At 41.1% G+C, this 82,494-nt stretch carries 66 protein-coding genes and 1 pseudogene; 2 read left to right on the forward strand and 65 right to left on the reverse strand.

Going from position 1 to position 82,494, the window contains the following annotated elements:
- Window positions 1-49: 49 nt before the first annotated feature.
- Complete coding sequence (locus tag BM097_RS08625) at window positions 50-1,030, reverse strand: IS3 family transposase (protein WP_143084959.1); 981 nt, start codon at window positions 1,028-1,030, stop codon at window positions 50-52.
- The gene (locus BM097_RS08630) at window positions 985-1,422 is read right to left on the reverse strand and encodes an HTH domain-containing protein (RefSeq protein ID WP_090546715.1); all 438 of its coding nucleotides are present in this window, start codon (window positions 1,420-1,422) and stop codon (window positions 985-987) included. Before BM097_RS08630 ends, BM097_RS08625 begins: the two co-directional genes overlap by 46 nt.
- Before the next feature lie 622 nt (window positions 1,423-2,044).
- Here BM097_RS08630 and BM097_RS08635 point away from each other — a divergent pair.
- Window positions 2,045-2,959 carry an Abi family protein gene (locus BM097_RS08635; protein ID WP_177197419.1) on the forward strand — a complete coding sequence of 305 codons (915 nt, stop codon included), beginning with the start codon at window positions 2,045-2,047 and terminating at the stop codon, window positions 2,957-2,959.
- A gap of 154 nt (window positions 2,960-3,113) precedes the next feature.
- Here BM097_RS08635 and BM097_RS16675 read toward each other — a convergent pair.
- A pseudogene (locus BM097_RS16675) lies at window positions 3,114-3,206 on the reverse strand (Maff2 family mobile element protein); the annotation flags it as partial.
- Window positions 3,207-3,293: 87 nt separating this feature from the next.
- The gene (locus BM097_RS08645; RefSeq protein WP_002596236.1) at window positions 3,294-4,910 is read right to left on the reverse strand and encodes a recombinase family protein; all 1,617 of its coding nucleotides are present in this window, start codon (window positions 4,908-4,910) and stop codon (window positions 3,294-3,296) included.
- 225 nt (window positions 4,911-5,135) lie between these two features.
- Here BM097_RS08645 and BM097_RS08650 point away from each other — a divergent pair, with 225 nt between their 5' ends.
- The gene (locus BM097_RS08650) at window positions 5,136-5,336 is read left to right on the forward strand and encodes a hypothetical protein (protein ID WP_002596235.1); all 201 of its coding nucleotides are present in this window, start codon (window positions 5,136-5,138) and stop codon (window positions 5,334-5,336) included.
- A gap of 64 nt (window positions 5,337-5,400) precedes the next feature.
- On the opposite strand, the gene BM097_RS08655 is transcribed toward BM097_RS08650, so the two are convergent.
- The 61 genes from BM097_RS08655 to BM097_RS08970 form a co-directional block, all read right to left on the reverse strand.
- The gene (locus BM097_RS08655; RefSeq protein WP_002596234.1) at window positions 5,401-5,595 is read right to left on the reverse strand and encodes a transposon-encoded TnpW family protein; all 195 of its coding nucleotides are present in this window, start codon (window positions 5,593-5,595) and stop codon (window positions 5,401-5,403) included.
- Window positions 5,596-5,609: 14 nt separating this feature from the next.
- Window positions 5,610-6,452, reverse strand: coding sequence for an ATP-binding protein (locus BM097_RS08660; protein WP_002596233.1), 843 nt, complete (start codon window positions 6,450-6,452; stop codon window positions 5,610-5,612).
- A complete protein-coding gene (locus BM097_RS08665; protein WP_087325174.1) occupies window positions 6,449-7,183 on the reverse strand; it encodes a replication initiator protein A in 735 nt (244 codons plus the stop codon). The genes BM097_RS08660 and BM097_RS08665 overlap by 4 nt, the downstream gene beginning before the upstream one ends.
- A gap of 132 nt (window positions 7,184-7,315) precedes the next feature.
- Window positions 7,316-7,702 carry a cysteine-rich VLP domain-containing protein gene (locus BM097_RS08670; RefSeq protein WP_002596231.1) on the reverse strand — a complete coding sequence of 129 codons (387 nt, stop codon included), beginning with the start codon at window positions 7,700-7,702 and terminating at the stop codon, window positions 7,316-7,318.
- Entirely contained in the window at window positions 7,692-9,317 is a 1,626-nt protein-coding gene (locus BM097_RS08675; protein WP_090548144.1) for a relaxase/mobilization nuclease domain-containing protein, read from the reverse strand. Before BM097_RS08675 ends, BM097_RS08670 begins: the two co-directional genes overlap by 11 nt.
- Entirely contained in the window at window positions 9,289-9,687 is a 399-nt protein-coding gene (locus BM097_RS08680; protein WP_002596229.1) for a plasmid mobilization protein, read from the reverse strand. The genes BM097_RS08675 and BM097_RS08680 overlap by 29 nt, the downstream gene beginning before the upstream one ends.
- A gap of 497 nt (window positions 9,688-10,184) precedes the next feature.
- The gene (locus tag BM097_RS08690) at window positions 10,185-10,397 is read right to left on the reverse strand and encodes a helix-turn-helix domain-containing protein (protein ID WP_002586615.1); all 213 of its coding nucleotides are present in this window, start codon (window positions 10,395-10,397) and stop codon (window positions 10,185-10,187) included.
- Window positions 10,390-10,812 (reverse strand): sigma-70 RNA polymerase sigma factor region 4 domain-containing protein, encoded by a 423-nt coding sequence (locus BM097_RS08695; protein ID WP_002586616.1) that lies wholly within the window; start codon window positions 10,810-10,812, stop codon window positions 10,390-10,392. Before BM097_RS08695 ends, BM097_RS08690 begins: the two co-directional genes overlap by 8 nt.
- Before the next feature lie 171 nt (window positions 10,813-10,983).
- A complete protein-coding gene (locus BM097_RS08705; protein ID WP_002586626.1) occupies window positions 10,984-11,751 on the reverse strand; it encodes a class I SAM-dependent methyltransferase in 768 nt (255 codons plus the stop codon).
- Window positions 11,752-11,801: 50 nt separating this feature from the next.
- Window positions 11,802-13,721 carry a tetracycline resistance ribosomal protection protein Tet(W) gene (tet(W), locus tag BM097_RS08710; protein ID WP_090548148.1) on the reverse strand — a complete coding sequence of 640 codons (1,920 nt, stop codon included), beginning with the start codon at window positions 13,719-13,721 and terminating at the stop codon, window positions 11,802-11,804.
- A gap of 645 nt (window positions 13,722-14,366) precedes the next feature.
- Entirely contained in the window at window positions 14,367-14,507 is a 141-nt protein-coding gene (locus BM097_RS08720; RefSeq protein WP_090529987.1) for a Maff2 family mobile element protein, read from the reverse strand.
- A 309-nt stretch (window positions 14,508-14,816) separates the two neighbouring features.
- Window positions 14,817-15,131, reverse strand: a complete 315-nt coding sequence (locus BM097_RS08725) for a TfoX/Sxy family protein (protein ID WP_090419341.1) — start codon at window positions 15,129-15,131, stop codon at window positions 14,817-14,819.
- A gap of 275 nt (window positions 15,132-15,406) precedes the next feature.
- A complete protein-coding gene (locus BM097_RS16365; RefSeq protein ID WP_176761895.1) occupies window positions 15,407-16,510 on the reverse strand; it encodes a flavodoxin family protein in 1,104 nt (367 codons plus the stop codon).
- Window positions 16,511-16,666: 156 nt separating this feature from the next.
- Window positions 16,667-18,412, reverse strand: coding sequence for a VirD4-like conjugal transfer protein, CD1115 family (locus tag BM097_RS08735; protein ID WP_090548150.1), 1,746 nt, complete (start codon window positions 18,410-18,412; stop codon window positions 16,667-16,669).
- Entirely contained in the window at window positions 18,409-18,888 is a 480-nt protein-coding gene (locus BM097_RS08740) for a PcfB family protein (RefSeq protein ID WP_090548153.1), read from the reverse strand. The genes BM097_RS08735 and BM097_RS08740 overlap by 4 nt, the downstream gene beginning before the upstream one ends.
- Window positions 18,889-18,899: 11 nt before the next feature.
- Window positions 18,900-19,835 carry a ParB/RepB/Spo0J family partition protein gene (locus tag BM097_RS08745; protein WP_090548155.1) on the reverse strand — a complete coding sequence of 312 codons (936 nt, stop codon included), beginning with the start codon at window positions 19,833-19,835 and terminating at the stop codon, window positions 18,900-18,902.
- Window positions 19,792-20,616 carry a ParA family protein gene (locus BM097_RS08750; RefSeq protein WP_090548157.1) on the reverse strand — a complete coding sequence of 275 codons (825 nt, stop codon included), beginning with the start codon at window positions 20,614-20,616 and terminating at the stop codon, window positions 19,792-19,794. Before BM097_RS08750 ends, BM097_RS08745 begins: the two co-directional genes overlap by 44 nt.
- 9 nt (window positions 20,617-20,625) lie before the next feature.
- Window positions 20,626-21,555 carry a DUF6017 domain-containing protein gene (locus BM097_RS08755; RefSeq protein WP_090548160.1) on the reverse strand — a complete coding sequence of 310 codons (930 nt, stop codon included), beginning with the start codon at window positions 21,553-21,555 and terminating at the stop codon, window positions 20,626-20,628.
- Window positions 21,556-21,682: 127 nt separating this feature from the next.
- The gene (locus tag BM097_RS08760; RefSeq protein WP_177197420.1) at window positions 21,683-22,726 is read right to left on the reverse strand and encodes a DUF5688 family protein; all 1,044 of its coding nucleotides are present in this window, start codon (window positions 22,724-22,726) and stop codon (window positions 21,683-21,685) included.
- A gap of 121 nt (window positions 22,727-22,847) precedes the next feature.
- Entirely contained in the window at window positions 22,848-23,534 is a 687-nt protein-coding gene (locus tag BM097_RS08765; RefSeq protein WP_090479715.1) for a hypothetical protein, read from the reverse strand.
- A gap of 108 nt (window positions 23,535-23,642) precedes the next feature.
- Window positions 23,643-23,978: a helix-turn-helix transcriptional regulator gene (locus BM097_RS08770; protein ID WP_090548162.1), complete on the reverse strand. Its 336-nt coding sequence runs from the start codon at window positions 23,976-23,978 to the stop codon at window positions 23,643-23,645.
- Between the two features lie 325 nt (window positions 23,979-24,303).
- Window positions 24,304-26,943, reverse strand: coding sequence for a pyruvate, phosphate dikinase (gene ppdK / locus BM097_RS08775; protein ID WP_090548165.1), 2,640 nt, complete (start codon window positions 26,941-26,943; stop codon window positions 24,304-24,306).
- 197 nt (window positions 26,944-27,140) lie between these two features.
- Window positions 27,141-28,496 (reverse strand): accessory Sec system glycosylation chaperone GtfB, encoded by a 1,356-nt coding sequence (gtfB, locus tag BM097_RS08780; protein WP_090548168.1) that lies wholly within the window; start codon window positions 28,494-28,496, stop codon window positions 27,141-27,143.
- Complete coding sequence (gene gtfA, locus BM097_RS08785; protein WP_090548171.1) at window positions 28,469-29,962, reverse strand: accessory Sec system glycosyltransferase GtfA; 1,494 nt, start codon at window positions 29,960-29,962, stop codon at window positions 28,469-28,471. The genes gtfB and gtfA overlap by 28 nt, the downstream gene beginning before the upstream one ends.
- Window positions 29,963-29,976: 14 nt before the next feature.
- On the reverse strand, window positions 29,977-32,325 hold the full coding sequence (secA2, locus tag BM097_RS08790) for an accessory Sec system translocase SecA2 (RefSeq protein WP_090548174.1): 2,349 nt from the start codon (window positions 32,323-32,325) through the stop codon (window positions 29,977-29,979).
- A gap of 1 nt (window position 32,326) precedes the next feature.
- The gene (gene asp3, locus BM097_RS08795) at window positions 32,327-32,761 is read right to left on the reverse strand and encodes an accessory Sec system protein Asp3 (RefSeq protein ID WP_090548176.1); all 435 of its coding nucleotides are present in this window, start codon (window positions 32,759-32,761) and stop codon (window positions 32,327-32,329) included.
- A gap of 11 nt (window positions 32,762-32,772) precedes the next feature.
- Window positions 32,773-34,383 (reverse strand): accessory Sec system protein Asp1, encoded by a 1,611-nt coding sequence (gene asp1 / locus BM097_RS08800; protein ID WP_090548178.1) that lies wholly within the window; start codon window positions 34,381-34,383, stop codon window positions 32,773-32,775.
- An 11-nt stretch (window positions 34,384-34,394) separates the two neighbouring features.
- Window positions 34,395-35,600, reverse strand: a complete 1,206-nt coding sequence (locus BM097_RS08805) for a hypothetical protein (RefSeq protein ID WP_090548180.1) — start codon at window positions 35,598-35,600, stop codon at window positions 34,395-34,397.
- Between the two features lie 3 nt (window positions 35,601-35,603).
- Entirely contained in the window at window positions 35,604-37,406 is a 1,803-nt protein-coding gene (locus tag BM097_RS08810; protein ID WP_090548183.1) for a hypothetical protein, read from the reverse strand.
- Window positions 37,407-37,500: 94 nt separating this feature from the next.
- Window positions 37,501-38,988 (reverse strand): accessory Sec system protein Asp2, encoded by a 1,488-nt coding sequence (gene asp2 / locus BM097_RS08815; protein WP_090548186.1) that lies wholly within the window; start codon window positions 38,986-38,988, stop codon window positions 37,501-37,503.
- Between the two features lie 64 nt (window positions 38,989-39,052).
- A complete protein-coding gene (locus tag BM097_RS08820; RefSeq protein WP_090548188.1) occupies window positions 39,053-40,081 on the reverse strand; it encodes a hypothetical protein in 1,029 nt (342 codons plus the stop codon).
- 74 nt (window positions 40,082-40,155) lie between these two features.
- Complete coding sequence (locus tag BM097_RS08825) at window positions 40,156-42,972, reverse strand: hypothetical protein (protein WP_090548190.1); 2,817 nt, start codon at window positions 42,970-42,972, stop codon at window positions 40,156-40,158.
- Between the two features lie 157 nt (window positions 42,973-43,129).
- Complete coding sequence (srtB, locus tag BM097_RS08830; RefSeq protein ID WP_090548193.1) at window positions 43,130-44,362, reverse strand: class B sortase; 1,233 nt, start codon at window positions 44,360-44,362, stop codon at window positions 43,130-43,132.
- Between the two features lie 5 nt (window positions 44,363-44,367).
- Window positions 44,368-46,233, reverse strand: a complete 1,866-nt coding sequence (locus BM097_RS08835; RefSeq protein WP_090548196.1) for a hypothetical protein — start codon at window positions 46,231-46,233, stop codon at window positions 44,368-44,370.
- 17 nt (window positions 46,234-46,250) lie between these two features.
- A complete protein-coding gene (locus BM097_RS08840; protein WP_090548200.1) occupies window positions 46,251-46,979 on the reverse strand; it encodes a hypothetical protein in 729 nt (242 codons plus the stop codon).
- Window positions 46,980-46,991: 12 nt separating this feature from the next.
- A complete protein-coding gene (locus BM097_RS08845) occupies window positions 46,992-47,489 on the reverse strand; it encodes a hypothetical protein (RefSeq protein WP_090548202.1) in 498 nt (165 codons plus the stop codon).
- A 4-nt stretch (window positions 47,490-47,493) separates the two neighbouring features.
- Entirely contained in the window at window positions 47,494-48,543 is a 1,050-nt protein-coding gene (locus BM097_RS08850) for a hypothetical protein (RefSeq protein WP_090548204.1), read from the reverse strand.
- A gap of 143 nt (window positions 48,544-48,686) precedes the next feature.
- Window positions 48,687-50,039, reverse strand: coding sequence for a SpaH/EbpB family LPXTG-anchored major pilin (locus BM097_RS08855; protein WP_090548206.1), 1,353 nt, complete (start codon window positions 50,037-50,039; stop codon window positions 48,687-48,689).
- 24 nt (window positions 50,040-50,063) lie between these two features.
- Window positions 50,064-53,882, reverse strand: a complete 3,819-nt coding sequence (locus BM097_RS08860; RefSeq protein WP_090548209.1) for a DUF7604 domain-containing protein — start codon at window positions 53,880-53,882, stop codon at window positions 50,064-50,066.
- A 250-nt stretch (window positions 53,883-54,132) separates the two neighbouring features.
- On the reverse strand, window positions 54,133-55,029 hold the full coding sequence (locus BM097_RS08865; protein WP_090548212.1) for a class C sortase: 897 nt from the start codon (window positions 55,027-55,029) through the stop codon (window positions 54,133-54,135).
- A 173-nt stretch (window positions 55,030-55,202) separates the two neighbouring features.
- Window positions 55,203-56,282 (reverse strand): hypothetical protein, encoded by a 1,080-nt coding sequence (locus tag BM097_RS08870; RefSeq protein WP_090548214.1) that lies wholly within the window; start codon window positions 56,280-56,282, stop codon window positions 55,203-55,205.
- Window position 56,283: 1 nt separating this feature from the next.
- Window positions 56,284-57,111, reverse strand: coding sequence for a hypothetical protein (locus BM097_RS08875; RefSeq protein WP_090548217.1), 828 nt, complete (start codon window positions 57,109-57,111; stop codon window positions 56,284-56,286).
- Window positions 57,112-57,122: 11 nt separating this feature from the next.
- Complete coding sequence (locus tag BM097_RS08880; RefSeq protein WP_090548219.1) at window positions 57,123-57,905, reverse strand: hypothetical protein; 783 nt, start codon at window positions 57,903-57,905, stop codon at window positions 57,123-57,125.
- Entirely contained in the window at window positions 57,905-58,441 is a 537-nt protein-coding gene (locus BM097_RS08885) for a hypothetical protein (protein WP_090548222.1), read from the reverse strand. The genes BM097_RS08880 and BM097_RS08885 overlap by 1 nt, the downstream gene beginning before the upstream one ends.
- Before the next feature lie 2 nt (window positions 58,442-58,443).
- On the reverse strand, window positions 58,444-59,496 hold the full coding sequence (locus BM097_RS08890) for a DUF5979 domain-containing protein (protein ID WP_090548225.1): 1,053 nt from the start codon (window positions 59,494-59,496) through the stop codon (window positions 58,444-58,446).
- A gap of 26 nt (window positions 59,497-59,522) precedes the next feature.
- The gene (locus BM097_RS08895) at window positions 59,523-60,383 is read right to left on the reverse strand and encodes a class C sortase (protein WP_330389608.1); all 861 of its coding nucleotides are present in this window, start codon (window positions 60,381-60,383) and stop codon (window positions 59,523-59,525) included.
- An 87-nt stretch (window positions 60,384-60,470) separates the two neighbouring features.
- The gene (locus tag BM097_RS08900; RefSeq protein ID WP_090548229.1) at window positions 60,471-61,874 is read right to left on the reverse strand and encodes an isopeptide-forming domain-containing fimbrial protein; all 1,404 of its coding nucleotides are present in this window, start codon (window positions 61,872-61,874) and stop codon (window positions 60,471-60,473) included.
- Window positions 61,875-61,898: 24 nt separating this feature from the next.
- On the reverse strand, window positions 61,899-65,930 hold the full coding sequence (locus BM097_RS08905) for a SpaA isopeptide-forming pilin-related protein (RefSeq protein WP_090548232.1): 4,032 nt from the start codon (window positions 65,928-65,930) through the stop codon (window positions 61,899-61,901).
- Window positions 65,931-66,301: 371 nt separating this feature from the next.
- The gene (locus tag BM097_RS08910; protein WP_090548234.1) at window positions 66,302-67,318 is read right to left on the reverse strand and encodes a glycosyltransferase family 2 protein; all 1,017 of its coding nucleotides are present in this window, start codon (window positions 67,316-67,318) and stop codon (window positions 66,302-66,304) included.
- A gap of 115 nt (window positions 67,319-67,433) precedes the next feature.
- Window positions 67,434-70,358, reverse strand: coding sequence for a glycoside hydrolase family 3 protein (locus BM097_RS08915; RefSeq protein WP_090548237.1), 2,925 nt, complete (start codon window positions 70,356-70,358; stop codon window positions 67,434-67,436).
- A gap of 41 nt (window positions 70,359-70,399) precedes the next feature.
- Complete coding sequence (locus BM097_RS08920; RefSeq protein ID WP_090548240.1) at window positions 70,400-70,957, reverse strand: GtrA family protein; 558 nt, start codon at window positions 70,955-70,957, stop codon at window positions 70,400-70,402.
- A 133-nt stretch (window positions 70,958-71,090) separates the two neighbouring features.
- The gene (locus BM097_RS08925) at window positions 71,091-73,451 is read right to left on the reverse strand and encodes a glycoside hydrolase family 3 C-terminal domain-containing protein (RefSeq protein WP_090548243.1); all 2,361 of its coding nucleotides are present in this window, start codon (window positions 73,449-73,451) and stop codon (window positions 71,091-71,093) included.
- A 312-nt stretch (window positions 73,452-73,763) separates the two neighbouring features.
- Window positions 73,764-75,122, reverse strand: a complete 1,359-nt coding sequence (locus tag BM097_RS08930; RefSeq protein WP_090548246.1) for an ATP-binding protein — start codon at window positions 75,120-75,122, stop codon at window positions 73,764-73,766.
- A gap of 14 nt (window positions 75,123-75,136) precedes the next feature.
- Entirely contained in the window at window positions 75,137-75,841 is a 705-nt protein-coding gene (locus BM097_RS08935; RefSeq protein ID WP_090548268.1) for a LytR/AlgR family response regulator transcription factor, read from the reverse strand.
- A gap of 98 nt (window positions 75,842-75,939) precedes the next feature.
- On the reverse strand, window positions 75,940-76,872 hold the full coding sequence (gene cysK / locus BM097_RS08940; RefSeq protein ID WP_090548249.1) for a cysteine synthase A: 933 nt from the start codon (window positions 76,870-76,872) through the stop codon (window positions 75,940-75,942).
- Between the two features lie 143 nt (window positions 76,873-77,015).
- On the reverse strand, window positions 77,016-78,350 hold the full coding sequence (locus BM097_RS08945; RefSeq protein WP_090548252.1) for an O-acetylhomoserine aminocarboxypropyltransferase/cysteine synthase family protein: 1,335 nt from the start codon (window positions 78,348-78,350) through the stop codon (window positions 77,016-77,018).
- 159 nt (window positions 78,351-78,509) lie between these two features.
- Window positions 78,510-79,250, reverse strand: coding sequence for an amino acid ABC transporter ATP-binding protein (locus BM097_RS08950; protein WP_090548254.1), 741 nt, complete (start codon window positions 79,248-79,250; stop codon window positions 78,510-78,512).
- On the reverse strand, window positions 79,250-79,924 hold the full coding sequence (locus tag BM097_RS08955; protein ID WP_090548257.1) for an amino acid ABC transporter permease: 675 nt from the start codon (window positions 79,922-79,924) through the stop codon (window positions 79,250-79,252). Before BM097_RS08955 ends, BM097_RS08950 begins: the two co-directional genes overlap by 1 nt.
- A complete protein-coding gene (locus BM097_RS08960) occupies window positions 79,905-80,564 on the reverse strand; it encodes an amino acid ABC transporter permease (protein ID WP_090548260.1) in 660 nt (219 codons plus the stop codon). Before BM097_RS08960 ends, BM097_RS08955 begins: the two co-directional genes overlap by 20 nt.
- A 55-nt stretch (window positions 80,565-80,619) precedes the next feature.
- Entirely contained in the window at window positions 80,620-81,510 is an 891-nt protein-coding gene (locus BM097_RS08965) for a transporter substrate-binding domain-containing protein (protein ID WP_090548262.1), read from the reverse strand.
- A 19-nt stretch (window positions 81,511-81,529) separates the two neighbouring features.
- Window positions 81,530-82,147 (reverse strand): GDSL-type esterase/lipase family protein, encoded by a 618-nt coding sequence (locus BM097_RS08970; RefSeq protein ID WP_090548265.1) that lies wholly within the window; start codon window positions 82,145-82,147, stop codon window positions 81,530-81,532.
- Window positions 82,148-82,494 lie beyond the last annotated feature (347 nt).

The raw sequence follows: 82,494 nt of genomic DNA on the forward strand, positions 1-82,494 counted from the left end.
TAAAGTGAACCCCTTGTCAAGGACACGGCCAATTCTTTTGGCCGTATTTTTATGTCAATGCTGATGGTAACTTATTTGTAACTATGTAATGATAGTACTCGTTAGGAGCCATTCCTTTTAATTGAGACTGATATCTGTCGTTATTATAGTAGTCCATCCAATCAGTTATTCGAAGATTCACATCATCGAACGTTTCCCAAAAAGGGATGTATGGAGCTAGTTCATCTTTCATGTGCCCAAAGAAACTTTCTTGGGGCGCGTTATCCCAGCAATTACCTCTCCTTGACATGGATTGTCTCAGATTCGAATCCTTTATTAGTTCTCTAAATTTCACACTTGTATAGTGACAACCCTGATCTGAATGAATTATCGTGGTAGCTTCTAGTGAATGCAGATGATTTTTGATTAGTATATTTACAGTTTCTAACACAAAATCTACTTCTAATGATTCACTAAGTACAAAGGATAGTACTTGCATGGTAAAAGCATCAATTATTACAGATAGATAGCAAAAGTTTTTTTGTAATCTTATGTAGGTTATATCGGTTAAAAGAACTTGGCGTGGTCCATGGCTCTTAAACTGTCTCTCAACGATGTTGGGAGCTACAACATTTGTTTTTATAGCCTTTGCCATTCGCCTGTAAGGATTAGCTTTTCTAATAGGGCACTTTAGCCCATATTTATTCATGAGCCTAAGTACTTTTTTATGGTTCATAGGAGTGCCCATCCTATTTAGTCGCATGCAAATGCTACGATATCCCTTTGCATAGCCTCTATAGTCATAGGCAATTTTTATAAGAGCAAAATCTTCCCTATCCTTTAGTTCCTTATTGTACCGTTTTTGTGCTCCATCCTCTGATATATATCGATAATAACCAGAACGAGATACTCCTGCTAGAGAGCATAGTTCTTTTACATCAAGATTGTTATATTCAGATTCGAGTTCTTTTTTTATGGCTTCGAACACTAAATATTTTTTATTTTTTAAACCTCCGGTGGATGCAAGGTATTTGAAATTTTTTTTAAAAATTCAACTTGCTGTTCTAGATGGACTACTCTGCTTTGGAGCTCTTTTAATGATGTTGAAGTCCTTTGACTATCCAAATCTTTTTCTGCAAAAGCTTTGATTCTTTCTGCTTGAGATAAGCCTTTAGGAGGTTGTAAACCTTCTGGTGATGCTGCCTCAACTAAAATCCTTTTTCGAAGATGATCTATAAATGGACGGGAAAACATTTTAGGATCATATCCAGCTGCCTTCAGTATCTTCGGACAAGTCATTCCTGGCTTATATACTTGAGACATAAAAAACTCTTTAAAAGCTAATGTGAAAGTTAGCCTATATGGGGTAACAGAGTGAGTGTATGGATTCTGTTCAAGTATGCTAATTTGTTCATCTGAGTAAACACGTTCTTTCTTCTTCATAAAAATTATCCTTCCATTGCTAATTATATCAGCAATTGACTGCCAAATCTGTGTCCACTATTGGTTTTCTAATCTTTATGAAGATAAAATCCATAGTAAAATGTGTCCACATTATGGATTCATTACAAAAAATACTTCCTAATTATTTATTAACGTGTCCACTCTATGGGGTCCATTTTAAAATATTTTTCATCCCAAATACCAAAATCTTACCTATGGGATGCATTACGCTGAAAATTATCTAAAACTCATGCATCCCTAAATCTCAAAAAGGACTATGGGATGCATTTTTCTATAATCTTCTCTAAAGCTATGCATCCCAAAAACAAAAAATCACATTTGGGATGCATAGTTCCAAAACAGACTCCATTATCATTCATCCCAAGTCTATAAGTTTCCTATCTGGGATGCATTTCTCTCTCTAGCACTATCCGTTTGTTTTTTTTACTGATGTTTAAATTGTTGGTAATCGTATTTTCATAAATTTAAAGCTCCTTTCATCATTTACTTTTAATTAAAATAATCAAATGGTATGATTATATGGAAATCATATTGGGAGGATATTACTACGAGTAATCTATTAAACAAGCCAAAGCTTACATCTCTTCAGCTCATAGAAAAAATGCGTGATGAAAAAGGTATCACCTTTAATATTATGTCTGAATCTGATGCCGAAAAATATCTACGCGAATCAAATAATTATCTTCGCACCGCAGCTTATAGAAAAAATTTTTCAAAACATTCTTCCGGTGAGCAGGAAGGTAAATACATAGATTTAGATTTTGCTTATCTTGCAGAACTTTCTTCTTTAGATATGCATCTGCGAGAAATTCTTTTCGATATGTGCGTAGATGTTGAGCATGCGCTCAAAGTATCATTAGTTACAGATATTGAGGATAATCCTCAAGAAAATGGTTATAATATCGTAACTAAGTTTTTAGCAGCATATCCTCACATTGAATCAGGTATTGCCTACAAATCAGGAAGTGCTTTTACTGGTGGACTTATTGATAAATACTTTTCTATAGATAAATCCAGCGGAAGTCCAAAAGTAACAAATATTGATTGTCCTGCTTGGGTTCTTACAGAACTTTTAAGTTTTGCAGATTTTGTATGTTTCTATAATTACTACTATTCAAGTTATGGGCTACAAAATCAGCTCAAGTACAACATAATTAATCCTGTAAGGAATTTAAGAAATGCATGTGGACATAATACTTGCTTACTTTTAGATTTACGTCCTCAGATTGGTACAACTAAACCCAATACAACTATTTCAAAATATCTATCTACTATTCCATCAATCGGAAAACGAGAACGTCAAAAAAAGCTCTCATGTAGACCAATATTTGAAATCTGTTGTTTGATTTATGCTCACAATATTTATGTCTCAAAAAGTGTAAGAACAAGGCAGTTTAATAGACTCAAAGATTTTATTCATGGTCGAATGGTTAAGAATTCTTCATACTTTAAAAACAATCTTTCCATTTCAACAACTATGGATTTTTTGACAAAACTCATTGACGCCACCATTTAAACTGTTTATACTATAGTTAACATCAAATAAACCTTTGGGTTTTTGTAAGGTCGTTGCTAATGGCAATGGCCTATTTTTTTTGAGGAAAAAGCTGGCTACATCTCTGCAACCAGCTTTCTATGTCCTCCATATTTAGTTTTTGGAACCGTTTAAATTAGAATAAGCCTGCAAGTAGTGGGATGAGCTGTGTGCCGATGAGGGCAACACCACCGCCAGCCATGGGCTGCTTCATTCCCTGCGACTTTGCTTATGTGTGATAAAGAAGCAATAGAAGTGCAAAAAATTTTGCCGTTCCTATCCGACACTTGGCCATTGTGTCGGATAGGTCGGGCGGTTATTCGGGCAAGTCAATCTTGCCGACAAAGCTGTAATAAATCTCAATGTCCTGCCTGCGGGTGCCGTTCTCATCATAGCTGCACTCATGCACCACAATTTTCTCGATCATTTCCCGCAAGAGAGTGGGGGTCAGTTCTTCAAAGGCAAGGTGCTTGCGGACAATGCCCATAAATTTCTCGGCGTTGACGGTAGCTGCCTGTGACTTGTCCAGTTCGGCTTGCAGGGCGGCGGCTCTCTTTTTCAGCTCCGCTTGCTCGGCTTCGTAGTCAGCCGACAGTTCCATGAAACGCTCATCGCTGATTTTGCCGTTTACATTGTCCTCATACAGCCGCTTGATAATGCGGCTGATTTCAGAAATGCGTTCCTGCGCCTGTTCAAGCTGCTTGATGGCTGCGGCGGTCTTTCGCTTGCCGCCGATCTCGTTCTGCTGGACAAGTAGTTTCACAAACCGGCTCTCATGCTTGGCTGCGTATTCGGTCACTTGCCGGAGATTTGCCAGGACACCAGCGGTCAACAGATCGGTGCGGATAAAGTGCGCCGTACAGTTGCGGGTGCGCTTCTTGTAGCTGCCGCAGATGTAGCAGTCCTGTTTGCGGTCTTTGTTCTGATACCGCTGCTGATACAGCACATGGCCGCAGTCGGCGCAGAACAAAATCCCGGAGAACAGCCCCACTTCATCGTAGCGGTTCGGGCGTTTGCGCTGTTTGCGTAACTCCTGCACCCGTTCCCATGTTTCCTTGTCGATGATCGGCTCATGGTGGTTCTCGAAAATGGCCTGCTTCTCGACGGGGTTCTCTATGCTGTGCTTGACCTTATAAGAAGGCTTTTCCGTTTTGAAGTTCACCAGACATCCGGTGTACTCTCGGTTTTCGAGGATATGAACGACGGTGTTGGTCGCCCATTTGCACTCATAGCCTGGGTGATAACGGCGGGTGCTGCCTGTCCGCTGATATTCCAGCGTCCCCGGCGTGGGGATTTGCTGCTCCGTCAGCATACGGGCAATCTTGGTCGGGCCGTTCCCGGCAAGGCAAAGCTGGTAAATCTGCTGCACCACCGGGGCGGCTTCCTCGTCTATAATAAAATTCTCGTCCTCGTCCATCACATAGCCGTAAACCGGCTTGCTGGTAACAGGCTTGCCGCTCATGCCTTTTGACTTTTTCACTGCCTTGATTTTCTTGCTCGTATCTCTCACCAGCCATTCATTGAACAGATTTCGCAGCGGGGTAAAATCGTTGTCCATGCCCTCGCTGGCACTGTCCACATTATCGTTGACAGCGATAAAACGCACACCCTTTTGAGGGAACAGCATTTCCGTGTAAAACCCTACCTGCAAGTAGTTTCGCCCTAACCGGCTCATGTCCTTGACGATGACCGTACCCACTTTCCCGGCTTCAATGTCCGCAAGCATGGCTTGAAATCCGGGCCGCTGGAAGTTCGCGCCGGAAAAACCGTCGTCGGTGTACCAGCGCAGATTGGTAAAGCCGTTCTGTTTTGCGTAGGTTTCGAGTATCCTTTTTTGGTTCGATATGGAATTACTCTCGCCTTGCAATTCATCCTCGTGGGACAATCTCGGATAAAGGGCGGTAATGAGGTTTTGGGTGGCTTGTCTTAACATAAAATCCTCCGTTTCCGACAGCCAGCCCCACTATTCCGTGGTTTCATTGTACCACGGAACGGCGGGGGCTGTACAGCGGCAAAAGCGTTAAATTTGCTTCTTTACAGCTTTTCAATTTTCCGATTTTTATGGTATGGGTTGTCGTCCCATATTTGCAGTAGAAAAGTTCATAACTCCGTGGTATACTCTGATTTAACAAAAAAATCAGAAGTTAAAGGAGAAAACATGAAGTATACAATAGATGAATTAACCGCGGCCAAAAGGCAAATTGATTCAACTCTGCACAAGCTAAGAGAAACAGTAAAAACATTTGAATCAAAGGATAATTCCGAGCGTTATAAATCACAAATCACATTGGCAAAGAGAAGAATAAAAGCCTTTGAAATTGCAAATTATTTTATAGAGAATGAGATTAAGAATTGCTAAAGCACTTCCGATTTTCGTTCCAGCGGTCATGCTCCCTGGCATGGCCGCTTTTCCATGCCCCGGTTCACGCCGGATAAGTCGGCTCCTGTGTAGCAGCGGCTTCCGCTTCCAGTACCCGCGCCATTTTGTCGGCGGCTGTGGTTGTGGTGTCTTTCTTGAAATAGCCGGACACGACAAGGACGGAATTGCCCATGCGGATTTCCGTCACACAGTCAGGGCGGCGGGTGGTGCGGGTGTCGTGCTGCTTGTTATCTGCCATAGGCAATACTCCTTTCAGTCGGTAATCAGTTTCTTCATGCTCTCCATTTTCCGCTTGGCGGTTTCCTGCCGGAAGTTGTCGCCGGTAAAGCGTACCGGGACGCACATGGAAAGCAGGCGGTCATAAATCCGGGAATGGGCGGTGTCCTCCGGGTTGTGCAGGTCGTCCAGCGTAAGGTTGGTCGTGACGATCAGCGGCTTGCCGCTGCGGTAACGGCTGTCAATCACATTGAACACCTGTTCCAGCCCGTATTCCGTCCCGCGTTCCATGCCGAAGTCGTCAAGGATCAGCAGCGGATAACGACAAAGGCGGGAAATGTACTCGTTGCGCCCCTCAAAGCTGGCGGCAAGGTCATTGAGGATAAGAGCAAAGTTCGTCATGCGGACGGGGATTTCTTTCTCCATGAGGGCGTTTGCGATACAGCCTGCAAGGTAGCTTTTGCCGGTGCCTACGCCGCCCCAGAACAGGCAGCCGATATTGTCTGTCCGCATATCTTCCCAATGCTCCACATACCGGCGGGCAAGCCCGGTCTGCGGGTTCCTGCCGTTGTCGTTCTCGAAAGTCCAGTCCCGCATGGTGGGGTCGGTAAAGCCCCGGCGTTTCAGTTCTTCCACGGTGTCAAGGTGTCTGCGCCGCTTTTCGGCGGCTTCCCGTTCCTCGCGGGCGGTTCTCTGGCAGTCGCACTCTGCCGGGTGGCGGTCGCGCCCGAAGATAGCGGCCTTATCCGGCGCAAAATAGGCTTCTTTCGGCTTGCGGCACTTGCCGCAGTACAGTAAACCGTCCTCGCCGGTGTAGTCCTCCGGCTCCGGGATGGTGGTCGTCATATTCTCCAAAACCGCGTTGATTTCATTCTTCATAAACTCTCGCCCTCCTTGCATGAGTAGTCTGGTATGCCCTTTTTAGGGGCTTCCTTTTTGTCGTTCCCCGCCCATATCCGCAGGGCGGCGGCATAGTTCTGGTAGCTTTTCCCGTTGGCGGCAAGGTAGCGGCTCATTTCCTCGATGAACCGTTCCAGCCTGTCAGGGTACTCTGCCTGCAACTCGTCGTATTCGGTCTGTGACAGAAAAATATTTCCATATCGGCCATAGGGCGCGGACGGCCCCCCACTCACTCCCTTTGTTTGGCTCTCTGTAAGGTTGTTTATAGTAGTTTGGTTAGGGGACGGTTTTCCGACCATCATAAGGTCGGTTTTCTGACCATCAGTAGGACGGTTTTCCGGCTCTATGAGGGGCGGACTTCCGGCCATCAGTTGGTCTGAAAACTGTACCTGTGGCACTGGCGGTACTTTGACATAAAGCCGGTTCGGTGCGGAGAAGCCGCCCCGTTCCCGTTCCAACAGCCCCGCCGTGTCCAGTTCATTAAGCGCCCCCTTGATGGTGGTGCTGCCTTTATCCAGTATTTCTGCTATCTCCGCGATGGGATAGATAATATAAATCCTGCCCTCGTCGTCCAGCCACTTGTTTTTCTGGGAGAGGGTGGAACGGTCTAACAGCAGCGAATACAGCAGCTTGGCGGTCTGTGAAATCTCCATTTTCAGCAGGAAACGGGGATACGGCAGATAGGCGGGCAGCCGCGTGTCTGCCCTGATATAATCAGCGATAGGATCACCTCCCTGTGTTCGGGTTGATTTTGGCGTATTGTCACGCATTAAAACGCCGTTTCCGGGGGAAAAGGATAAATGTATCGCGTACCCTTTGACACCCACGAAAAAAGCCTTGATTTATGCGGGTTTGAAAGGCTCTAAAGCGTGACATCTCTGCCTTTGTTTCCGCTTTCTCTCGGCGGCTTTGATTTTCTTCATGCGCCCGGCGCAGTCGGGGCAGTATTTTCCCCGGTTGGATTTGGGGACAAAGGCCGCCCCGCAGACGGCACACCGTTTCCGGCTTCCCCGGCACAAGAGGGCTGCGGCCAGCTCCCCGTCAAGGGGCAGGACAGCCACACGGAACCAGTGGCACATGAGGGAAAAGGAAATGCTCTGGACGCACACGCAAGGCTCCCCGTCGTCCAATAGCAGGCAGTTCCCCTCATCGTAGTTACAGCACTCATGTACCAGCCGCCGCGCCCGCCGGTGCTGGCGGTAGTCCATGTGGGGCAGGTTATCGCTCATGGCTCTGCTCCTTTCTGCGGTGCGGCTCGTCCCGGCGCAAAATCTGGTCGATGTTCCGCTTGACGGTCTGCAACTCCTTGAACCGCTGTTTCTGTTCGTGATAGGTGTTATACAGGCCGTCTTTCTCGGAGATAAGCTGCTCGATCTCGGCCTGCAACGCTTTCCGGGCGGGCAGCTTGGTAATGCCATGCGCCTTGAAATACCGGGCTGCTGCGTCGGCTATGATAAAATCGCTCTCATGGGCCTGCCGGTATGCGGCGCGGGCTTTCTCGGATTTCTGTGCCCGCAGCCCGTCGCGGGCGGCCTTGGTCTGGGCGTAGGCCAACACCTGCCGCTGCAACTTCTTTTTCCCTTGCAGCTTCGTTTCCAGTGCTTTCAGTTCGCCGCTGGTCTGGCGCATTTTCTGATAGGCGGTGTCAACGGCGGCTTCTAACTGCTCCGGGGAAGTAAAGCCGTATTGCTGGTAGACGGACAGCGTTTTGGCGGCCTGCTTCAGATTGTGTATCTTCGCCCAGCGTTCATAGCCCCGGCCTTTGCCCTCGGCCATTTTCTGCTCAATGTCCACAAGCCGCTGCACTCCGTCCTGTTTCGGGGCGGCTATCTCGGCTCTGGCAACCTGCAAGCGGTCTTTTATGGTGCGTGGGGGATCGGGGGATCTGGCTGGCGCTTCGGCTGCTCTGGCGGCGTTTTGCTCTAAAACGGCAAAGACAGCGGCGCGGTCAAAATCGTCGCCCAGCTTCCGGGCGGTAATTGGCTTTGTCCTGTCCGGCGTGAGGTAGGAAAGCCGCCCCCGGCTCTCCTTGACGGTCACACCCTCCTGCAGCAACAGAGAGGAAAACTCGTCAAAGCTGGCGGCGGTGGCAAGGGCTTTCCGTAGGGTCTGCCGCAGCTTCTCCTTGTTCGTTTCAAACTTGGTCTGCCGGGGCGTGATACTATCGGCAATCATGGGGGCGTTCTGCTTGTCCAGCGCGGCCTGTCCCTTTTTCTGCGCCCAATACTCCCGGTCGGTGACGCGGTTCTTGCTGCCGTTCAAGAGGTCGATTTGATAAAGCCCCTCCCGGTGGCACATCTCCATGACTTCGGATTTGAAGTAGCGCAGGGCAGCGTCGGTACATCGGTGCTTGCAGCCGACTTTCGTATCGGCCGGCCTGTCCATGTAGGGCAGGAACGGCACTTCCTCAATCCGCAGGCTGTTTATGACGATATGCACATGAATGTTGCCGCTGTGGTTATGCCCGTCCGGGTGGGTGCAGACAAGGGCCTGGTGGCCGGTAAAATGCTCTTTACAGAATTGTTCCCCCAACGCCTGCGCCCGGTCTACGGTCAGGCCGTTGTCCGGCCCGTCCCGCGGGTCAAAGCTGATGATGTAGTGGTGGCTTTTCACATCTTCCCGCCGCTGGTTTTTCTGATAGCGGAGATTGGCCCGCATACACGCAACGGCAAAATCCTCCCCGTCGCAGTTCAGCGTGGACAGCCGGTAGTCCTCGCGGGGGATAAGCCTGCCGGTTTCATCAAGGACGGGCTTCATGGTAAACTCGTCATGCTCAAAGAGAAGATATTGCTCGGCGGCTCCGTAGTCGGCGTTTTTAGAGTTGATATGCTTGAGTGTTGCCAACCGCGTCACCTACTTTCTTGAGGACTTCATACTTGAGGACGGCAAGGTCGGATATGGCGGCGCGTACCTCGCCGGAAAGGGTGTTGTAGGGTACGCCGTATTCGTTCAGATACCGGGCAATCTGATTGAGGTTGCCGCCGATCCTGCCGTACTCGGCTGTCAGCTTCCCGACAGCGGAAAGCAACTCGTCATTGACCGACGACACATGGACAACCGGGCGTATGGTCGCCCGCCGTATCGCCTGCCGGAGAAATTCGGACTGGCTGATACCATAGGGCGCAAGCCGCGCTGTGAAGTCGGCATACTCATCTTCGGACAGCCGGGTTTTCACAACGCGGCTGCGGTGGGGCGTGTTGTATTTCTTTCGCATGGTGTGACCTCCTTTCTCGCCCGTAAGGGCGCATGAGCAGGGTTTGGGGAAGGCACTCCCCAACAAGTTTCCCGCGAGGGGCAAAACTGCAGAATTGCGGATTTTGGCACCGTGGTAGAAACTTGCTCTCCGTGACTGCAAACTTTCTCTCACTTCCGTCCGCCACTTTTTTGGAAAACTGCAACCACAAAAGTTTGTTTCTCTTTTTCTGCTACTACTAATCCTGTAAAGGGCATTCCTGCCCGCTTTCGCTAAAATGACACCGGACGCAGTGGTTTCTACCCGGTGTTGGAGAAATCCTTTCTCTTTGCCCTCTACTACGGGTAAATGCTCCAAATGCCAAACACCAGGGCAGAAAAATTCCCTCCTCGCTTACTACTACAACCGGCAGGGGGCAAAATGGCCGGGAGCGGAGCCGGACAACAAAAAAAGCAGTAAATCTTTTTCAAGACTTACTGCTTTCGCTGGCCGCGTCGGTGGCGGCTGGTATTCAGTTTTTATGACTTGTCCGGTGGTTCGTCAAGCCGGAACTTGAATTGACAGTCAATTAACCGCTGCTTTACATAGTCCTCCACCTCGGCGTTGACCTGCCCGTTCACTTTTGAGAAATAGCGGATATATCCGGCGTAGTGGAGCAGGACAGCGTTCACGGCTTCTGGGTCGCCCTCACGGGCTTTGAGGATTGTTTCATAGGGGAGAAGTCTACTCATACCGGCTCACCCCCATTTCTTCGCGTAGCCGCTGCAAGGCAAGCTGGATATGCCGCCCCGCTGTGCTGCGTGACCGGCCAATACACGCGCCGATCACGCGCTGCGGCTGGCGCAGAAAGTAATAGCGCAGGATTTCTTCCCGCGTCTGCTCCGGCAAAACAGAGATCGCGTCGGCAAGGGCGGCGTTGCAGAGCAGGACGGTCTGACCGCAGACGGTAAATGGGTATTCCTCGTCCGGCTCCGACGCGGCAAACTGGACAAACTTCTCGTTCATCAGATAGTCAAGGGAAACTTGCCGTTCCCATTGCCGTTTAAGCTTCAAAATCTTGTCCAAGGCGGCACAGCGGATAACAGTCTTGCAAAAGGCGTTGTACCTGCGCTGGATATATTCTTGATAGGCTATCTGGTCGGTCATGGAAATTCCCCTTTCTGAATAATAGTGCGGGGCGGTGGCACTTCTTGCTGTCGCCCCTTGATTGCCTACCAGCAAAGGCGGGCGGGGCTGTCAACGGCTGCGCATATGCGCCGTTCATCTTGACCGTTGACTGGCTCGGCTGGGTTTGCTATTTACCCGACAAACTTGAATTTATTTTAAGCTATCACGTTTTACCTTCTTAAGCCTTACTATCATTACCATAGGAATTTCTTTGTTGGTTTTAAAACATTCTTCATAAAATCCATCAATGACAAATCCAGCTCTAAAACAAAGGTTAAAAATATCTTGTATGGAACGATGATAATAAATCTGCTCTTTCGGTTGCCCTTCAATCGCTATATCATAGTAACTGTGCGGTGTCATATATTTTTCAGTCAACGTGACAAAACAAGGGTGTTGCGTTGCAAAGACAAAAATTCCGCTTTCCTGCAACAGTTCATAAACAGCCATAAGAAGTGGTTCAATATCCGTAATATCCATAATTGCCATATTAGAAACTGCTTTCGTAAAGGCTCGATTTCTTTTTAATTCTAATATACTTTTTCTATCGGTCGCATCCGCCACACAAAATTCAATTTGTTTTGCATATTGTGATTGCCGTCTTTTAGCCAATTCTATCATTTTTTTGCTGTAATCAAAAGCGACAACCGAAGCGCCTCTTTGTGCAAGATACGAAGAATAATTTCCATTGCCACACGCAATATCCAAAATGTAATCCGCAGGATTAGGAGATAGAAGTTCCGTTACTTTGGGACGCACTACCTCTCTGTGAAATTCATTAGATTCGTCACCCATTGCATTATCCCAAAATTGTGCGTTCTCCTCCCAGATTTTTTTACTTTCCTCTGTTCCCATGTTCTCTCCCACTCCCCAAATTTGCTTTTTTGCTTCCATTAAATCTTCCTTACTATATTCCATTGTTACCCTCCATAACTTCTGATTGTTGCCGTCTTGACGATTATGTATCTTTACATTACCTTCTGAAACATATAGCGCACCTTGTCCAGGCGGCTGTTTGGACGGCGGGGCTGGATGACTGGCTTGCCGACAGCGGCCTGATACCCTTTCAGTTCTGTAAGGCATACGCTCTGCCCGTTGGTGTAAAAGGCCAGATCAGTACGGTATGCCTGTATACAGCGGGCGGGAATCTCGCCAGTAAAGACAACTTCATCCTTTTTTACCTGGACCGTTTCGATGGTGGCACAGTATTTCGGTGCATCATGATAAGCCCTGGAAAGATATTCCCGGGGCGCATAGAGGGTGAAGGAGAGATAAGGTTCCAGCAGTTGCGTCCCTGATTCCTTCAATGCCTGTTCCAATACAATCGGGGCCAATGAGCGGAAGTCCGCCGGCGTGCTGACCGGACTGTAATAAAGCCCGTATTCAAAGCAAATCTTACAGTCCGTTACGTTCCAGCCGAACAAGCCCTGCTCCAGCCCGTAACGGATACCATCCCTGACAGCGTTTTGAAAACTCTGGTTCAAGTATCCCAGCGAAACCCGGCTCTCGTATTGTACACCGGAGCCAAGCGGGAGTGGTGTAACAGACAGTCCGATGGATGCCCAAAACGGGTTGGGCGGCACCTCGATATGGATGGTGTGGCTGGCTGCTTTGAGCGGCCGCTCCATATAAATGACGGTGGGTTCCTTTACCACTGTTTCAAGCTTGTATTTTTCCGACAGCAAAGCGGAAACAACCTCCAACTGCACCCGGCCCAAAAAAGAAAGAATGATCTCATGGGTGATGGAATCCACCTCGCAGCGCAAAAGCGGGTCAGTATCCGCAAGTTGCGTAAGAGCGTCCAGCAGCCGTTCTCTTTGCGCTGCCGTTTTCGGCGCAATCGACGTCCGCAGCATGGGGAGGGGGTCCTCACGCCACCTTTTACGAGGGAGCCGGGTTGGGTCCCCTAATACATCGTTTAACCTCACGCTGTCGCTGGGAAGGATAACAATTTCACCCGGATAAGCGGTGTCTGTCCGAACAATTTCCCCTTTGGATGGAATACGCATCTCTGTGATTTTCAGCTTTTCTCTCCCGGCCAGGGCCACCGTATCCCGCAGGCGCAGCGTTCCGCTGTATAGCCGTAGATAGACACGCCGCTGGCCGCAATCTGTATACTCCACCTTGAAAACGCTGCCGCATAGGGCGGCGCTCCCCTGTTCCCCAATCGGTTGGAACAGCCCTGTCACCGCATCCATCAACGGTTGAATGCCAAGGCCCTTTTTGGCGCTGCCATAATAGACCGGGAACAGGGAGGCGTCTTGAACCCGCCGCTGTTCCTCCCGCACAAGTTTTTCCCGGCTGATTGGTTCTCCTGCGATATACTTTTCCAATAATTTATCGTTATTTTCGATGACCGCATCCCATGCTTCTATGTCGGTATTTTCCTCCAGGACTATTTCCGGGGACAGCGACACCGTCTGCTTGATGATAATATCGGCGGAGAGCTTATCCCGAACAGACTGAACCACGCTCTGCAAATCAACGCCAGCCTGGTCGATCTTGTTGATAAAGATAACGGTGGGAATGTTCATTTTCCGCAGGGCATGGAACAGAATACGGGTCTGGGCCTGCACGCCATCTTTAGCGGAGATCACCAAGATGGCCCCATCTAAAACAGCCAAAGAGCGGTACACCTCCGCCAAAAAATCCATGTGGCCGGGCGTATCCACAATGTTGACTTTACATCTGTGCCACTGGAAGGAAGTGACTGCCGCTTGAATGGTAATCCCACGCTGCCGCTCCAAAAACATGGTGTCCGTCCTCGTTGTCCCTTTTTCGACGCTCCCCGGTTCTGAAATGGCTCCGCTGGCATATAGCAGGCTCTCCGTCAAGGTCGTCTTTCCAGCGTCTACATGGGCAAGAATTCCAATATTGATTATTTTCATGTGATTGTCCTCCCTTTACTGCCCCGAAGGGCATAAAAATCCCCAGCAGTAAAATACTTTTACCACTGGGGATGATAATTTGCGGACATACACATATACAGCATACACCTGTTTGTGAGTGCTGTTTTTGGGGATATGTCAAAATTGATAAGGCAAAAGTATTCTTAAATTGGGTACAAAAAACTAAGCCCCTACAAAAGGGACTATCATAATCCTTTGTTCCCACTATTTGATTATAGTTTTATTTAAGAATACCTTGCCGCATATTTTTTACTCCTTTTCTGGAATTGAATTATTATATCACATCAGTTTTAGGAAAACAAGTATCTAAAAGAAATTTTTCTTCCCCTTATATGTAACAATCATACCGGCTTCCTAACGTTCAGAATGGTTTCTACTGTCTGCTGCGGTGTTTGGTTGGAATTGTCCAGCCAAAAGCCGATCCGTGGTGTTGTCTGCATTTTACTAAATACAAATTCAATGTATACAGAAAGAAATATATAAGGAGTGGGAGGGATTCCGCCGTAGTCGGCATTGTAGGAAAATCCAAAAGTTTAGATTTTCTCAAAATGCTTATCTTTTGGTCTTTGGTTCGGAATAGTGTAGTGCTGGCGGTCTATCTATTGTTTTCGGTTGCTTGCTTCTTTACCGTACATGAGCATTCGCACCAGGGTTATCGTTGCCGTAACCCTCAAGAAGGTTTACAACGCCCCATACTCCTAAGCCTGCTCCAAGAGCGATAACAAGTGTCTGTAATACTGTGATTGCTGAATTGAAAAATGCCATGTCTTTCTCTTCTGGTCCGGGTTTCGCTTTCTTCCTAAACGGCTTCATCATCCATCTCTTAATCTTCCTATACACCTTCTTACACCAGGATCTGATCGCCCTAAATACCTTCATCATCGTACCTTCATTCGGAAGTAGCTTCTCCCGAATTTTCCTTTCTTGAAAATGTGATTAATAGTTTCGGCTCATGTCCATTCCTTGCGCTAAAAATGGGCATAATAATAGACCAGTACGAATCATCTGGGCGTCCCCAGGTGTACTGGTCTATGTAAGGTTTTATTTAGTTTTGTCCGACAAACCTGAAGTTGTCTATTTCTTTTTCTTTGGTTCTGGAAGCTCATCATACATAGCATCCAAAAGTTCTTTTAAAAATTCTCTATTATCAACTTCATCCACCAAAAGCATTTCTTTTGCCCCTTCATAAGGGAGTTCCAACGAACCATCTGGCATCATTTCTTTTGCCGCTTTGGCATTCTTCACAAGGAAGCGATCATCATAAATGCCGCCAACAATCTTCCCCTTATAATAAATGATATACTCCCCCATCATTGCTTTATATGATATATCATCCAAATCTGAAAGTTGTTCTAAAATAAAATCTAAGTATTCTTTGCTTGATGCCATATCAATCCCCTCTGCAACCTTGAATTTGCGCGATTAACTTCCGATATTATGCACCAACTCCCTGGTAGATGGAGCGTTTTACTGTAATATATTTTCCCTATTATCTTTTATCGTACTCATGGCAGATGCCTCAATTTCCTCAGTATATTAATCTCCGCAGATGTTACAGGTATATGTACACTATCCAAGGACCAGCTCCGATAAATCTCCGGTTCCCACAACTAAGGCATCGTTCATGTTTGCAGCCGCAATCTGAATAATATGGTTTTCATGCTTCATTTAGTCTCCATTCCTCGCTTCATTCCGGAATTAGCTGCAAAGAAATACATGAAACGCGGAAATTTATATGCACTGGTGTAAATATCTGAAGAATTATCAGATTTGTTTATCCTTTCTCCGAGTGTTACAAGGCTGTCATATACATTCTTTCCCGGGCCATTGCTACCATACTTGATCACAGAACCCATCATTCCGCCACCACCAATGGCAACACCACCACAATATTCTATACCACATGCTTTGCACCAGTCCTTAACCATGCTCATAAGATTTGCAAGCTGCCTGCTTTCATAAAAGCCCATATTTGAAACAACATAGACTTTCTTGTCATAAACGCAATGCTTTTCAAAAAGCTCCATAAGTCTGACCACCTGAGATGGAAGACCGTCGACATATAAGGGCATTCCGAAAACAAGCTTCTCTCCTGTCATCAGAATATCAACAAGCTCGTCTAGCTTATTTTCGTACGAGGTCAAATTAATAATGGTCGCATCATCCACCAGTTGTCCCGCGATCACATCCAAGAACTTTTTAGAATTAGCATTCTCACCGCGAAGACTACAGTTTATGAGAATTGTCTTTCCCACAACCACTGACTCTTTTTCTTGCCCAACAACTTTCTCCGCCTGACATTCCTCGAAGCTGACATCTTCAGGCTTTGTATTAAGGTTTTTTGCTACGGCCTCCACGTACTTGCAGGCCTTCGCCTTATCTTCCACGGTAAGATCTGCCCCTCTGAACACAAATCGGATTTTCTTATGCTCTTTATATCTGGGTTTGTGATGCATTTCACCTTTATAAATGCGGAAAAAAGGTAGCAAATAGCCGATACTTCTATCCATAACATTCTTTATAAATCCGCTAAATCCACCATAGGTATATTTACTGATAATAAGAACTTCATCAGCCTCATGGATGAGTTTACCCATCTGGTCATAGCCATCCTTGATAACACACTGACCAGGAGTTTTGAGCCAGCATCCAAAACATCCAATGCAAGGCCTTATATTCCCATCATCTGAAATGATTTTCCATCCCTCATAATTAGTTGCTACTTTACTCCATTCTTCATTGTTATAATCATGAATTAAAAGTTTCATTATACTTCCCCATTTTTTTCTCCATAATAAGCTCTACATAGTGCATTTTACTGAAATATAATTTGCCTCTAAAAATTTCGATTTGTAAAAATAAGCACCTCTCCGTGCTCTAATAATCTTACCATATTACTCATTAGAAGAGGTGCCTAAATTCCATTAAATCCTAATCACATCAAACATCTCACCCTTTTTAAGCTTCAGATTCTGATGCACAAACTGTTGTATATCCAACTTATTCCTCTCATCATACTCTCCAGTCTCCCTATAAAGTGGATGCTGAGTGACATCGTATTTGTCCGACAAAAATGGACGTACACCTCGAAGCTGCAAGATGCACTTGTCGCCATCCATGACTGCGATTTCATCCACGGTCATGAGATCCTTACCACTCTTCTGAAAGTTCATAGAGTAGGATGGATTGTTGCCCCTGCTTTCACCGGTGTTATACATGTCGATGGTTTCCTTTCCAAGGAACTGGGATAAATCCTTCAGAGTGGTTGGCTCTGTACCACCAAGAAACAACTGGGAATCCATATTTCCAATGATGGTATCCGTATTGTCCTTATAGATGGCTTTCAGCTGTGACTTCGCCTGCAAGAACAGGCAAGCGCTAATCTCACGACTTCGGATAGTTGCTACCAGCTTCTCCAAGTTCGGAATTTGTCCGATATTTGCTGTCTCATCGATGAGGCATCTGACGTGGACCGGAAGTCTGCCGCCATACACATCATCGGCCTTCTCACAAAGCAGATTGAAAAGCTGACTGTAGACCATGGAAATCAAAAAATTAAAGGTAGCATCTGTATCACTCATAATGAGAAATAATGCTGTCTTTCTATCTCCTAAGGTGTCCAGTTCCAATTCATCGTAGCTTGTGATTTCTCGAAGCTCTGCAATATCAAATGGAGCAAGTCTGGCACCGCAGCTCACAAGAATAGATTTTGCTGTTTTTCCCGCTGCCAGCTTGTACTTCTTATATTGCCTTACTGCAAAGTGATTTGGACTCTTCTTTTCCAGATCATGAAACATCATATCTACTGGATTTTCATAATCCTCATCATCCTCGCGAACCTCTGAAGCATTCAGAAATTCTAGTAGCGTATTAAAGTTCTGCTCTTCCTCTGGCGCCTCATAATGGATATATCCAAATAGCGCACAATAAAGAAGAGTCTCGGCCTTCGTCCAAAATTCATCCCCGGCTTTGCCATCGCCCTTCGTATTTGCGATAAGAGTATTCACCAGTTTTAAGATGTCCTTCTCTGAGTGAATATAGGCAAATGGGTTGTAGTGCATGCTCTTTTTGAAGTTGATGGTATTAAAGATTTTCAACTTGTAGCCATGTTTCAAAAGAGTCTTACCTGCTTTGATCACCACGTCACCCTTCGGGTCTGTGACAACATAACTTGAATGCATCTGTAACAGATTCGGAAGCAGGAAAAACCTGGTCTTACCTGATCCAGAACCACCGGTTACAAGTACATTCTTATTTCTTGCATACTTTGGTTTTTTCGGGCGGCTGCTCATCATCAGTCGCTCTGTTTGGGTAAGGATGATATTATCCTTAAAGTTTGGAGCCATATATGGCTCAATGTCCTGCGCTGTACCCCATCGTGCTGTTCCATATTCTGCACCATGACGGTATTTCTTAGCATTTTTACCTCTTACATAAACAACAACCTTCATTCCAATACCAAAAGCAATACCGACCATCAAATCAAAAGGATGCAGGCTTGGAAGGAAATTCGCCATAGCTATTGGAAATGCCTGCGCTAGAGCTCCCACTTCATTTACCGCATCAATTGTCTGCGATATTCTCCAAGCCTCTCCTAGATTTGTTGCAAATAATCCCATAAGCACATACGGGATATTTAACAGGATTAGTCGTTTCTGCTTTTTGGTCATCGCGTCATCTCCTGTGTTCTGTTCTTTGCCTTGTTTGGTTGTTTCTTTGCAATCTCAATAAACTTATGAAGCTTCGCAAGCACACTTGGTCGCTCCTGCTTCTTTACCATCTTCTTGCTGTATTCGTTCACCACAGCTTCCATTGCATCGGTATCTCTGGCTTTGAAAAAAGCCGTAAACACCGGTGGCTTCTCAGAAGTATCCTTCATAACAGCGAAGTCTACACCGTACTTCTTTGCAATACGCTCAAAAGTACGAAGCCCTTCATCGCCGACTACCATGCTGGTTACTCCTTGATTCTGCTTAATCAGTTCATCGATGGATTGCTTGCCCTGGATATGCTCATCAATAGCTGCCAGCTGCTTTTTCTGCCGATGTCTCAAGTAAGCTTTCACTCCAGCAATGAATGATCTAACAGAAAGCTTTGTGGTAGTAATCGCAAGTCGGACAGTTTTCTCTTCAATCTCTTCCTGCATAGAATCACCTCCTAACGTTCCATATCCCTATTACGTTTCTTCTGCCACTGATCAAGTAGCTTGATAATGGTATCTTCCATCTGCTTGGGCGTATAAGACTTTGGGAAGTACTTCTTTAAAGTGTCATGCTTCAAAGTGACTCGATCCAAGTCCTGTTTCTTCTCCTCAGATAAGATGATGTTCATTCCCTCCTGAGTAATCTCACCATTCAAAGCTAGTTTCTTGATTCGCTGAGCCTGAGATAAAGAAGGAATCGCCTGGGCATAATCGATAGCTGAGAGAAGATCTTTCTGCTGTTCTGAATTCAAAAAAGAAAGCTCGTATGCTGGATTAAAGCCCATCATTTTATCATCTACTAATTGAAGAAGTTCTGGGTCGAGGTTGGTGAGGCGGATATAACGAGCTATCTGATTACGACTAACCCCTACTTCATCAGCCATAACCGCATCACTTCTTAACTTTGTCCCAATTTGGGACGAAGTTAAATCTCTTCGTTCGCCCTGATGTTTCATCGCATCCAACTTCATCTTAAAAGCCCATGCTCTCTCACTTGGCAGTATCTCTTCCCTTTGCAGATTCGAATCAACCATCAAAATCGTAGCTGCATCATCATCTAAATCTCTAACAATACAAGGAAGTGTCTGAAGACCTGCTATTTCACATGCATGATGTCTTCGATGTCCTGACAGGATTTCATAGCCTCCATCGCGGTCTGGTCGAACAATAGCTGGTTGCAATACACCAAACTCTTGAATGGACTCCACTGTTTTTTCCATATCAGCATCATCACGAACCTTAAAGGGATGGTTCCGAAAGGGATGCAATTCATCTAGTGGAATATCTACCACCGTATCACCATTCACTGCTTCCGCATTACCAGCCGATGCATCACCTCCAAAAATATCATCGTAACTGCTCAGCTGAATGTTTGAGCGCTCTTTCTTCATTCTTCAGCACCTCCTTTGTTAAACTCTTATAGGCTTCTGCCACCTTCCCTTTTGGATCATGAGCAAAGATACTTTTTCCTTCTGCACTGATTTCTGCAGCCCTGACGGAATGTGGAATCTCTGTCTTATAGACCTTCAGCTTGCTACCATAGGTATCGCGAATCAGGTTGCTGATATCCTTCGCATAATTTGTTCTGCCATCCACCATGGTTAACAAAATGCCATCAATCTTTAGCTTTGGATTTATCTGCCTCCTTACCTTGTTCACTGTCTGAAGCAACTGCTCCAAACCTTTGGCGGAAAGGTATTGAGCCTGCACCGGAATCACTAATTTATCCGCTGCAGCTAGCGCATTTACGGTAAGCATCCCAAGAGATGGCATGCAGTCAATCAGCACATAATCGTAATTGCCTTTTACGGAATCAATGTATTCCTTTAGCACTTGTTCTCGGCTCATGACATTTACCAGAGAGACTTCCATACCTGATAAAGAAATGTTAGCTGGCATCAAATCCACACCTTCTGGATGATGAAGAATCCCTTCTCCCGGAGCGATTGGTTCTTCCCGAAGAACCTTCGCCATAATGTCCGCCACGGTAACAGGAAGCTCATCTGCTTTGGGATGTCCAAGGCTGATGGTAAGTGAACCCTGCGGATCCATATCCACAAGCAAAACCTTCTTTCCTTCAGAGGCTAGCCCAACACCTAAGTTTTCTGTGCTTTGCGTCTTCCCGGTACCTCCCTTTTGATTAACAAGTGCAATCACCTGTGACTTACTCATTTTCTCCTCCTAAATCAATCCATTTGCTCTGTCATGGTTAAAAAGCGTATCATAATGGGCATCTATCGTCAGCGGCGCATTATAAAGCGTCGTAATCAGATACTGCCTGGTGTTACGAACGAGAGTCGTGTTCTTCTGAAGCCCTTCTAGCACGTACTCAATATGCATGGAATTAATCTTCATAAACTGTGCCTTCACAATCGGTGCAGGTTTGTCCTCTTTTCCAACACAGATGCGATCCTTGGTCGAACAAAGAACATCCACCATCAGCTCTGCTAATTGATCTAGCAGTTCTCGTTGATATGGATATCGTTCTTTTAAAATCTCAAGGCTGATGTTTTCAGCCACATAATCCTGATAATTTTTACGAATCTGTAATGCATCATTTCCATTCCCTTCCATTCCATTTTCCTGTGGTGACTCACGATAGAGCCGTATCCTGTCAGAATGGAATGGAATAGAATCAGTATCACTAAAATCAGTATTGTTATTATCAGTATTATTTGTTCGTCCTTTTGACACTTCTTGACCTGTCAATTCCACATTTCCTGAAGTGTCATTTTGACATTTCTGGAAATGTTCCTTTAACACTTCAGATGAAAAGTTCTTTACATAGATGAGATTTGGCTTGGTTAAGCCCTGACGTTTCTTTTCGATAAGCCCGATATCTTCAAGCTCTGCGAGGATATTTACAGCCTTCTTGTTGGCACATCCTAGGTCATCCTGCACCTCATCGATGGTGTAGATGATATAGACTCTGCCATCATCATCCTGCCAACCGTTTTTTGCGGATAAGCTCATACGGTCCAAGAGAAGACCATAGAGAATCTTGGAGTCCGACGACAGACGCTTTAGACGTTCTTCCTTGAACAGAAGCTTTGGAATTCGTACAAATGAAAAAAGGTCGCTTTCGCGACCATAGAAATAATCAAACGTCATTTTTTCTTCTCCTTTAACAATCTCATCTCTTCCAGGATTTTACGGGTGCACCAGCCGATGCATGGCTGATGCTTCCCGTAAGGACATCCTCTACAGGCAGAGGGCTTCTTGCCTGTCTTTTTATTCATTACAACGCCTCGCCACCACGGTCATGAGGACGAGTGACACTTTCATGAATTGGAGCTTCACGCTTCTTATCAGCAAGCTTATCAAGAGCTGATTCACGCTGCTTTGTGGCAGTACGCTCCTCGAACTTCTCAGCCAGTTCAAAGACCTTATCCTTGGAATCATAGTGATAAACACTATCTGTGAGGATATCTTCCGGCTGAACCTCGGTAGCATTTACTGTGCGAACCATGTCTTCTAAGTCTGCGCGGTTCATACTTCCATCATCTCTTACCAAGAGAATTTCATGGATTGATGAAGGTAACACATAGAAATCACCGCCAACTCTCTCAGCCGCCTGCTCCATGAAATCCTGGTAAACAAGTACGCTAGCGCCCTGCACCTTATCTGGAACTGTGGCTACAAAAAGTGGCTCATTCTCTGGTGGTGCTATCGGCATGCCCATCATCATAAAGGCCTCATCGCCCATCATTTCCTGCAATGTCTCAGACATAGTCTTAATCACTGCCGGACGAAGTTCCGGAGCGATTGTCATGGCATCTTCATGAAGCTGATCTGCTGTGATACCATAGGAATCAAGAAGCTGATTTGTCACTAGAATGCTGGCTCTTCCCTCATCTGAAGTATCCAAAACAAAGCGATATACCACCGCCATGTCTTCAATGTTCTTGTGAGGAACCTTCTCAAGCATGTCAGCATTTCTCTCTGCTGATACCACTTCCATGGAAAGCGTCTGCTTCATCTGGTCATAGTCATTGACCTTATCGATATCAAAGCTCTTTGACTCTGTGATTCCCTTCGCAGCCTGATCAGAAGCTCTCTCCACGATATCGATATAATCCCTTCCATCCTCATACGCTTCAAAAGCACTGCTGAGATTGATGTTTACACCAATCACACTTCCCGGTGCTTTCACTGTCAAAGCATCGTATCCATCGTTCAACTTATCAATGTGCCGAACATCGGTCTCCGCTTCGATTCCCCTGTTTGCAAGATTCTTTAGTACATCCTGCTCCATGTCCTGTTTGAATTTCTCGTAGTCCATTGTCTACCTCCTTTGAATAGTGAATAGTTACTGCTCAAAATGAGCACAAAAATAGCAGCTATCTCGATTGAAATAACTGCTATGTAACGTTCAATATTCAATTAGGGCGACAACTTTGAATTTATCTTTTTATCTTGCACTTGTCTCTATGAAACCTTCTAATTGCAACTATAGGTTCAATCATAAATACTATCAATAAAACAATAATTACAAGCCAAACAATAATAAGATTAAAAGCTAAACTGTATGCTCCAAATGTTTCTAAGTTAACAAATATCCTAAATCCAAAAACTCCAGCCATTGAAGCAATTCCTATAAGTGTCGTATTCACTATAGCATCCATATGATATCCATACGTGCCGTTTTTAATTTTTCTTTCAAGAGACCAAATTTTAATTCCTCTTAGAATAATGCATGTCACTAAAATAGTTACACAAACAGCAACACTATTAAGCACATAATATGCGCTTATAACCGTAGGAATGACAAAAGAAAATAACGTTTCTTCCTTAAAAACAAATAACATTTTAATGTGTCGATATTCAGCATCATTCTCTAGAGAAGCAATAAACATAAAAATCAGACTCATTATAGAAACTATTGCAAAAGCCCCTAACAAAAACTTCCAATAAATGGTGTTATTTTGATTACCCATAAGCATTGTTGGAACTAAACCACATACAAATACTACAGGTGAACAAAGTGCATATTTAATCTTTACTTCAGGCATTTTTCTGAGCACTTCAAAAATATCTGTAACTTTCTTCCCCTTATGTAGAATCCATTTATTTGACTTCTTATCTTTCATTAAAAACTTCAAACTCCGATTCTTAATTTAAATTACCTTATAAGCTTATCACATCTCATATTTTAAAAAAGAAAATATTTTAAAAAATTAAGGTTATAAGCTTATAGGTTATATTAATCCAGCAATTCTTTGCTTAATTACCCAGAAAACATCTTCTTTATCCTTAGTAGAAAGCTGGTCATATAACCTACATAAGGAAATGTATCGATTACAAAGAATCTGCTCTTCACTTTCCTCGGCGTAGGATTCTAATAATAATTCTCGAACATCAACCTTATAAAGTTTTGCAAACTCTATAATCTCATCTGCGGTAACCTGTCGCTCATTTGATTCAATTTTTCTTAGGGTTCTATCATTAATATGCATCATCTTCGCCACATCAGTTTGAGATAAACCCATCTTTTCTCTTGTTTCTCTAAGCTTATTCGCTGTAAAAATGCTCATTTTCAAACCCTCCTTGACCGGAACAATTCGGCCGGTTTTTAATTTTTCATAAAAAATGCGTCCTTGAAATTACCTTATAATAATTCCCAGAACGCATCAATTATATGCCATATAAAATTTTTTTGCCTATAAGCTTATACCCAAAACTTTTTTCATTTTTAGGTAAAAATATAGGGAGTCAAAATGACTCCCTATACTAGAAACAGCTTAAATTCAAGCTTTTCTGGGAACCGAAATCTGCGGTGCTCTCCATAGTAGAGCTTTGCAGCTTTCTGTATGTAAGATTTTGGAATCTCAAATGTTCCCAGAAATAGCGCATTTTCAATTAGTGTTTCTCGGCGATAGCTGCCTGTGCTGCTGCAAGTCTAGCAATTGGTACTCTGAATGGAGAGCATGATACATAGTCAAGACCAATCTTGTGGCAGAACTCTACTGAAGATGGATCTCCACCGTGCTCACCACAGATACCTACGTGAAGGTTTGGATTTACTGGCTTACCAAGCTTGATAGCTGTCTCCATAAGCTTACCAACACCTGTCTGGTCAAGCTTAGCAAATGGATCGTTCTCGAAGATCTTTGTGTCATAGTAAGCATTTAAGAACTTACCAGCATCATCACGAGAGAAACCAAATGTCATCTGTGTAAGGTCGTTTGTACCGAAGCAGAAGAAGTCAGCTTCCTTAGCGATTTCGTCAGCTGTAAGAGCTGCACGTGGGATTTCAATCATTGTACCAACTTCATATTCAAGCTTAGCACCTGCTGCTGCGATTTCAGCATCAGCTGTCTCTACAACAACGTCCTTAACATACTTAAGCTCCTTAACCTCACATACAAGTGGGATCATGATTTCAGGCTTAACATTCCAATCTGGATGAGCCTTCTGTACTTCAAGTGCTGCACGGATAACAGCCTTTGTCTGCATCTTAGCAATTGAAGGATATGTAACTGCAAGACGGCATCCTCTGTGACCCATCATTGGGTTGAACTCGTGGAGTGACTCGCAGATGTTTCTGATTTCCTCTACTGACTTATTCTTAGCCTTTGCAAGCTTCTCGATATCAGCATCCTCTGTAGGAACGAATTCGTGAAGAGGTGGATCAAGGAATCTGATTGTAACTGGGCAACCCTCAAGTGCTTCGTAAAGAGCCTTGAAGTCTCCCTGCTGATAAGGAAGAATCTTATCAAGAGCAACTTCTCTCTCTTCCTCTGTATCTGAGCAGATCATCTCGCGGAAAGCAGCGATTCTGTCAGCCTCGAAGAACATGTGCTCTGTACGGCAAAGACCGATACCTTCTGCACCAAGCTCTCTAGCCTTCTTAGCATCAGCTGGAGTATCTGCATTTGTACGAACCTTAAGTGTTCTGAACTCGTCAGCCCAAGCCATTACACGGCCGAACTCACCAGCGATTGTAGCATCAACTGTTGGGATGATACCAGCGTAGATGTTACCTGTTGTACCATCGATAGAGATTTCAGAACCCTCTGTAAATGTTGTGCCTGCAAGAGTGAACTTCTTGTTCTCCTCATCCATAGCGATGTCGCCGCAACCAGATACACAGCATGTACCCATACCACGAGCAACAACGGCAGCGTGTGATGTCATACCACCACGAACTGTAAGGATACCCTGAGCAGCCTTCATACCTGTGATATCTTCTGGAGATGTCTCAAGACGTACAAGAACTACCTTTTCTCCTCTAGCAGCCCAAGCCTCAGCATCGTCTGCTGTAAATACAACCTTACCACAAGCAGCACCTGGAGATGCGCCAAGACCCTTACCAAGTGGAGTTGCAGCCTTAAGAGCAGCAGCCTCGAACTGTGGATGAAGAAGTGTGTCAAGGTTACGTGGGTCGATCATTGCTACAGCTTCTTCTGGTGTCTTGTGTCCCTCATCAACAAGGTCGCAAGCAATCTTAAGAGCAGCTGGAGCTGTTCTCTTACCGTTACGGCACTGGAGCATGTAAAGCTTCTTGTTCTCTACTGTAAACTCCATATCCTGCATATCATGGTAGTGATTCTCAAGTGTCTCACATACCTTGATGAACTCTGCGTATGCTTCTGGGAACTCCTTCTCCATCTGAGCGATTGGCATTGGTGTACGAACACCAGCAACTACGTCCTCGCCCTGTGCGTTGATAAGGAACTCACCCATAAGCTTGTTCTCGCCTGTAGCTGGGTCACGAGTGAATGCAACACCAGTACCAGACTCGTTATTTAAGTTACCGAATACCATAGGCATTACGTTAACTGCTGTACCCCATGAATAAGGGATATCGTTATCTCTTCTGTAAACGTTTGCACGAGGGTTGTCCCATGAACGGAATACTGCCTCGATAGCGAGCTTTAACTGCTCTACTGGATCTGAAGGGAACTCAGAACCAAGCTGCTTCTTGTACTCTGCCTTGAACTGCTCTGCAAGCTCCTTAAGGTCAGCAGCTGTAAGATCTACGTCAAACTTAACACCCTTCTTTTCCTTCATCTCATCGATGAGCTGCTCGAAGTACTTCTTACCTACTTCCATAACTACATCTGAGAACATCTGGATAAATCTTCTATATGAATCATATACGAAACGCTCGAAAGCTGGATCTGGATTACCAGCGATCATTGCGTTAACAACTTCATCGTTAAGACCAAGGTTGAGGATTGTATCCATCATACCTGGCATAGATGCACGAGCACCTGAACGAACTGAAACTAAAAGTGGATTCTTAAGATCGCCGAACTTCTTGCCGTTGATCTCTTCCATCTTCTTAACACCTTCCATAGCCTGAGCCATGATTTCATCATTAATCTTGCGTCCATCCTCGTAGTACTGTGTACAAGCCTCTGTTGTAATTGTGAATCCCTGTGGTACAGGAAGTCCGATACTTGTCATCTCAGCAAGGTTTGCACCTTTACCACCGAGTAAATTTCGCATTGTCATGTCGCCTTCGCTAAACATGTAAACCCATTTGTTAGCCATTACAATATCCTCCTAAATTAAAAAAAAAACATTTTTTGGTCTCTCGGAATAAACGGGGTTTCGGAGAGTCCTTTTCTATTTAAACACACTTAACAGACCATATCAAACAAAAAATACTATACAAAGTATAAAAAAACAGTAGAGTTTTTTGTGCACTTTTTCACTAAAACCCTACTGTCAGACATTAGTTTCCATATTTAATTAAATTTGTAATCATCTGAATTAGCTGAAAGTGCGTATTTTTGTTGGCTTAACACTGATTTATAAAGGCTTTCTGGTGTTTTTGACAACTCATTCAGGCGTTCTATCAGTTTTTTGAAGTTTTTTACATAAAATCTGTTTTCTGTGGCAGTATAGCCTAATCCGTGAGCAGTTTCAATAAATGTCAGAATTAACTGATTATTTAAAAATGCTCTTCTTGTGGCCTCAACAATCTCCCCTTCGTGATTGATGTCCAAATAAAAATCGCATTCCAAAAATAAACTATCCAGCTGAGACATTCTCACATTGGGATACATCACCACATTGTCATATTTTTCATGTGCCAACAGCTTTGCCGACATTTCTGTTAAAGCCGCCACATGGAATTGCATTTCTGGCAGAGCCTCTAAAAGCTCCTTCAGCTTTTCCACATTCTCGGTGTTTGTACAGATTAAGGCTGTTGGGCGTCCTAGATTTTCTCGCTCAAATGGGTAAATAAATCCAAGCTCCGAAATCATATTTGAAGGAGCCTTCAGCTGCCTTAGCTTTTCATAGGAAGGACGATTCTGCACTATTACCCTGCCACACCTAGGGGCATTGCCATCAAAAATCATCTTCATATTGCCAGGTATTTCCTCACCTGTGTGCTCCTGCCAAAAAAGAATATCTTCCTTACCTCGGCTAGAAACAGGCAATGCGTTGGATACAAAAAATGGCACCGACAGTGAATTAAAGAAGATTCTCTTGTCAGTTAAGCCCTTCACTTCAAAATAATGCTTTACAAATTCCGTCCTATTTTTAAAGAATAAAGTCTTTCCACCATAATTTAAAATGATGTCCCCTGTCACAAAATTCTCCACTACAATCTCCTGCCCACTCTTGTTAAAGTAGGATTTGGTAACCTTCTGGGAGATTTTATTAAACAAGGTTCTGGCATACAGGTAGCCGTATTTATTGTAATGGTCGCTTGCTCTCACCTGCCCCTTATCATCCAGCCAGTCCACAACCCTTACCAGCCTTTTGTTTTTAGGCTGGGCATAAAAGATTCGACCGCGCTCTGTTGACATATCGTATATGCTTCCGCCATTTCCCGTTCCGCTGATTTTCCAGTACTCTGGAACCTTAATCTGATTAAAGTAAAGTGGCTTGCCTGGCCCCTCTCCTGGATTTTCAAAGCTTCCTAAGAAATACTCAAAAACATTTTCTACCGAATCCGGCAAAAATCCATCATCGTTAATGACTGCTGCATTTATCTCATAGCCTGCTGCCTGAAAGGATGCCAGCAAATCCTGGCTTTGCCTATTAAAATAATCAAATAATAAGACTATACTGTCTCTACTAGCTTCTTCCATTTTGCCTCCACCTCTTTAGAAAGGTACTCCTTGGCCATCTGGTAGGAATAATCCCGCATAGCCTCCAAGTCATCCTCTGTAAATAGCTTCACTATAGCATCCACAAATTCCTTCTGGCGCCTGCGCTTTTCCATCCCCGTATTGTATGGCAGCCTATATCCATTCTTACCTTCGTCGATAAAATTCTTATTTCCGTATTGCACATCGAAGCCTATAATAGGAAGACCTGCCCCAACAGCCTCCATAAGGGTCAGGCCAAAGCCCTCGCTTGTGGAGCCTGATATGTAGGCATCGTAAGTAGCGTACACATCCTCCAGGTCATGATGTCCCATCAATCGTATATACGAAGTGGCATTCTTACTTTCAATCTGTTGCTTCAAGGCCTCCTCCGCAGTACCTCTGCCGTAGATATCAAATGTGATATCAGGCACCCGCTCATGGGCCTCCACCACTGCATCCACCAGCCAGTCCACATGCTTTTCCGTGGCAAGCCTTGATGCTGTTATCAAGGAATGCTTTCTTCTTTCCGAAGCTTCCTTCAGCTCCTCCAATGCCCCCACCGGAATTGTCTCTATCCTAGGCTTCACTCCCATATATTTTTCAAACTGCGCTCCTAAAAGCTGATTTTGAGAATCTGTGGCAGTCACGTAAAAGCTGATGTATTTATTCATTGCAAAGGCATATTCATAGTAATTGTTCCACAGAATATAATCCTCATCGGTAGCCCCATCATTGTAGTGGTCTGCATGGATGATAACTCCCACCTTGGCATTTCCCACATTTTCAAGGATTCCCTGGCCCTGCCCAGTGGTTCTGTCAAGGATTACAATATCATCATCTGTAAGCCCCAAGCACTTTGTCATGTACCCTATCAACTCCTCCTTGCTATATATCAGCTTATCTGGGAATTTGTACATCACATTATCGGAATCATTTATTTCCTCGTATGCCACACTTCCGTCCCTATTAAAAAACCTGCGATGATACATGTGAGCCTGACCATCCAAAGGTGCATAGTATTCCGAAAAGACTCGGCCGCTCATGTAGTAATCTTTTCTCACAAGTCTTCCCCTGGAAACCATCTCCACACGATGGACATAATCACTATCCGCATTTACGAAATAGATTCTGAAATAATTATTTCCATCACCAAAGATGATTTTTCCAGTCTTGCCTGTTCTTTCATATTTTTCCACAGGTACCTGAAGCAGCCCCTTCAAATCCTCCAATGTAAAGGTGACAGGCTCTGGCTTGTAGTCTGTAAAAAAGGTATAAAGCCAAATTATCTCATCATCCTCGAAGCCGATGTTTCTGGTCATGTCGATTAGATTATCCCTTGGAAACATATCAGTGAAGATGAATTTCGCTGGCTTATTTATATTTCGAAGAACCTTGGCACGATAGCTTTGGGCATATTCCACACCCGAGGACGCCCAGCCAATGCCTAGATTAAAGTTGTAAATCATAGTTGCCCCTCTTTTTACGGAAGAATAATTTTTAGTTTATTCTTATTATCCATTCTTACTTCTGACAGCAAGATGTTGCGGATGATATTCCTTTTTATGGTTTTCTCCATTTTTCTGAAGGATTCAAGAGCCTCCGCCTGATACTCAAACATAAGATTTCTTTGGGCGCTGCTTCGTCCGGAAACTGCCGGCTGCAGCTGCTGCAAATAATCCACCTGCTCAATCCACGCCGAATCGATTGCTGATAAAGCCGAAACTCTGACAAAATCATTCATTGTGTTTTCAGAATTGACAGCTTGTCTCTTTTCTGCCAAGGACTGCTCCACCCTATTCATAATATAGTCCTTCACCTTGCCACGGCTGCGAAGGTCCAGATAGTGCACGTCCCTATCCAATTTGTAGGAAATATTATCCAGCAAAAATCGATTCAATTCCCACAGCTGTAGCTTCCTGTGCTCTGCCAGAAAGTTATCTACATTTTCCTCTGCTATCTTTAGGATTCTGCTTTTTTCAACAGTTCCTCCGTCTAAAAGCATATCCCTTGTATCGTACATAAGCTGGCGCTCCAGCTGAAGCACTATGTCGTAATCCTTGGCGGTCTTTCTGCTTAGGCTTCCCATTTCCTCATTTATCTTTTGGGCATTGTTTACGATGTGCTTCACTCGCCTATCGCTTATACGTTTTTCTCCATCGATGTACTTCTTTAGCTTTTCAGTGTCTGCTCCCTTCTCCACAATGTCATCCTCAAGAGAAACGATAAATCTGCTGTAGCCCGGATCTCCCTGTCTACCTGCACGGCCTCTGGCCTGACGCTCATCTCTTACATTCAGCATTCTGCCTACGCCAATTACTGCAAGCCCACCCAGTGCCTTCACTCCAGGGCCAAGCTTTATGTCTGTTCCACGTCCTGCCATAGAGGTTGCCACGGTCATGGCTCCCAACTGGCCTGCTTCCTTGATGATATTTGCCTCCCAGAAAGCATTGTTGGCATTTAAAACTGAATGAGGAATTCCCTCCTCCACCAGCATATGGGAGATGATTTCTGTGTCGGAAATCATGGTGGTAACAATCAGTACCGGCTGGCCACTGTCATGCTTTTTCACCGCCAGCTTTATAGCCGCCTCAAACTGCTTGCTGGAATCGCTGAAATACCAGTCCGGACAATCCACTCTCTTAATAGGATGATTGGTAGGAATCACCACCACCTCTTTACCGTAAACCTCGTACAATTCATCCTTGGCATCGTAGATGGTTCCGCTCATGCCCGACATCTTCGGAAACATGGAGAAGAAATTCTGATAGGTGATGGATGCCATGGAACGATTTTCCTGAGTTATCTTTAAATGCTCCTTGCATTCAATAGCCTGATGCTGACCGCCTCGAAGCTTTACTCCGTTTAATACTCGTCCTGAGCTGGCGTCGATAAGTGCTATCTCCCCAGACTCTGTAATCATATATTCAGTGCCCTTTTCAATGATTTTGTGGGCACGCAGTGCCAGAACCAAATGTCGATATATCTCAAAATTCTCTGTGCTGAAAATATTGTCTATTCCAAAATATTGCTCTGCATAGGCCAAGCCCTTTTCAGTGAACCATACGTTTTTCTCCTCCACCTCGTAATCCTCATTTTCACGTAAGGTTCTCACAAAGAAATCTGCCGACTCATACAGATTAGATTGAACCCTTGGTGCACCTGATATTACAAGAGGTGTGCTGGCGCTATCCAAAAGCACCGAATCCGCCTCGTCTATAATTATGTAATTAAAAGGCCTTAAAAATCTTTCCTGGGAGGATTTCACCAGATTGTTTATCAGATAATCAAAGCCCAATGCCGAGTGAGTGGTATATACGATATCCGCACTGTAGATTTCCTTCTTCTCGGAGTTTTCAAATCTTTCAGATTCATCCTGCTTTACGCCAGCCCTAACGGAAAGTCCCATAAATTCATAGGCTGGCCCCATCTCCTCCGCATCTCTTAAAGCCAGATACTCGTTGTTGGTAACAAGTATGGCCCCCTTTTTGGTAAGGCCATTTAGATACATAGGAAGTGTGGCAGTGAGAGTTTTCCCCTCCCCTGTGTTCATTTCCGCCAGATAGCCTCGGTGCAGAGCGATGCCTGCAAGGATTTGCACATCAAAGGGATACATGCCAAGAACTCTTTTATCCGCCTCGCACATAGCCGCAAAGGCTTCTGGGAGAATGCTGTCTAAGGACTCGCCCCCCTCGTATCTCTTACGAAAGCTTTCTGTAAGGTCCTTTAGCATTTCATCAGAAAGACCTTCCATTCCAGACTTGTAGGCCTTGACCTTGTTTAGCTCCTTTATTAACTTTTTTACCGTTCTTTTTGTTTTAACAATCTTCATATTAATCCAACTCTTCAATGGTAATGGAATGATAAACAAATTCCTTCATTCCAGCGTTAATAAGTTGCATTCTGTAGCTATAAGTCTTTAGTGGGCAGCTGAAATCTGCCTCCTTATTTCTGATAGTAAAATCTCCAGCTTCCCTTTCGTATCGGTCTAAAAACACCAAACGAATCAGATAGCCTGTGTCACCTGGGGTATCTATATCGATTATGATGTGGTATTTGCTTTCCCCATCGATGATAGGAAGCGCCGGCTCGATTCTCTGGTCCTGATAATTTGTCATTGAATACCACTCCTTAATAATGGTTCCCGGTGGCATTAATTCATTTTCAAAATGCACGTTATTCTTTCCTAAAAAATCAACCTTCGAACCGTACAAATATGTATCTGAGCTATATTCATTCCAGTAAATGGTCCAACTTGCTTTTTCCATATTAGCCTCTTTTACTCAATCTCCAATGTTTTTTGCACCTGTTCCCACTTCTTAAGAAGATTTCTAGTGGTGAACTTCTGACTGATTTCATAGGAATAAACCTTGGCCTGATTCCAGTTGGCAAGACTTCCTAAAAAATAATCAAGAGCTACAGGTATACGCTCAAAATCCGTTACCACAAAACCGTTGTAGCCATTTTGCATGTACTGGGTTTCGCGCCTTACAATCTGTGGAATAGCTGAACTGATGCAGTTTATCTGAAGATACAAATCCGGGTTGTGTCGCATATCTATCATAATGCGCTGCTCCCTGATGCACTTGCTTACAGATAATTCATCTACACACTGCTCCACTACAAATCTGCCCAAAACCTCGTTCTCGCTTTCATCTACCATTTTATTTTCAGCATCGTCTTCGTTTTCATCCTCGCCCAGTGCCATTTTAGGATCAAAGCCTGCCTCTTCAATAATGGTTGCGATTTTGTTTATCAATATTTCGGGCAAATCAAACTGGGCATTTCTTGTAAATATATGAACCATGGCCTTTTCGTTTTCACATAGATACTGGGCCAGGGCAATCATCAAGCTCCTGAATCTATCCTCCGGCAAATCATCCACTGGCACTAATATCTTTTGAACTGTGAGCTGCTCACTGATACCAAAATCCATGCGGGAATCGTAAGGGGAAATATCAATTACATTGTCAATTTCCTCCTCCATCTCTCGCTTCAGATATCTGGTTGTGGCCTCTGAATCTGTGATGATATAGCCTGCCTTCTTCACAAATACCTTTCCCTCAGGATGGTCCTTAATTCTGTATCTGTCTCCATAAAATGACAAAATACATCTCTTTTTATCCATAAGTGTTTTCAGTGGCATGATGTTTAATTCATGCATTGCCACACAGTAAACCCCGTCCTCCTCATCGGTAAGCACATGAGCTTCAAACACCTCCATTATCACCTCTGATAAGCTGTCGTATCGAAGCTTGCTAAAGGTTTTAGCTTCATCATTTTCATCATTTGTCACCAGATAGGTATTGCTCTTTGGATTGATATCCACAATTCCTGTATCCTGGTACACACGCATTTTCACAACACCCTTTTCCGTTAAGTAATCCGTATATGCGATAACTCCATCCTCATACAATTCCGTAGCTGATACGAAGCCTCTATCATCGTAAATATTTCGTCTAACCAGCACATCCTTTTTGTACATGCTTACTTCAATAGGATTGCCAGCTTCGCCAAAATTTATCTGGGCGTACTTCTCACCATTCAAAAAGGCAAGCACCACATAAGGTGTATAAACAAACTCAACATTCTTTGGCCAGTCCAGATTGTGGAAGGAAAAGACCTGAGCTTTCTTTCTTTTCACTTCCTGAATGGCATCAAAACAAGACCAGTAGCGGGCATGATAAACTCCCTGCCTATGCAAAAAGTGCCTGAAGTTTGGTGTGTGGCTCAAAAGCAGTATCTTAAACTCCCTCATACCACTGCGGTGAAACATCTGAACCTGCTTTACCGTGTCATCAAACTCCGTATGCATTCTACGGGTGTGCCAGTTCTGCTCAAGCTCTTTCCATGTATTCTGTTGATACCAGGCTGGAATAAAATAAAGCATAGATTCTCCTATTAAATAAATGGTATGTAAGCGTCGTAATCCTTTACGGCTCTAATCTCTCGATACAAATTACAGTTGATGCTGGCAAGGGCAATCATTATAGATGGCAAGCTCATTACTGACTGAGGAACATATCCTCTTATTGCCAGATACAACGGAACTGCAATAAAAAGACTGGTAAAGAAGGCTGAATAAAGGCCTATCAAAAATACCCTGATTGAAATATACCTCTTGGTCTTTTTACCTGTTCTAAGCCCTGTAATGCTATCTCCAGATTTTTGCATATTCTCCGCAAGATTTTTGGGGCTGATAAATACAAATGAAAAAACTATGGTAATTACGTATAAAACAGCTACGTAAACACAAACCCCCAGCACATGTGAGGTATCCATGTTTTCCTTAAGCCAGATAATGTTTTGATTTTTCGGAAATAGCTCGCTTAAAGCCATAACCACATAAACCGGCAGCATGAAAAAGGCTGCTGCAAACATTACAGGCATCATTCCTATAGGATTTAGCTTTATAGGGATATAGTTTTTATCAGAATAAATATTGTGAATTGATATTCTTTGCATAGGAATTCTGTATTCGCTGTTTTCGAAAATCACTGTAAAAATCAGCGCCGCAATAGATATGCTTCCTATGAGAATCAGATTTTTTAATTCCGTACCTCGTACCGTATTTACGATACCATCCAAAATATTTACATATATCAAAATGGTTTGCCCTCCGATGCCGTATTTACCATTTCTGGTTGCAAACCATAAAATAATAAAAGCGCCGGTAACTAATTCTATGCCCGCAATTATTTGGGCTATAATCAGCTCCAAGCCACCCTGATATACATATATAGTTGATTTTGCTGTGAAAAAGGCCTGAATGACGGCCCAAATGAACATAACAATAAGAGTCACGCGTGTCACTTTTTTAGGTGAAGTATGTGACTTTCCATCTGCATTTTTTGTAGCCACAATCATCTGTACAAGCAGCATAGAAAACATAAATGGAGATATACCAAGAGCCAGTACGGAGGTCTTGTATCTATCTCCACCTATTGTCTGCATGATTAAATCATCAGATGTGTTTCTAAATGCATCATATGCAGCTAAATCCACCCCATATAATGGCAGCTCACGCCCAATCAGGTAACCCACCATTATAATCAGGGTAAATAATAGCTTCTGAATTAGTGTTTTAGGAAAGAATTTTTTATTCATTCTTTAAATTTGTTCGTCCGTTTCCTTTTTAGTCTTATCGTAAGTACGTTTTCCAATGATGGCCGCCAAAAGAGCAAACAAAAATCCACCTTGTGAGGATGCCTTCAAATCTTTAGCACTCTTAGCTACATCCTCATCACCGATCTGAGAATTGTTAATAACTTCCTCAGGTATTGTTCTAATAGTATGTGGAGCCGCCTCCTCAAGCTCGTCCTCCACAACAGCAAGTGGAGTGACCTCGTCACCAACCACTCTGCCAGCTACTCCTGCATTGCCGTTTGCTGGAGTATTTGCTGTAGTATTAACCGAAGCATTCTGTACCACCTGAACCTCTGTGTCTGCTTCCGCTGCCACTGGTGCTGGTACTGATGATGTAACAGCTGCTGCCGCTGTAGATGATGCACTTGCTGAGGCTGCTGCACCCCTTGCTGCTCTTGCTGCTGCCGCAAGGCTTTCGCTGGTTGAAATGCTTTCGCTTACTGAAAGGCTTTCGCTTACTGAAATACTTTCGCTGGTTGAAAGACTCTCGCTTACTGAAAGGCTCTCACTTGTGGAAATACTTTCACTAGCTGAAAGGCTTTCACTCTTTTGAATTCTAGCTGATTCAGACTGTGCTCTCATCTGGCTGATTGAATTGTATCTTTCAACTGCTGCACTTTCTGAAGCAGAAATGCTTGCGCTTGTAGAATCCATAAGCTCTGAAACATAATTTGAAAGACTTGTAAGCTGTGATGAATAAGCTGCAATGTTATCCTTATAAGCCTGATGATTAGCAAGATCAGCTAAAAACTGGTCTCTTGTGTACCAATCCACACCCTTTGTAGAGCCGGCATCGTTTTTCTCGAAGCCAATTCTCTGCTTGTAGGTATACTTTTCTGCGTAATCTGTGCCCTTATATGCAATCTGCTGCTTGCTCTGGTTAGAATAAATAGGGCTCTTCTCTACTACATTGATACCACCAACATTTTTTGCAATATCCTCGGAATTATTATTATCATGGAATAGAGAATTTCCATCATGGTCACAGGTTACATAATCATAATATCTCTCCTGATAGGTAAGAGTTCCATCTATAAGCTTTGAGTACTTAATTACAAAATGATGATTCTCGTATCCGTCATTTGTATAGAAAGAATACTCAATATTATTTGCGTGAACTGCATCAACCTCCCCTGTAATAAGCAGCTTGTACTTAATCATTTCAAATGCAAGATTTCGAGCCACATCCTTGGTGTAGAAGTTGTTACCATCAAGTCTCTTGTTTTGTTCAGCAACCTTTTCAATTACGTCGTCAGAATTCTTAAGTGCTTCCTTCGCTTCTTTCTCAAGCTCATCCACACCATCCTTTGCATAAGGAGACTCTGCAAAAGCCTGTGATTCATTTTCATAATTTGTGGTAGTTTCTACTATCGCCTCAGAAAGGCTAGTGCTTGTGCTTTCTAAGGATTCAGATTGAAATTCTGAGGTAGACGCTAAAGCTATATCCTCCTCAGATAAAGACGCTTCTAAAGATTGGTATATTTCCTCATCTGTGAGACTTGCTGATGTAATTTCCTCACTGATTACTTCGCTTGTCTCCTCAGGTTCTGTAACCACTTCAGCTACTTCCACTGGAGATTCCTCATGTAATTCAGATTCAACAATTGTCTCTTGTGTTGTTTCCTCACTAACAGCTATGCTTAATGTTCCGTCATCGTTTTCTTCCATAGCATAAGCTAAATTTGCCCCGTCAGCTGAAATTCCCCCACCAACGGCAGCTCCTGTAATGGCCACACCTTTTAATAACTTACTAACTTTCTTTGCCATTTTGTCCCCTTTCGAAACACAATATTACTCTATAATTTAATATCGACAAAATACCGTTATTTCTAAATACCCTTTTTCAAAATTTTCTAAAAGTTTACCTACTAAAATTCTCCTTTACGATTCTTTCGTATTGTCCCTTAAACCATGCAACAATACCCTCGGTATTATCATTGTGCCTGCCATGAAGCCCCTTACCATAAATCTGAACTCCGTAGGAATTCATCTCTGAAATCAGCTTTTCATAGGCTGTTGCATCGTAATCATCCTCAAACATATAAGAAACTATAAACTTGGTATTTCCAAAGGATGCTGACTTAAGCTTGTCCCAAAATCTTTTGTTCATCTTTTCTACAGCCGTTTCATCCAAGCTTCCCGCAAAATGCTGCAGCAAATCAAGTGAGGTTGGAAATCCCTGTGGCCTTTTTAGTCTTTCATTAGCAGCCACATCTCCAAGGCTTGCTAAAGGCTTGCCTATAAGAAGTGCATAAGGTCTTAAATCACAACCGTAATACATGGCCCCAACTGCTCCAATGGAGATACCTGATAGAATAAGCTGATCCTGGAAAAATCCTAGTTTGTTCATATAGGTTTCGATTATTTTTACTATGGTTGCTTCAAATTCCTCACTTCCTAAATAACCTCCGCCACCTTCAAAACGCTGTTCCGAAATAAGAAGAAATGGGCATCCCAGCTTTCGCATCATTTTATAGCCTTCAAAGCCCTCTTTCTTTTTATAACCGCTAAAATACACCGCAAGTGGTGGCTTCATATCACCTGGATCAAAGTACGAAAAAATCTCCTCACGGTCTGAAGTGACATGTCTTTGTCCTCCCACCAGAAAGGTGCCCTTATCAATTCTGGATACTCGTGCATGAAGAGATATGATGTCAAGCCTTCCACTACCCATTGCATTGACAGAACAAAAGATAGGCCCCTTGCCTTTGTCCCCTAGTATCACAACAGGCTGCTTTAAATCCTCCTCAGAAAACTCCCAGGAATTAATCAAATCCGAAATGGTATCTGAAAGGAACTGCTTTACCGAAAAAGATATTTCTACCCCAGCATCCTTCTTATATTCCAGCCAAAACTCTATAGCCTGATTTTCCTCAAGAATAATATTGTTTCTCCAAAATGCAGCCTGATTAAACTGCGCTCCGAAATCTCCGTTTAAGCTTAAGCTGTAATTTCCCTGCCAATTGATCTTGCCCTTGAAGCCTCTTGAAATGGAGATTTCCTGATGATTGTATTTTTCACTATTGATATAGGTAAAATAATATTTTGCATCTTCATTTAGGAATTTTTCGATATCACTTGCCACTAACACCTGGCCCATGCGTCTGTCAAACAACTGTCTGGTATTTGAATCCATATCTACAGAATCAACTACAAACAGACAATATGAATATGACATTTCATAGATTTTATCAGCCTCTTCCCTTGTAAGATTTCGCTCTAAAATAACGATTTCGTAAATATCATTAGAAAGCACCACACTATCTGTGTGCACAATGGAAATCTCCTTGGGATAGGTATATGCACTAGTCCAATCTCTACTACCTATTTGTAATATCTGTATCTTCATATAGCAATCCTCACTATACAAAAAAGCCCAGCTAGTACTAATACCAGCCAGGCATGTTTTTTAATTAGTCATCTCCTTCGGCGACCTTCCAACCCAATGCTTTATCGCAAAGTGAGAATAAGCCTGCTAGTGGAACTATGTAAAGAGCCTTTGAAAGCTGTAACACTGAATCAACCTTCTCGCCCTGTATTGCAAAAATAAATATTGCAAAAACAACTACACCTAAGTAAATGCACAAATCATCAATTTTCTCGCCTCCGACAGCTTTAATAATGATGAGTACCACAAGCAGTGGAACAAAAGCTATCCATGGAGAACCACATATAATTTTAAGTCCTTCACCTACTGAACTAAAATCTATATTTGACATATTGTAAACAAATACCTTATCGAAAAATGCTGATGCATTTTTGAAATATACCAAATAAAGAATAACTGGTGCTAACACTGTAATTATGCCTTCAGGCATTGACATCCAAAATGAACGGTAATGCTTTCCATCTACCCCATCCACCTTAAACTTAACTGCAAACATAAGAATAAGTGCAACCCACAACCAAACATATCCAGGCTGAATGAAGCATACCAAGCCTAAATCTACTGCCAATAAATATGTATGATGTGATAAATATCCTGCCTTAAGCTGACGTGCCACATGATATACAGTAAGTGTTAATACGAAGAACATAAGCTCTTCTGCGCCTGCATGAGTAAGTGCACCCCACTCAAATATTGCAAGCAATGCTGTTGCAACAAGTGCAAACAAATCTGATGTATAAAGCTTTGCGGTCTTGAACATAAATAACACTGTTGCTAACAAAATTACAACTTCCATTATGAACTGAACCACATGTGTCTCTGTAATCAAATAACCTAAGCCGTAGAACTCATATACTACCGGACCATAATGTCCATCAAGCTCTACATAAGCTAAATATCCGTCTCTAACGGAATGAGCTATATCCAAAATCTGCTGTTGAACAGGAGTAAAATCACCCTTTCCAACTGGATTAAAAGGACTTGATAATGCAACGATTAAAGCGATTACAACAATAGCCACTAATTCCAAAAATTTCTTCAACTTTACATTCATAAATACTCCCCCTTTTGGTCCATCTTTTTCGATATTCTAATAATATCACAACGTAAAGTTAAATTGTACAACTATTATTTGTCAGAATTCTTAATTTTTTTATTTTTTACTTTTCTTCTATTTATAGTAACCATTCCAGCAATTGTTCCAGCAATTGTTCCCCCAATACCTAAACCACCGTACAACCATGGTTTTCCACTGTTTTCAGTCTTTCCAGCTGCCAAAGGAGCTTCCTCATCAGCGATAGTAATTGTTTCGTCGGATTTTACCTGCTCGCTATCCATACCAGCATAAGCAACTGTTGATTCTTCTACGAAATCAGCTTCCTCATCCAACTTAACAGCAAGTGGAACCTGCTCATCAAGTCCCATTGCTGGCACCTGTGCATCCACTACTGTATGAACCTCTGTCTCTAAATCACTTACCTGTGTAGCCACTAAAGCTGCACTAGAATAAGAAATATTCTCTATGTACGTATTGCTTGCTGCTCTTTCTTTTGCTAATCTTTCGCTTTCTAATGCAAGACTTTCACTCTCACTTGCGCTGATTGATTCACTAATACTTGCTGATTCACTTAAGCTCATTGATTCACTTAAGCTTACTGATTCACTTAAGCTTACTGATTCACTTAAGCTTACTGATTCACTCAGTCTTGTTGACTCACTTAAGCTCATTGATTCACTTAAGCTTGCTGCTGTACTTTCGCTTGCACTGATTGACTCACTCAATCTTGTTGATTCACTCATGCTTGCTGCTGTACTTTCACTTGCACTGATTGACTCGCTTAGTCTTGTTGACTCACTTAAGCTCATTGACTCGCTCAGGCTTGCTGCTGTACTTTCACTTGCGCTGATTGACTCGCTTAGTCTTGTTGACTCACTTAAGCTCATTGATTCACTTAAGCTTGCTGCTGTACTTTCACTTGCACTGATTGACTCGCTCAGGCTTGTTGATTCACTTAAGCTCATTGATTCACTTAAGCTTGCTGCTGTACTTTCACTTGCACTGATTGACTCACTTAGTCTTGTTGACTCACTTAAGCTTGTTGATAATGATGCACTTAATGACTCACTAATAGAAGTACTCATAGATGTAGAAGTAGAAGCAAGCTCACTGGCTCTCTCTGAAAGTGATGTTACTTCACTTCTCTGGGCATGATATTCATCTCTTCCCTTGTTGAAATCATCAAGAGTGAAATATTTATAGCCCTTAACTCCGAAGTTTCCATCCTTGCTCTGGTTCTTTGCATTGATGTAGCTATCTGTTCCATCGTTTGCCTTTGAAACAAATCTGTGGTCAAAGCTATTGCCATAAGTTGGTAAACTTTCTTCTGTATATAATGTAATTTTTATATCTCTATACCAGTTAAACAGATTGCTCCAGAATGAATCATATAATGCTGTAAGAGTATATGTACCATCACTATTGGCTGTGATTGAAGATTTACCGTAGTCGTATTCCACATCACCAATCTTTAATGCTACATATTTTCCAAAGAAACCGCTCTTTTTTTCAAGTCTTATAGCCTTACCATCTTCAGTCACTAAAGTAGAAATAGTAGTTGCGCCTGTCTCAGTATCTGTTTTTACAATACCAAGTGTATTATCGCCCTCCGCGCTACTTCTGCAAACTCCGCCAAATCTAGCATTAGTATCTCCGTATTTAGGAGCCCACTTGCTTAAATCATGATAAATAGTTTCACTGTTTACATCCTTATAGATTCCAGACTCATATCCTGGGCTCTGCTCTTCTACTGTAGCAACCTTTGCTTCCTGATCATATTTCCATGCTGTTGTAAAAGTGCCATCCTCATTGATAGTTACGTGAACATTATCTGCAACAGCTCTACCATTTACATAATACTGACAAACAGTAGTCTCTGTTCCATCTTCTGCAGTTACAGTTTTATAATCCCAAGTAAGAACTTCACCATTGCAATTAACGTATTCAGCAGTCTTTCTTACTACCATGATTCCGTCAACTACATAAGGGTTGTCATGCTGGCTGCCTCTTTCTGGACTATCATAGAAGCCAGATACTAAAGCATTTCCATCTGAATCAACTGTTACATAGTCAAAATAAGCGTACTTTGTTTCACCTGCTGCATCTATGTATGTAACCTTAACGCTGTTTGTATCATAATCGCTAGAGTTCCAAGTGCTCTCAAGGATTTCTCCAACAATACCTTCCTGGTAGAAGGAATACTGAATCAAAAGATTTGCAAGCTTATCACCATATCCATAATAGTTATTAGAGTTAGAATCATGGTTAAGCCACTGACCTGATCTAATAGCATTATTCTGGGCATTCTTAAGCTCTACCCTTGCCTGCTCTATCTGATGAATTAAATCCTCAAGATATTCATCTTCAAGTCCTGCCTCTTCAAATGATGTGGAAGCTGCTGCATATTCTGAATCTGCCTCTGACATTGCTGTAGAAAGGCTGTCTAATTCACTTGCGAGCTCACTAGAAAGCTGTGCTGATTCTGATTCACTGGCTTCTGATGTGCTGGCCTCTGATGTGCTGGCCTCCGATGTGCTGGCCTCTGATGTGCTGGCCTCTGATTCACTTGATTCCGAAGCACTTGTCTCTGATTCACTAGCCTCTGATGTAGTGCTTTCCATATCCTTATTTACAAGCTGCGAATCTTCAAGATTAAGCTGTGCTTCTGTTTCTTCCTTGGCAGCTTCCATAGTTGTCTCTACTACTTCCTTAGCCTGTTGTTCTGTTACTTCTATAGTGAGCACTCCCTGTGCATTAGCTGTAGCTTCTTCCTCTCCAAGCTCTGCAGCATAAGCAAGATTTGCATCACCTAAAACAGATGCTCCACCAACTGTTGCACCTGTAATTGCAACTCCTTTTAATAAACTCTCAACTTTCTTTCTTGACATAACGTACCTCTCAAACAAAAAAACTGTTATAAAAAAACTATTATTTTCTTTCGCTAAGTTATACTATCACATTATTTAAGAAAATAAACAGTTTTTAATAACAGTTCTTGCCAAATTTCGGACATTCTTGCCAAAATTAAAAATATTTAATTATTATTTACTCAGCTTCCAATTCACTGTCAAGCAATACACCATGAATTGTAAATCTTCTTCCTGATGATGAGCAGGTAGAAAGAGTCACAATTTTGTCAGAGGATTTAACCTCTAAATCCTCCACTCCCTTATAGGAATGTCTCTTAAGCTCATCAATATAATCCTGAAATTCTGGTGAATCAGAATATGGTACGGTATAAACCCATGAAGCAGCATCAGTATCAAAATAAGAGAAAATCTCAAATCTCATCTTCCTCTCAGGGGTGATGATCTGAAAATACTTGTGACTGTCATAGTAGCCCTCTTCGGATTTGTAATATTTCAGAGTTCCAAACATAGATAGATTTCTCATGTTGTGGCCATAGATAATGCTGTGGCTATCAGAAAAATCAGGAAGATTGTAGCCCTCTAAAAATATAGAGCCAGCCTTTGCGTATTCCTTATTTATATCTGTTCTTAAATAAGCATCGTCATCTCCAGAATACATAATAGGATAGCTGATGTCTGTGCCCTCCACATATATCCATCCCGCCACATCAGGATTTATCTGAGTCAGCCCTGCGAAATCCACATCAAGCATATCCTCCCAATCTGTAGTCTCTTCATACTGAAGCTGTTCATTTTTAAGCTCCGCATACAGCTGATTAGATTTCTCATATCCTAAGAATATATAAATAAAGCCTGCCAGTGAGGAGAATACTATCACAAGGCCTGTCACAAGAATCACCTTTGGATTTATCTTTACGGCTTTTTCATATGTGGCTTTATCCTTTTTATCTTCACTTAAATAAGAAAGAACTGCTCCTACCACCAGCACTACTGCTGCCACCAGCTTTCCCACTGTATCTGTAAGCCAGGTGGCAATATTTCCGTAGATTGGGAAATGAGCTACCATTTTGCCAATAACATTTACATAGGCAACTGGATTAAAATCCGCAGCATTATTTGCATCACCCTTTGTAGCAATAAGCCTGTCCTCTGGATTAAGACCTACTATTCTGTGGGTTACAACGCTTGCCCCCGATTCAAAGGCTATAACATCCCCTTCAGCCAGCTCCTCGAAATCAACATTTTTTACATAGACAATGGAGCCAACTGAGATAGTAGGCTCCATTGATCCTGATATTACATTAAACGCCTGCACCCCAAAGGCCTTTGGGATTGCTATAGGTGCAATTGTAATGATAACCAATATTATTAATATATTACCGATGACTTTAAGAATCTTTGCATTCATATAGATCAGTTCTTCTCTCTCTTTTCCTTCTCTGTTCGTACTGCTGCAATCACAAAGATAAGAATGAGTACTACTCCAAGAATAGCGATTAATAAACTATATCTACGCAAAAACTCATGCTCAGCATCATCATCCAATATGCCTTTTGCAGGGTCTTCATCTGGTATATCTACCACATCTTCTCTTGCAGCTGGTACATCCTCATCTTGTATCTCTTCTACATTTTCCGCTACTTCGTCGTTTTGGTCAACTGCATTTTGATTATTTGTAGTAGGTGTATTATCTCTATTATTTACTACTCCGCCTTCATCCGCTGGATTTGGATTTTCTGTAGGCTGATAGATAATGCTATCCTGCCCCTTTACTGTGCTGTACTCAGTTCTGCTATCGTTTACATAAGTGGTACTTCCGCTTGGTGTCTTTGCCTTGGTATAAGTAAATTCGATAATCTGATTTTCCTTTAAGGATTCGATATGATAATTATTTACCTTTGGTGTATAGCCATCAATATATTTATATGGAACGTAAACCTCCTCGCCTAAGCCTCCATAATAGGTTACAGCTTCTGCCAATGGGTTTCCACCTTCATCACTATACTTTACCTGGTAAGGAACCACTGTTCCTACTCCGTAGGCTATTACATAAGAATCATCCTTAGTTACTGTAAATGCAGATTGAGTGCTTGAAGTATTGTCACCACTTCTTCTACAACCCTTAACATAATACTTGGCAACCTCTGAATCAGCCTTTTCAATCTTTACTGCATCCTTTGGATTGAAAACTATCGCATCATTATAGTTTAGATTTTTAACTGTTACGCAATCACCAGACACTGATATCTCAGCCTCTGGATTGCTTACATTCAAATATGAACCATAATCTGATTTGAAGCTTGCCCCCTCATCACCTGAGCCACCTATAATGAAACTGATTTTATAAGTGTAGCCTGCCTCTGCCTTTGTGCTAATTGTCATTGTCATTAAAAGCATTAATAGAATCATCAGAAGAGAGCTTCCTATTTTTTTTATCTTATTCATATTAAGCTCCTCCTTTTTGTCTTTTTCCAATTTGAAATAGATAACAACCAGCATAATTCCAAGGAACATTGCTATAGTACAAAGAATTATTGGTAATAGAGAATCGCCTGTTACTGGATTTGGATTTCCTCCTGCCTGAGGAACCTTAGGCTCGTCTATGGCAACTACCTGAACACCTCCCGGAGTGGTATATACTACATGATTTACTGTTGTATTTGTAACCACATTGTTCTGTGGCTTAACCACCTTTTCTGCCCCAAACTTTAAATCTAAGGTTGCCAGCTTTTTCATATAGTTGTTGTCCTGAGAATTACCATCAAGCTTTACTGTAATAATGATGGTTCCAGTCTGACCATTGGTGAGTCTTCCTACATTAAAATATGGTACCTTTCCGCTTTCAAGATTTCCAACTGCCTGTTTTAAACCAACAACTGTATTATTATCTCCACCTACAGTTTCACTATCATGGATAACAGTTTCCTGATTTCCTACCTTATAAGAAAGCTTATAGGTATAAGCACCACCTGCTGCATTGCTTTGTCCCCCACCAATGCTTTTTTCTTCCAGTGAATTGATTACATCTGTACTTACATAAAAATCTGATGTAGTTCCAGAAGCGTTTTTATAATTCACTTCAAAGGAAATTGTATCTCCTGGCATTGCACTGGTGATGGTAGACTTGCTTACATCATAGTCTGAACTAAACTTTTTACCATCATAGGTTACAGTCCAACCAGTGGTCTGTGTCTGTGCATTTACTACTGAAGTGTTTAACATTATTCCTACTCCCGCAATAACAAGAGCAAGAAACAAACTACCTATTCTATTTTTCATTGCTTGCTCCTTTCTAATTACTGAGTAGCTACATCTCCGATTTTAATAATCTTTCCATCATCTACTGCATCACATTTTGCCTTAACGCCCCATGCCGCATAAATTGCATCTTCTGCATTATGTGTCTGTACTGCATCTGCCTGAAGCTGAATATATACAAATTCTTCAGAATATAAATATTCAGTTTCTATAGATGTCTCGGTTTCTTTTGTAGAAACCAGATTTGTTATCTTGTTGTCTACACTTATACTCTTCAAAAATTCTGCTTCTTTACCACAGCCTAAAGGTGTAAGCCTGTAGTATACAGCCTGTTCTGAGGTTCCTTCAGCTTTGTTTTCATACCAACCATCTGCCACCTCAAGGTTTATCAAGGATGGATCTAAATCTGTACTCTTTCCGTCCTTGTACCAACTCTTTCTAACGACTACTCGTACATATTCACTATAGCCAGTTGCTTCATTAGAGTTATTAACAAGCTTTACACTTTCTTTGTATTTCTTACCTATTTTAAAGGAATCATCCTTTGCTACCTCTGGGAAGGTTAGTCCACCCTGTTTCCCTATGGTCACATAGCCATCATCTGTAAGCTCTTTAATCTCAACAGAGATTTCTGCAGTGGAGAAATTAACACTTTCTGCAGCTGATTGATAATCCATAGCTGCTCTTGTAGCTGAAATTGAACCAGCTGATATGATTAACAATCCTAATGCCAGAATAAGAAGAGGATTTTTATAAAATTTTTTCATATTCATCCCTCCTTAATTTCCTGTACTGTAGCTATTTTCAGTGGCTACTACTGCATTCCAGTCAGCATAGGCTTTACCATCCTGATCATACAAAACCTTGGTTGCTTCCTGAACGATGATTACATTAAAGCTGCCAGATAAGCTGTTGTTGATTCCAAGGATTAGCTGGCTTTCTGTAGCTGCCTTTGGAGCTAATGGTTTACTGTAATAGTAATAACCATCATCGCCCTTGCTCCAGCCTTCCATTTCTGTAAGAGTAATTGTGCAGCTTTCTGGAGCCAGCGCCTTTGCCCTTACAAAAATGTCGTAATCGCCTGTGTTTGTGATAGTAATCTTCTTTGTCATGTTTTCCACTTTTTCATCAATCTTTGGAATACTATCACCTAGTTTTAATTTAATCTTTCCTTCAGTTGCCACAGAGTCTGTGAAGTATGCCATGGCTGGCTTTACTGCATTTACGCTTATAAGCATTATGGCTGCAGCAACTACTAGACACCATTTTCTTTTCATATTGCTACCTCACTCTCACTTCCTGCTTTACCCTCTGACCACTTTCATCAATCCAGAACAGTTCTCCGTCATCTTCAACGAATTCATTCACTGCACTTATTCCGCCTGTAATCATCTTGCCATCATAAGTATTTTCAAAGCTTGCTGTAGGTATTGCTTTGTCAGGATCAATTATGATACCTGTAACTGTTTTTTCTCCAACTGCCTCGTAGCTTGCTCCATCATATACTTCTGTAACAGTAACTACTGCCTGGGCTGGTATATTATCAATCTGCTTTGTTTTTGTTTCTGCTTTGTCAAACTCTATCGTATATACGTTATCAAAAACCACGTTGTTATCTAGCTTTGCAACCACGCTGTAAACGAAACTTGCTTTATTATATGTTGAATTGTATTTATCTAATTTTTTACTGATTACAATGCTTCCAAATCTCTCTTTAGCTGTTGATTTAAGACTAAATTTAGGTGAATAATCCCATTCATCTGAACCCTGTTTAGATGTAATATATTCACTTGTTGGTGCCATTATCACGTAAGGAGTGAATTCGTATGTATATCTACTATCCTTTGTATTTTCTGGAACATATAGATATAAGCCTGCACCACCTTCAATAGGTACGCTATCGGTATTTGCCTCTGTGATTATCTGATTTGAATTTTCTACCTTCACTCTTTTAAGCGATATTGTATTATCACTAGCTTGATTAGCATCTTGTGCCTTTTTTACAATCTCTGTTTTAATCTGATCTACAGTAGGATTATTTCCGAGAATTCTTAAATCAATACCACTGTTTATAAACTTATCTGTAAGCTGTAATTCTCCTGTGGCATTCATGGTAGCTATTTTATAAATATCTACATTCAGTGTTCCTACAAAGTTCTTTGCAAAAACAGAGCTATCATTTTCATTAACCTCGGCAGTAAGCTTTACAGTAGCTGTGGTATCAACACGTTCTGCAGCCATTAAAGTATGGCCAAATATTAAGACGCTCATCAGTGCTGCCACTGCTATCAAACCTATTAAGTTCTTGTGTATTACTATATTTCTTTTCACTGGCGACTCCCTTCCAAGCCACTAGGCCTTTTCATAATTTATTTATACATTGACTAGAACAAAGTATTTTAAGATGCTCTCTTCTAAGCAATGTATTAATTGTCTCCCCCGCCGCCTTACTTGCGGCGGAGGGACAATTTATATTACTTAACGGATTTGTCCTTCTTATTTGCGAAGAACAAACCTGCTCCGATACTCATTAGCAGTACTCCAAATCCTGTAAATGCTGCTGTACCCTTACCACCTGTGAAAGGTAATGTAGATAGCTTTAAATCGTGCATTGTAGCTTCTGCTATCTGCTCGTTGTCAGCCATGCCAGGCTTCCACTCTGCTGTTACATCATTAGGATTAATCTTATAGCCTTCTGGTGCAACTACTTCGTGGAACTTATATGTCTTATTAGCATCAAAACCTTCTACAGTAGCTGTTCCATCAGAACCTTCTGTTGTGATTATTGTAGCATCATCTGCTTTATCTACCCATCCTGTAAGAACACCATTTTCAAGTGTTGCAAACTTTCCATCAGCGTTTACTACTACAAATCCTGCACCGGCCAAAGCCACTGAAGGGTTAGAGCCAGCTTCGTTCATCTTTGTAATCTTAAGCTTTCCTGTGTAAGATTTAACAACTGTAGCTGGATTATTTCCAATATAAGCTTTGTTTTCAATCTCTGTACCAGTTACGATTGCTACATAAGTAAGTGTAACTGTCATGTTTGCATATTTGTTATCTACTTTTGGGTCGTCACTGTTAATGATAAGTGAAGCTAAATCAATTGTAAGCTTATTACCATCTGGAGTGATTTCCATTGTTGGTGCATCCCCAACATCAACTGTAACTACTGCCTTACCTGCCGCATTTACCTTAAACTTTCCACCTGTAAGTTCATCAGTAATAACAAGTGTTGTCTGGGAACCCTTTGGTGAATAAGGAATTGTTGCTGTAAGTGTGTAGGTTACTTCATCACCAACCTGTACAAACTTATCTGTATCAGCTACTGTCTTACCTACAGTCTTAGGTGTCCTCTTTGCCTTAATTGTTGTGTCAACAAGTCCCTTTTCTTCACCTGTCTTATCATCGAATCCGATATAAGCAAGCATTGGGTTGTAATCATATCCTTCTTCTGTACCATTGATAAGATATAAGCCTGCCTTGCTAACTGTCATTGGATTAGTGAACACATCACTTGTCGATACATTTGCAGCTTTAATCGCAGCTGCTCTTGCTGATTCACTTGCTGCAATATATCCTTCAATCTGTGACTGTTCGTCATTACCAAAGCTTGCAAACAGTGCCTCGTATCCAGGAACGATTGCCCAACCAGTGGCTTTGCTTGTGTCTGCCTTTATTACCTGTGCATAAGTAAATGTAGCTCCTTCACCTGCACCGGTAATGGTAATAACAGCACTCTTTTCTGCTGCAGATGATATGATGGTCATTGAAAGCATCATCATTACAGCAAGCATAAGCGTTAATAATTTCTTTACTCTTTTCATCCTAATTCCTCCTTTGCTCCCCTGCTAAAAGACCTTCTTTATTCTCTTTCTATATCTTACGAATATAAAGGCTGAAAGTGCTATCAAGGTGAAACCTATAGCATTTGTCTTACCTGTTCCACTACCACCTGTATTTGGTAAATCGATAGCCTGTCTTTCATTCTTGTAATAGAACTTGTAAGTAATGATATTCTTATTTCTTACAACTTCACTTTCGTATGCTGTAGGCTCCGCCTGTGGAGTATATGCAGTAACTGTTGGTTTGTTCTCCTGATCAAGGACTATTTCCCAATACTCACCGCTCTTTGCATATCCTGTAGGTGCGCTAACTTCTGTAAGCATGTATGTCTTATTAGTCTTAATAACTGTGCCGCTTGCTAAGCTCCAGCTTACCTTTCCATCATCCTCATCACTTGTTCCTACGTATGCAAATTCTGGATTATCTCCTGCTTCCTTCAGTAAGAACTGTGCTCCATCAAGTCTTACACCTGATTTTCCATCTGCATCTGTCTTATAGATTTCCCATTGATATTTAAATCTAACCTGGATAACTGGATGTGGTAATTCATCCTTTATTGTATTTCCACAGAAGTCGTATGTTACTTTTGCATCTTTATTTGAATGGAAACCAGGCTTTCCAGATGATGTCCAGTTCTCTTCTGGAACATCTACATGGTCTGTAAATGGATCACCTACTGCGTTGTAAAGCTCTTCGCCGCTCTGTTGATGCTGATAATATTCTTCATAAGCTTTATCGCTTGGTACTACAATGAATGAAACTGCAAATGAATAATTAGCTGGAAGCTGATATCCTTCTGGATAAATCATCTTGATGCTTCTTGAATCCTTATCATAGTATGCGGAAACTGTATATGTAACAGTATTTCCACTTTCGTCAGTTTCATAAATATCGTACTCTGCAATATTTATTGATGTATCATCATGATTATTTACCACTTCACTAGTGGAATCGATAATACCATTTCTCCATTTACCTCTTCCTAAGTTCTGGAGCTCGTTGGCATTAGGATCATCTGCTGTAATAGGAATATTAGTATCTCTGATACCTATATAAAGTTTAGATCCATCTTTGATATCTACATAATCACTTAATGGGTCGTTTATTAATACATCCTCTGCGTGATATGCAACTGTGTTTTCAATAGTTCCGCCAGTTTCTGTTGCTGAAATAACACCTGCAAGGTCCTTAAATAATGAAACAAGCTTATCAGCGGTAACTGTTGATGTCTTCTTAGTAGTGGCTTTACTATTGTTAGTTAAGTTCGTTAAGAACCATTCGGCATTTCTGGCAACTCCATCATAGGTTTTATAGGTATCATTACCAAAATCTACACCAATTGAATAGAATGCATCTGGCTTAAGATTTTGAATAACTGCTAAAGCCTCTCTATATGCCTTTGGCTCAAAGGAATTTCCAGTTGAGTTATACCAGGTTGGTACTCCATTATCATTAAGCCAAACTGTTGAAAGACCATCTGTAAGGAATATAACTATCTTTTGAGCATCGCTATTATCATTATCTAAAATATTCTTCACCTGAAGAAGTGCAGCTTCGTAGTTAGTTCCTCCGTCATTGCCTGTATAATACCAAGCGAAATCGCTTCCTTTTACTTCATCATAGAAGGCATCTGTACTCATCCAATTTGGCGATGAAACAGCGTTAGAACCAAAATCTACAATCTTCCAACTAGCATTAACATTCTTTTTCGTCTTCATTATTTCAGCCAGAGTCTTGGAAGCCTGCTGCATATGAGACGCTCTAGAATTAGTACGCATCGAGTATGATCTATCAACAACATATGTGATATGAACATCCTTAGCTGTCATAACATCCTGAGCTTCTGTTTCATAGCTGGTTTCTTTCTTTACAATTTCAGGGCCTGTAAACTTAATCTGAATCTGATAATCGTCCGTCTTCTCGTTGTATCTAAGATATTTTGAAGAAACAGCTTCTTTTTGTGATTCAATCAGCTTGGTGTAATAGTAATTCTTTATCTTAACCTCAGTGAGCTTTCCTTCCTCTACTGTGAAGCTGTTAGATTGTCTTACCGCTTCACTTTCAGGAGCGTACTCTTTATCCTGCACACCATTTATAAAAATCTTTGTTTTAAAATTATGTATGGTGTAATCGGCCTCTGTAGATATGCCAAGCTCTGTGATTGTATATGTTCCAGGAGTAAAGGTTGCAAAATCTGCACTTTCTCCTGCCTTTAATGTAAATTTGCCTTCGCTATCAGTACTATATGTATTTTCTCCATTTTTGTATTGCTTGTTCTTAACACCATCTGAGCCAGATAACTGGAACTGGTACTCTGTGTCTGTATCAGCAGCAGGTGGTCCTGTAACTATTTTTGAAACACTAAAAGCAACATCCTTTTCATAGAACATGTAAATGATAATCTGCTGATTTTCAAATTCTAAATTACCGGCTACTTTTGTATTTCCCAAATACAGTTGTAATGAAGGGTAATAATACGTTCTTCCCGAAGAATAGACTCTAGTAAATGTGTATCTAAAATTATCAAATTTAACCATCTCACCATTTACCATGTAGCCAGCTTCAATGAATCTGTACCCTTCAATACTATCTTTGAACTGTTCTACATTATCAGAACGATCTGTATCTCTTGTTATTGTAAATGGCTTAGTGGTCTCATCCTGAATATTAACTAAATTATCACCATCTTTAGTAATGCTATCAAAGTAAATATTAATGGTTTCTTCCTGATAATTTGTCTTATAAACAAATACATATGGTGAAAATGAATCGTTGGTAAACTCAGCCCTAGTAAGCACACTATTGCTATCAATTTCAAGTATAGCCTTATCAGTTCCAGTTAGTGTTTCCACTGTCTGAGTTTCTTCATCAATATGTAGTAAACTAATATCGATACTTTCTATCTTATCTTTTTTCTCATCACCAATCGGATTAACCTGCTTCTTATATTCCATCGAAACTGTTACATCACCATTTGGTTCTATAACTTCATTTGTTTCAATAGATACAAAGCTAATGTCATAAGCTACAAAAGCTAATGATTCATAATAATCTATTTCAGTATTTTCTACTACTTTATCCTTAACCTGATTAAACGCATCAACAGTTTCCTCTACATCAGCCTTAATAGGTGTAACCTTAAGATCGGCATTTTCAGGAACTGCTCCGCTTACCTTTACGATGACTTCATCATCTTCGTAAGTAAGAATAGGTTCTGGAGGTCTGTGGTAACCACATTTAATACATACGCCTTCGTCATTGTATTCACAGCTTTCTGTGTACTCTTCGAATTCTTCCCCTTCTTCTAAGTTGTCACAGGTAACTGTATGTGTGCCATCCTTGTTTGACTTGTAGCTATATTCTTTTTCCTCTTCCTTTGCTTCCTCATCCACTTCTTCATCTTCTTCATCTTCAGCAGCTTCATCCAGGTTTTCATCGTCACTGAAGATTTCCTCGATAGTCTCTTTTATTTCTTCAACTATAGGAACGATGACATCCTGTACTATGCCCTCACCCGATGTTCCCTCTGGTGAAGTAGCTTCAGGTGAAGTAGCTTCAGGTGAAGTAGCTTCAGGTGAAGTAACCTCTCCAGTAGTGTCTGTAGGAATATCTGCTTCAGCTCCAGGCTCACTTGCTGGCTGGGCGTCCAAAGCATCAGCTTCTACATCATTGGCAGGCTCCGTTACTTCTGCAGTTACCTCTTCTACGATTGGGACTGGCGTCGCAATCTCAAGTTCTGCGTATGCGCTTGCTGACATTGATGAATATAATGCGATAACAAGAGTAAATGATATGATTCTATTGAATAAACGATTTCTTTTCATATAATTATTCCTCTCTAAACACGAACCATAGGGAGCAAAAAAGTTATATTGGATAACTTTGTATGGTGAGTATAACAAGTATTTTGTGACAAGTCTGTGAACTGGCACGAGTTGTCAGAATATGGCAAGAACTACACTTGTTTAATATACAATTAAGCCGAATTTCGTCAAAATTAGCATTTATAACTTTTTTCACTAAGTATGATTTGCGTAAAAAAAAGAACCACAAGTTGTGGTTCTTTCAGCATTTTCACATATATTTAGTATTTTTTTCCTTTTTATAGGCTATGCTCCTGATAACTATCACTATAATTATGGCAAGTATAAAACCGATAATTGAGATTATCATATAATAGTCTTTAACGGTTTCTACCACCACCTCTGTTCCCTTTGGAGGCTCATCCTCGCCTAAATATTCCACCCTTTTTCCTCTTACAAGTAAGCGATGTGTGTTTACACCGTATGGTGTACAGGTGAATAAAGTAATATAATCCTTTCCCTCTTCCACCTTCATGGCTTCAGATAATGTATCCAAATCCTCTGCCTCCACCATTGGGTAAATCATATCAACCTCATAGGCATGAGTTTCATCCAATACATGAATATAAAACTTATCTCCTACCTCTAGCTGGTCGATATTGGTAAACAGATCTGCACTGGGCAAGCCTCTGTGCCCCACTATAACGGAATGAGTGCTTGGCCCGCCAATTGGAAGCGCTGTTCCATTCATGTGACCAACAGCAGTTTGAATAAATTCGTCAAAGGTTCCATGCATTATTGGCAGCTTCAGATTAATCTTAGGGATTGAAAGATATGCCATTATTCCGTCACCGTTTAGATTTAACACTGAATAATATCTTGATTCGTAAAAATCATCTGCTGGTACAGCAGAATCCTCATCAGAATTTACCCCAAACACATCTGTCCCCAGAGAATTTTCCGTAATAGTACTATTAAAATCCTGAGCAGCCCTCCACTGTGTCTGGTATTCCTGTGTTTCCATAGAATCGATTTTACTTTCGTAATCATCGATTAATTGACTTTGAACGTAATTGTTCCATTCGTTAGATAATATAGGATATGCAAGTAACCCTCCCCCAACAAGGAACAATATTATAACAATGCCTTTTATAACCAGTTGTTTCATAATATTTACACCCCTTATGAAATTTACAAACCCTTCTCTTATTAAAAGCTTACCATTTTTTGATAAATAAATGTAGCTAATGGCAAAAAAAATCAAATTAAGGCAAAAAAGAGAAGCCCAAAACCTGAGCTTCTCTAAATTTTCTATTAACCTCTACTTTAGCAGCTAGGCAACTACTTTTTATTTTTCTTTCCAGTGGCTTTTCTAGTGGCTTTTCTAGTGGCTGTAAATAATGTGACTAAAATAACCAATATAGCAGACACTGCCATCAGAAGGCAGATAATCATATTACGATTAAATCTGTTATATTCCTCTCCCCCTGCAAGTGCCACATCCTCATCCTCAATTTCAACTATTTCATCATCTTCTGCAACATCAGCAGGATTAGTGGAATCATTGGAAGCTTCGCTGTTTTCACCAGCCATCTCCACAAGTCCATCTGCAGCAGGATCTCTAGGTACTTCAGTCCTATTAGTTCCCTCACTATTTGCTTCTTCGCCAGCATTTGCAGCTGAATTTTCATTAGAATCAAGACGCGAGCTTAAATGTTTTGTTTCGAATGTATAAATTGGAGCACCATAAGTAACCGTTTCCTCTACTACCTCAACTACAGTATTATCCACCTTTGCTTCCTTACCCTCAGTATAAACAAAAGTATACTCGGCAGGATTGCCCTTATCATCTGGCTTTGGCAAATGGTCTACTGGAATGTTGTATTTATTTGGTACATAACCTTCAATATACTTGTATGGAATATATACAGCCTCACCTGCTGCAGCGTAATATGTAGCAGAATCTAAAAGTTTTTCACCATTTTTGTTCACAAAGTGAACTAAATATGGAACTATATCTCCAACACCGTAGGCAATTACATAGTTCTGATCTTCAAATACATCAAAGGCACCAGCTGCCAATACCATATTAGTGCCGGCAATACGCATACCCTTCACATAGTACTTAGACTCTGAAGAAACCTTTACAGCTTCCTGTGGATTAAAAGAAACCTTTTCTCCGTAATTCAAACCAGTAAGCTTCAGAATATTTCCTTCAATATGAGCCTCTCCGTTTTCCATTGAAAGGGCTTTGTTTTTTATCATTTCATCTACTGAAATAAACTCAGCATCATCAGTGCTTGCCAACGAAATATTGATAGTGTAATTGTAGGCCTTAGCTGTAATAGGGTGAGCTGTAAATAATGTAAAAGCAAATGCTACAGCAAGGAATGTTCCTAGTATCTTTTTAAACTGCTTCATACTATACCTCCTTCTCGGCCCTCTTCATAAGAACAAAGTATAATCCAATAAAACCTAGTCCAATTACAAGTGCTAGGGCACATCCAACAATAGGAATAATCGAATCTCCCGTCTTAGGATTCAAACCTCTGTCTAGTGGAACGTCCTCATCATCAAGCTGCACAATCTCGGTTCCACCTGGAATTGTTTCTACTATATGCTTAGTCTTAGTAATTTTTTTTATAGTTGGTTTTGGATTGCTTGGCTCTTTAGCTGCAAATTGAACATTAAGCTGAGCCAGCTTTGACATATATCTATTATCCTGCGAATTACCATCAAGCTTAATAGTAAGTGTAACAACACCTTGCTTCTTCTTAGCTAAAGTTCCAATGCTGACAAAAGCATTGTTATTCTTAAGCTGATTTAATCCCTTAATTGAATCATTATCACCACCTACTGTCTCACTATTGTAGATGATGGTCTCGCCTTTGCCTGAATCGTAAGTAAGCATATAGGTATATGCTCCGCCTTCTGCAGCTTTACCGTTTTTATCATCTTCTAAGGATGCCAAAACATCTGCTGCCAGGAAAAAATCCATAGTCTTGTCTGTAGAATTCTTGTAATTAGCTTTAAAAACTATTGTGTCACCTGGCATGGCGTCAGAAATCTTTTCTTTTAAAGCTTTTAAGTCGTCCGGATTAACAGGCTCAAAACCTGTATCGCCTTTTCCTGTAAATTCAACTGTCCATTCAACCTTCTCTTCTTCAGCCTGCGCAGTAGCAGCCATTGTGGTAAAGCTTGCAACTGTAACCATAAGAGCAAGGACAATATTCAAATATATTTTTTTCATTTCTTACTCCTTTAGTTAGTTGATGAAACCTCATTGATTGAAATGATGTTTCCCTCATCTTGTGGCTGGATATTTGCTTCCACACCCCATGCGCCCATAATTGCATCCTTCGCATTGTGAGTCTGAATAGCATCAACCTTTACATCTACATAAAATGAACCGCCGTCATAAATATAGGTATCTTCGATTGTGCCCAAGATTTCTTTTCCTTTTTCATCTTTAGCAGTATTAGTTTTTACTGCTGTAACAACCTTATTGCTGATTGTTACTCCTCTAACTAAAGAAGCAGTCTCACCCACCTTTAGGGGAGCCGCTAAATAATAGATTTCCTGCTCATCAGTATGAGCTGATTTATCAACTATCCATTTTGCATTCTTATCATCTATAGCGAGCTTAATAAGTGATGGATCAAGGGATGTGTCTTTTACAAGCTGTCCGTCCTTGCCTTCCTTAACCCAATATTTTTTTACAATGACACGAACATATTCATTGTATTTTGAGGATGTGTTTTTAACACTTACTACCTCTGGATATTTTTTACCGATTTTAACATCATCAGTTGGAACTCCTGGGAAAGATAAAACTGCATTTTTAGAAACATCCTTCATGTCATTATTGTTTTTATCATCAGTTCCTTCTAATACAGCAACCTTAACCTCTGAGGTTCTGAAATCAACCTCGTTGGCTTCACTCTGATACTGAAAAGCTGCTCTAGTAGCTCCAACGGAGCTGCCTAAAACTATAAGAAGACCAACTGCAAGTATCACCAGGGGATTTTTAGCTATATATTTCATTATTCGGCTACCTCCCCATTAATCTTTAGCTTCCAGTCTGCAAAGGTTTTGCCATTTGAATGATATAAAACCTTTGTAGCTTCCTGCACTATTACTACGTTGAAGTTTTGGCCTTTAAGCTTTTCTGCGGTAGGCTCTTCAATCTTAAGCTTTAGCGGTTCTGTAGTTTCATCAACAGAAAGGACCTGGCCATTATTTTCAACATCTTCTGTGTCGCTAGAAAGATAATAGTAGTAATCTCCTACCAGCTTCCATTTTGATGAGCTGTCATCGCTAAGCTCTACTTTTACTCCCTCTGGTGCTATAGCCTTTACCCTAACGAAAACCTCGTAATCTCCAGTGTTAGATATTTTTACAGTTTTTATCATGTTGGATACAGTATCTTCAGGTGGAGTAAGCTTGGAATCACCTAGCTTTATTGTTCTAGCTCCTGTAGCTGTCTGTGAATCTGTGAAATATGCCATTGCTGGCTTTATTGATGCAGTAGCAACCAAAATAGCAGCTGTGGCAACTAATAAATACTTCTTATACTTCATAGTTAGTTACCTCCCCCTACTGATTTGGTCCACTTGATTTGACCATTTTCATCATATTCAAACCTGTTCTCAACACTAATACCGCCAAGCTCAAGTCTGTTATCATAATCGTTTGTAAAATCAACCTTTTGAACCTTGCTGGCATCTACAGTAACTTCTTTGGATGCTGAGGCATTGGAATCCACGCTGTAGCTGGCACCAGTATATACTTCCTTAACTATAACCTTTGCTGTAGCTGGGAGGTTATCAACCTTTATGCTCTGTGTAGCTGCAGAATCAAAATTCATTGTATATACATTGCTAAATACTATTTCATCATCAACTGTGGCTGTTACCTCAAAAACAAAGGCTGCATTGCCCAGTGACTTATTGAAGTTTTTAAGAGTTTTATCAATCTGAATGCTACCAAATCTAGGCTCTGCCTCGGATTTTAAAGCAACATCAACATTGTAAAGCCACTTATCACTTGTAGGTGCTTCGATAATCATTCCATTTTCATCAAGCTTTGTAGAACCCTGCACAAGGTAGCTTGATGGAACAGAAATAATGGATTTCGTAAAAGTGTACTTGTAAGCATCACTTACAATATCATCACAAGTGTATAGATAAAGACCTCTATCCACATTAATTGATTTTGATGTTTCATTTGATGGATTGATTGTCAATTTACAAGTTGGAGTTGATGCCTTAAAAGCTTCATATGCCTGATTTGTTAAGGCTTCCCATTGCTTTGCTGTTACCTTTTCATTAGCAAGAACAGACAAATCAATATCTATAAGCGGAGTATCATAAGAACCATCAAGCTTAACATCTGCTATCTTATAAAACTTAACAGTGACATCCTTATCGTACATGATAATTCCATCAGAAATGCTGCTGTGCTCATTCTCATCATAGCTTGATGCAGTTGGAATCTGCACTGTAATTTTACACTGTTCATTCTCATCAATTAATGTTGCTGCGCTGGCCTTGTAAAAACTAAATCCAGATACGGCAACTACAGCTGTCAAAGCTAATGCAATAAAATTATTCTTTTTAAATGCTAACTTTTTCACTGAAATCTCCCTTTTAATTCTATAATCTAATTGCTTTTAGCACTGTTACGCTTATCAAGCAAATGTAAAACAAAAATAAACGCTGCAACAATAGCAAGACCAACAATTACCCATAACAGATAATTGGTACGAAGACTAACCATACCGAATGTTGGCGTCTTGGCATCTGCAAGAAGTGTTGGTGTGTATTCAACCCTATGTCCTCTCACCATTAAGCGCTGTGTGTTAACACCATATGGTGTACATGTAATCAGCGTGCAATAATCCTTTCCCTCTTCTACCTGAAGAAGCGATGTATCATCAGGCTCCACAACCTCTATCTGATCAACCTCATAAGCAATATATTCATCCATTATTATCATGAAGAAATCATCACCTATTTTTACCTTGTCCAAATCTGTAAATAGAGTGGCACTAGGAAGCCCTCTATGAGCCGAAAGTACTGCATGTGTGCTAAGGCCTCCTACTGGAAGTGATGAACCCTGTAAATGGCCTACTCCATTCTGAAGTACTTCTTCTGAAGTGGTGTGGAATATAGGAAGCTTTACATTAATAGAAGGAATCTGAATATAACCCATGATTCCATCGTCGTTTGCATTCAAAATGCTCATATATTTTTCGTCTACTCCATTTGCTTCAGCCTCGGCAAATGAATCTGGTAATATGCTAGGTAAAAGCTCCTCATTATAGGTATAGGCTTTGTTAAGCTCGGCCTCTATATCAAGGTCGCCTTCGTTTTTTGCAGCTTCCACCGACTCTTCATATTTACTTACAAGCGTAGCCTGTACATGATTGTTCCAGGTATTAGCTACAAGTGGGTACAATAGCAAGGACAATCCAGCAAGCATCAAGGCACCAATGGCTATATATCTATAATTCTTTTTCAAAAATGCCTTCATAAAATGTTACTGTCCTCTCCTTGATGTTGTACCTCCTGGCGGGTAACCCCACCAGGAAGACTTCATCATAAATTATTAGTTCTTAGCTGTTCTCTTTGATACAAAGTAAAGAGCAGCTGCAAGTGCCATAATAGCTACACCAAGTACTGTAAAGATTGTTGTACCCATACCACCAGTGAATGGAAGTGGTACAAGAGCATCATCATCCATAACTGCTGTAGCAAGCTGTGCATTATCAGCTAATCCTGCTTTCCATGTAGCTGTAGAAATTGTCTGCTTTACCTGATAACCAGTAGGAGCAACAACTTCCTTGAAGCTATATGTTGTCTCATTATCAAAACCATGAGCAACAGCAGAACCATCATCAAGTGTTACAACATGTGAAGCGTCCTCAAGCTTCTTAGTCCAGCCTGTTAATTCATTCTTGTCATTTAATACAGCGTACTCTGTATTATCATTTACCTCTGTACCCTTTAAGATAACAAACTCTGCACCAGCAAGGTTCTTACCATCACCAGTCTTTGTGATCTTTAAGTCACCAGTGTAAGAATCTACTCTCTTAACTTCATCTTCCTTGTTGTACTTGTGGCCATTCTCTTCTGGATAAGCCTCGTTGTTAATCTTAACGTCCTTAGCTGTGACTGTATAAACAAGTGTTACTTCTTTGTTTGCGTCAAGATTGCTTTCCTTTACTAATTCAGAAAGATCTACAGTAAATGACTTCTTATCATCTGCTAATGTAACCTTATCTGCTGATAAGTTGTAGTTATCTTTTCCAAGCTTAACTGAAAGTACTAAGTTTCCCTTATCATCAACATTGTAAACAGCGCCTGTTAATGAATCATGTACCGCAAATCTAAGTCCACCTTCTGCAACTGGCTTGCCAGCTGGTACATAAGGAACTGTAACCTTTACTGTGTAAGAAATAGTTTTACCAATTTCTACTACCTTGTCATTAGGGCTTGTTAACTCCTTATCTACTTTCTTTGGCTCCTTCTTAGCTTCTCTGTTGATAACCTGACCAGTCTCAATATCATTGCGGCTTACATAGAATGCCATTGTTGTGTAATTGTATTTCTTCTCAACTCCATCCTTTGTCTGAAGCTTAACTACATATAAACCAGCCTTTGAAACAGAAAACTCACCTTTTTCTGCCTTAGTAGTAGCTTCAATTGCTGCTAACTTATCACTTCTTGTAATCTCATCCAAAGCAGTCTGACCATTTTTGCCAGTAAGCTTATCAATAATTGTCTGAGCATCTTCATTTCCAAATGCTTTTGCATAATCAGGCTTTACAAAATTCCAACCTGTACGTGCTGAGGTATCCTCTTCAATAATCTGCTGATAGAAAACATCAGCCTCACTTGCATTGTCAACTTTTACAGTTGCCTTTCCTTCTGCGGCAAAAGCAGTTACGCTCATTGCCATCATCATTACCATCATTAAAGTAAAGGCAATGACTTTTTTAAGTTTTTTCATTTTTTCTCTCCTTTTTATAAATATTTATTTTTTCTTGTTTTTATATAACAACAGCGCGCCCACTATCATTAGCAAGACTCCGCCGATTGTATAAAGGTAGGTTCCTCTTCCACCTGTTGCTGGAAGAGTGTAAGCAACTTTGTTTTCGAAAGCTACTTCGATGGTTGGATTGTTTTTATCAGTTTTGGCTATCTGAGTTTTTCCTTTGCTAACCGTTACCGATTTGTATTTATCTATTTCAACGATCCACTCTTCATCATTTACGGCATATCCTACAGGAGCTTCTAACTCCTTAAGAATATATTTACCGTCTTCGATTTCTGTAACCAAAGTATCCTGTGAAAAGCTTTCGGATGTATACCAACCTACATATCCATCCTCACCGCTGATACCATAAAATGTTTTATCCTTACTTCGTAAACTAAACTTGGCACCTGACAAAGTTTTCGTTTTTAATGTGGCGCTCACCTTCTTAAGCTTCCATCCAAAGGTTTGCTTTACTTTATTATGTATTTCTACGTATTTATCGCCATTACCACATTCAATATCTGCTGTATTACTTTTAAAAGTCTTGCCATCAGCTTTAATAGAAACTTTAAATTGTTCCAGCTCTACACCGTAGAAGGCTCCGACCTCTGTTATTCTGTAGGTGCCTATTGGCAAGCCTGTGATAGTTACTGTCTGATCTGCCCAGATATTATAAATACCGTTGCCACATCCAACGCCATAAGCTACCCCGTTATACTCACTAGTTAATTCTGCGTTTAATATTTCGGTGTTGCCGATATAAACCTTGCCGTCTCTGTAATCCACAAGCTCTGCCTGCTTCTTATTCTCATCCGATACCTTTTCAACCTTAATGCTATATAAGGCATCTGGATTATTGTTTTTGCCGTCTACTATTTTCTTAAATGTAAGATTAACTTTTGGTATAGCTTTGTTTTTAAACTTATAATGCTCATCACCTGTGGCTTCTACTGAAACGCTTTCTATAGTTTTTGGTGATAGTACTAAATCAATACCAGACTCATTATATCCAAAATGGTCATTCTTTAATTGGCCTAAACCTGTAGCTACAGTAACAGGACACTCAACCACGCCTGTTGTAAATAAGTTCTTTCCGCTTAAATCAACATATCCCATCCGAGGATTATCAGTTCCCGTATAATACATAGCCAAATTTTTGAATGGCTCATGATTATCACGGAACTCCGTATTATGTTTATAATACTTAGCACCTTCTGGATAGTAAGAATTCTTGTCTATGATTACCAGCTTGTAATCATCTCTTCCTGAATACTTAACATAAAATAAAAGTACAGTGTTCTCTCCGATAGCCTGATTATCTGCTCGCCATTCATAATCATTATGTTTGAACATTACAACGCTTTTTATGGATGGAACCCATACTTGGTTTTCATAATAACCAAGAACCGATACACAATTTTCATTGCCCTTTAAATCGCGGATGCTCTCGATGGTTCTTTGGCCAACTGAATTGTCATCTGAAACTGCGTTAGTCTCAATATCAAAATGACTGTATCTAATTCCACCTTCTGACGCAGGTTCAGGAATCAAGTCCTCTTTTTTAATATCTGTTGTCTCTGTATACCACTTTTCTGAAACTATCTGCTCATATTCCTCTGGAACTACTTCTTCAACATTCCATGTTATTTTTTTACGAGTGTCATTCTTAAAGAAAACCGGAAGATCATTAATTGTCTTCTGCCAATTATCATTAGCACTAACAAGCACCTCTGTCATGGCTGATGCTTTATCATCATGACCATTTCCAGCTAAATCCACATACTTAACAATGCCCTCTTCTGAATAAGAACCACAAACGTTAAATTTTAACTGGGAAGGACGAAGCTGCGTATTATTAACATCATCCCATTCTTTTTGAATTGTAAGACTCTTCTTAAACTCTCTTGTAACTGTTTTAGGTACAAAATTAAATCGAATTCTACAATTTGAAGCAGTATTTCCTCTTTCGAAATATACTATTGTCATCAAATGTGGCTTCGAAGAATTTGCAAATAATTCTCGAGTGGTATCGGAATATATATTCTTTTCGTATTTAACATTTTCAGAATCAACTAGTACGTTACCATTTTGGAAATTGATTGAACCATAAATCTTATTATGAATACCACCTAAATCCAAAGCCAGCTTTCCATCAATGTATACAAACAAATCATCATCGCCAGCGAACTCAAAAATAGTATCCTTATCACCAGTCTGTCCATCACTATTGATGTTGAAATAAATAGGAACAATCATACCAAAGTGGAACGAGTTATCGTAAGGAATAAATTGTTGACCAGAAACATAATCCTTTTTCTTCAAGGTTCCAGTGGCATAAGTTTTACCTACTTCAGCCTTATTTCCATTTTCATCAAGAAGCTCGTATGAATATTTATTACTATCAAGCTCGTAATAATCACCATTCTTTACAAACTCCAAATTTGCATTATATACTGCACCATTTCGTGGTTCTTCGTTATTAGAGCCTGGGTTTGTACATTTACTAATGTCGTCAGGGAAAAGCTCCTCCTGGCTACTAAACACATTCTCATTAAGCCTAAAGTCATATAAATGATTTAGTGAGCAATCTATAGTGTCAGATGCCAATCCAGTGTAGATTCCTCTATAAAAGCTTTGACCTTGAACATCATCCCCTGCAAAAATATGTCCCGTTCCACCAGTATTAAAGGTAAATCCTGGTGTCTTGTCCTTTCCCCTTTCCTTGGAAGGTTCCTTGCCTTCTTCCTTGTACTTATCATAGATTGTAGCCATAGAATAATCACTATAGTGACCATACTTAACGAATCTGGCTCCTCCTATAGGAACTACTTCAGTACCTCTTGAATTATCACGTAGAAAAATATCAAAATAAATTATGTTCTTAGATGTTAAATAATCAGGCATCGCAATGTTTACATCACTATAGTCAGAAACAAAATTCTGCCCATTATATATGTTCTTGGTATATTGAGGCAGCTCCTGCTTAATCATTTTATCTACCGCGTACTCAGGAGATGCAGATACCATTAGTTTTACATTTTTCTCTTCTTCTATCGATTGATTGAAGATGTATTTACTAACCTCTACTAAATCATCATTAAGATAGACTCTAAATTGTATTCCTCTAAAAAATTGCTGATAGCCATTACTAGCTATATCTGTAGGAAGATCATCTCTGTAATGCCATCTATGATGAATGCCTGTATCCTTTTCTTCTACTGTTATGTAGTTGCTATGTGAAATATCCTTTTTATTTCTTTCCTTAATGGCGATGATGTATGTTGAAAAATGATTAGTAATCATTTCCACCGAATCACTACCAGGTGTTACAGAATTCATCTTGTTAACTGATGCATTTTCGTAATGATAAACCTCTGTGGTAAGGGAATTGTCGTCAAGCCCCTCTACTGAAGGATTATTAAATTCAACCTTAACCTCTCCTGTTGGCTCAACCTCCTGATCATTTTCATTCAAGAGTGAAATATCATAAGCAACAAAATCAACTACAGAAACATCAGCTCCGCTTTCGTTGTTAAGCACATCAGCCATCTGATTGTATTCACCCTCGTCAGATTCCTGAGTGATTTCATTTACGATTACTTTTACAGCTCCGTTAAGAACGTCCTGCTTAGCTATAATCCTTACGAGATTTGCATCATCGCATATCTCTATTTCTGTTTCAGTGTTTTCCTCTAACTCATTCTCCTCTGTATCTACATCAGCTGGGTTTGTAGCTTCAACTTCTTCCACAACATCTCCAGTAGGCTCTTCCTCCGAGTCTTTTTCGGCTGTAGCTTCTGTTGCTCCAGCCGATGGCTCAGATTCTCCCTTTTCTTCAGTGGCTAACTCAGTTTCTGATGTGGTCTCCCTTCCAGCACCAGCTTCATTAGCCTTTGTTGTATCGACGAAAGTAGTCTCGACTGGCTTATCCACCTTTTCATCTGCATAAACACTTACAGCTGCAGAAACAAGCAAAGCCATAGCAAGACCAAATGAAATTGTCCTTTTTAAAACTAGATTATTTTTCATACAAAAAATACTCCACCCCTAAGAAAAAATTTGAAAAATGTATTAGATGTGAACAAAATGTCACGAATTTGTGTTTATTTTGTGTCCTTTGTCAATATAGACCAAATAATCCACGAATTAAAGGGGTTTGGCAAGAAATGCCAAAATTTGGCAAAAACTATAAAAATAGATGTGCAATTTTTAGACATTATTTATATAACGCGTAAAAAAAAGATTCTAGGCATTTAAAAAATGCCTAGAATCCGCTATTTGTCATCGATATTTAATTTTGATTTTATATTATAAATATTTAATCATGTTTTAATAATAGTAAAAACATCACTTTTGTTTCCAAAAGTGATGCCATGTACGGATTCAATTAATCTTGATGATTAATTGAATCCTACTACCTTCTGTGCAATTTTGTAGGCTGTGATGGAAATAGCTCGTCCGCCATGACCTGGTAGATTTGTAGTTGCACACATAAATCCATATCTAAGCTTGCGATATAGATAATAATCATGCTCCTTGATGTATTTCCATAGCTCTCTACGCTTCTGCTGGTGTTCCTTTGTACCACTCTTCATAAGAAGCACTGTAGAGATAACTGTTATCATCTCAAGATAATTGAACATATACTTTTTAACGTGCTCATCCTTAATGTTCTTATAATCATAAGCTTCAAACATTAGCTTATTAACCTTAATCTGCTGATCGATACGGCTAATCATAACCTTTTCGTTAACAGACTGGTCATCTCTTCCGATGAAGTAACGGTAAAAATCAACATCGAGATAGTAAATATTCTTAACATAAGGAAGTGGATAGAATACATAAAGGTTATCTACATAGAAGGTATGCTTAGGAAGCTCTAATCCACAATCTCTAAGAAGCTTTGTACGGTAGATAACAGAGTGCATCAAAATGTACTGTCCCTTCTTAAAATGTCTTGTCTCATCCCATGTGAAATACTGATTAGTAGGAAGATTAGAATAAGACATTACCTTTTTATGGCGTGCCCCTTCCTTTTCATATACATAATTAGAAATAAGCATATCAAGGTTCTTTCCATGCTCCACAGAAGTACGAAGTACCTTTAATACTTTATCATATGCTTCCTCATCAACCCAATCATCAGAATCTACAACCTTAAAAAATAAACCTGTTGCATTCTTAAGACCTGTATTAACTGCCTGGCCATGACCACCATTTTCCTGGTGAACCGCCTTGATGATTGTAGGATGTTCTGCTGCTAATCTATCAGCTATTTCAGCTGTGTTATCCTTCTGTGAGCCATCATCTACAATGATGATTTCAACATCCTCACCACCGTGAAGAAGTGTCTCAACACAATGTTCCATATAAGCTGCAGAATTATAACATGGTACTGCAAAACTCAATAACTTCATAATAATTATCTCCTATAAAATCGGGGACGGTTGCCCGTCCCCTTATTAGTAACCTTTATGATTTTATCAAATATGATTAATATCATCAACCGATTAAATTAATTGAAAAGATTAATTATTCTGCCTCAACTGTAGGTGCCATTTCTTTTCTCTTTGCAAGATACTTCTTTACTGCGAAGTACTCAAGACAAACGATAAGTAATCCAAGGATTACATCGATAATGATGAGAACCTTCTCCCATGTTGGAAGACCGCCCTGGATATCCTTGTCATAAGCACGGCTGTTTACTACTGTGTAAAGAATATTCTTAGATGCCTGTCTCATAGCAATCACAGATGTTGCAGATGTCTGATCTGTAACTGTTGACTGTGGTGTAGAGTATGTTGCAAGCATAAGGTCACAACCATTTCTAATCATTCTATCTGAATCCTGGTATCCGTATCCACCGAAGTAATCTGTTTCAGCGAATCCACGGAATCCCCACTCGCCTCTAAGTACGTCGTTAAGAAGCTCTGGGCAAGCCTCTGCAGGTACTGTACCGATGTTGTTGAAAGCTACCATTGTAGCACCTGGGTTAGAATTCTTAAATGTAATTTCGAATGACTTTAAGTAAATCTCACGCATTGACTGCTCGTTGAGCCATGTGCAAAGAAGTCCTGTACGGTTTGTTTCCTGATCGTTTGTAGCAAAGTGCTTAACGTATGCATATACGCCCCACTCTCTTGCTCCGTTAACAGCGTTTGCACACATCCATCCTGCAAGTACGCCATCCTCTGAGTAGTACTCGAAGTTACGTCCTGCGAATGCTGAACGGTGTGTGTTTGTAGCTGGAGCATACCAACCAGATACATCCATATCGTTAGCCATACGGCCGATTGACTGACCAAATGCAAGAGCCATATCCTTGTTCCATGTGCAAGCAATCATAACTGCTGCTGGGAATCCGATAGAACCCTGGCCTGTAAAGTTATTGTTGATTGAAGCAGGACCATCACAATCGTATGTCATAACCTTGCCGATAGAATCAACTGCTGATGTCTCATATCCACCAAGCTCGATAAGTGTGTTCATATCAGCTACTGACATTTCGTCAAGAAGCTCTTCCCACTTAGGATCATCATAGTCAAGACCACGAAGTTCCTTTAACTCGACACCATTCTTAGCGCCTGTTGTTGGCATCTCGTCAGCGTCGTTGTTGTAATCTGTAGGATCATAGTTTGTCTCGTTGAAGTATGTAGCCTTGTAATCATCTGACATTTCAAATGATGTAGGAGCTGCTGTAGCTTCAGCGTAGTTAGCAAATCCATCTGCACGTGAAAGGTAAGTTACATCACCTTCTGCAAACTGGAACTCGTTCTTAGCTGCAACTACATCGCTATCACGCTTGTTTGAATCGTCATATACGATATCTGATGCTACGTTAACTGTATCTGTAGCAATCTTGTTGTGTGCATCTGAGTTAATAGAAATCTCATAATCACCAGCTTCAAGTACATAGCAGCCCTTGCCGTATGTATCATAAGAAGCCATATCCTCAAGTGCGAATGAAATTGAAACTGTCTCAGAAGCACCTGGCTCAAGTGTCTGTGTCTTTGCAAACTGAATTAAGTTTGCTGCAGACTTTTCAATACCACCATTAGTGTAAGGTGGGTTGTAGTAAACCTCTACTACGTCCTTACCAGCAACATCGCCAGTATTTGTAACTGTAACATCAAAGGAAACTGTCTTGCCATCGTTTGTGATAGGTCCCATTTCCTGCTTAAAGTTTGTGTAAGATAATCCATAACCGAATGGATATACAACTGCTGAATCGTAATCGAATTCAAAGTTGCCTGCCTCTGCCTCAGCAGCTGCTGTCTCGTAGAACTTGTATCCAACATAGATACCTTCTACGTAGTTTACAAATGTAGGATAAGCCTTGCCGCCTTCAGCGAACATGTTATCTACACCGTAAGCTTCCATGTTTGTATAATCAAAATCACCAAAGTTGTTAACTGTTGGTGTAGCAAATAAATCTGCTACGAATGTGTCAGCTGTCTTACCTGATGGGTTAACCTGACCTGCAAGAATCTCGCCAAGTCCATCAAAACCTGTCTGGCCAGTACCTGGGCAGTAAAGAACTGACTTAATCTGTGAGTAATCGTTAACAAAGCCAAGCTCCATAGCGTTTGCTGAGTTAACAACAACGATAACATTATCGAAGTTTGCTGTTACTTCATCAAGAAGTGCCTGCTCTCTGTTTGAAAGCTCAAGGTAAGACTTAGAAGCATCTAAATCATCCTTCTGATCAGAGTAACGAACACCTGATGCACCAAACATACCCTCTGTTGAGAATGTGTCCTTTCCATCATAAGACTGTGGAAGATCAGCACCTTCACCACCTGAACGAGCGATGAAGAAAATAGCTGTGTCTGAATAGTTCTTAGCGTCTGAGATAAGGTTGCCATACTCAGAAACCTTTGGCTCAGGAATTGTCCAATCCTGTCCCATCATACCTACTGTAGGTCTAGTATCTCTCCAACCCTTGTAGAAATCTACAAGATCCTGGTTGTACTCGATACCTGCATCTGTAAGACCTGTTAAAAAGTCTACTGTTGGGTATGCATCTGAAAGAGCACCTGAACCTGTACCACCATAGATAGGGTTAGTTGAAGACCAACCAAATACATTAACCTTTGCACCCTCAGCAAGTGGAAGAGCCTTATCATCATTCTTTAAAAGAACGATACCTTCCTCTGCGATATCTGTACAAAGTTCCTTAGCCTCTGCGATGGCATCTTCTGAAATCTTGCCACCACCCATAGCCATGTTAATCATGGAGAACATAGGGCCAAGTACAATAGTGTTTGCAACTACAACCACTACTAATAAGAAAGCAATCCAAGCTTCCTTTCTGATGAAGCCTTTAAGAGGCTTCTTAGCCTTCATCGCACAAATAGTAACGATGATAGCTGCAACGAGTGCCACGCCTAAGACGATAAGCTGTGGAATCATTGTTTGTAGGACGGCAATAACGTCCGCAATGTTGATTGATAACATTCTCTCTTCTCCTTCCTATTAACTCTTCATTAATAGTAAATTTATCTCATATCGGCTTTTGGGGTTTCTGGGAAGATAATCTTGTTCACGAAGAAGAAGACTACCATAGAAACTCCGCCGTTGAGTACTGTTGTTCCGATGTTGTAAACAAATGCAGGAACGAACTTACCAGCTACTGCAACCCAAATACAGTTGATTGAGTTTACGATGCAAGTGATTACGATGAATGCAAGAATGTACCATGCAATCTGCTTGCCAGCTTTGTCGTGGTTACGGAATACTACAAGCTTCTGAATTGGGAAGTTGATAACCTCGCCGATTACCATGGCAATCATGTATGCTGTGAAGTAAGCAAGACCACCGTGTGCCTGGTCGTAACCTAAGATGTTCCACTGGAATGTTTCACCAGCGATTGTAAGTGGAATACCTGGCCAGCCGAAAGTTCTGTCTCCTAAGAATGCAAAAGCTGCAGGTAAAAATGTAAGTAACAAATACTTGAATACTGTGATTAAGTTACTTACGATTACGAATAAACCACCCTCGCGAACCCACTTAGCAACTGCAGGGTGCTTCTCTACAAAATTATTCCAAAAATTCATTTTCATTCTCCTTTAGTCTCTCGCTTGTTACGCTTACAATCATTTATATTTCCTTTGTCGACTAGGATGTCTCCTGCAGAAATATAAATAATTGTTAGCTACAAGCTATCTTTAGGTTTGGATTTATAACTGTTTATTCCTTATGATTTAAACGTGCTTCGTATTTTTTGTTTGCGCGGGCGTTTCTGAAGAAGCCACCGATTACGCCGCCAAGGCCACGGAAGAAGTGTCCATTGGCAATCTTTACAATGCTTTCTACCATATCACGGCTTACCATTCCGCCTGACATCTTACAAATTGCTCTGAAAGGCATGTTGTAGATGAACATTGTGTTAAGATCAGGTACGCCCTTTTCATAAGATTTATCAAGGTTGTTCTTAAGTACCTTGTAAACTAATCTGCAAATTCCGCTCTTTGCATCCTTCATCTGGCAAAGGGCATCGTTGATATCAAGTGGTCCAACCTTTTCCTCTGGAAGTGGAGCTGCGTAAAGCTTTTCGAACTCTTCGTAGTGAACGTTTCTAACCTTTCCTGTTTTGTAGCTTGGAAGGCTTTCGATATCGTAAGGCAATTCTGTGATTGTGCCCTTCTTTGTGATTCTGCCTGTAAGCTCGATATCACGAACGTTTCCACCTACGTAAATCTGATACTCGCCATCTTCGATTTCCCAGTTGTTGCTTACAGTTGAGAAATAACGGAATGACTTGTCATCAAATGGAATCTCTACATCTACTGATTCGCCAGCCTTAATCCAAACCTTTTTGAAGCCCTTAAGTTCCTTCTTAGGACGGATAAGACCTGATTCAGACTTACCAATGTACATCTGAGCGATTTCAGCGCCGTCGCGATTTCCTGTATTTTTAATAGTAAATTTAATACCCTCTTCTGATACTGAAAGTGCTGAGTATTCGAATGTTGTGTAGCTTAAGCCGTATCCGAATGGGAACTGAACTGCCACATCAGCTGTATCGTAATAACGATATCCGATGAATGGTCCCTCGCGATACTGGAGGTTTCTCTTATCTGTGTTTGCATAATTTACGATTGAGCAATCTGTATATGCGAATGGATAAGACTCTGAAAGCTTACCTGTTGGGATTTCCTTTCCAACGATGATATCAAGAACTGCTGATGCGCCAGCCTGTCCTGTTAAATATCCGTGAAGTAAAGCCTGTAAGTTGCCAAGCCATGGCATCTTTACTGATGAACCAGCACTCATAACACCGATGATGTGCTTGTTGTAAACTGTAAGCTCCTCAAGCTCCTTTATCTGATACTCAGGCACATCGATTGACATTCTGTCTGCGCCTTCGCTTTCAGCGATTTCATCTAATCCGAAGAAGAATAAAACTACATCTGCCTTCTCTGGATCATCTGTTACGTTTAAGTCATAGTTTGCAATCTGCTCTCTTATTGTCTCAACCTTTGTTGAGTTAACCTGTGAACTACCAGAACCCTGGTAACGTGGCTTATCAACAAATGGTCCGCGTAAGCAAACTGTTGTACCTGCCTTAAGTGGAAGGATATCTTCATCATTCTTAAGAAGCACTGCTGAGTTAACAGCTGCCTTTTTAGCAATCGCGTGGTGTGCTTCCTTATCGAATCCCTTAGTATGGTCATTCTCCTTGAAGTAGATAGCTGCTTCTATAATAGGAAGAATTGCCTTGTCGATTTCCTCTTCTGTGATGCGTCCTTCGCCTTCTGTAGCTGCCTTGATAAGCTCTCTTGCTGAATCAAGACCAGGATTTGGCATCTCAACGTTTGACTGGCACTTAACACCTGCAACATGGTCGTTACTAGCACCCCAGTCTGTAACAACGATACCGTCAAATCCCCACTCTTCTCTAAGGATATCTACAAGAAGATGCTTGTTCTCGTTTGCATACTGACCGTTAACCTCGTTGTAGGCTGACATGATTGTCTTTGCCCCGCCTTCCTTAACAGCGATTTCGAATGCTGTAAGGTAAATCTCACGAAGTGTACGCTCATCAACAACAGCGTTCATAGCCATTCTGCGGTACTCGCGAGAGTTAACTGCAAAATGCTTTGGGCAAGAATAAACATGCTTGCTCTGAATACCTCTTACATAAGCAGCTGCCATCTTACCTGCAAGGATTGGATCTTCGCTGAAATACTCAAAGTTACGACCACAAAGTGGAGAGCGTTTCATATTAAGACCAGGTCCAAGTAACACATCTACGTTCTGTGCCACTGCTTCTTCACCAAGAGCTGCACCGATTTCTTCGCCAAGGCTAGGATCCCAGCTGTTAGCAACTGTTGCTGCTGTTGGGAAGCATGTAGCTGGAAGTGATGCGTTAAGTCCTAAATGATCACCAGCGCCTTCCTGACGACGTAACCCGTGAGGGCCATCAGAAAAAGTAATTGACTGTATCCCCAAGCGTGGAATATCACGTGACTCCCACTCATTCTTACCGCTTAAAAGTGCGGCCTTCTCCATCAATGTAAGCTTTGAAATTATTTCTTTAGCGTCCATCTATATCCTCCATTTAATCTATGGCTAGCCGTTAGTCCGCCTGTTACGCTAACAAGCATTATATTTCTACGGTCGACAGCACGTCTCCCTTAAGAAATATAAGAGCTTGTTAGCTACAGGCTCGTTGGCCGACTCAGACTCATTGACTGGCTCAGGCTCATCGGCTTACCGTTCTTAACCATTTCTGATATTAATCTACCACGATATAAAAAAAACAAGCTGTCCCGAAGGACAACTTGTCAAAAATCCGTGATAACTTGCATTTACCCTCATCAGTCACCTGCGGTGACAGCTTCCCCCAGAGGGGGAAGCCTACTTCTTATTGCTGAGAAGGACCTTTACCTTGAACCAACCATCTTCGTAGCTTACGTTCATGGCGCCGCCGTATTTTTCGGCTACCTGGCCTATGGATTTCAGGCCGAAGCCGTGCTTTACGTTATCTTTTTTAGTTGTGCGAGGCAGATTATCGTTTTTGAAGATTCGCCTCTTTTCACTTTTTCTAAGCTTTACATTATCACTATCAGAATAGTTTTCGCATTCTATTATAATGAATTGATTACGTGAACGAACTGACAGGGTGATTAATCTTTTGTCTTTATCTTCTACCTGCTGGGTTGCCTCGATGGCATTATCAAGGACATTACCAAATAATGAACAGATATCCTTAACGTGAATGCCGGAAAGCAGATCTCCATCTATCATGGCATTAAGAGTGATGTTCTTTTTCTCACACTGAAGACTTTTGGTGGTGAGGATAACATCCAAAACCTTGTTTCCTGTGTTCATAAAGGATTCTTGGATGGCGATTGCCTGCTCCATGTCCTCTAACACTTCAGCACGTCTTGCTGGATTATCCTCTTCCTTTAACGCCATTACGTAATGCTTCATATCATGCATTTCCTTGCGCAAGGCCTCGGAATTATCGACCGCCAGCTTGTACTGCTCGTACTGCTTTTGGAACAGCTGATTGATGGCATCATTTTCATTTTTAGCTGCCATCTCGTTACGGCGGCCCATTTCTGTCATCAGCATCAGCATTCCTCCGAAATCAACCAATGTTCTAACATATAGCATATTTTCAGAAGCTGAAAACGGTGTCTTTTGCGTAACAAAGCTTAGATTGGACATGATGAAAGCGCCGATACCGGTAACGATGACGCTAGTTAATTCCTTCGTCTTAATATTAAGATTTCTGTTAGGTGAAAAATTGCCCTTTTCAAAATTATGATAAGCAATAAAGGTTATCGTATATACGATACACATTACAACCACCGATTCTGTAAAATCATCCACATTCGAAAAATAAACGCACCATACATAAAGCTGTATGTAAAGTGAGGCAGCAAATTCTGCCAAAACAAATGCGTGAGTAGTGATAACTCCACAATCCTTAGGCTTGATATCAAGCACATAATATAATGAAAAATACATCAGACCAACTGCACCAATCATACTTGGAATCCAAAATTCCAAAGGAAGAAGTCCTGCAATGAATTGATATAAAACCTGCATAAAAAGTGTTCCTATGCACTGAAAAACATAAACCTTGTCGTGGCGTCTTCTTTTATAAATATTGAAATAAACAAAAACCGCTAGCCATTCAGCAATAGCGGTAAAAAGTCGCGGTGTATCCTGTAATTTAACTGGGTCTAAAAAAGCTTGTAAATCCATTTTAATCTCCTAGTTTATAGAATGTCCTCTGTAAGGGCTGCCATGAATTCCTTTTTTCTGGCTCTACTAATAGGAAGCGCTACTCCGTTTGTAAGTAACACCTCTTCCTTCTGCACTGCCTCAACCCTTGAAAGATTAACGATGTATGCGTTATGGCATTTGCTAAAGCCATGCTCCATAAGCATCTCATCAAATCTCTTAAGCGGTCCAGCAGTAGTATAGTCCTGTTCATCGGTATGAATGATTACATTGTTACGCTGGCTTTCAATATATGAAATGGTGTCGCAATCCAGCTTAATCTGCTTGTCATCCACAGAAACCTTCACATACACATGCTGCTTTTTAGCATTTACTCTGGTGATGGCCTTGTCAAAAAGCTGCTCAAACTGAGTGTAAGGAACAGGCTTAAGGACGTACCCTAATGCATCAACAGCATAGCCCTGAACAGCATACTGCACTGTGGAAGTGATAAAGATAATGATAACATCAGAATCTACCTTACGAATTTTCTCTGCTGCTGCCATTCCATCCAAATGCTTCATCTGAATATCCAGCAGGATAATATCAAACTGGCCCTTATAATCATCTACAAGGTCAATTCCATCACTAAGATGTGTGATGTTAAAGGGCTGCTTTGTGGAATTTCCATATTTATTTATATAATTTTTCAAAAGCTCAGCTTGGCTAAGCTCATCCTCAACAATACATATACTAATCATGACTATAAAATAATACAAAAATTGGTTGTGCGCAAGTAGGTGATGCTTCTATTCAAAAAACAGCCAGAGCTCTATGCCCTGGCTGTCTAAAATCTAAATTATTCTGTAAATAATGGTGTTGAATAGTAGCGGTCTCCTGAATCTGGAAGAAGTGCTACGATTGTCTTACCCTTGTTTTCTGGGCGCTTTGCAAGTTCGATTGCACCATGAAGTGCTGCGCCAGATGAAATACCTACTGAGATACCTTCCTTTTTAGCAAGAAGCTTTGCTGCTGCAAATGCATCTGCACTGTCTGCCTGGTATACTTCATCATAAATCTTTGTATTAAGAACGTCTGGCACGAAGCCGGCACCGATACCCTGAATCTTATGAGCACCTGCACGTCCCTCTGAAAGAACTGGAGAATCCTTTGGCTCAAGAGCAACTACCTTTACTTTTGGATTCTGGCTCTTAAGATATTCACCAACACCTGTAACTGTTCCACCTGTACCTACACCAGCGATGAAGATATCCACATTTCCGTCTGTATCTTTCCAAATTTCAGGACCTGTTGTTGAACGATGTGCTGCTGAGTTTGCAGGATTAACAAACTGACCTGGGATGAAGCTTCCTTCGATTTCTTTAGCAAGCTCTTCTGCCTTGGCAATAGCACCCTTCATACCCTGTGCACCTTCAGTAAGAACGATTTCTGCGCCGTATGCCTTAAGAATATTTCTACGTTCTACTGACATTGTTTCTGGCATTGTAAGAATTGCACGATATCCCTTTGCTGCTGCGATAGCTGCAAGACCAATACCTGTATTACCACTTGTTGGCTCGATGATTACAGAGCCTTCCTTTAATAATCCCTTTTCCTCTGCATCTTCAATCATTGCTAGAGCAACTCTGTCCTTTACAGAACCAGCTGGATTGAAATACTCAAGCTTAACTAACACTGTAGCCTCTAAGCCGAGCTCCTTTTCAATATTTGTAACCTCAACAAGTGGAGTATTTCCGATTAATTCACTTGCTCCCTTATATATCTTTGACATTTCAATATCCTCCTGTTTTTTTAATAATATAGTCCGCCTGTTACGCTAACAAGCATTATATTTCTACGGTCGACAGCACGTCTCCCTTAAGAAATATAATAGCTTGTTAACTACAGGCTCATTTAAATCTCATTTAAAACTTATTATACAGCATTCGCCGATTTTTCTGCATTAAAAATTCCATCAATCTTTTCGTCGTCGATTGCTGCAAAGCCCTTCTCAAGGTCTTCGATAATATCATCGATGTGCTCTGTACCAATTGATAGACGAATTGTGCTTTGAGTAATTCCCTGGTCGATAAGCTCTTCTTCTGTGAGCTGTGAGTGAGTAGTTGTTGCTGGGTGAATTACAAGACTCTTAACATCTGCAACATTTGCAAGAATTGAGAAGATTTCAAGATTATCAATAAACTTGTAAGCCTCTTCCTTGCCACCCTTTATCTCGAATGTAAAGATGCTACCGCCATCCTTAGGGAAATATTTCTTGTAAAGCTCATGGTCTGGATGATCCTCAAGTGATGGATGATTTACATGAGCTACCTTTGGATGATTCTTAAGGAACTCTACCACCTTCTTTGTGTTTTCTGCATGTCTGTCGAGACGTAGAGGCAATGTCTCAATTCCCTGCAAAAGGAGGAATGCGTTAAATGGAGAGATTGTTGCCCCTGTGTCTCTAAGAAGAATTGCCCTAATATAAGTCACAAATGCCGCAGGTCCGGCCACCTCAGCAAATGATACGCCATGATAGCTAGGGTTTGCTTCTGCAATATTTGGATATTTTCTTGATGATTTCCAATCGTATTTTCCAGCCTCAACGATAACACCACCAAGTGTTGTTCCATGTCCACCGAAGAACTTTGTAGCTGAATGAACAACGATATCTGCACCGTGTTCAATTGGACGAACCCAATAAGCAGCTCCAAATGTGTTATCTACAACAAGTGGAAGATTTGCTTCATGAGCAATCTTTGCAATAGCATCGATATCTGGAATATCACTGTTTGGATTTCCAAGTGTCTCTAAGTAGATAGCTCTTGTATTATCCTGGATAGCATTTCTTACTTCATCAAGGTTGTGAGCATCTACAAATGTTGTAGAAACACCATACTGTGTAAGAGTATGTGCAAGTAGATTGTAGCTGCCACCGTAGATAGTCTTCTGGGCTACGATATGTCCGCCGTTTGCTGCAAGTGCCTGAATAGTATAAGTGATTGCTGCTGCGCCAGATGCAACTGCAAGTGCTGCCGAGCCGCCCTCAAGTGCTGCCACTCTTGCTTCTAAAACTCCCTGTGTAGAATTTGTAAGTCTTCCATATATATTACCTGCATCTGCAAGACCAAAGCGGTCAGCTGCATGCTGAGAATCTCTAAACACATAAGATGTTGTCTGATAAATAGGTACTGCTCTTGCATCAGATGCTGGATCTGGATTTTCCTGACCTACATGAAGTGCTAATGTTTCAAATCTATAGTTGCTCATATACGTTTCCTCCTTTTATTTCCCTTTTATTTTTCGTTTGTTTTTTAAGATGAGATTATAATATACGTTATTACCTACTAGGTCAATAGGTTTTATAATTGCCAAAAATTATAGCTGGCTATTAATTTGATTTATAACCAGCCTGATTTGTTTATTATTCTATTCATAAGCAAATGTTTTCAAAAATTTACGGGCTCTTTCAGTGGAAGGCTTGATGAAAAAGCTTTTTGCATCATTGCTCTCTTCCACAATTTCCCCCTTGTCTAAAAATATTATTCTATCTGCAATAGCTCTTGCAAACGACATCTCATGGGTAACTATCAGCATAGTTGAACCAGCCTTTGCAAGAGAAAGCATTGTCTCTAATACCTCATGCACCATCTCTGGATCAAGTGCAGCTGTAACCTCATCAAATAATAAAATATCAGGATGCATAAGAAGTGCGCGAACGATTGCTACTCGTTGCTTTTGTCCACCTGAAAGTTGTCTTGGATAATAATCCTTTTTATCAACAAGTCCTACCTTATCCAATAACTCAAGGGCTTCCTTGATAGCTTCATCCTTTGAACGCTTCTGCACCTTCATTGGCGCAAGAATTATGTTTTCAAGGACCGTCTTATGTGGGAAGAGCTCATAAGATTGAAATACCATTCCTATTTTTTGTCTAAGCTTAGTAATCTCTCTTTTACCAGCTTCGACAGGAAGTCCATCCACCACTATCACACCATCCTGAATTTCCTCTAGCCCATTAAGACACCTCAGAAAAGTACTCTTTCCACAGCCAGATGGACCTATGATAACCACAACCTCGCCCTTTTTCACAGATAGGTTTATGTCTTTTAATACAACATTATCTCCAAATTTTTTTTGTAAATGTGTAACCTTTAATAATTCGCTCATTACGCCCACCTTTTCTCTAAATAAATTGCAAGCCTGCTGATAGGCCAGCAAACTATGAAATATAATAAGAACACCACTGCAAATACTCCAAAGGCTGCGTTAGGTGATACCTTTCTGTTAGCCTCGATTATCTGCTGTGCCACCTTTAAAACCTCAACAATTCCAATCATCATTACAAGAGATGTAGTTTTAATCATTCTTGTAATCAGATTTATAGAAAGTGGAATCAGCCTTCTAATTGTCTGTGGTAGTATGATGTAAAAGTACGTCTGCTTTTTATCCATGCCAAGCGCGTATGCAGATTCAAACTGAATCTTTGGAATGCTTTTTATAGAGCCTCTTACCAAATCTCCCATTTCTGCAATGCCCCAAAAGCTAAATACGAATATAGCGGAGGCCTCTGCAGTAATATCCCAGCCAAAAATTCTTGTTGTTCCGAAATATACAATGAATAGCAGTACCATTTGTGGCATAATTCTTACCACTTCAAGATAGATTTTCAAAATAGCCTTTAGCCATAGCTTGTTAAGTGTCATCAAAACACCCACCAGCAATCCAAATACAATACTGATTGCAACTGATACAAGGCTGATTTCTACTGACACCCACAGTCCCTGTAAAAGTCTAAAAAAATTGGTGCCTTTAAATAAAACATCAATCCCCAAATTGGCCATAGCGCATCCTCCTTTCTACAAATGCTCCAAGTATTGAAACTGGAAGAAGCATTATCAAATAGAAAACTACAAGAAGGAATAAGCACTCGATAGTCTTTGCGTACATTCCTATTAAATCCTTTGCAGTAAACATCAAATCCATCAGACTGATTGTGGAAAATACTGATGTTTCCTTTAAAAGGAAAATGACATTTGCAAGAAGTCCTGGTACGCTCATTGAAATAGCCTGAGGTAAAATCACATGTATAAATGTCTGCTCCTTTGTCATGCCAAGGCTTAATGCGCTTTCTGTCTGAATTACTGGGATTGATTCTAATCCACTTCTGATTGTCTCTATCATGTAGGCGCCGCCAAGCATTCCTAAGCCAAGGACGCCACAGGTTTCTGCTGTAATCTTTATTCCCACCTTTGGCAGGGCAAAATAGATAAAAAATAATTGCACTAAAAGTGGGGTGTTTCTGAAAATTTCAATATATATTCCGGTGATAACCTTAAGGACTGGGATTCTAAAATGAAGAATGGCAGCGCCAGCTAGTCCAAGGACCAAGCTAAGAAGTATGCCCTGCCATCCAATCTTCATTGTAAGAATAAGTGCGTCCTTATATAGTGGAATATAACTTTTAAGAATATCTATATCCATCACTAAATAAATAGCCTTTCAATTATTGTACTTTTCCACCATCTAATCTGATGAATTATTGCTCTACTACTAAAGTATCTTCATACTCTGCACCGTATGTATCAATAAGAGTTGCCTCATAATCAGCGTGGAAGAACTGTTCTGATCCAAGAGCCTTTAACTCATCATTGAGCCATGTAAGAAGTGTTTCATTGCCCTTTGTTACAGCTGGAGCAATAGTATCATTATCACCAAGTGATGGGATACCAACTGTGTAGCCCTCATTTTCTATCGCAAATGCGATAACCTCTGTGTTATCATTTGCCCATGCTACACCATTACCATTTTCAAAGGCTGTCTTTGCCTCAGCGTATGCATCATACTTCTGAAGCTTGATATCTGGATAATTCTTTGTAAGATAAGTCTCTGCTGTTGTTCCAGAAATTACAATCACCTGATCATCTGCCCCAATATCATCAAGACTTTCAATTACTGCATCTGATGGAGATACTACGCCAAGCGCAACATTCATATATGGAAGTGCAAAATCTACCTCTTCTGCTCTTTCCTCTGTCACGGTAAAGTTTGCAAGAATAATGTCTACCTTTCCAGTCTGAAGATATTCGATTCTGTTGGCTGCCTCTGTTGATACATAATTAATCTTTACTCCAAGATCCTCGCCAAGTCTTTCGGCTAAATAAACATCATAGCCAGCATAGTCACCATTTTCATCTACATACCCAAATGGGCTTTTGTCCGAAAAAACACCGATATTGATTGTGCCGCTCTCTTTGATTTCATCTAATGTTCTAAAGCCTGATGCATCTGCTTTGGCAGAAGTCTCAGTTGTAGTTTTATCTGAAGCAGCTGCTGTATCATTATTTGAGCCGCATGCTGTAAGTGTAGTTGCTGTAAGCGCTGTAATAAGTAATCCACTTGTTAATCTGTTAAATAATTTGTTTCTCATTTTATTTGTCCTCTTTCATTTATATTTTTATCAATTTCTCAATTGCCCCCGCAAGATTCCTATGGCTCTTATCATCCATATGCTCTTGATCCAATTCTGAAGGCTCCGCCACATCAGATGCTGCCAAAAACTTACAATCATATTCCTCGGCGAGCTTCTTGAAGACCGCCTTCAATTCCTTGGAGGTAACCACAGAGTTTTCATTAAATTCAGGGTCATATTCCTTCATCCAAACCTTTTCACCCAAGTGAATAGGTGATACTAAGATGATATCCATATCTTTTTTATATGCTCTAATTTGTCTAAGAAGGATTTCAATCCCTCTACCAATCACGGTAGAGGAGGCATTATAAATTGATTTACAATCGTTCGTTCCAAGCATAAGCACTACTGTATCGATTGGATAATGTGACTCTAAGAAAACCGGTAAGTAAAGAGAACCATTCCTACCAATACGCGTGCTATCTTCAAAAACAGTGGTTCTTCCGCAAAGGCCTTCCTCAACGATTCTGTAATCTTCCACTCCTAGTCTTTTAGAAAGAATCCCTGTCCATCTGACATTGCTAGAATATCTATCACCATTATCTGGTCTTAATCCGTATGTATTTGAATCACCAAAACATAAGATGTTTTTCATGTGTTACCTCCTACTATTAGTATTAGTCATAGTCATTCTTTACCTTTTCTATAGGTTCGACTATGCTGTTTAAGGTACTGTGGATTGGTTTTCGCCTCCTACCGCATAGACGGTTTACGAAAGGCTCCAACCACAGTCTCTTTGTTTATTTGTTAATCAGTTAGTTACCGCATGACGGTTTATCAAGAAGTAGGTTACGATTGCAAGGAGCCCTGTGGATCTGAAACAGTATCAATACTATTATTAGGGAGGTCCTATATGATCTATGTAGGAATTGATGTCGCTAAAGACAAACACGATTGCATTATCAAGAACTCTGTTGGGGAAGTTGTTTTCAAAACATTCAC

It is taken from the genome of Pseudobutyrivibrio sp. OR37, from assembly GCF_900113655.1.
GTDB lineage: Bacteria > Bacillota > Clostridia > Lachnospirales > Lachnospiraceae > Pseudobutyrivibrio.

Coding starts and splice junctions, on each gene's coding strand:
- BM097_RS08705 (WP_002586626.1), bottom strand. CDS start 11,751: ATGGAATATAGTAAGGAAGATTTAATGGAAGCAAAAAAGCAAATTTGG.
- BM097_RS08950 (WP_090548254.1), bottom strand. CDS start 79,250: ATGAGCGAATTATTAAAGGTTACACATTTACAAAAAAAATTTGGAGAT.
- BM097_RS08755 (WP_090548160.1), bottom strand. CDS start 21,555: ATGACGTTTGATTATTTCTATGGTCGCGAAAGCGACCTTTTTTCATTT.
- BM097_RS08745 (WP_090548155.1), bottom strand. CDS start 19,835: ATGAAGAAAGAGCGCTCAAACATTCAGCTGAGCAGTTACGATGATATT.
- BM097_RS08845 (WP_090548202.1), bottom strand. CDS start 47,489: ATGAAAAGAAAATGGTGTCTAGTAGTTGCTGCAGCCATAATGCTTATA.
- BM097_RS08835 (WP_090548196.1), bottom strand. CDS start 46,233: ATGAAAAATAGAATAGGTAGTTTGTTTCTTGCTCTTGTTATTGCGGGA.
- BM097_RS08750 (WP_090548157.1), bottom strand. CDS start 20,616: ATGAGTAAGTCACAGGTGATTGCACTTGTTAATCAAAAGGGAGGTACC.
- BM097_RS08870 (WP_090548214.1), bottom strand. CDS start 56,282: ATGAAGCAGTTTAAAAAGATACTAGGAACATTCCTTGCTGTAGCATTT.
- BM097_RS08760 (WP_177197420.1), bottom strand. CDS start 22,726: ATGGACTACGAGAAATTCAAACAGGACATGGAGCAGGATGTACTAAAG.
- BM097_RS08690 (WP_002586615.1), bottom strand. CDS start 10,397: ATGAGTAGACTTCTCCCCTATGAAACAATCCTCAAAGCCCGTGAGGGC.
- srtB (WP_090548193.1), bottom strand. CDS start 44,362: ATGAATGCAAAGATTCTTAAAGTCATCGGTAATATATTAATAATATTG.
- BM097_RS08910 (WP_090548234.1), bottom strand. CDS start 67,318: ATGAAGTTATTGAGTTTTGCAGTACCATGTTATAATTCTGCAGCTTAT.
- asp1 (WP_090548178.1), bottom strand. CDS start 34,383: ATGCTTTATTTTATTCCAGCCTGGTATCAACAGAATACATGGAAAGAG.
- BM097_RS08955 (WP_090548257.1), bottom strand. CDS start 79,924: ATGGCCAATTTGGGGATTGATGTTTTATTTAAAGGCACCAATTTTTTT.
- BM097_RS08725 (WP_090419341.1), bottom strand. CDS start 15,131: ATGGCATCAAGCAAAGAATACTTAGATTTTATTTTAGAACAACTTTCA.
- BM097_RS08860 (WP_090548209.1), bottom strand. CDS start 53,882: ATGAAAAGAAATCGTTTATTCAATAGAATCATATCATTTACTCTTGTT.
- BM097_RS08630 (WP_090546715.1), bottom strand. CDS start 1,422: ATGAAGAAGAAAGAACGTGTTTACTCAGATGAACAAATTAGCATACTT.
- BM097_RS08770 (WP_090548162.1), bottom strand. CDS start 23,978: ATGAGCATTTTTACAGCGAATAAGCTTAGAGAAACAAGAGAAAAGATG.
- BM097_RS08735 (WP_090548150.1), bottom strand. CDS start 18,412: ATGACCAAAAAGCAGAAACGACTAATCCTGTTAAATATCCCGTATGTG.
- BM097_RS08915 (WP_090548237.1), bottom strand. CDS start 70,358: ATGTTATCAATCAACATTGCGGACGTTATTGCCGTCCTACAAACAATG.
- ppdK (WP_090548165.1), bottom strand. CDS start 26,943: ATGGCTAACAAATGGGTTTACATGTTTAGCGAAGGCGACATGACAATG.
- BM097_RS08900 (WP_090548229.1), bottom strand. CDS start 61,874: ATGAAAAAACTTAAAAAAGTCATTGCCTTTACTTTAATGATGGTAATG.
- secA2 (WP_090548174.1), bottom strand. CDS start 32,325: ATGAAGATTGTTAAAACAAAAAGAACGGTAAAAAAGTTAATAAAGGAG.
- BM097_RS08970 (WP_090548265.1), bottom strand. CDS start 82,147: ATGAAAAACATCTTATGTTTTGGTGATTCAAATACATACGGATTAAGA.
- BM097_RS08885 (WP_090548222.1), bottom strand. CDS start 58,441: ATGAAGTATAAGAAGTATTTATTAGTTGCCACAGCTGCTATTTTGGTT.
- asp2 (WP_090548186.1), bottom strand. CDS start 38,988: ATGAAGATACAGATATTACAAATAGGTAGTAGAGATTGGACTAGTGCA.
- BM097_RS08925 (WP_090548243.1), bottom strand. CDS start 73,451: ATGGACGCTAAAGAAATAATTTCAAAGCTTACATTGATGGAGAAGGCC.
- BM097_RS08945 (WP_090548252.1), bottom strand. CDS start 78,350: ATGAGCAACTATAGATTTGAAACATTAGCACTTCATGTAGGTCAGGAA.
- BM097_RS08965 (WP_090548262.1), bottom strand. CDS start 81,510: ATGAGAAACAAATTATTTAACAGATTAACAAGTGGATTACTTATTACA.
- BM097_RS08810 (WP_090548183.1), bottom strand. CDS start 37,406: ATGGCAAAGAAAGTTAGTAAGTTATTAAAAGGTGTGGCCATTACAGGA.
- BM097_RS08635 (WP_177197419.1), top strand. CDS start 2,045: ATGCGTGATGAAAAAGGTATCACCTTTAATATTATGTCTGAATCTGAT.
- BM097_RS08655 (WP_002596234.1), bottom strand. CDS start 5,595: ATGGCAGATAACAAGCAGCACGACACCCGCACCACCCGCCGCCCTGAC.
- gtfB (WP_090548168.1), bottom strand. CDS start 28,496: ATGGAAGAAGCTAGTAGAGACAGTATAGTCTTATTATTTGATTATTTT.
- BM097_RS08650 (WP_002596235.1), top strand. CDS start 5,136: ATGAAGTATACAATAGATGAATTAACCGCGGCCAAAAGGCAAATTGAT.
- BM097_RS08670 (WP_002596231.1), bottom strand. CDS start 7,702: ATGAGCGATAACCTGCCCCACATGGACTACCGCCAGCACCGGCGGGCG.
- gtfA (WP_090548171.1), bottom strand. CDS start 29,962: ATGATTTACAACTTTAATCTAGGCATTGGCTGGGCGTCCTCGGGTGTG.
- BM097_RS08935 (WP_090548268.1), bottom strand. CDS start 75,841: ATGATTAGTATATGTATTGTTGAGGATGAGCTTAGCCAAGCTGAGCTT.
- BM097_RS08930 (WP_090548246.1), bottom strand. CDS start 75,122: ATGGATTTACAAGCTTTTTTAGACCCAGTTAAATTACAGGATACACCG.
- BM097_RS08960 (WP_090548260.1), bottom strand. CDS start 80,564: ATGGATATAGATATTCTTAAAAGTTATATTCCACTATATAAGGACGCA.
- BM097_RS08855 (WP_090548206.1), bottom strand. CDS start 50,039: ATGAAAAGAGTAAAGAAATTATTAACGCTTATGCTTGCTGTAATGATG.
- BM097_RS08905 (WP_090548232.1), bottom strand. CDS start 65,930: ATGAAAAATAATCTAGTTTTAAAAAGGACAATTTCATTTGGTCTTGCT.
- BM097_RS08680 (WP_002596229.1), bottom strand. CDS start 9,687: ATGCGAAAGAAATACAACACGCCCCACCGCAGCCGCGTTGTGAAAACC.
- BM097_RS16365 (WP_176761895.1), bottom strand. CDS start 16,510: ATGAAACTTTTAATTCATGATTATAACAATGAAGAATGGAGTAAAGTA.
- BM097_RS08865 (WP_090548212.1), bottom strand. CDS start 55,029: ATGAAACAACTGGTTATAAAAGGCATTGTTATAATATTGTTCCTTGTT.
- BM097_RS08720 (WP_090529987.1), bottom strand. CDS start 14,507: ATGGCATTTTTCAATTCAGCAATCACAGTATTACAGACACTTGTTATC.
- BM097_RS08740 (WP_090548153.1), bottom strand. CDS start 18,888: ATGCAGGAAGAGATTGAAGAGAAAACTGTCCGACTTGCGATTACTACC.
- BM097_RS08695 (WP_002586616.1), bottom strand. CDS start 10,812: ATGACCGACCAGATAGCCTATCAAGAATATATCCAGCGCAGGTACAAC.
- BM097_RS08840 (WP_090548200.1), bottom strand. CDS start 46,979: ATGAAAAAATTTTATAAAAATCCTCTTCTTATTCTGGCATTAGGATTG.
- cysK (WP_090548249.1), bottom strand. CDS start 76,872: ATGTCAAAGATATATAAGGGAGCAAGTGAATTAATCGGAAATACTCCA.
- BM097_RS08825 (WP_090548190.1), bottom strand. CDS start 42,972: ATGTCAAGAAAGAAAGTTGAGAGTTTATTAAAAGGAGTTGCAATTACA.
- BM097_RS08805 (WP_090548180.1), bottom strand. CDS start 35,600: ATGAATAAAAAATTCTTTCCTAAAACACTAATTCAGAAGCTATTATTT.
- BM097_RS08880 (WP_090548219.1), bottom strand. CDS start 57,905: ATGAAATATATAGCTAAAAATCCCCTGGTGATACTTGCAGTTGGTCTT.
- BM097_RS08765 (WP_090479715.1), bottom strand. CDS start 23,534: ATGAAAGATAAGAAGTCAAATAAATGGATTCTACATAAGGGGAAGAAA.
- BM097_RS08875 (WP_090548217.1), bottom strand. CDS start 57,111: ATGAAAAAAATATATTTGAATATTGTCCTTGCTCTTATGGTTACAGTT.
- BM097_RS08820 (WP_090548188.1), bottom strand. CDS start 40,081: ATGAATGTAAAGTTGAAGAAATTTTTGGAATTAGTGGCTATTGTTGTA.
- BM097_RS08920 (WP_090548240.1), bottom strand. CDS start 70,957: ATGAATTTTTGGAATAATTTTGTAGAGAAGCACCCTGCAGTTGCTAAG.
- asp3 (WP_090548176.1), bottom strand. CDS start 32,761: ATGGAAAAAGCAAGTTGGACCATTTACTGGAATGAATATAGCTCAGAT.
- BM097_RS08660 (WP_002596233.1), bottom strand. CDS start 6,452: ATGAAGAATGAAATCAACGCGGTTTTGGAGAATATGACGACCACCATC.
- BM097_RS08645 (WP_002596236.1), bottom strand. CDS start 4,910: ATGTTAAGACAAGCCACCCAAAACCTCATTACCGCCCTTTATCCGAGA.